Annotated in this window: 109 protein-coding genes, 1 tRNA gene, 9 pseudogenes and 1 riboswitch (2 of these 120 only partly in view); of the genes and pseudogenes, 44 read left to right on the top strand and 75 right to left on the bottom strand. The window is 60.7% G+C overall.

All coding sequences use genetic code 11. The annotated features are described in order from the left end of the window. The 4 genes from guaA to AB4N42_RS08750 form a co-directional block, all read right to left on the bottom strand. A protein-coding gene (gene guaA, locus AB4N42_RS08765) for a glutamine-hydrolyzing GMP synthase (RefSeq protein WP_030139575.1) crosses the window boundary here: on the bottom strand, positions 1-1,470 show its 5' portion. Its footprint begins 108 nt before the window's first position; the window shows 1,470 of its 1,578 coding nt (coding positions 1-1,470); its start codon is at positions 1,468-1,470; the stop codon falls past the left edge of the window. A 79-nt stretch (positions 1,471-1,549) separates the two neighbouring features. Continuing rightward, positions 1,550-3,019: an IMP dehydrogenase gene (gene guaB / locus AB4N42_RS08760; RefSeq protein ID WP_030139576.1), complete on the bottom strand. Its 1,470-nt coding sequence runs from the start codon at positions 3,017-3,019 to the stop codon at positions 1,550-1,552. 291 nt (positions 3,020-3,310) lie between these two features. Further along, positions 3,311-3,859: a sugar ABC transporter ATPase gene (locus tag AB4N42_RS08755; protein WP_460116105.1), complete on the bottom strand. Its 549-nt coding sequence runs from the start codon at positions 3,857-3,859 to the stop codon at positions 3,311-3,313. Between the two features lie 68 nt (positions 3,860-3,927). Then, a complete protein-coding gene (locus AB4N42_RS08750) occupies positions 3,928-4,695 on the bottom strand; it encodes a sulfite exporter TauE/SafE family protein (RefSeq protein ID WP_198796300.1) in 768 nt (255 codons plus the stop codon). A 220-nt stretch (positions 4,696-4,915) separates the two neighbouring features. On the opposite strand from AB4N42_RS08750, the gene xseA reads away from it, so the two are divergent. From xseA to leuA, 3 genes and pseudogenes are all read left to right on the top strand, one after another. Further along, positions 4,916-6,295 carry an exodeoxyribonuclease VII large subunit gene (xseA, locus tag AB4N42_RS08745; protein ID WP_407683801.1) on the top strand — a complete coding sequence of 460 codons (1,380 nt, stop codon included), beginning with the start codon at positions 4,916-4,918 and terminating at the stop codon, positions 6,293-6,295. Positions 6,296-6,298: 3 nt separating this feature from the next. Then, positions 6,299-7,121 (top strand): annotated as a pseudogene (locus AB4N42_RS08740) (peptidoglycan DD-metalloendopeptidase family protein). A gap of 462 nt (positions 7,122-7,583) precedes the next feature. Next, positions 7,584-9,263, top strand: a complete 1,680-nt coding sequence (gene leuA, locus AB4N42_RS08735; protein WP_460116104.1) for a 2-isopropylmalate synthase — start codon at positions 7,584-7,586, stop codon at positions 9,261-9,263. A gap of 207 nt (positions 9,264-9,470) precedes the next feature. On the opposite strand, the gene AB4N42_RS08730 is transcribed toward leuA, so the two are convergent. From AB4N42_RS08730 to trmJ, 22 genes and pseudogenes are all read right to left on the bottom strand, one after another. Beyond that, the gene (locus AB4N42_RS08730) at positions 9,471-9,890 is read right to left on the bottom strand and encodes a hypothetical protein (RefSeq protein WP_460116103.1); all 420 of its coding nucleotides are present in this window, start codon (positions 9,888-9,890) and stop codon (positions 9,471-9,473) included. Between the two features lie 63 nt (positions 9,891-9,953). Further along, positions 9,954-10,748: an amidohydrolase gene (locus AB4N42_RS08725; RefSeq protein WP_431144565.1), complete on the bottom strand. Its 795-nt coding sequence runs from the start codon at positions 10,746-10,748 to the stop codon at positions 9,954-9,956. Continuing rightward, positions 10,736-11,884: a pyridoxal phosphate-dependent aminotransferase gene (locus tag AB4N42_RS08720; RefSeq protein WP_460116102.1), complete on the bottom strand. Its 1,149-nt coding sequence runs from the start codon at positions 11,882-11,884 to the stop codon at positions 10,736-10,738. The genes AB4N42_RS08725 and AB4N42_RS08720 overlap by 13 nt, the downstream gene beginning before the upstream one ends. Before the next feature lie 280 nt (positions 11,885-12,164). Further along, the gene (gene der, locus AB4N42_RS08715) at positions 12,165-13,637 is read right to left on the bottom strand and encodes a ribosome biogenesis GTPase Der (RefSeq protein ID WP_030139585.1); all 1,473 of its coding nucleotides are present in this window, start codon (positions 13,635-13,637) and stop codon (positions 12,165-12,167) included. A gap of 199 nt (positions 13,638-13,836) precedes the next feature. Next, a complete protein-coding gene (bamB, locus tag AB4N42_RS08710; RefSeq protein ID WP_030139586.1) occupies positions 13,837-14,988 on the bottom strand; it encodes an outer membrane protein assembly factor BamB in 1,152 nt (383 codons plus the stop codon). After that, the gene (locus AB4N42_RS08705; protein ID WP_030139587.1) at positions 14,981-15,622 is read right to left on the bottom strand and encodes a tetratricopeptide repeat protein; all 642 of its coding nucleotides are present in this window, start codon (positions 15,620-15,622) and stop codon (positions 14,981-14,983) included. The genes bamB and AB4N42_RS08705 overlap by 8 nt, the downstream gene beginning before the upstream one ends. Before the next feature lie 40 nt (positions 15,623-15,662). Continuing rightward, positions 15,663-16,953 (bottom strand): annotated as a pseudogene (gene hisS, locus AB4N42_RS08700) (histidine--tRNA ligase). 22 nt (positions 16,954-16,975) lie between these two features. Next, positions 16,976-18,086: pseudogene (gene ispG / locus AB4N42_RS08695) on the bottom strand (flavodoxin-dependent (E)-4-hydroxy-3-methylbut-2-enyl-diphosphate synthase). Positions 18,087-18,089: 3 nt separating this feature from the next. After that, complete coding sequence (locus AB4N42_RS08690; protein ID WP_460116101.1) at positions 18,090-19,145, bottom strand: RodZ domain-containing protein; 1,056 nt, start codon at positions 19,143-19,145, stop codon at positions 18,090-18,092. After that, positions 19,145-19,903, bottom strand: coding sequence for a type IV pilus biogenesis/stability protein PilW (gene pilW / locus AB4N42_RS08685; RefSeq protein WP_030139590.1), 759 nt, complete (start codon positions 19,901-19,903; stop codon positions 19,145-19,147). The genes AB4N42_RS08690 and pilW overlap by 1 nt, the downstream gene beginning before the upstream one ends. Positions 19,904-19,915: 12 nt before the next feature. Beyond that, positions 19,916-21,064, bottom strand: a complete 1,149-nt coding sequence (gene rlmN / locus AB4N42_RS08680) for a dual-specificity RNA methyltransferase RlmN (RefSeq protein WP_030139591.1) — start codon at positions 21,062-21,064, stop codon at positions 19,916-19,918. A gap of 28 nt (positions 21,065-21,092) precedes the next feature. Further along, positions 21,093-21,518: a nucleoside-diphosphate kinase gene (gene ndk, locus AB4N42_RS08675; RefSeq protein ID WP_030139592.1), complete on the bottom strand. Its 426-nt coding sequence runs from the start codon at positions 21,516-21,518 to the stop codon at positions 21,093-21,095. 88 nt (positions 21,519-21,606) lie between these two features. Then, positions 21,607-21,807 (bottom strand): Fe-S cluster assembly protein IscX, encoded by a 201-nt coding sequence (gene iscX / locus AB4N42_RS08670; RefSeq protein WP_030139593.1) that lies wholly within the window; start codon positions 21,805-21,807, stop codon positions 21,607-21,609. A 13-nt stretch (positions 21,808-21,820) separates the two neighbouring features. Further along, a complete protein-coding gene (gene fdx / locus AB4N42_RS08665) occupies positions 21,821-22,162 on the bottom strand; it encodes an ISC system 2Fe-2S type ferredoxin (RefSeq protein ID WP_030139594.1) in 342 nt (113 codons plus the stop codon). Positions 22,163-22,165: 3 nt separating this feature from the next. Continuing rightward, the gene (gene hscA, locus AB4N42_RS08660) at positions 22,166-24,028 is read right to left on the bottom strand and encodes a Fe-S protein assembly chaperone HscA (protein WP_030139595.1); all 1,863 of its coding nucleotides are present in this window, start codon (positions 24,026-24,028) and stop codon (positions 22,166-22,168) included. Between the two features lie 50 nt (positions 24,029-24,078). Continuing rightward, positions 24,079-24,600, bottom strand: a complete 522-nt coding sequence (gene hscB, locus AB4N42_RS08655; protein ID WP_030139596.1) for a co-chaperone HscB — start codon at positions 24,598-24,600, stop codon at positions 24,079-24,081. Positions 24,601-24,608: 8 nt separating this feature from the next. Continuing rightward, positions 24,609-24,932 carry an iron-sulfur cluster assembly protein IscA gene (gene iscA / locus AB4N42_RS08650; RefSeq protein ID WP_030139597.1) on the bottom strand — a complete coding sequence of 108 codons (324 nt, stop codon included), beginning with the start codon at positions 24,930-24,932 and terminating at the stop codon, positions 24,609-24,611. Positions 24,933-24,956: 24 nt separating this feature from the next. Then, positions 24,957-25,343: a Fe-S cluster assembly scaffold IscU gene (gene iscU / locus AB4N42_RS08645; RefSeq protein ID WP_003185157.1), complete on the bottom strand. Its 387-nt coding sequence runs from the start codon at positions 25,341-25,343 to the stop codon at positions 24,957-24,959. Positions 25,344-25,386: 43 nt separating this feature from the next. After that, positions 25,387-26,601 (bottom strand): IscS subfamily cysteine desulfurase, encoded by a 1,215-nt coding sequence (locus tag AB4N42_RS08640; RefSeq protein WP_030139598.1) that lies wholly within the window; start codon positions 26,599-26,601, stop codon positions 25,387-25,389. Positions 26,602-26,651: 50 nt separating this feature from the next. Then, positions 26,652-27,143, bottom strand: a complete 492-nt coding sequence (gene iscR, locus AB4N42_RS08635) for a Fe-S cluster assembly transcriptional regulator IscR (protein WP_030139599.1) — start codon at positions 27,141-27,143, stop codon at positions 26,652-26,654. A 267-nt stretch (positions 27,144-27,410) separates the two neighbouring features. Continuing rightward, positions 27,411-28,187 (bottom strand): serine O-acetyltransferase, encoded by a 777-nt coding sequence (gene cysE, locus AB4N42_RS08630; protein ID WP_003197992.1) that lies wholly within the window; start codon positions 28,185-28,187, stop codon positions 27,411-27,413. A 1-nt stretch (position 28,188) separates the two neighbouring features. Beyond that, positions 28,189-28,959 (bottom strand): tRNA (cytosine(32)/uridine(32)-2'-O)-methyltransferase TrmJ, encoded by a 771-nt coding sequence (gene trmJ, locus AB4N42_RS08625; RefSeq protein WP_198796291.1) that lies wholly within the window; start codon positions 28,957-28,959, stop codon positions 28,189-28,191. Positions 28,960-29,103: 144 nt separating this feature from the next. On the opposite strand from trmJ, the gene suhB reads away from it, so the two are divergent. Then, positions 29,104-29,922 carry a type III secretion system regulator SuhB gene (gene suhB / locus AB4N42_RS08620; protein WP_003185165.1) on the top strand — a complete coding sequence of 273 codons (819 nt, stop codon included), beginning with the start codon at positions 29,104-29,106 and terminating at the stop codon, positions 29,920-29,922. A gap of 480 nt (positions 29,923-30,402) precedes the next feature. Here suhB and AB4N42_RS08615 read toward each other — a convergent pair whose 3' ends face one another. From AB4N42_RS08615 to queA, 6 genes are all read right to left on the bottom strand, one after another. Continuing rightward, positions 30,403-30,951: a glycine zipper 2TM domain-containing protein gene (locus AB4N42_RS08615; RefSeq protein ID WP_014336691.1), complete on the bottom strand. Its 549-nt coding sequence runs from the start codon at positions 30,949-30,951 to the stop codon at positions 30,403-30,405. A gap of 118 nt (positions 30,952-31,069) precedes the next feature. Continuing rightward, a complete protein-coding gene (gene secF / locus AB4N42_RS08610; protein ID WP_460116100.1) occupies positions 31,070-31,984 on the bottom strand; it encodes a protein translocase subunit SecF in 915 nt (304 codons plus the stop codon). Between the two features lie 9 nt (positions 31,985-31,993). Then, positions 31,994-33,862 carry a protein translocase subunit SecD gene (secD, locus tag AB4N42_RS08605; RefSeq protein ID WP_460116099.1) on the bottom strand — a complete coding sequence of 623 codons (1,869 nt, stop codon included), beginning with the start codon at positions 33,860-33,862 and terminating at the stop codon, positions 31,994-31,996. A 63-nt stretch (positions 33,863-33,925) separates the two neighbouring features. Then, positions 33,926-34,261 (bottom strand): preprotein translocase subunit YajC, encoded by a 336-nt coding sequence (gene yajC, locus AB4N42_RS08600; protein WP_007956696.1) that lies wholly within the window; start codon positions 34,259-34,261, stop codon positions 33,926-33,928. A 43-nt stretch (positions 34,262-34,304) separates the two neighbouring features. Further along, positions 34,305-35,420: a tRNA guanosine(34) transglycosylase Tgt gene (gene tgt, locus AB4N42_RS08595; protein WP_181288045.1), complete on the bottom strand. Its 1,116-nt coding sequence runs from the start codon at positions 35,418-35,420 to the stop codon at positions 34,305-34,307. A gap of 14 nt (positions 35,421-35,434) precedes the next feature. Next, entirely contained in the window at positions 35,435-36,484 is a 1,050-nt protein-coding gene (gene queA, locus AB4N42_RS08590) for a tRNA preQ1(34) S-adenosylmethionine ribosyltransferase-isomerase QueA (RefSeq protein WP_460116098.1), read from the bottom strand. A gap of 108 nt (positions 36,485-36,592) precedes the next feature. Between queA and AB4N42_RS08585 the strand changes: the two genes are divergently transcribed. The 6 genes from AB4N42_RS08585 (at position 36,593) to AB4N42_RS08560 (ending at position 38,896) form a co-directional block, all read left to right on the top strand. Beyond that, positions 36,593-36,677, top strand: a tRNA-Leu gene (locus tag AB4N42_RS08585). Positions 36,678-37,033: 356 nt separating this feature from the next. After that, complete coding sequence (locus AB4N42_RS08580; RefSeq protein WP_460116097.1) at positions 37,034-37,363, top strand: hypothetical protein; 330 nt, start codon at positions 37,034-37,036, stop codon at positions 37,361-37,363. 103 nt (positions 37,364-37,466) lie between these two features. Continuing rightward, positions 37,467-37,760, top strand: a complete 294-nt coding sequence (locus tag AB4N42_RS08575; RefSeq protein ID WP_460116095.1) for a hypothetical protein — start codon at positions 37,467-37,469, stop codon at positions 37,758-37,760. Between the two features lie 142 nt (positions 37,761-37,902). Beyond that, positions 37,903-38,256 (top strand): PIN domain-containing protein, encoded by a 354-nt coding sequence (locus AB4N42_RS08570; RefSeq protein WP_460116094.1) that lies wholly within the window; start codon positions 37,903-37,905, stop codon positions 38,254-38,256. Positions 38,257-38,316: 60 nt separating this feature from the next. Continuing rightward, positions 38,317-38,616 (top strand): DUF3885 domain-containing protein, encoded by a 300-nt coding sequence (locus AB4N42_RS08565; protein WP_460116093.1) that lies wholly within the window; start codon positions 38,317-38,319, stop codon positions 38,614-38,616. A gap of 4 nt (positions 38,617-38,620) precedes the next feature. Then, positions 38,621-38,896 (top strand): DUF3885 domain-containing protein, encoded by a 276-nt coding sequence (locus AB4N42_RS08560; RefSeq protein ID WP_460116092.1) that lies wholly within the window; start codon positions 38,621-38,623, stop codon positions 38,894-38,896. Positions 38,897-38,964: 68 nt separating this feature from the next. Here the strand turns inward: AB4N42_RS08560 and AB4N42_RS08555 are convergent, their stop codons facing one another. From AB4N42_RS08555 to AB4N42_RS08545, 3 genes are all read right to left on the bottom strand, one after another. Next, positions 38,965-39,111 (bottom strand): hypothetical protein, encoded by a 147-nt coding sequence (locus AB4N42_RS08555; RefSeq protein WP_460116091.1) that lies wholly within the window; start codon positions 39,109-39,111, stop codon positions 38,965-38,967. A gap of 662 nt (positions 39,112-39,773) precedes the next feature. After that, positions 39,774-40,133, bottom strand: a complete 360-nt coding sequence (locus AB4N42_RS08550; RefSeq protein WP_460116090.1) for a DUF6124 family protein — start codon at positions 40,131-40,133, stop codon at positions 39,774-39,776. A gap of 505 nt (positions 40,134-40,638) precedes the next feature. After that, a complete protein-coding gene (locus AB4N42_RS08545) occupies positions 40,639-41,106 on the bottom strand; it encodes a hypothetical protein (RefSeq protein ID WP_460116088.1) in 468 nt (155 codons plus the stop codon). A gap of 264 nt (positions 41,107-41,370) precedes the next feature. On the opposite strand from AB4N42_RS08545, the gene AB4N42_RS08540 reads away from it, so the two are divergent. After that, positions 41,371-42,456 carry a diguanylate cyclase domain-containing protein gene (locus tag AB4N42_RS08540; protein ID WP_460116087.1) on the top strand — a complete coding sequence of 362 codons (1,086 nt, stop codon included), beginning with the start codon at positions 41,371-41,373 and terminating at the stop codon, positions 42,454-42,456. Here AB4N42_RS08540 and AB4N42_RS08535 read toward each other — a convergent pair. The 4 genes and pseudogenes from AB4N42_RS08535 to AB4N42_RS08520 form a co-directional block, all read right to left on the bottom strand. Then, positions 42,440-44,206: a TonB-dependent receptor gene (locus AB4N42_RS08535; RefSeq protein ID WP_460116086.1), complete on the bottom strand. Its 1,767-nt coding sequence runs from the start codon at positions 44,204-44,206 to the stop codon at positions 42,440-42,442. The genes AB4N42_RS08540 and AB4N42_RS08535 overlap by 17 nt on opposite strands. Positions 44,207-44,393: 187 nt before the next feature. Beyond that, positions 44,394-44,789: pseudogene (locus AB4N42_RS08530) on the bottom strand (TonB-dependent receptor plug domain-containing protein); the annotation flags it as partial. A gap of 1 nt (position 44,790) precedes the next feature. Then, positions 44,791-47,145, bottom strand: a complete 2,355-nt coding sequence (locus AB4N42_RS08525) for a hybrid sensor histidine kinase/response regulator (protein ID WP_460116085.1) — start codon at positions 47,143-47,145, stop codon at positions 44,791-44,793. A 32-nt stretch (positions 47,146-47,177) separates the two neighbouring features. Further along, on the bottom strand, positions 47,178-47,981 hold the full coding sequence (locus tag AB4N42_RS08520) for a response regulator transcription factor (protein ID WP_051065899.1): 804 nt from the start codon (positions 47,979-47,981) through the stop codon (positions 47,178-47,180). Positions 47,982-48,199: 218 nt separating this feature from the next. Here AB4N42_RS08520 and AB4N42_RS08515 point away from each other — a divergent pair, with 218 nt between their 5' ends. Together AB4N42_RS08515 and AB4N42_RS08510 are read left to right on the top strand one after the other, a co-directional pair. Further along, positions 48,200-48,604 (top strand): DUF488 domain-containing protein, encoded by a 405-nt coding sequence (locus tag AB4N42_RS08515; protein WP_030138645.1) that lies wholly within the window; start codon positions 48,200-48,202, stop codon positions 48,602-48,604. 102 nt (positions 48,605-48,706) lie between these two features. Beyond that, positions 48,707-50,212 carry a hypothetical protein gene (locus AB4N42_RS08510; RefSeq protein ID WP_460116084.1) on the top strand — a complete coding sequence of 502 codons (1,506 nt, stop codon included), beginning with the start codon at positions 48,707-48,709 and terminating at the stop codon, positions 50,210-50,212. Positions 50,213-50,273: 61 nt separating this feature from the next. On the opposite strand, the gene AB4N42_RS08505 is transcribed toward AB4N42_RS08510, so the two are convergent. Beyond that, positions 50,274-50,819, bottom strand: coding sequence for a DUF4256 domain-containing protein (locus AB4N42_RS08505; RefSeq protein ID WP_460116083.1), 546 nt, complete (start codon positions 50,817-50,819; stop codon positions 50,274-50,276). A gap of 140 nt (positions 50,820-50,959) precedes the next feature. Here AB4N42_RS08505 and AB4N42_RS08500 point away from each other — a divergent pair, with 140 nt between their 5' ends. From AB4N42_RS08500 to AB4N42_RS08465, 8 genes are all read left to right on the top strand, one after another. Then, complete coding sequence (locus AB4N42_RS08500; RefSeq protein ID WP_460116082.1) at positions 50,960-52,237, top strand: colicin E3/pyocin S6 family cytotoxin; 1,278 nt, start codon at positions 50,960-50,962, stop codon at positions 52,235-52,237. After that, positions 52,234-52,467 (top strand): DUF7683 domain-containing protein, encoded by a 234-nt coding sequence (locus tag AB4N42_RS08495; protein ID WP_039592147.1) that lies wholly within the window; start codon positions 52,234-52,236, stop codon positions 52,465-52,467. Before AB4N42_RS08500 ends, AB4N42_RS08495 begins: the two co-directional genes overlap by 4 nt. 15 nt (positions 52,468-52,482) lie before the next feature. Continuing rightward, positions 52,483-52,722 carry a pyocin S6 family toxin immunity protein gene (locus AB4N42_RS08490; RefSeq protein ID WP_030138641.1) on the top strand — a complete coding sequence of 80 codons (240 nt, stop codon included), beginning with the start codon at positions 52,483-52,485 and terminating at the stop codon, positions 52,720-52,722. A gap of 23 nt (positions 52,723-52,745) precedes the next feature. Beyond that, entirely contained in the window at positions 52,746-52,985 is a 240-nt protein-coding gene (locus tag AB4N42_RS08485) for a pyocin S6 family toxin immunity protein (protein ID WP_030138640.1), read from the top strand. A 41-nt stretch (positions 52,986-53,026) separates the two neighbouring features. Beyond that, positions 53,027-53,278, top strand: coding sequence for a DUF7683 domain-containing protein (locus tag AB4N42_RS08480; RefSeq protein WP_261978135.1), 252 nt, complete (start codon positions 53,027-53,029; stop codon positions 53,276-53,278). A gap of 107 nt (positions 53,279-53,385) precedes the next feature. Continuing rightward, complete coding sequence (locus AB4N42_RS08475) at positions 53,386-54,528, top strand: hypothetical protein (RefSeq protein ID WP_030138638.1); 1,143 nt, start codon at positions 53,386-53,388, stop codon at positions 54,526-54,528. Beyond that, positions 54,522-55,283: a hypothetical protein gene (locus AB4N42_RS08470; protein WP_030138637.1), complete on the top strand. Its 762-nt coding sequence runs from the start codon at positions 54,522-54,524 to the stop codon at positions 55,281-55,283. Before AB4N42_RS08475 ends, AB4N42_RS08470 begins: the two co-directional genes overlap by 7 nt. Positions 55,284-55,557: 274 nt before the next feature. After that, the gene (locus tag AB4N42_RS08465) at positions 55,558-56,607 is read left to right on the top strand and encodes a hypothetical protein (protein WP_030138636.1); all 1,050 of its coding nucleotides are present in this window, start codon (positions 55,558-55,560) and stop codon (positions 56,605-56,607) included. Positions 56,608-56,671: 64 nt separating this feature from the next. Here the strand turns inward: AB4N42_RS08465 and AB4N42_RS08460 are convergent, their stop codons facing one another. Continuing rightward, positions 56,672-57,385, bottom strand: a complete 714-nt coding sequence (locus AB4N42_RS08460) for a FadR/GntR family transcriptional regulator (protein ID WP_030138635.1) — start codon at positions 57,383-57,385, stop codon at positions 56,672-56,674. Between the two features lie 96 nt (positions 57,386-57,481). Here AB4N42_RS08460 and AB4N42_RS08455 point away from each other — a divergent pair. Next, positions 57,482-58,226 (top strand): annotated as a pseudogene (locus tag AB4N42_RS08455) (FadR/GntR family transcriptional regulator). A gap of 177 nt (positions 58,227-58,403) precedes the next feature. On the opposite strand, the gene AB4N42_RS08450 reads toward AB4N42_RS08455, so the two are convergent. The 7 genes and pseudogenes from AB4N42_RS08450 to AB4N42_RS08420 form a co-directional block, all read right to left on the bottom strand. Continuing rightward, positions 58,404-59,126 (bottom strand): oligogalacturonate-specific porin KdgM family protein, encoded by a 723-nt coding sequence (locus AB4N42_RS08450; RefSeq protein ID WP_030138633.1) that lies wholly within the window; start codon positions 59,124-59,126, stop codon positions 58,404-58,406. 130 nt (positions 59,127-59,256) lie between these two features. Then, complete coding sequence (locus AB4N42_RS08445) at positions 59,257-60,024, bottom strand: ABC transporter ATP-binding protein (protein ID WP_030138632.1); 768 nt, start codon at positions 60,022-60,024, stop codon at positions 59,257-59,259. Between the two features lie 10 nt (positions 60,025-60,034). Then, positions 60,035-60,875: pseudogene (locus AB4N42_RS08440) on the bottom strand (ABC transporter ATP-binding protein). A gap of 10 nt (positions 60,876-60,885) precedes the next feature. Continuing rightward, the gene (locus AB4N42_RS08435) at positions 60,886-61,794 is read right to left on the bottom strand and encodes an ABC transporter permease (RefSeq protein WP_030138630.1); all 909 of its coding nucleotides are present in this window, start codon (positions 61,792-61,794) and stop codon (positions 60,886-60,888) included. Further along, the gene (locus tag AB4N42_RS08430; RefSeq protein ID WP_030138629.1) at positions 61,794-62,831 is read right to left on the bottom strand and encodes an ABC transporter permease; all 1,038 of its coding nucleotides are present in this window, start codon (positions 62,829-62,831) and stop codon (positions 61,794-61,796) included. Before AB4N42_RS08430 ends, AB4N42_RS08435 begins: the two co-directional genes overlap by 1 nt. 34 nt (positions 62,832-62,865) lie before the next feature. After that, positions 62,866-64,489, bottom strand: a pseudogene (locus AB4N42_RS08425) (ABC transporter substrate-binding protein). Positions 64,490-64,558: 69 nt separating this feature from the next. Then, a complete protein-coding gene (locus AB4N42_RS08420; RefSeq protein ID WP_030138627.1) occupies positions 64,559-65,713 on the bottom strand; it encodes a mandelate racemase family protein in 1,155 nt (384 codons plus the stop codon). 266 nt (positions 65,714-65,979) lie between these two features. Between AB4N42_RS08420 and AB4N42_RS08415 the strand changes: the two genes are divergently transcribed. Beyond that, positions 65,980-66,396 (top strand): VOC family protein, encoded by a 417-nt coding sequence (locus tag AB4N42_RS08415; RefSeq protein ID WP_217860300.1) that lies wholly within the window; start codon positions 65,980-65,982, stop codon positions 66,394-66,396. A 70-nt stretch (positions 66,397-66,466) separates the two neighbouring features. On the opposite strand, the gene AB4N42_RS08410 is transcribed toward AB4N42_RS08415, so the two are convergent. Together AB4N42_RS08410 and AB4N42_RS08405 are read right to left on the bottom strand one after the other, a co-directional pair. Further along, positions 66,467-66,694: a hypothetical protein gene (locus AB4N42_RS08410; RefSeq protein ID WP_460116081.1), complete on the bottom strand. Its 228-nt coding sequence runs from the start codon at positions 66,692-66,694 to the stop codon at positions 66,467-66,469. Continuing rightward, positions 66,691-67,203 (bottom strand): type VI secretion system amidase effector protein Tae4, encoded by a 513-nt coding sequence (locus AB4N42_RS08405; RefSeq protein ID WP_407684136.1) that lies wholly within the window; start codon positions 67,201-67,203, stop codon positions 66,691-66,693. The genes AB4N42_RS08410 and AB4N42_RS08405 overlap by 4 nt, the downstream gene beginning before the upstream one ends. A 172-nt stretch (positions 67,204-67,375) precedes the next feature. On the opposite strand from AB4N42_RS08405, the gene AB4N42_RS08400 reads away from it, so the two are divergent. From AB4N42_RS08400 to AB4N42_RS08380, 5 genes are all read left to right on the top strand, one after another. Next, a complete protein-coding gene (locus AB4N42_RS08400) occupies positions 67,376-68,368 on the top strand; it encodes a TRAP transporter substrate-binding protein (protein ID WP_030138623.1) in 993 nt (330 codons plus the stop codon). Positions 68,369-68,491: 123 nt separating this feature from the next. Next, complete coding sequence (gene dctP / locus AB4N42_RS08395) at positions 68,492-69,487, top strand: C4-dicarboxylate TRAP substrate-binding protein DctP (RefSeq protein WP_030138622.1); 996 nt, start codon at positions 68,492-68,494, stop codon at positions 69,485-69,487. A 66-nt stretch (positions 69,488-69,553) separates the two neighbouring features. After that, positions 69,554-70,186 carry a TRAP transporter small permease gene (locus AB4N42_RS08390; protein ID WP_030138621.1) on the top strand — a complete coding sequence of 211 codons (633 nt, stop codon included), beginning with the start codon at positions 69,554-69,556 and terminating at the stop codon, positions 70,184-70,186. Next, positions 70,183-71,466, top strand: a complete 1,284-nt coding sequence (gene dctM, locus AB4N42_RS08385) for a C4-dicarboxylate TRAP transporter large permease protein DctM (protein ID WP_030138620.1) — start codon at positions 70,183-70,185, stop codon at positions 71,464-71,466. The genes AB4N42_RS08390 and dctM overlap by 4 nt, the downstream gene beginning before the upstream one ends. Before the next feature lie 110 nt (positions 71,467-71,576). Continuing rightward, complete coding sequence (locus AB4N42_RS08380) at positions 71,577-73,484, top strand: alkaline phosphatase D family protein (protein WP_460116080.1); 1,908 nt, start codon at positions 71,577-71,579, stop codon at positions 73,482-73,484. Here AB4N42_RS08380 and AB4N42_RS08375 read toward each other — a convergent pair whose 3' ends face one another. From AB4N42_RS08375 to AB4N42_RS08345, 7 genes are all read right to left on the bottom strand, one after another. Continuing rightward, positions 73,485-74,093 (bottom strand): LysE family translocator, encoded by a 609-nt coding sequence (locus AB4N42_RS08375; RefSeq protein WP_030138618.1) that lies wholly within the window; start codon positions 74,091-74,093, stop codon positions 73,485-73,487. Between the two features lie 182 nt (positions 74,094-74,275). Beyond that, positions 74,276-74,776, bottom strand: a complete 501-nt coding sequence (locus tag AB4N42_RS08370; RefSeq protein ID WP_030138617.1) for a methylated-DNA--[protein]-cysteine S-methyltransferase — start codon at positions 74,774-74,776, stop codon at positions 74,276-74,278. An 81-nt stretch (positions 74,777-74,857) separates the two neighbouring features. After that, the gene (locus AB4N42_RS08365; protein WP_030138616.1) at positions 74,858-77,593 is read right to left on the bottom strand and encodes a LuxR C-terminal-related transcriptional regulator; all 2,736 of its coding nucleotides are present in this window, start codon (positions 77,591-77,593) and stop codon (positions 74,858-74,860) included. 206 nt (positions 77,594-77,799) lie between these two features. Beyond that, positions 77,800-79,164 (bottom strand): DUF1329 domain-containing protein, encoded by a 1,365-nt coding sequence (locus AB4N42_RS08360; protein ID WP_030138615.1) that lies wholly within the window; start codon positions 79,162-79,164, stop codon positions 77,800-77,802. Positions 79,165-79,187: 23 nt separating this feature from the next. Then, entirely contained in the window at positions 79,188-81,083 is a 1,896-nt protein-coding gene (locus AB4N42_RS08355) for a DUF1302 domain-containing protein (RefSeq protein WP_198796259.1), read from the bottom strand. A gap of 287 nt (positions 81,084-81,370) precedes the next feature. Next, on the bottom strand, positions 81,371-83,053 hold the full coding sequence (locus AB4N42_RS08350) for a fatty acid--CoA ligase (protein ID WP_460116078.1): 1,683 nt from the start codon (positions 83,051-83,053) through the stop codon (positions 81,371-81,373). A gap of 144 nt (positions 83,054-83,197) precedes the next feature. Beyond that, a complete protein-coding gene (locus tag AB4N42_RS08345) occupies positions 83,198-83,827 on the bottom strand; it encodes a LysE family translocator (protein WP_460116077.1) in 630 nt (209 codons plus the stop codon). A 195-nt stretch (positions 83,828-84,022) separates the two neighbouring features. Between AB4N42_RS08345 and AB4N42_RS08340 the strand changes: the two genes are divergently transcribed. The 3 genes from AB4N42_RS08340 to AB4N42_RS08330 all read left to right on the top strand — a co-directional run bounded on the left by AB4N42_RS08340 (position 84,023) and on the right by AB4N42_RS08330 (position 86,868). Next, entirely contained in the window at positions 84,023-84,988 is a 966-nt protein-coding gene (locus AB4N42_RS08340; protein ID WP_217860307.1) for a 2-hydroxyacid dehydrogenase, read from the top strand. Between the two features lie 33 nt (positions 84,989-85,021). Further along, the gene (locus tag AB4N42_RS08335; RefSeq protein ID WP_460116076.1) at positions 85,022-86,020 is read left to right on the top strand and encodes a methyltransferase; all 999 of its coding nucleotides are present in this window, start codon (positions 85,022-85,024) and stop codon (positions 86,018-86,020) included. 51 nt (positions 86,021-86,071) lie between these two features. After that, positions 86,072-86,193, top strand: a riboswitch (yybP-ykoY riboswitch). A gap of 90 nt (positions 86,194-86,283) precedes the next feature. Next, positions 86,284-86,868, top strand: a complete 585-nt coding sequence (locus AB4N42_RS08330; RefSeq protein ID WP_030138609.1) for a TMEM165/GDT1 family protein — start codon at positions 86,284-86,286, stop codon at positions 86,866-86,868. A 198-nt stretch (positions 86,869-87,066) separates the two neighbouring features. On the opposite strand, the gene AB4N42_RS08325 is transcribed toward AB4N42_RS08330, so the two are convergent. From AB4N42_RS08325 to AB4N42_RS08310, 4 genes are all read right to left on the bottom strand, one after another. Continuing rightward, the gene (locus tag AB4N42_RS08325; RefSeq protein ID WP_030138608.1) at positions 87,067-87,882 is read right to left on the bottom strand and encodes a M48 family metallopeptidase; all 816 of its coding nucleotides are present in this window, start codon (positions 87,880-87,882) and stop codon (positions 87,067-87,069) included. A 153-nt stretch (positions 87,883-88,035) separates the two neighbouring features. Further along, a complete protein-coding gene (locus tag AB4N42_RS08320; RefSeq protein ID WP_030138607.1) occupies positions 88,036-88,659 on the bottom strand; it encodes an SOS response-associated peptidase in 624 nt (207 codons plus the stop codon). A gap of 36 nt (positions 88,660-88,695) precedes the next feature. Continuing rightward, entirely contained in the window at positions 88,696-88,956 is a 261-nt protein-coding gene (locus AB4N42_RS08315; RefSeq protein WP_030138606.1) for a putative signal transducing protein, read from the bottom strand. 10 nt (positions 88,957-88,966) lie between these two features. Next, positions 88,967-89,149 carry a CPXCG motif-containing cysteine-rich protein gene (locus AB4N42_RS08310; RefSeq protein WP_030138605.1) on the bottom strand — a complete coding sequence of 61 codons (183 nt, stop codon included), beginning with the start codon at positions 89,147-89,149 and terminating at the stop codon, positions 88,967-88,969. A 139-nt stretch (positions 89,150-89,288) separates the two neighbouring features. Between AB4N42_RS08310 and AB4N42_RS08305 the strand changes: the two genes are divergently transcribed. Continuing rightward, positions 89,289-90,455: a 1-acyl-sn-glycerol-3-phosphate acyltransferase gene (locus AB4N42_RS08305; protein ID WP_033864426.1), complete on the top strand. Its 1,167-nt coding sequence runs from the start codon at positions 89,289-89,291 to the stop codon at positions 90,453-90,455. A gap of 162 nt (positions 90,456-90,617) precedes the next feature. Here AB4N42_RS08305 and AB4N42_RS08300 read toward each other — a convergent pair whose 3' ends face one another. Next, the gene (locus tag AB4N42_RS08300; protein WP_030138603.1) at positions 90,618-90,899 is read right to left on the bottom strand and encodes a hypothetical protein; all 282 of its coding nucleotides are present in this window, start codon (positions 90,897-90,899) and stop codon (positions 90,618-90,620) included. 215 nt (positions 90,900-91,114) lie between these two features. Between AB4N42_RS08300 and AB4N42_RS08295 the strand changes: the two genes are divergently transcribed. Further along, positions 91,115-91,321, top strand: coding sequence for a hypothetical protein (locus AB4N42_RS08295; protein WP_030138602.1), 207 nt, complete (start codon positions 91,115-91,117; stop codon positions 91,319-91,321). A 130-nt stretch (positions 91,322-91,451) separates the two neighbouring features. Here AB4N42_RS08295 and AB4N42_RS08290 read toward each other — a convergent pair whose 3' ends face one another. After that, entirely contained in the window at positions 91,452-92,036 is a 585-nt protein-coding gene (locus AB4N42_RS08290; protein ID WP_030138601.1) for a YajG family lipoprotein, read from the bottom strand. 206 nt (positions 92,037-92,242) lie between these two features. On the opposite strand from AB4N42_RS08290, the gene AB4N42_RS08285 reads away from it, so the two are divergent. Further along, on the top strand, positions 92,243-92,476 hold the full coding sequence (locus AB4N42_RS08285; RefSeq protein WP_030138600.1) for a hypothetical protein: 234 nt from the start codon (positions 92,243-92,245) through the stop codon (positions 92,474-92,476). Between the two features lie 736 nt (positions 92,477-93,212). Then, entirely contained in the window at positions 93,213-94,721 is a 1,509-nt protein-coding gene (gene mqo / locus AB4N42_RS08280) for a malate dehydrogenase (quinone) (protein ID WP_258648256.1), read from the top strand. Positions 94,722-94,833: 112 nt separating this feature from the next. Here mqo and AB4N42_RS08275 read toward each other — a convergent pair whose 3' ends face one another. Both AB4N42_RS08275 and AB4N42_RS08270 read right to left on the bottom strand, forming a co-directional pair. Then, a complete protein-coding gene (locus AB4N42_RS08275; protein WP_030138598.1) occupies positions 94,834-95,121 on the bottom strand; it encodes a PA4642 family protein in 288 nt (95 codons plus the stop codon). 62 nt (positions 95,122-95,183) lie between these two features. After that, complete coding sequence (locus AB4N42_RS08270) at positions 95,184-95,669, bottom strand: hypothetical protein (RefSeq protein WP_460116075.1); 486 nt, start codon at positions 95,667-95,669, stop codon at positions 95,184-95,186. 324 nt (positions 95,670-95,993) lie between these two features. Between AB4N42_RS08270 and dauA the strand changes: the two genes are divergently transcribed. After that, complete coding sequence (dauA, locus tag AB4N42_RS08265) at positions 95,994-97,721, top strand: C4-dicarboxylic acid transporter DauA (RefSeq protein WP_460116074.1); 1,728 nt, start codon at positions 95,994-95,996, stop codon at positions 97,719-97,721. Between the two features lie 67 nt (positions 97,722-97,788). Here dauA and AB4N42_RS08260 read toward each other — a convergent pair whose 3' ends face one another. Both AB4N42_RS08260 and AB4N42_RS08255 read right to left on the bottom strand, forming a co-directional pair. Continuing rightward, entirely contained in the window at positions 97,789-98,262 is a 474-nt protein-coding gene (locus AB4N42_RS08260) for a WbuC family cupin fold metalloprotein (RefSeq protein WP_181287868.1), read from the bottom strand. A 3-nt stretch (positions 98,263-98,265) separates the two neighbouring features. Further along, a pseudogene (locus AB4N42_RS08255) lies at positions 98,266-98,824 on the bottom strand (hypoxanthine-guanine phosphoribosyltransferase). A gap of 162 nt (positions 98,825-98,986) precedes the next feature. Here AB4N42_RS08255 and upp point away from each other — a divergent pair. Further along, complete coding sequence (upp, locus tag AB4N42_RS08250) at positions 98,987-99,625, top strand: uracil phosphoribosyltransferase (RefSeq protein WP_460116073.1); 639 nt, start codon at positions 98,987-98,989, stop codon at positions 99,623-99,625. A 2-nt stretch (positions 99,626-99,627) separates the two neighbouring features. Then, positions 99,628-100,902 carry a uracil-xanthine permease family protein gene (locus tag AB4N42_RS08245; protein ID WP_460116072.1) on the top strand — a complete coding sequence of 425 codons (1,275 nt, stop codon included), beginning with the start codon at positions 99,628-99,630 and terminating at the stop codon, positions 100,900-100,902. 142 nt (positions 100,903-101,044) lie between these two features. Here AB4N42_RS08245 and hemH read toward each other — a convergent pair whose 3' ends face one another. Further along, on the bottom strand, positions 101,045-102,070 hold the full coding sequence (gene hemH, locus AB4N42_RS08240; protein ID WP_030138592.1) for a ferrochelatase: 1,026 nt from the start codon (positions 102,068-102,070) through the stop codon (positions 101,045-101,047). Between the two features lie 13 nt (positions 102,071-102,083). Next, positions 102,084-102,983 carry a TIGR01777 family oxidoreductase gene (locus tag AB4N42_RS08235; RefSeq protein WP_258648259.1) on the bottom strand — a complete coding sequence of 300 codons (900 nt, stop codon included), beginning with the start codon at positions 102,981-102,983 and terminating at the stop codon, positions 102,084-102,086. Between the two features lie 196 nt (positions 102,984-103,179). Between AB4N42_RS08235 and AB4N42_RS08230 the strand changes: the two are divergent. The 6 genes and pseudogenes from AB4N42_RS08230 to AB4N42_RS08205 all read left to right on the top strand — a co-directional run bounded on the left by AB4N42_RS08230 (position 103,180) and on the right by AB4N42_RS08205 (position 108,952). Continuing rightward, positions 103,180-104,167: pseudogene (locus AB4N42_RS08230) on the top strand (NAD(P)/FAD-dependent oxidoreductase). Positions 104,168-104,343: 176 nt separating this feature from the next. Further along, positions 104,344-105,306 carry a YbgA family protein gene (locus tag AB4N42_RS08225; RefSeq protein WP_198796249.1) on the top strand — a complete coding sequence of 321 codons (963 nt, stop codon included), beginning with the start codon at positions 104,344-104,346 and terminating at the stop codon, positions 105,304-105,306. Continuing rightward, the gene (locus AB4N42_RS08220) at positions 105,306-106,244 is read left to right on the top strand and encodes a MerR family transcriptional regulator (RefSeq protein ID WP_030138589.1); all 939 of its coding nucleotides are present in this window, start codon (positions 105,306-105,308) and stop codon (positions 106,242-106,244) included. The genes AB4N42_RS08225 and AB4N42_RS08220 overlap by 1 nt, the downstream gene beginning before the upstream one ends. A 12-nt stretch (positions 106,245-106,256) precedes the next feature. Further along, positions 106,257-107,690 (top strand): deoxyribodipyrimidine photo-lyase, encoded by a 1,434-nt coding sequence (gene phrB, locus AB4N42_RS08215; protein ID WP_460116071.1) that lies wholly within the window; start codon positions 106,257-106,259, stop codon positions 107,688-107,690. 166 nt (positions 107,691-107,856) lie between these two features. Then, positions 107,857-108,618 (top strand): SDR family NAD(P)-dependent oxidoreductase, encoded by a 762-nt coding sequence (locus tag AB4N42_RS08210; RefSeq protein ID WP_460116070.1) that lies wholly within the window; start codon positions 107,857-107,859, stop codon positions 108,616-108,618. A gap of 28 nt (positions 108,619-108,646) precedes the next feature. After that, on the top strand, positions 108,647-108,952 hold the full coding sequence (locus AB4N42_RS08205) for a YkgJ family cysteine cluster protein (RefSeq protein WP_258648260.1): 306 nt from the start codon (positions 108,647-108,649) through the stop codon (positions 108,950-108,952). Between the two features lie 114 nt (positions 108,953-109,066). Here the strand turns inward: AB4N42_RS08205 and AB4N42_RS08200 are convergent, their stop codons facing one another. The 6 genes from AB4N42_RS08200 to hemA form a co-directional block, all read right to left on the bottom strand. Next, positions 109,067-109,585, bottom strand: a complete 519-nt coding sequence (locus AB4N42_RS08200; protein ID WP_030138585.1) for an acyloxyacyl hydrolase — start codon at positions 109,583-109,585, stop codon at positions 109,067-109,069. Positions 109,586-109,698: 113 nt separating this feature from the next. Next, a complete protein-coding gene (murI, locus tag AB4N42_RS08195) occupies positions 109,699-110,490 on the bottom strand; it encodes a glutamate racemase (RefSeq protein WP_030138584.1) in 792 nt (263 codons plus the stop codon). Next, complete coding sequence (locus AB4N42_RS08190; protein ID WP_030138583.1) at positions 110,487-111,239, bottom strand: molybdopterin-synthase adenylyltransferase MoeB; 753 nt, start codon at positions 111,237-111,239, stop codon at positions 110,487-110,489. The genes murI and AB4N42_RS08190 overlap by 4 nt, the downstream gene beginning before the upstream one ends. Then, positions 111,233-112,063: a peptide chain release factor N(5)-glutamine methyltransferase gene (prmC, locus tag AB4N42_RS08185; protein ID WP_431144525.1), complete on the bottom strand. Its 831-nt coding sequence runs from the start codon at positions 112,061-112,063 to the stop codon at positions 111,233-111,235. Before prmC ends, AB4N42_RS08190 begins: the two co-directional genes overlap by 7 nt. Positions 112,064-112,077: 14 nt before the next feature. Then, entirely contained in the window at positions 112,078-113,160 is a 1,083-nt protein-coding gene (gene prfA / locus AB4N42_RS08180) for a peptide chain release factor 1 (protein WP_217860320.1), read from the bottom strand. Further along, positions 113,157-113,568 carry the end of a glutamyl-tRNA reductase gene (gene hemA, locus AB4N42_RS08175; RefSeq protein ID WP_030138580.1) on the bottom strand. 878 nt of this gene lie beyond the right edge of the window, so the window shows 412 of its 1,290 coding nt (coding positions 879-1,290); its start codon lies off the right edge, out of view — the gene reads right to left on this strand; its stop codon occupies positions 113,157-113,159. Before hemA ends, prfA begins: the two co-directional genes overlap by 4 nt.

Genomic DNA, 113,568 nt, shown 5'->3' with positions numbered 1-113,568 from the left:
GTACGGCAGGTGCGCCCAGCGAGCGGTCATGAAGTCGATGGTTTCCACGGCGCGCAGGGCCACGACCCAGGCGTAGCGACGGCCATCACCGACCACGCCCACCGATTTCACCGGTTGGAACACCACGAACGCCTGGCTGACCTTGTGGTACCAGTCGGCCTTGCGCAGTTCTTCGATGAAGATGTGGTCGGCGCGACGCAGCAGGTCGGCGTATTCCTTCTTCACTTCACCGAGGATCCGCACGCCCAGGCCCGGGCCCGGGAATGGGTGGCGGTAGACCATGTCGTACGGCAGGCCCAGTTCCAGGCCGAGGCGACGCACTTCGTCCTTGAACAGTTCGCGCAGTGGCTCGACCAGCTTGAGGTTCATCTCTTCCGGCAGGCCACCGACGTTGTGGTGGGACTTGATCACGTGGGCCTTGCCGCTCTTGGCGCCGGCCGACTCGATCACGTCGGGGTAGATGGTGCCCTGGGCCAGGTACTTGATGTTGTCCAGCTTGCAGGATTCGGCATCGAACACGTCGATGAAGGTACGGCCGATGATCTTGCGCTTCTTCTCCGGGTCGGACTCACCGGCCAGGTTGTTCAGGAACTGCTCTTCGGCGTTGGCGCGGATCACCTTGACGCCCATGTTCTCGGCGAACATGGCCATCACTTGCTCGCCTTCGTGCAGGCGCAACAAGCCGTTGTCGACGAACACGCAGGTCAGCTGGTCGCCGATGGCCTTGTGCAGCAATGCGGCAACCACCGAGGAGTCGACGCCGCCGGACAGGCCCAGCAACACGTTGTCGGTACCGACCTGGGCGCGGACCTGGGCGATGGCGTCTTCAGCGATCTTCGACGGGGTCCAGAGGGCTTCGCACCCGCAGATGTCGAGGATGAAGCGCGACAGGATGCGGCCGCCCTGCTTGGTGTGGGTCACTTCAGGGTGGAACTGCACGCCGTAGTAGCGACGATCATCGTTGAACATGCCGGCAATCGGGCAGCTCGGGGTGCTGGCGAGGACGTGGAAGTCTTCCGGCATCTTGGTGACCTTGTCACCGTGGCTCATCCACACGTCGAGGCCGAACAGGCCATCAGCGTCGACGTGATCTTCGATGCCGTCCAACAGGCGGCTCTTGCCGACCACGTCGACACGAGCATAACCGAACTCACGCAGGTCCGAACCTTCGACCTTGCCGCCCAGTTGTTCAGCCATGGTCTGCATGCCGTAGCAGATGCCGAAGACCGGCACGCCCAGGTCGAACACGGCTTGCGGGCAGCGCGGGCTGTCGGCTTCGTGCACGGACTCGGGGCCGCCAGCGAGGATGACGCCTTTAGGCGCGAATTCGCGAATCGCTTCGTCATCCATGTCGAACGGATGCAGTTCGCAGTACACGCCGATCTCACGCACGCGGCGGGCGATCAGCTGGGTGTACTGGGAACCGAAGTCGAGGATCAGGATGCGGTGAGCGTGAATGTCGAGGGCCATGACTCATTCTCATGTAGTGAATCAGAAACAACTCGGGGCTGAATGAACAGCCCCGGTGATTAACGTTTTGCTGAAGGCCTTAACCTACGCGGTAGTTTGGCGCTTCCTTGGTGATCTGCACGTCGTGGACATGGGACTCGGCCATGCCGGCGCCGGTGATGCGCACGAATTCAGGCTTCGTGCGCATCTCTTCGATGTCGGCGCTGCCGGTGTAGCCCATGGAAGAACGCAGGCCGCCCATCAGTTGATGGATGATAGCGCTCAGGGTGCCCTTGTACGGCACGCGACCTTCGATGCCTTCCGGCACCAGCTTCTCGGCCCCTGCGGAGGAGTCCTGGAAGTAACGGTCGGAAGAGCCCTGGGCCTGGGACATCGCGCCCAGCGAACCCATGCCGCGATAGGCCTTGTAGCTACGGCCCTGGAACAGTTCGATCTCGCCCGGCGCTTCTTCGGTACCGGCGAACATCGAACCCATCATCACGCAGTAGGCACCGGCGACGATGGCCTTGGACAGGTCACCGGAGAAGCGGATACCGCCGTCGGCGATCAACGGCACGCCCGTGCCTTCAAGGGCGGCGGCGACGTTGGCGATGGCGCTGATCTGCGGCACGCCGACACCGGCGACGATGCGGGTGGTGCAGATCGAGCCAGGGCCGATACCGACCTTCACGGCGTCGGCGCCGGCGTCGGCCAGGGCCTTGGCGGCAGCGCCAGTGGCGATGTTGCCGCCGATCACCTGCACTTCAGGGAAGTTCTGCTTGACCCAGCGCACACGGTCGATCACGCCTTTGGAGTGACCGTGGGCGGTGTCGACCACCACCACGTCGACACCGGCGTTGACCAGGGCCGCGACACGGTCACCGGTGTCCTTGCCGGTGCCGACGGCGGCGCCGACGCGCAGACGACCTTGGTCGTCCTTGCTGGCCAGCGGGTAGGCCTTGGCTTTTTCGATGTCGTTGACGGTCATCATGCCCTTGAGGGCGAACTTGTCGTCGACGATCAGCACGCGTTCGATGCGGTGCTTGTGCAGCAACTCGCGGACTTCGTCCTTGCTGGTGCCTTCCTTGACCGTGACCAGGCGCTCTTTAGGCGTCATCACTTGGCGGACGGTGGCATCCAGGCGGTTCTCGAAACGCACGTCGCGGGACGTGACGATGCCGACCAGGTCGCCATCGTGCAGCACCGGAACGCCGGAGATATTGTGCATGCGGGTCAGTTCGAACAGATCCCGGACCGTGGCGTCAGCCTCGATGGTGATCGGATCCTTGACCACGCCAGCCTCGAACCGCTTGACCTTGCGCACTTCGGCGGCCTGCTGTTCGATGGTCATGTTCTTGTGGATGATCCCGATACCGCCTTCCTGGGCCATGGCAATGGCCAGACGGGCTTCGGTCACGGTGTCCATGGCGGCGGAAACCAGGGGGATATTCAGTTCGATGCCACGGGTGAGACGGGTTTTGAGACTGACTTCGTTAGGCAGTACCTCGGAATAACCGGGCACTAGGAGAATGTCGTCGAAGGTCAGAGCTTCTTGGCTGATACGCAGCATCGCGGGGGCTCCCGAGCGGGAAAATGGAAGCGCGCCATTATACTCATGCACCCCGTCTGGCTCAATGTAAAACTCTGTCTATTATTGGCGGGGTGATTGACGGGCTGAAACCACCGCACGCACATCCAAAACACTGGATGCTTTTGTGGCGAGGGGATTTATCCCCGTTGGGGTGCGAAGCGCCCCCAGGATCTCTTTTACTGCAGTGTGTCAGCCCTGACGTCGGGGGCTGCTTCGCAGCCCAGCGGGGATAAATCCCCTCGCCACAAAAGCATCCAGTTGTGTACCTATCTACAACTCCACCTTCACCCAACTCACCGGCTGATCCAGCCAATCGGCGAATTCATCGATGAAGTCCTGCTTGAACCCCGCCTCCAGCCAGTTGTTGAAGATGAAACCCAGGTTGGAGAAAGCGCAGGGTTGCAGGAACAGGAAGCCATTGATGTCGTCTTCGTGCCCGCATTCAGGGCAGGTGAAGTTATCGGTGCGCCCCGGCATCCAGTCTTCCAGGCTTTCGAACAGCGCTTCGCCAATCTCCTTGCGGCACTCGGCACAACCAGCTTCCTCGAGAAAGCCCTTGGCCGGTGTATAGATACAGCGGTTGGTGATGATCTCCAGGCCGTTGACCGGTTCGCCGAACGGCAACGCGTCGGGATGCAGGACCACGTCGCGAGCACCCGGGGCGATGGCATGGGCCATGCGATTGCCGGTACGTCCGCAGGTGGTCAGTTGTTCTTCGACAATGTTCTTGCGCACCAGCCAACGCACGATCGCCCGGGCCCGAGGCTCGTGGACCGGCAAGGTGGAAATTTTCGGGACGATGATGCTTTGCGAATTCATGGCGAGGCCTGGCGGTTTCCTGGCGGATCTTATAAAAGGCCGGCAGCTTAATCCCTGGCGGGATCAGGTCAAGCACTCAGGTAGCGCCCGATCAACGCGAGGCCACTGGCGAGCACCAGCCACGTGACCAGGCGCACGAAGGCCTCTCGGGACATTTTCATGGTCAGGCGACGCCCCACCCACAACCCCAGCGCCATGGCCGGCATCAAACACAGCGCCAGTACCAATAAGGGTAGCTCGGCATACACGCCCGCGATGACGAACAGACTCAAGCGTACCACCGTGCTGCAGCTGATCAGCGCACTCTGGGTCGCCTGCGCCGCCTCCTTGGACAAACGGCTGTTCAGGTAGATCGCATACAAAAAGCCGCCACTGCCAAACAGCGCGCCAAACAATCCGCCCACCGTGCCCATGGGGATCGACCACAGCGCCGATAGCTGCGCCGGCCGGGTCTTTATCAACAAGCTGTAGATCGCATAGGCACTGATAAACAGCCCCATCAACAGCAGTAAGAGGTCGGACTTGAGATTGAGCAGGAAGATCACGCCCAAGGTGCAACCCACCGCCATGCAGGGCAGCAACCGCAGCAGCTCAGGCCGGGACACCTCCCGGCGCGAAGGCAACAGGTTGCCGAAGGCCGCGACGAAATCCAGCAACACCAGCAACGGGACGATCTTCGACAGGGGCATGAACAACAGCAGGATCGGCGCCGCCACCAGCGCCGTGCCGAACCCGGCGATGCCGAAGACGATGTAGGCCAGGACGATGGCCGAGCCGATCACCAGCCATTGCGTGGGGGCGAATGCCCATTCACCTAGCCACGGTAGAAAATTCATCCGGCACTTCCTTGATGAGGAGAGCGGGGACTTTAGCCAGATGCCGAGGGGGACATCCAGCATTTATATCAACCGATCCGACGCTATCGCGAGCAAGCTCGCTCCCACATAGGGAGTTCAGCGCGACATAAATCCAGTGTGGGAGCGAGCTTGCTCGCGATGCAGGCAACCCGGTCTAATTCTCTGCACACTGTCCGCGAATCCCCTTATCATGCCGCCCATGATTAAAGATCCCTTTGCCCGACTGGGCCTGGACCGCGAGGTCCTGACTGTCAGCCAGCTCAACGGCCGTGCACGGGTGTTGCTCGAAGACGTGTTCAGCAACATCTGGGTCGAGGGCGAAATCTCCAACCTCGCCCGCCCCGCCTCCGGCCACGTGTATTTCACCCTCAAGGACAGCGGCGCCCAGGTGCGTTGCGCGCTGTTCCGGCAGAACGCCGCGCGGGTGCGCCAGGCCTTGAAGGACGGGCTGGCGGTGAAGGTGCGCGGCAAGGTCTCGCTGTTCGAAGGCCGTGGCGACTATCAACTGATCCTCGACACCGTGGAGCCGGCCGGCGATGGCGCCCTGCGCCTGGCCTTCGATGCCCTGAAGGAAAAGCTCAGCGCCGAAGGCCTGTTCAGTGCCGAGCGCAAGGTACCGTTGCCGGCCCATCCGCAACGCATCGGCATCATCAGCTCACCGACGGGCGCGGTGATCCGCGACATCATCAGCGTATTCCGCCGCCGCGCTCCGCAGATTTCCCTGACCTTGATTCCCACCGCCGTACAGGGCCGCGAGGCCACCGCGCAAATCGTCCGCGCCCTGAAACTGGCCGATGCCCGCGGCTTCGACGCGCTGATCCTGGCCCGGGGCGGCGGTTCGCTGGAAGACTTGTGGTGTTTCAACGAAGAGGCCGTGGCCCGGGCGGTGGATGCTTGCGTCACGCCGATCGTCAGCGCCGTGGGCCATGAAACCGACGTGTCCATCAGCGATTTCGTCGCGGATGTGCGCGCGCCGACCCCGTCCGCCGCCGCCGAACTGCTGGCGCCGGACGCTGGCGACCTGGTGCGCCGGGTCGAAAGCCTGCATCGCCGACTGGTGATGCGCATGCGCGATCGGCTGATGCGCGATCAACTGCGCCTCGAAGGTCTTACCCGACGCCTGCGCCACCCCGGCGAACGCCTGCGCCAGCAAGCCCAGCGCCTCGATGATCTGGACATGCGCATGCGCCGGGCCTTCGAACGCAGCCTCAATACCCGCCGCGAACGGCTGATCCGCCTGGAAACCCGCCTGGCCGGGCAGCATCCGGGCCGCCAACTGGCGATGTTGCGCCAGCGCCTCGACAGCCTCGCCGAACGCCTGCCCCGGGCGATGCGCGAAGGTCTTAAAACGCGACGCGTCCAGCTACAGAACCAGATGCAGACGCTGCACATCGTCAGCCCGCTGGCGACCCTCGGTCGCGGCTACAGCATCCTGCTCGACGAACGCGGCCACGCGATCCGCAACGCCGGGCAAACCCAGACCGGCCAGCGGCTGACCGCCAAGCTCGGCGAAGGCGAACTGCTGGTGCGGGTCGAAGACAACCACCTGACGCCGGTCACCCTTTCTCTACTGGACTGATTCATGCCGCGATATCTCGCCTCATTGCTCTTGCTCTGCCTGACCTTCAACGCTTACGCCGACAGCTACATCAGCCGCCTGCTGAACAAACCGGTGCCCGGCGGCGTGGCCGTGGTGGACCTGGGCAGCGCGGCCCAGGCGCCGAAAGCCACCTACCAGGGCAAACCGGTGCTGGTGGTCAAGGAACAGCAGAATTGGCTGGCAATTGTCGGCATTCCGCTGACGGTCCAACCCGGCACGCAGCAGATCAGCAGCGGCGGCAGTACCCAGCCCTTCGTGGTCGGCTACAAGCAGTACCCCGAGCAGCACATCACGCTGAAAAACACGCGCCAGGTCAACCCGAACCCGGCGGACCTCAAGCGTATCAACGCCGAGCTCGCGGTGCAGCTGAAGGCCTACCGCAGCTTCAGCCCGAACATTCCCAGCAACCTGTTGCTGGACAAACCGGTCAACGGTCCGCTGTCGAGCAAGTTCGGCGTGCGTCGCTTCTTCAACGGTGAAGAACGCAACCCCCACGCCGGCCTGGACTTCGCCGTACCCGCTGGCACGCCGATCAAGACCCCGGCCGCGCGGCAAGGTGATCCTCACCGGCAATTACTTCTTCAATGGCAACACGGTGTTTGTCGACCATGGCCAAGGCTTCATCAGCATGTTCTGCCACATGTCGAAGATCGACGTGAAGGTCGGCCAGCAACTGGCCCGCGGCGCGGTGGTCGGCAAGGTCGGCGCCACCGGTCGCGCGACCGGGCCGCACATGCACTGGAACATCAGCCTGAATGATGCGCGGGTGGATCCGGCGATTTTTATCGGTGCGTTTCAACCCTGAGTGTTTGTGGTGAGGCTACTGGCCTCATCGCGAGCAAGCTCGCTCCCACATGGGGATCTCAGTGAACAACATTTGCAATCAGCACAGATCCCCTGTGGGAGCGAGCTTGCTCGCGATGACGGCTGTCGCATCACCGCCTCCTGCGGATTGCCAAGCTAAAAACATCGACGCAATTTCCAGGAACCCATTCCCGAACATGCGCGATTAAATCCCGCAAATCAGTTCAAAAACAGAACTTCTCCCAATTTTTTCCGACTGCTTGCAACCCCCGCCCACGCGGTTAGGGTTGAAAGCATGAAAACCTCTCACACCCTCATTCAGCTTCGCCAGCACCGCAGCCTGTGCCTCGTCAGCGCACGACTGCCGGGCTGAATCGCGGCACCTCGTCCCGGCTGAAGAGCCACCCCATTCGAAACACCGGCAGGCCGCCTTTTTCCGGCCACGACAATAAGGATTCCGCCCATGAGCATGCTCAAAGACCCGTCTTCGAAATACCGCGCGTTCCCGACCATCAACCTGCCGGATCGCACCTGGCCGTCGAAGACCATCACCGCCGCGCCGATCTGGTGCAGTTCCGACCTGCGCGATGGCAACCAGTCGCTGATCGAGCCGATGGACGCAGTCAAGAAGCTGCGCTTCTGGAAGACCCTCGTTGCAGTAGGCGTGAAGGAAATCGAAGCATCGTTCCCAGCGGCGTCGCAGACCGACTTCGATTTCGTGCGCACCCTCATCGAAGAAGGCCACATCCCGGACGACACCACCATCCAGGTGCTGACCCAGGCCCGTGAAGACCTCATCGCCCGTACCTTCGAATCCCTGCGTGGCGCGAAGAAGGCCATCGTCCACCTGTACAACGCCACCTGCCCGTCGTTCCGCCGCATCGTGTTCAACCAGGACAAGGAAGGCGTGAAGGAAATTGCGGTGAACGCGGCCAAGCTGTTCGTCAAATACGCCGCGCAACAGCCGGAAACCCAGTGGCAGTTCGAATACTCGCCAGAAACCTTCAGCGCCACCGAGCTGGAGTTCGCCAAGGAAGTCTGCGACGCCGTGATCGAAGTGTGGAACCCGACGCCTGAGCGCAAGGTGATCCTCAACCTGCCAGCCACCGTGGAAGTCGCCACCCCGAACATCTACGCCGACCAGATCGAGTGGTTCCACCGCAACATCACTCGTCGTGACAGCGTGCTGATCAGCCTGCACACCCACAACGACCGTGGCACCGGCGTGGCCGCTACCGAGCTGGGCCTGATGGCCGGCGCCGACCGTGTCGAAGGCTGCCTGTTCGGCAACGGCGAACGCACCGGTAACGTCGACCTGGTGACCGTGGCGCTGAACCTCTACACCCAGGGCATCAACCCTGAACTGGATTTCTCCGACATTGACGGCGTGCGCAAAGTGGTCGAAGAGTGCAACCAGATTCCGGTGCACCCACGTCACCCGTACGTCGGCGACCTGGTTCACACCGCCTTCTCCGGTTCGCACCAGGACGCCATCCGCAAGGGCTTTGCCCAGCAGAAACCGGACACCCTGTGGGAAGTGCCGTACCTGCCGATCGACCCGGCCGACATTGGCCGCAGCTACGAGGCAGTGATTCGTGTGAACAGCCAGTCGGGCAAGGGCGGCATCGCCTACCTGCTGGAACAGGAATACGGCATCAGCCTGCCGCGTCGCATGCAGATCGAGTTCAGCCAGGTGGTGCAGCGCGAGACCGATCGCCTGGGCCTGGAGATGACCGCCCAGCAGATCCATGCCTTGCTGCAGCGTGAATACCTGCAAGCCAACACCCCGTACGCGCTGGTCAGCCATCGCCTGCAGGAAGAAAACGGCAACAGCGCCGTGGAAGTGGAAGTGGCAAGCAAGGGCCAGGGCGAAACCAACCTGCACTGGCGCGGCCGAGGCAACGGCGCCCTGGAAGCGCTGGTGGCCGGCCTGCCGATTCCGGTGGAAATCATGGACTACAACGAGCACGCCATCGGCGTCGGCACCAATGCCAAGGCCGCGGCGTACATCGAACTGCGGGTCAACGGCGAGCGTGCGGTGCACGGCGTGGGCATCGACGAAAACATCACCACGGCGAGCTTCAAGGCACTGTTCAGCGCACTGAACCGCTCGCTGAGCCAGCCGGAAGCCAAGGCGGCTTGATCCAAGGCTGAAATGCAAAAAGGCCCTGGGGTGTGAACCCTGGGGCCTTTTTGTTTGGCTGATGGTTTTGTGTGGCCTGTTCCGGCCCCTTCGCGAGCAAGCCCGCTCCCACAATGGATCTGCTGCGAGAACAAACTCTGTGCCTGGCAGAAATCTCCTGTGGGAGCGGGCTTGCTCGCGAAGGGGCCCTTTCAGACGACCAAAATGTCAGGCATGGGTATCGATCGAAACAGTCATCGCCTGCAACAGCGCAGCCTGCAGGGTCTGCAAGGTCGCCTGGGTTGCCATGATCTGGGTCTGGATCGCCATGGCTTCCTGGGATTTCTGCTCCTGATCGGCCTGGCTTTTCTGCACGCGGGCCAACTGGGCTTGCTGTTCGGCCAGCAGCTTCTCGGTCCGCTCGATCTGCTTCTTCAACTGCTCGATGACGTCGCTGGCGCCGCTGCTGCCGCCTGCACCGGCGATGTTCGCACCGCTGGTGTCGACTTTCAGTGCCTTGTCTTTTTCTTCGTTGCTGTCAGTCGGTGTCACCGGACTGACCGCCTTCTCTTCCTCAGCCCCGCGAATGGAGACTTTTGGAGCTGACAGCGGATAAGGGTTTACGGTCGTTGCGCTGATACTGGTCATAGAGACTCCTCCTTGGCTGACCGGTTATCGGCACGCAACAGCGCTTCTTGAGGCTGAATCGTTTCAATAAATAAACTCGAAACGGTCGGCGTCCAGGTTGGCCGGAAACCGCGTGCGATAAGCTGCCAGGTCCGCCGCGCTCAGGCACACGGTGAACACTCCGTCGGCTTCGCCAGCGCTGAGCAGGGTTTCGCCCTGGAAGTCCAGCACCTGGCTGTCGCCGGTATAGGCGAAGCCCTTGCCGTCAGTGCCGATCCGGTTAACCGCCGCTACGTAGCACAGGTTTTCGATGGCCCGCGCCGGCAGAAGCCGGTTCCAGTGATGGCGCCGGGCGCCCGGCCAGTTGGCGGTATACAGCAACAGGTCAGTGTCCTCGGCGTCGCGACTCCATGCAGGGAAGCGCAGGTCGTAGCAGATCAACGGGCGAATCCGCCAGCCCTTGAGCTCGAACAGCACCTGCTGGTCGCCCGGTGTGTAGTGGTTATGCTCGCCCGCCATGCGGAACAGATGGCGCTTGTCGTAATGCAGCACTTCGCCGTCCGGCCGCGCCCACAGCAAGCGATTGCGATGGCTGCCATCGGCGGCCTGGACGATCACGCTGCCGGTGATTACCGCATCCAGTCTCGCCGCCTGGTCCTTGAGCCACTTGCTGGCGGGTCCGTTTTCAGGCTCCGCCAGGGTCTCGGATTCCATGGAAAAACCGGTGGTGAACATTTCCGGCAGGATGATCAAGTCCGCCCCGCGCGCCTGCTCAAGCAACGCGTCGAAATGCTCCAGGTTGGCCCGGCGGTCGTGCCAAGCCAAGGTGGTCTGGATCAAGGCAATGTTCAGGTTGGGCAAGGCACTCAGATCACGCATAGTTTTTCCGCCGCTTCACGCAGCGTCTCCTCGCGCTTGGCAAAGCATAAGCGCACCAGGCGCTGGCCCTGCGGCGGGTTCTGGTAGAAGACCGAAATCGGGATGGTCGCCACGCCGTGTTCACGGGTCATCCACAGCGCCATGTCGACGTCATTGAGGTCTGGGCGGATCTGCGAGTAATCGACCAGTTGGAAGTAAGTGCCGGCGACGCGCTTGAAGCTGAACCGCGACGGTGCCAGCAGATCGCAGAACAGGTCGCGCTTGGCCTGATAGAAGCCTGGCAGTTCATCGACGTGTTCGGGGTGCTCGGCCATGTAGTCGGCCAACGCATACTGCAATGGCGTCACGCCGCAGAAGCTGACGTACTGATGCACTTTGCGCAGCTCCGCCGTCAGGGCGGCAGGCGCGACGACGTAGCCGGTTTTCCAGCCCGTGACGTGGTAGGTCTTGCCGAACGAACTGACCACGAAGGCGCGACGATACAGTTCCTCATGGGCAAGTACGCTGACATGAGGCACGCCGTCGAATACCAAGTGCTCGTAGACTTCGTCGCTGATCAGGTAGATGTCACGATCACGGATCAAGGCCGCCAATTGGTCCAGCTCGGCGCGGCTGATCAACGCTCCGCTGGGGTTGTGCGGCGTGTTGAGGATGATCATGCGCGTGCGCGGGCTCAGGGCTTCGCCGAGCTTCTGGAAATCGATGGCGAAATCGTCCAGGCCCAGTGGCACATGCACGCAACGCCCGCCGGCCAGTTGCACGGAAGGCTCGTAGCTGTCGTAGGCTGGGTCGAAGACGATGACTTCGTCGCCACTGTTAACCACCGCCGCAATAGCGCAGAAAATCGCCTGGGTCGCGCCTGGGGTCACGGTGACTTCCTGATCGGCATCGACGCTGGCGCCATAGCTGCGGGCGATCTTCGCCGCGATCTGCTGGCGCAGCGCCGGCAGGCCGGTCATGGGCGAATATTGGTTGTGGCCTTGGGCAATGTGCCGGCCGACCGCATCGCGCAGGGCTTGCGGGCCATCGAAATCGGGAAACCCCTGGGACAGGTTCAGCGCGCCGGTCTGTGCGGCGAGCTGGGACATCTGGGTGAAAATCGTGATGCCGACGTTCGGCAACTTGCTGGTGATCATCGAGGGTTCCCTGGGTCTGCACCCGGCTCTGGTGCGGCGCGGGAGAGGTCGAGGATAGCCCAATCGCCGGGCATGAAAAAGGGTGCCCGTGGGCACCCTCTTCAATGCATCTCGTCGCGGAACCTGTGGCGAGGGGATTTATCCCCGCTGGGTTGCGCAGCAGCCCTAGAACCCAACAACTCGGTATATCAGGCGTATTGAGTTGCCTGTCTTGGGGCTGCTTCGCAGCCCAGCGGGGATAAATCCCCTCGCCACAGGGTTCGGCGCGCTGCATCGACAATCAGCGCTTGTCGCGACGCTTCTTGTCGGCCTTCTTGTGGTGCGACATCAAGCGGCGCTTCTTGTTGACCTGGCGGTCGGTGAGCGTGTTCTTGTTGCCTTCGTACGGGTTCTCGCCGCCCTTGAACTCGATGCGGATCGGGGTGCCGACCAACTTCAGGACGCGACGATAAGTGTTCTCCAGATAGCGAACGTACGACTTGGGCACTTTCTCGATCTGGTTGCCGTGGATCACAATGATCGGCGGGTTGGCGCCACCCAAGTGGGCGTAGCGCAGCTTGATCCGACGATTGTTGACCATCGGTGGCGCGTGCTCGCCAACGGCGTCTTCGAGGATCTGGGTGAGGCGGTTGGTCGGCCAGCGGGTGACCGCCGACTTGAACGAGTTCTGCACCGAAGCGTAGAGGTTGCCCACGCCCGTGCCGTGCAGGGCCGAGATGAAGTGGATGTCGGCGAAGTCGACGAAGAACAGCCGGCGCTGCAATTCGACCTTCACGTAGTCGCGCTCGCTCGGCGTCATGCCGTCCCACTTGTTGATCGCGATAACCAGCGCACGCCCGGCTTCCAGGGCAAAGCCCAGCAGGTTCAGGTCGTGATCCACCACGCCTTCGCGGGCGTCCATCACGAAGATCACCACGTTGGCGTCCTTGATCGCCTGCAGCGTTTTCACCACGGAGAACTTTTCGACTTCTTCGTGGATCTTGCCGCGCTTGCGCACACCGGCGGTGTCGATCAGCGTGTACTTCTCTTCGTTACGCTCGAAGGGGATGTAGATGCTGTCGCGGGTGGTGCCGGGCTGGTCGTAGACGATGACCCGGTCTTCGCCGAGCATGCGGTTGACCAAGGTCGACTTGCCGACGTTCGGGCGACCGATGATCGCGATCTTGATCCCGTCTTTTTCGCTCGGGCCCGGGATGCGCTTGGCTTCCTCGCCCTCGGCAACGATTTCTTCCTCGCCTTCTTCCGGCTCGTCTTCGTCATCCTTGGGGAAATCAGCCAGGGCGATTTCCAGCATCTGGGTGATGCCACGTCCGTGGGCACCGGCGATCGGTATCGCCTGGCCCATGCCCAACGGCGCGAACTCGGCGCGGGCCATGTCGGGGTCGATGTTGTCGACCTTGTTGGCGACCACGTAGGAACGCTTGTTACGCTTGCGCAAATGCTCGGCGATCATCTGGTCGGCGGCGGTAAAACCGGCCTTGGCGTCTACCAGGAACAGCACCACATCGGCTTCTTCGATGGCGAGCAGAGACTGCTCGGCCATTTTTTCGTCCATGCCGTGTTCATCACCGGAGATGCCGCCGGTGTCGACCAGAATATAGGTACGCCCTTGCCACTTGGCCTCACCGTATTGGCGATCACGGGTCAGACCGGACAAGTCGCCGACGATGGCGTCGCGAGTCCTGGTCAGGCGGTTGAACAAGGTGGACTTGCCGACGTTCGGTCGGCCCACCAGGGCGATTACGGGAACCATGCGGCTCTCCACTTCGTTATTTCAGAAAATACAAAAGCCGCTGCGAGGCAGCGGCTGGTGCTCGGGGCCAACCTGTAGGAGCGGGCTTGCTCGCGAATGCGCTGGCCCAATGAGATGGATGTCAACTGATCCACCGCTTTCGCGAGCAAGCCCGCTCCCACATGAATGAAGCCGCTTGGGAATTAACCCAAGCATAGTCTTACTTGATGGTCAGGGCTTCCAGTTTGCCGCTGTTGCCATACACATAAATCATGCTGCCCACCACCAGCGGACGGGCACGCAGGCCGTCGCTGTCGATGCGCTCACGGCCGACGAAACGACCGTCCACCTGGCTGAGCAGGTGCAGGTAACCTTCCAGGTCACCCACTGCAACGTAGCTGGAGAACACTTCCGGGGCCGACAGTTGACGACGGGCCAGGGAATCGTTGCTCCACAACGCGGTGGTGGAACGTTCATCGACGCCTTCGACCGTGCCCGAGGACAGGCTCACATAGACGCTGCCAAAACCCTGGGCGACACCGGCGTAGCTGGAAGCATCGCGCTGCCAGAGTACACGACCGCTTTCCAGGTCCAGCGCCGCGACGCGACCCTGGTAGCTGGCGACATACAGCGTACCGCCGGACAGCAGCAGGCCGCCGTCGATGTCGACTACACGTTCCAACTCCGAACGACCTTGAGGGATCGCTACACGCTGTTCCCAGACCGGCACGCCGTTGGAAATGTCCAGGGCGACGACTTTACCAGTCGACAAACCAGCCACCGCGAGGCGGTTGGTGACGATCGGCGCACTGGTGCCGCGCAAGGTCAGTACCGCCGGAGTGCTGTCATACAACCAGCGCTGGTTGCCGGTGGCGGCATCCAGGCCGATCAGGCGGTCATCCTGGGTCTGGACCACGACCACGTCGCCGTTGGTGGCGGGCGGTGCGAGGACTTCACTGGTCACGCGGGCGCGCCATTTCTCTTCACCGCTGCTCGCGTCCAGGGCGACGATCTCCCCCTTGAGCGTGCCGATCATGACCAGCCCGTAACCCACGCCAACGGCGCCGGACACAGGCAGCTCGAGATCTTTCTCCCACTTCACGTCGCCGTTCATGCGATCCATGGCCATGACGACGCCCGTGACATCGCCGGCATAAATGGTGTCGCCGTCGATGGCCGGCACCAGCATGTTGTAGGTTTCACCCTGGCCGTCACCGATGGAACGGCTCCATTGCTTCTGCAGCACGACTTCTTCTTTGAAGTCGGTCAGTTCGGCCGGAGGCAGTTCTTTCTTGCTGTTGCTGCTGCAACCCGCGGCCAGAATGGCCAGGGCCAGCAATGCTGCATGTTTCCAACGGATCACGTCACGCATCCCCTTTGGCCAGGTCGTCCAGCTTGATTTGCAGGCCACCGACCGCGGCTTCATCCGACAGCGCAGCCTTGGCTTTTTGGTAGGCCGCATGGGCCTCATCGGCACGGCCCAGCTGTACCAGCAGGTCGCCCTTGAGTTCTTCGCGAGTCGCCAGGAACGCCTTGTCGGCGTCGCCGTCGAGCAGCTTCAAGGCGTCTTCGGTCTTGTTCTGTGCCGCCAGCACCTGTGCCAAGCGCTGACGTGCGACTTCGCCCAGGGTCGGGTTGGCCGGCTTGTCGACGATCGCTTTCAGCTCAGTGGCCGCATCGTCCAGCTTGCCGCTGTCTACCGCGACCTTGGCCACGAACAGGCTGCCGTACTGGGCGTAGGCGGTACCGCCGAACTCTTTGTTCAGCTTGCCGGCCAGGTCCGCCACGCGTGCCGCGTCAGGCTTGCCGTCCGGGGTCAGGGTGGTTTCCAGCAATTGCTGGTAGAGCATCGAGGCGCCTTGCGACTGGTTGCTCTGGTATTTCTGGTAGGCCTGCCAGCCGAACACGATGACCAGCGCCAACAGGCCGCCAGTGACCAGCGGCTTGCCGTTGCGCGTCCACCAGTCCTTCAAATCCGCCAGCTGTTCATCTTCGGTACTCGACACCCCAATACTCCTTAATCGCTAAATCGGCTGTTTGACAGCTTCAACCCTGCACGACGCAGGTGGCCAGGTGTGCAGCAAGCGCATCCCAGGCAATGCTTTGTTGTTCGCCCTGGCCACGCAGGGGTTTGAAACCTACCACTTGTTGGGCCAGTTCGTCGTCACCGAGGATCAATGCGTACAGCGCACCGCTCTTGTCGGCCTTCTTGAATTGGCTCTTGAAGCTGCCGGCACCGGCGTTGACCTGCAGGCGCAGGTTGGGCAACTGGTCGCGAACCCGCTCGCTCAACGACAGGGCGGCCAGCTCGGCAGCCTCGCCAAAGGCGCACAGGTAGACGTCGACCTGACGGGACAGCTCTTCAGGCACCTTGTCCAGCGCCTCAAGCATCAATACGAGGCGCTCGATGCCCATGGCAAAGCCCACGCCGGGGGTCGGCTTGCCGCCCATCTGCTCCACCAGCCCGTCGTAACGGCCGCATGCGGCACACGGTGCCCTGGGCGCCGAGCTTGTCGGTGACCCATTCGAAGACGGTCTTGCTGTAGTAGTCCAGGCCGCGAACCAACTTCGGGTTGATCACGTAGGGGATGCCCACGGCGTCGAGGCGAGCCTTCAGCCCTTCGAAGTGCGCACGGGACTCGTCGTCGAGGTAGTCGGCCATTTTCGGCGCGTCCACCAGGATCGCCTGGGTTTCCGGATTCTTGGTGTCGAGCACGCGCAACGGGTTGGTCTTCATGCGGCGCTGGCTGTCTTCATCCAGCTTGTCCACGTGCGCGGAGAGAAACTCCACCAACGCTTCGCGGTAGCGACCGCGGGATTCACTGGTGCCCAGGCTGTTGAGCTCGAGCTTGACCGCATCACGCAGCCCCAGCTCGCCCCAAAGGCGCCAGGTCATGACGATCAGCTCGGCGTCGATGTCCGGCCCCTCGAGGTTGAACACCTCGAGACCGATCTGGTGGAACTGGCGATAACGGCCTTTCTGCGGGCGCTCGTGGCGGAACATCGGGCCGACGTACCAGAGTTTCTGCACCTGGCCGCCGCCGGTGATGCCGTGCTCGAGCACTGCACGCACACAGGCCGCCGTGCCTTCGGGGCGCAGGGTCAGGGAATCGCCGTTGCGGTCGTCGAAGGTGTACATCTCTTTTTCGACGATGTCGGTGACTTCACCAATGGAGCGTTTGAACAGCTCGGTGAACTCGACGATCGGCATGCGGATCTGCCGATAACCGTAATTATCCAGCAAACGCGCCACGGTGCCCTCGAAATAACGCCATAGGGGCGTCTGCTCGGGCAGGATGTCGTTCATGCCACGAATGGCTTGCAGAGACTTGCTCACATGTATTCCTTAATCTTGCGACTTAACCGCGCGCGATGACCGCTGCGTCGGCTTCGACCTTTTCGGCCGCCTTCTGGCGAATCAGCCGTTCCAGCTCATCCACCAGATTGTCATTCGTCAGTTTCTGCGACGGCTTGCCGTCGATGTAAATCAGGTTCGGTGTACCGCCAGTCAGGCCGATATGGGCCTCCTTGGCTTCGCCAGGCCCGTTGACCACGCAGCCGATCACCGCGACATCCAGCGGCACCAGCAGGTCTTCGAGGCGCCCTTCCAGTTCGTTCATGGTCTTGACCACATCGAAGTTCTGCCGCGAGCAACTCGGGCAGGCGATGAAGTTGATGCCACGGGAACGCAGGTGCAGGGACTTGAGAATGTCGTAGCCGACTTTCACTTCCTCGACCGGGTCAGCCGCCAACGAGATGCGGATGGTATCGCCAATCCCCTCGGCGAGCAGCATACCGAGGCCGACGGCGGATTTCACCGTACCCGAACGCAACCCACCGGCTTCGGTGATGCCCAGGTGCAATGGCTGGACAATTTCCTTGGCCAGCAGGCGGTAGGCTTCGACGGCCATGAACACGTCGGACGCCTTCACGCTGACCTTGAAGTCCTGGAAATTCAGGCGTTCGAGGTGTTCCACATGGCGCAGGGCCGACTCCACCAGCGCGGCTGGGGTCGGTTCGCCGTATTTCTTCTGCAGGTCTTTTTCCAGGGAACCGGCGTTCACGCCGATGCGGATCGGGATGCCGCGGTCGCGGGCGGCATCGACCACGGCACGAACACGGTCTTCGCGACCGATATTGCCCGGGTTGATGCGCAGGCAATCGACACCCAGCTCGGCCACGCGCAAGGCAATGCGGTAGTCGAAATGAATGTCGGCCACCAACGGGACCTTGACCAGTTGCTTGATCTTGCCGAACGCCTCGGCGGCATCCATGTCCGGCACGGAGACACGCACGATGTCGACGCCGAGCGGCTTCCAGGCGGTTGATCTGTGCGACCGTGGCGGCCACGTCATTGGTGTCGCTGTTGGTCATGCTCTGCACAGCGATTGGCGCATCGCCGCCCACGGGCACGTTACCGACCCAGATTTTCCGGGATTCGCGACGCTTGATTGGAGATTCGCCGTGCATGACTTATTGACCCAACTTCAGGCGAGCGGTCTCGCCACTGGTGAACGGAGCGATGTCGACCGGCTGGCCGTTGTAGCTGACCTGCGCGCCACGGGCATAACCCAGGCGTACGGCAAACGGTGGCTTACCGTTGACAGACGCGCTGTCGCCCTTGCGCTTGAGGCCACTGAACAGGACTTTGCCGTTGCCATCGGTGATCTGCGTCCAGCAATCGGCGGTGAACTGGATCTGGACCTGGCCGTCACCCGCCGCCGGGGCCGCTGGAGCAGCGGGTACCGCCGGAGTCGCCACGGCAGGTGCTGGCGTGGCAGGCGCAGGAGTAGCAGGCGCTGTCGGAGTGCTGCCAGCATGGGCCGGAGGAGCAGGCGCCGCCGGAGTGTTGCCGGCATGGGCCGGAGCCGTAGGCGCTGCAGGCGTGGGAACGGGCGCCTGCGCGGCTGGGGCGGCTGGCTCGGTGCCGGCAGCGGTATCGGCCTCGGCGCCATCCTGGCCCTGGGGCAACGCCAGTGCGGTTTCGCCTTCAGCCTGGCCTTCGGCAACGGCCTGGTCTTCCGGCTCGTCCAGCGGATGGATCTGGGTGGTGCCGTCGGCGCCTTCGACTTCGACGTGCTCGGTGTTCATCGCAACCGGTTCCTTGGTACGCAAGGACGCCTGGTCCTGCCACCAGACAAAACCGCCACCGATCACCGCGATCAGCAGCAACAAGCTGACGATGCGCAGAATGGTGTGGGAAACACGCACGGGCTCTTCGATACGGCCCAGGCTGTGCACGTTGCTGCCCTGGGCGTCGGAACCGGTGTATTGATCGAACTGCTGGACCAGCACGGTCTGGTCCATGTCGAGCAATTTGGCATAGGCGCGGATATAGCCCCGGGCGAAGGTATGCCCTGGCAATTTGTCGAACGCGCCGGCTTCCAGATTGCTCAGGGAAGTCACGGTAAGATTGAGCTTGTGGGCCACTTCGGCCAGCGACCAACCATTGCTTTCGCGGGCTTGACGCAGGGTCTCACCGGGATTTACGCGAGTCGCTGCTACAACTTCGGGATGCGCCGCTTTCATCATTGCTCCGACAGGTATTGCTGATATTCCGGCGTACCGGGATAGAGTCTTTTGAGTTGCAGGCCGTAACTTGCAGCCTTGTCGCGATCTTCAAACACATGTGCCAGCCGAACGCCGAGCAATAGACTACGTGCATTTTGTTCGCTCAGCAGGCTAAAACGCTCGTAATAGTCACGCGCGGGCACATAATGCCTGTCTTCGTAAGACAACTCAGCCATTTCCAGCAATGCACGCGGTTGTTGGCGGTTGAGCCGCAGCGCCTTCTCAAGCTGCTGGCGGGCCAGGTCGCGCTGGCCGAGTTTGGCAGCCGTCATGCCGAGGTTCTCGAAAACCCGTGAACGCTCGGGATAAAGGGTATCGGCGGCCGCTTGCTCGAAACGTTCGTAGGCGTCCTTGTAACGGGCCTGTTCGTAGAGAAAACTGCCGTAGTTGTTCAGGATACGGGCATCTTGTGGCCGGGCCGACAACGCCTTGCGAAAATGCTCGTCAGCCAGCTCCGATTCCAGCTCGGCCTGGAACACCAGCGCCAGCGCCGCATTGGCATCGGCGTCGGAGCTGTCCAGTTCCAAAGCTTTCTTGAGGGGCACCTTGGCCCGCTCGGTCATGCCCTGCTGCAGATAGCCGATGCCCAGTTGCACGTAGGCCTGGCGGGCTTCGTCGCGCCCTTTGCTGGTCTTCATCGGGTTGTAGTCACCCGACAGGACACAACCGGAACAGAGACCGGCCAGCAGCAAAACGAGCGCGAAGCGCAGGGACATAGAGTTCCTCTCTTAGTGACTGTTCGCAGCGTTCTGCACTGCATCGTCGGTGGCGTTCAGTTCGCGCACGGCGATGTAGCGTTCGCTGCGACGGGTGCGATCCAGCACCTGTCCTACCAATTGGCCACACGCGGCGTCGATGTCTTCGCCGCGAGTCGTGCGCACGGTGACGTTGAAGCCAGCGTGATGTAGCTGATCCTGGAAGCGACGAATCGCGTTGTTGCTCGGACGCTCGTAACCAGAATGCGGGAACGGGTTGAACGGGATCAGGTTGATCTTGCACGGGATGTTCTTGAGCAGCTCGATCATCTCGACCGCATGTTCAACCTTGTCGTTCACATCCTTGAGCAGGGTGTACTCGATGGTCAGCACGCGTTTCTCGCCCAACGCCGACATGTAGCGCTGGCAGGATTCGAGCAGCATCTTAAGCGGATATTTCTTGTTGATCGGCACCAATTGGTTACGCAATGCGTCATTGGGTGCATGCAGCGACAACGCCAGGGAGACGTCGATGTGCTTGGCCAGCTCATCGATCATCGGCACCACGCCGGAGGTAGACAGGGTCACGCGGCGCTTGGAAATGCCATAGCCCAGGTCATCCATCATCAAATGCATGGCGGAGACGACGTTGTCGAAGTTCAGCAGCGGCTCACCCATGCCCATCATCACCACGTTGGTGATGGCACGGTCGACGGTTGCCGGGACGCTGCCAAAGGATTTGTTGGCAATCCACACCTGGCCGATCACTTCGGCGGCGGTGAGGTTGCTATTGAAGCCTTGCTTGCCGGTGGAGCAGAAACTGCAATCCAGGGCACAGCCTGCCTGGGACGAAACGCACAAGGTGCCGCGCTTGCCCTGGGGAATGTAGACGGTCTCGACGCAGCTGCCGGACGCCACGCGCACCACCCATTTACGGGTGCCGTCGCTGGAAATGTCCTGGCTGACCACTTCGGGGCCGCGAATCTCGGCAACAGCCTTGAGCTTTTCGCGCAGGGCCTTGCCGACATTCGTCATGGCGTCGAAGTCGTCGACGCCAAAGTGGTGAATCCATTTCATCACCTGGCCGGCACGGAAACGCTTCTCCCCGATCGAGTCGAAGAATTTCTCCATTTCCGGCTGGGTCAGGCCCAACAGGTTGGTTTTGCCGTTCGATGTAGTCATGGATTCACCTTCACTCAAAAGCCTGGGCTTAGCGAGTGGTTACTTCAGTAGCGGAGAAAAAGTAAGCGATTTCGCGAGCAGCGGCGGCTTCGGAGTCCGAACCGTGGACGGCGTTGGCGTCGATGGATTCAGCGAAGTCAGCACGGATGGTGCCAGGAGCAGCTTCTTTAGGGTTGGTAGCGCCCATCAGCTCACGGTTGCGAGCGATGGCGTTTTCGCCTTCCAGCACCTGGACGACAACCGGACCGGAAGTCATGAAGGCAACCAGCTCACCGAAGAAACCGCGCTCGCTGTGCTCAGCGTAGAAGCCTTCGGCTTCGGCTTTGGACAGTTGCTTCATTTTCGAAGCTACAACGCGCAGGCCAGCGTCTTCGAAGCGGGTAACGATCTTGCCGATCACGTTTTTAGCAACGGCGTCAGGCTTGATGATGGAGAAAGTACGTTGAACAGCCATGGTGTAACTCCAGAAACGGTAATTTGCGAAAAATTAAACCCGCGAATTATACGCGGGTTCAGGGGTATTGCCTAACCTGCCGGGTCGATCAGTCGATTTCGTCGATCCAGAGCTGTTGGACAGCCTCCAGGACCTTCTCGCCACAACGGCCAGAGGTGTTGTCGAAATCGGGTAATTCCATGATCCAGCGCTGCAAATCGACAAAATTCACAGACTCCGGGTTCACGTCCGGCTTGGCTTCGGCCAGTTCTTCTGCGATGCGTTGTACATCAGTCCAACCATAGCTCATGACAGTATCACCATCAGTGCGGCGCTTCGGCCGCATGGTTAAGCGAATATTTCGGAATCTCGACGGTCAGGTCTTCGGTGCCGACGATGGCTTGGCAACCCAGGCGCGATTGCGCTTCCAGGCCCCAGGCCCGATCGAGGAAATCTTCCTCCAGTTCGTCCGCTTCTTCCAGCGAGTCGAACCCTTCGCGAATGACGCAATGGCAGGTCGTGCAAGCGCAGACGCCGCCACAGGCACTTTCCATCTCGATATGGTGCTCATGGGCCAGCTCGAGAATCGAAATTCCGGGCTCAGCCTCCACGACCATGCCCTCCGGACAGAACTTCTCGTGGGGCAGAAAAATCACCTGCGGCATCAGTTATTCCTCGATTTCATTCAGGTTGCGCCCCGCCAGGGCGGCTTTCACCGTCGAGTCCAGGCGGCGGGCAGCAAAGGCATCGGTGACCTGCGACAGACGCTTGGTCTGCTGCTCGATGGCATAACCATCGGTGCCCTTGATCAATTCGGAGAGTTCTTGCATCTGCATTTCGATGACCATGCGCTCTTCGGCGTCGAGCAGGCGCTCGCCATCGGCTTCGAGAGCGGCCTGCACGGCTTCGACCAGGCGCTGGCCGTCAACCTGCTGCTCGCGCAGCACACGGGCGACCTTGTCGTCGCTGGCGTGCTGGAAGGAATCCTTGAGCATCTTGGCGATTTCACCGTCGGTCAGGCCATAGGAAGGCTTGACCTGGATGCTCGCTTCCACGCCCGAACCCAGTTCGCGAGCGGAAACGTTGAGCAGACCGTCGGCATCGACCTGGAAGGTCACCCGGATCTTCGCCGCACCGGCGACCATGGCCGGGATGCCGCGCAATTCGAAGCGGGCCAGGGAACGGCAGTCGCTGATCAGCTCACGCTCACCTTGCAGCACGTGGATCATCATGGCCGACTGGCCGTCTTTATAAGTGGTGAAGTCCTGGGCACGGGCAACCGGGATGGTGGTGTTGCGCGGGATCACCTTCTCCATCAGGCCGCCCATGGTTTCCAACCCCAGGGACAATGGGATCACGTCGAGCAACAGCAGTTCGCCGCCGTCGCGCTTGTTGCCGGCCAGGGTATCGGCCTGGATCGCGGCGCCGATGGCGACCACCTGATCCGGGTCAATTTCGGTCAGCGGCTGACGGCCGAAGGCTTCGGCAACGGCTTCGCGAACCCGAGGCACGCGGGTCGAACCACCGACCATGACCACGGCCTTGACGTCTTCGAGCTCTACGCCGGAATCGCGCACGGCACGGCGGCAGGCCTTGAGGCTGCGGGCAACCATGGGTTCGATCAGGGCATCGAAGGCTTCGCGGGTCAGCGCGGCTTTCCACTCGCCATAAACGACTTCAACCGTGTTGGCGTCGGTCAAGGCTTCCTTGGCGGCGCAGGCAGTTTGCAGCAGGTGGCGTTGCGCACCCGGGTCGAGGTCGGCGGAGAGGCCCGCTTGCTCGATGATCCAGCCCGCGATGGCATGGTCGAAGTCATCGCCGCCCAGGGCACTGTCGCCACCGGTTGCCAGGACTTCGAAAACACCACCAGTCAGGCGCAGGATCGAAATATCGAACGTACCGCCGCCCAGGTCGTAGATCGCGACAAGGCCTTCGGCGTGCTGATCGAGGCCGTAGGCAACGGCCGCTGCAGTCGGCTCGTTGAGCAAGCGCAGCACGTTCAGGCCGGCGAGCTTGGCGGCGTCCTTGGTGGCTTGGCGCTGAGCGTCGTCGAAATAGGCCGGCACCGTGATCACCGCCCCCACCAGTTCACCGCCCAACGCCGCTTCGGCACGTTGGCGCAGGACTTTCAGGATGTCAGCGGAAACCTCTACCGGGCTTTTCGGGCCTTGGACGGTTTCGATGAACGGCATATGGGATTCGCCACCGACGAAGCGGTACGGCAATTGATCGCCCAGTTGCTTGACGTCGGACAGACCACGACCCATCAAGCGCTTGACCGAGACAATGGTATTCAGGGGATCGGTGGCGGCGGCCAGCTTGGCCGACTCGCCCACTTCAACGCGGTCGGCGTGATAACGCACGGCGGACGGCAGGATCACCCGTCCCTGCTCGTCGGCCAGCGGTTCGGAAAGACCGCTGCGCAAGGCAGCGACCAGGGAATTGGTGGTACCCAAGTCGATCCCGACAGCCAGGCGACGCTGGTGCGGTTGTGGACTTTGGCCGGGTTCGGCGATCTGCAGTAGGGCCATCGTAATCAGGACTTATCTGTAATCAGGCGTGCGACCGGAGCGGCACTGGGTTAATCGTCGAGGCGCTCTTCTAGTTGGCGCACTTCGTGGGTGAGCTTGTCGAGGAACTGCATGCGCCGCATCAGGCGTTCGGCCTGTTCGCGTTGCGCGGCATCGTTCCAGCAGGCTGCGAAGCTTTCGTTCAGTGTGTGCTGGGCATCTTTCAGGCGGCGCTTGAAAACCGCGACACCGGCCAGGTCGGCGCTGTCCTGCAGGTCTTCAAGCTCCTCGCGCCATTGCATCTGCTGCAACAGGAACTCGGGATCGTGGACCGTGACTTCCAGGGGCAGCTCATGACCGCTGATGGCGAGCAGGTAACGCGCGCGCTTGGCCGGGTTCTTGAGCGTCTGGTAAGCCTCGTTGAGATTCGCCGACTGCTCGAGCGCCCGCCGCTGCTCCGCCTCGGAGGCATCGGCAAAGCGATCGGGGTGGACACCACGGGCCAGTTCCAGATAACGCGCGGACAACTGATCGAGGTCCAGCTGGAAAGCAGGCTGCAACTGGAACAACGCAAAATGACAAGGAGTACCCACGAGCAGCCTCAGATGTTGAAGCTTTCGCCGCAGCCACATTCACCGCGCACGTTGGGATTGTTGAACTTGAAGCCTTCGTTCAACCCTTCCTTGACGAAATCCAGCTCGGTGCCGTCCAGGTACGTCAGGCTCTTCGGGTCAATGATCACTTTCTGACCATGACTTTCGAACACCTGGTCGTCTTCACCGACTTCGTCGACGAATTCCAGTACATAGGCGAGGCCGGAACAGCCCGTGGTGCGAACACCCAGGCGGATACCCTCGCCCTTGCCGCGCCCTGCAAGAGAACGCTGCACATGCTTAGCTGCCGCTTCTGTCATCTGGATAGCCATGGAAACTCCTTACCGTAACGCGGATCAGATCAAGCCTTTCTTCTGCTTGTAGTCGCGAACGGCGGCCTTGATGGCGTCTTCAGCGAGTACCGAGCAGTGGATTTTCACTGGCGGCAAGGCCAGCTCTTCGGCCAGCTGGGTGTTCTTGATGGTTTCGGCTTCGTCGAGGGTCTTGCCTTTCATCCACTCGGTGGCCAGGGAGCTGGACGCGATGGCGGAACCGCAGCCGTAGGTCTTGAACTTGGCGTCTTCGATGATGCCTTGCTCGTTGACCTTGATCTGCAGGCGCATCACGTCGCCGCACGCCGGGGCGCCGACCATGCCGGTGCCGACGTCAGGATCCTGCGCGTCCATCTTGCCGACGTTGCGCGGGTTCTCGTAGTGGTCGATGACCTTTTCGCTATATGCCATTTGCTTCAATCCTCATCAGTGGAGCCGCTCTGGTGGCGACTTCTCAGTGCGCCGCCCATTCGATTTTCGAAATGTCGACGCCGTCTTTGTACATGTCCCACAGCGGCGACAGAGCGCGCAGCTTGGTCACGGCCTCGCAGACTTTCTGCGCGGCATAATCGATTTCTTCTTCGGTGGTGAAGCGGCCGAAGGTGAAGCGGATGGAACTGTGGGCCAGTTCGTCGTTGCGGCCCAGGGCGCGCAGTACGTACGAAGGCTCAAGCGACGCCGAGGTGCACGCCGAACCGGACGACACGGCCAGATCCTTGAGTGCCATGATCAGCGACTCGCCTTCAACGTAGTTGAAGCTCAGGTTCAGGTTGTGCGGGACGCGGGCGGTCATGCTGCCGTTGACGTACAGCTCTTCGAGGTGCTCGACCTGCTTGAAGAAACGGTCGCTCAAGGCCTTGATGCGCACGTTCTCGGCCGCCATGTCTTCCTTGGCGACGCGGAAGGCTTCGCCCATGCCGACGATCTGGTGGGTCGCCAGGGTACCGGAACGCATGCCACGCTCGTGACCGCCGCCGTGCATGGTCGCTTCGAGGCGAACACGCGGCTTGCGGCTGACGTACAGGGCGCCGATGCCTTTAGGACCGTAGGTCTTGTGGGCGGAGAACGACATCAGGTCGACTTTCAGCTTGGACAGGTCGATGTCGACCTTGCCAGTGGACTGCGCCGCGTCGACGTGGAACAGGACGCCCTTGGAGCGGGTCAGCTCGCCGATGGCGGCGATGTCGTTGACGGTGCCGATTTCGTTGTTCACGTGCATGATCGAAACCAGGATGGTGTCGTCGCGCAGGGCGGCTTCGACCATGGCCGGGGTGATCAGGCCATCTTCACCGGGCTCGATGTAGGTGACTTCGAAGCCTTCACGCTCCAGTTGGCGCGTGGTGTCCAGGACAGCCTTGTGCTCGATCTTCGAGGTGATCAGGTGCTTGCCCTTGGTGTGGTAGAAATGCGCGACACCCTTGATTGCCAGGTTGTCGGACTCGGTGGCACCGGAGGTCCAGACGATTTCACGCGGGTCGGCGTTGACCAGGTCGGCGACTTGGCGACGGGCGTTTTCCACCGATTCCTCGGCCTTCCAGCCGAAGACGTGGGAGCGGGACGCCGGGTTACCGAAGTTTCCGTCGACCAGCAGGCATTCACTCATCTTTTGCGCGACACGCGGATCAACCGGGGTGGTCGCAGAGTAATCAAGGTAAATCGGCAATTTCATGGACTCTCTCCTAAATCAGGCTGGCTGGCGTTCCGCGTGCTCTGCGGCGGTCATTCGACGGCGGACGCTTCGATCTTGTCCAGGTGCGGCGCCTTGCCATTGCAACGGCGCTGGTCCTGACGCTGGGCTACTTCTTGCACCTCACGGCGAGTCACAAGGTCGGCCAAGCTGATACCACTCAGAAATTCGTGAATCTGCAGGCTCAAGTCGCACCACAGATGATGGGTCAGGCAAGTATCGCCGCCATGGCAATCGCCCAGCCCCTGGCATTTGGTCGCATCGACCGATTCGTTCACGGCATCGATCACCTGGGCGACCTGGATGCCTTGCATCTCGCGCGACAGCTGGTAGCCGCCGCCGGGGCCGCGAACACTGGAGACCAGGTTGCTGCGGCGCAGCTTGGCGAACAGTTGTTCGAGGTAGGACAGGGAAATGCCCTGGCGCTCGGAGATATCGGCGAGGGACACCGGCCCGTGCTGCGCATGCAATGCCAGATCGAGCATTGCGGTCACGGCGTATCGGCCTTTTGTAGTCAGTCGCATGGACAATTACCACGGAGTTCGGAATGGGGGCGAGTATGCAATTCCCGAGTATTTAAGTCAAGTATAAGACCTAGTGCTTTACTCAGGTTTACCCGCAAAAGAGCGCGCGAATGATAGCAAAGGTAGGCGGCTAACGACCAGCGATACCGCGTTATCGTTCATCGCGAGCAAGCTCGCTCCCACAGGGCTCTCTGGCGAGCACATAATTCATGTACGACGCAAATTCCATGTGGGAGCGAGCTTGCTCGCGATGAGGCCAGCAGGGTTTCAACTGGCCTGGGTCTCATCCTTGTCCTTCACACACGCAAAGTCTTCCTCGCGCAGTTCAGGCAGGTCCTTGGCACAGTAATTACTGCCCAGGTCCTTCAGGGCGCCGCACATCCCTTCCAGGCGCCCGTCCACTGCTTGCAGGTGGTCGAGCAACTGGTTGATGGCGCGAGCCACCGGGTCGGGCATGTCTTCGCCAACACCGTAGGCGTCGAAGCCGATCTTTTCGGCCATGGCCTTGCGACGGGCGTCCTGCTCGTCATCGGACTTGACGATGATCCGCCCTGGAATGCCCACCACAGTGGCGCCGGGCGGCACGGCCTTGGTCACCACCGCATTGGAGCCGACTTTCGCCCCGGCCCCGACCGTGAACGGCCCGAGCACCTTGGCGCCAGCCCCCACGACAACGCCGTCTTCCAGCGTCGGGTGACGCTTGCCTTTGTTCCAACTGGTGCCGCCGAGGGTCACGCCTTGATAAAGCGTCACGTCGTCGCCGATTTCGGCGGTCTCGCCAATGACGATGCCCATGCCGTGGTCGATGAAGAACCGGCGACCGACCTTGGCGCCCGGGTGGATCTCGATCCCGGTCAGCCAGCGCCCGAAGTTCGAGACCAGCCGCGCCAGCCATTTCCAGCCCATGTTCCACAGGGCGCCGGACAGGCGATGGATCCAGATGGCGTGCATCCCCGGGTAGCAGGTCAACACTTCAAAGGCATTGCGCGCCGCCGGGTCACGATGAAAGACGCTCTGGATATCTTCACGCAAACGTTCGAACATTTTATTCCTTCCGCTTAATCAGCTCGCCACGGGCCGCTTTCTGGGTTTCCGTGAGGATGCCGCGCAATATATTCATTTCCGCCCGGCTTACCGAGCTTCGTCCGTACAACCGACGCAGGCGCGCCATCAAGTGCCGAGGCTTGTCCGGGTCGAGGAATTCGATGTCCACCAGGGTCTGCTCCAGGTGTTCATAGAATCGCTCCAGTTCGTCCATGGTCGCCAGTGTCTCACTGCGCGGCGACGTCGCCTCGTATTTTTCCAGCTTGCTGGGCTGGCCCTCGGCTTGCAGCCAGGCCATGCGCACTTCATAACTCAACACCTGCACCGCCGCCCCGAGGTTCAGCGAGCTGAAGCCGGGGTCGGAAGGGATATGCACGTGGAAATGACATCGCTGCAGCTCTTCATTGGTGAGGCCGGAATCTTCACGGCCAAACACCAAGGCGATCTGCCCGCCCTGCCCGGCCTCCTCGACCACTTTGGTGCCGCATTCTCGGGGATCGAGCAACGGCCAGGGAATGCGGCGGTCGCGGGCACTGGTGCCGAGCACCAGGTTGCAACCCACCAGGGCGTCTTCCAGCGTGGCGACGACCTCGGCATTGGCCAGGATGTCATTGGCGCCGGATGCCCGGGCATCGGCTTCGTGGTGGGGAAACGAACGGGGCTCGACCAGTACCAGCCGCGACAGGCCCATGTTCTTCATGGCCCGCGCAGCTCCGCCGATGTTTCCCGGATGGCTGGTATTGACCAGGACGACACGAATGTTCTGCAACAAGGGAGGCGCTCTCGAACACGATAAAGGGAGCAAATCTTACCTAAGCACCTACCGTTAAGCTATGAAAGCGAACACCAACCTTCTCCTGAGAAAACTTTCTGATAGAATGCGCGGCTTTCTTTAACAACCTTAGGTGACACCTCCATGCAGCCCATGCTGAATATCGCGCTGCGCGCCGCCCGCAGCGCCAGTGAACTGATCTTCCGCTCCATCGAGCGCCTGGATACCATCAAGGTCGATGAAAAAGACGCCAAGGACTACGTGTCCGAGGTCGATCGCGCCGCCGAGCAAAAGATCGTCGACGCCCTGCGCAAGGCTTACCCGAACCACTCCATCCTCGGTGAAGAGACCGGCATGCACGCCGGTACTGGCATCGAAGGCGAAGAGTACCTGTGGATCATCGATCCGCTGGACGGCACCACCAACTTCTTGCGCGGCATTCCTCATTTCGCTGTCAGCATCGCCTGCAAATACCGTGGCCGCCTGGAACACGCCGTTGTGCTGGACCCGGTTCGCCAGGAAGAATTCACCGCCAGCCGTGGCCGTGGCGCCCAACTGAACGGTCGTCGCCTGCGCGTCAGCGGCCGCACCAGCCTGGACGGCGCCCTGCTGGGCACCGGCTTCCCGTTCCGCGATGACCAGATGGACAACCTGGACAACTACCTGGGCATGTTCCGCGCCCTGGTCGGCCAGACCGCCGGCATCCGCCGTGCCGGTGCTGCGAGCCTGGACTTGGCTTATGTGGCTGCTGGTCGTTTCGATGCGTTCTGGGAATCGGGCCTGTCCGAGTGGGACATGGCGGCCGGCGCCCTGCTGATCCAGGAAGCCGGTGGCTTGGTGAGCGACTTCACCGGTGGGCATGATTTCCTTGAAAAAGGCCACATCGTTGCCGGCAACACCAAATGCTTCAAGGCTGTGCTGACGGCCATCCAGCCGCACTTGCCGGCTTCGTTGAAGCGCTAAGCAGCTCGGCTAGAAAAAAGCACCTTTCGGGGTGCTTTTTTTATGCCTACGTGCTCACCCCACTCACCCGTGGCGAGGGGATTTATCCCCGCTGGGCTGCGCAGCAGCCCCTCCCCAGCAGCCAAATTTAATCTGCCTGACACACTTGGCTGGCCGCAATTAGGGCCGCTACGCGCCCCAGCGGGGATAAATCCCCTCGCCACGATGGATGACACCTTGAATATGGATGCAGGCTGAACCACCGCTTTCGCGAGCAAGCTCGCTCCCACAGGGAAATTTGGGGTAGGCACAAGATTTGTGCCCACCGCAGATCCAATGTGGGAGCGAGCTTGCTCGCGAAGAGGCCGGCACATTCAATATCGATGCAAGCTGAGCCACCGCTTTCGCGAGCAAGCTCGCTCCCACAGGGGATTCGGGGTGGCGCTTGAACTGTGGGCATGAAAAAAGCACCCCGAAGGGTGCTTTTTCATAGCGGTTGGATCACTGGGCCGGTTCGTTCTGACCCAGGATCAGTTGGCCTTCCTTGCTCACCGGGATCTGGTTGCCCGGGTCGCGGTCCATACGGACTTTGCCTTCCTTGCCGTCGAGCATGTAGCGAACGTCGTAGCCTACAACCTTGTCGCTGATGTCATTGACCGTGTTGCAGCGAGTTTGGGTGGTGGTGTACGTGTCGCGTTCCTGCATGCCTTCCTGAATCTTGTTACCGGCATAACCGCCGCCAGCCGCACCGGCCACGGTGGCGATTTTCTTGCCGGTGCCGCCGCCGATCTGGTTGCCCAACAGGCCACCGGCCACAGCGCCGAGCACGGTGCCGGCGATCTGGTGCTGGTCCTGGACTGGCTTCTGCCGAGTCACGGTGACGTCCTTGCACACTTCACGCGGAGTCTTGATCTGGGTCTTGACCGGTTCCACGGCCAATACTTGCGCGTACTCAGGGCCACTCTTTACCAAGCTGTAGGTGGCGACCGCACCACCGGCAGTCACACCGACAGCACCCAATACCGCACCAACCAGCATCGATTTGTTCACTTGAACCTCCAGGGCCATCACATGCGGATTAATCCGCGCTTCTCCCAGCCTTGGAGCACAAAAAAAGGCGCGAGTTCAACTCGCGCCTTTTCTGCCGTGACGGACGGAAAACCGAGCCTTACGGGCGGTCGTCCACCTCGGTCTCGGTGGCTGCCGGAGGAATCAGATCCTCGGAGCTCAGGTTCAGCCAGATCAACACCACGTTGGCGATGTAGATCGACGAGTAGGTACCCGCCATCACACCAATGAACAGCGCGATGGAGAAACCGAACAGGTTGTCGCCGCCGAAGAACAGCAGCGCGGCAATCGCCAGCAAGGTGGAGATCGACGTCGCCATGGTCCGCAGCAGGGTCTGGGTGGTCGAGATGTTGATGTTCTCGACCAAGGACGCCTTGCGCAGTACCCGGAAGTTCTCACGCACCCGGTCGAACACCACGATGGTGTCGTTGAGCGAGTAACCGATGATCGCCAGCACCGCCGCCAGCACCGTCAAGTCGAAGGTGATCTGGAAGAACGACAGGATGCCCACGGTCACGATCACGTCGTGGATCAGCGAGACGATGGCCCCCACCGCGAACTTCCACTGGAAGCGGAAGGCCAGGTAGAGCATCACGCCGCCCAGGGCCAACAGCATGCCGAGGCCGCCCTGGTCGCGCAGTTCTTCACCCACTTGCGGGCCGACGAACTCCACGCGCTTGACCTGGGCCGGGTTGTCGCCGCCGGCCTTCTGCAAGGCTTCGGCTACCTGGTGGCCCAGTTGCGGGTCTTCGCCTGGCATGCGCACCAGCAAATCGGTGGTGGCGCCAAAGCTCTGCACGACGGCATCGCTGTAGCCCGAGGTCGCCAGTTGCTCACGCACCTTGCTGACGTCGGCCGGACGCTCGTAGGTCAGCTCGATGAGCGTACCGCCGGTGAAGTCCAGGCCGTAGTTCAGGCCCTTGGTGGCCCAGCTGAACAACGCCAGGGCCGTGAGGAACAATGTGACGCCGAACGCAATGTTGCGAACGCCCATGAAGTTGATTGTACGTAACATGGCAGCCCCTTAAATCCACAACTTCTTGACGTCACGACCACCATAAATCAGGTTGACCATTGCACGGGTCACCATGATGGCTGTGAACATCGAGGTAAAGATCCCGAGGGACATGGTCACTGCGAAACCCTTGACCGGGCCGGTGCCCATGGCAAAGAGAATCCCGCCGACCAGCAACGTGGTCAGGTTGGAGTCGATAATCGCAGTGAATGCGCGGCCGAAGCCTTCGTTGATTGCCCGCTGGACCGACATGCCCGCGGCGATTTCTTCACGTATCCGCGAGAAGATCAGCACGTTGGCGTCCACCGCCATGCCCATGGTCAAGACGATACCGGCGATACCCGGCAGGGTCAGCGTCGCGCCCAACAACGACATCAGGGCCAGCAGCAGCACCATGTTCACCGCCAGCGCAACCGTGGCGATCAAGCCGAAGAAGCGGTAGATGGCGATGATGAACAGCGACACGAACAACATGCCCCACAGGGATGCATCGACACCCTTGGTGATGTTGTCGGCACCCAGGCTCGGGCCGATGGTGCGCTCTTCAGCGAAGTACATCGGCGCGGCCAGGCCACCGGCACGCAGCAACAAGGCCAGTTCCGAGGATTCGCCCTGGCCGTTCAGGCCGGTGATGCGGAACTGGCTGCCCAGTGGCGACTGGATGGTCGCCAGGCTGATGATCTTCTTCTCTTCCTTGAAGGTCTGCACCGGTACGTCTTTCTCGACACCGTTGATCACTTGCTTGGTGTAGGTAGTGGTCGGCTTCTGCTCGATGAAGATCACCGCCATGCTGCGACCGACGTTGCTGCGCGTGGCGCGGCTCATCAGTTCGCCGCCGTGGCCGTCGAGGCGAATGTTCACCTGCGGACGACCCTGCTCGTCGAAGCCCGCCTGGGCGTCGGTCACCTGGTCACCAGTGATGATCAGGCCACGCTCGATCTGCGCCGCCGGACGACCGCCTTCACGGAACTCGAAGCTCTCGGAAGTGGCCTTGGACGCACCCGGCTCAGCGGCCAGGCGGAATTCCAGGTTGGCGGTCTTGCCGAGGATACGCTTGGCTTCGGCCGTGTCCTGCACGCCTGGCAGCTCAACCACGATGCGGTTGGCGCCCTGGCGCTGCACGATCGGCTCGGCCACACCCAGCTCGTTGACGCGGTTACGTACCGTGGTCAAGTTCTGCTTGATGGAGTATTCGCGGATTTCCGCCAGCTTGGCCGGGGTCATCGCCAGACGCAGCACCGGTTGGCCATTGAGGTCGGCCGGTACAATGTCGAAATCGTTGAAATTCTTGCGGACCAGCGCACGAGCCTGTTCGCGGGCGTCTTCATCGCTGAAGCCCAGTTGAATGGCACCTTCGAACTGCGGCAGGCTGCGATAACGCACGCGCTCTTTGCGCAGCAGGCTCTTGACGTCGCCTTCGTAGACTTTCAGGCGTGCGTCGAGGGCTTTTTCCATGTCCACTTCCAGCAGGAAGTGCACGCCACCGGACAAGTCCAGGCCCAACTTCATTGGGTGGGCGCCAAGATTGCGCAGCCATTGCGGGGTGGTCTGGGCCAGGTTCAGGGCTACAACGTAGTCGTCGCCCAACGCCTTGCGCACCACGTCCTTGGCCGGCAGCTGATCTTCAGACTTGACCAGGCGCAACAGGCCGCCCTTGCCGTTTTCAGCGATGGACGCAGCCTTGACCTCGATATTGGAAGCCTTGAGCGCAGCGCTCGCACGGTCCAGATCGGCCTGGGTGACCTGCAGCGCAGTGCTTGCGCCACTGACCTGAATGGCCGGGTCATCCGGGTAAAGATTGGGAGCGGAATAAATCAGACCGACCGCCAGCACCGCCAGGATCAGTAGGTATTTCCACAGAGGGTATTTGTTCAGCATCACGCCGCCCGCTTATGACGCGGGGCGCCTTGCGCGCCCCGTCGATTGAAGAGAAGTTGTTACTTAGATCGCTTTCAGCGTGCCTTTTGGCAGCGTGGCCGCGATGGCGCCCTTCTGGAACTTCATTTCAACAGTGTCGGACACTTCCAGTACCACGAAGTCATCAGCCACTTTAGTGATCTTGCCAGCGATGCCGCCGGTGGTGACCACTTCATCACCTTTCTGCAAGCTGCTGAGCAGGTTCTTCTGCTCTTTGGCGCGCTTGGCCTGTGGACGCCAGATCATCAGGTAGAAGATGACCAGGAAGCCGACCAGGAAAATCCACTCGAAACCGCCACCCATTGGCGCAGCTGCAGGTGCAGCGGCATCGGCCATGGCGTTAGAGATAAAAAAGCTCATTTAGCACTCCAGTTGCAAGTATTGAATCTAGGGATCGGAAAACTCAGTCCAAAGGCGGAACAGGCAACCCGCGCTTGGCATAGAAGGCCTCGACAAAGGCGGCCAATGTACCCTGTTGGATAGCCTCGCGCAAACCAGCCATAAGCACCTGATAATGGCGCAAATTGTGGATGGTATTGAGCATGCTGCCGAGCATTTCGCCGCACTTGTCCAAATGATGCAGATAAGCACGGGAGAAGTTCTGGCAGGTGTAGCAATCGCACGTCGGATCGAGCGGCGAATCATCATGGCGATGGAACGCGTTACGGATCTTCAGCACGCCGGTGTCGATGAACAGATGCCCATTGCGGGCATTACGGGTTGGCATCACGCAATCGAACATGTCCACCCCGCGGCGCACACCCTCAACCAGATCTTCCGGTTTGCCAACGCCCATAAGGTAACGAGGTTTGTCAGCGGGCATTTCGCCCGGCAGGTAATCGAGCACCTTGATCATCTCGTGCTTCGGTTCGCCCACCGACAGGCCGCCAATCGCCAGGCCGTCAAAACCAATCTTGTCCAGGCCTTCCAGCGAGCGCATGCGCAGGTCGCGGTGCATGCCGCCCTGGACAATGCCAAACAGCGCCGCGGTGTTGTCGCCATGGGCATTCTTCGAACGCTGGGCCCAGCGCAACGACAGCTCCATGGACACCCGCGCCACGTCTTCATCGGCCGGGTAAGGCGTGCATTCGTCGAAGATCATCACGATGTCCGAGCCTAGGTCGCGCTGCACCTGCATCGACTCTTCCGGCCCCATGAACACCTTGGAACCGTCCACCGGAGAAGCGAAGGTCACGCCCTCCTCCTTGATCTTGCGCATGGCACCGAGGCTGAACACCTGGAAGCCGCCGGAGTCGGTCAGGATCGGGCCTTTCCACTGCATGAAATCATGCAGGTCGCCGTGGGCCTTGATCACTTCCATGCCCGGGCGCAGCCACAGGTGGAAGGTGTTGCCGAGGATGATCTCCGCGCCAATCGCCTCGATGTCACGCGGCAGCATGCCCTTGACCGTGCCGTAGGTGCCCACCGGCATGAACGCAGGGGTTTCCACGGTTCCGCGGGGGAAGGTCAGGCGTCCGCGACGAGCCTTGCCATCGGTGGCAAGCAACTCGAAGGACATGCGACAGGTGCGACTCATACGGTTTCCTCGGGCCCGCGTGGCGCGGGGTTACGGGTGATGAACATCGCATCACCGTAGCTGAAAAAGCGGTACCCATGCTCGACGGCGGCCTTGTAGGCGGCCATGGCTTCGGGATAACCGGCGAACGCCGAAACCAGCATCAACAGCGTGGACTCGGGCAAATGAAAGTTGGTGACCAGGGCATCGACCACATGAAACGGCCGGCCCGGGTAGATAAAGATGTCGGTGTCGCCACTGAAGGGCTTGAGCACGCCATCGCGCGCGGCGCTTTCCAAGGAACGCACGCTGGTGGTCCCCACCGCCACCACCCGCCCACCGCGGGCGCGACAGGCCGCCACGGCATCGACGACTTCCTGGCTCACTTCGAGCCATTCGCTGTGCATGTGGTGGTCTTCGATGCGATCCACGCGCACCGGCTGGAACGTCCCCGCGCCGACGTGCAGCGTCACGAACGCCGTCTCCACGCCCTTGGCGGCGATCGCCTCCAGCAACGGCTGATCAAAATGCAGCCCCGCCGTCGGCGCCGCCACCGCCCCCAGGCGCTCGGCGTACACGGTCTGATAACGCTCGCGGTCCGAACCCTCGTCCGGGCGGTCTATATAAGGAGGCAACGGCATGTGCCCGACACGGTCGAGCAGCGGCAACACCTCTTCAGCGAACTCCAGCTCGAACAACGCATCATGCCGCGCCACCATCCGCGCCTCACCGCCGCCGTCGATCAAGATCGACGAACCCGGCTTGGGCGACTTGCTCGACCGCACATGGGCCAGCACCCGATGACTGTCCAGCACCCGCTCCACCAGAATCTCCAGCTTGCCGCCGGAAGCCTTCTGGCCAAACAAACGCGCCGGAATCACCCGGGTATTGTTGAACACCATCAAATCGCCCGGGCGCAAATGCTCGAGCAAATCAGTGAATTGACGGTGAGCCATGGCACCGCTGGCCCCGTCCAGGGTCAACAGTCGACTGGCGCGCCGCTCGGCCAGCGGGTGGCGAGCGATCAGCGAATCCGGGAGTTCGAAAGTAAAGTCAGCAACACGCATGATGGGGTTCGTCTAGCAGGGCCGGAAAGTCTAGCGGAAATATTAAAAATTCACCATGAAACGTGATTGACCAACGGTAGGCACCTCTCTATACTTCGCCGCCATTGAGCCCTGATGGCGGAATTGGTAGACGCGGCGGATTCAAAATCCGTTTTCGAAAGGAGTGGGAGTTCGAGTCTCCCTCGGGGCACCATCTTAAAGAAAGACCTTGAAATTCAAGGTCTTTTTTTTCGTCTGTAGGAAAGTGGTTTGGCCCATGATGGACGCAAATCTCACCCAGGGTGCCCGCTGTTGTGGCGAGGGGATTCATCCCCGCTGGGCTGCAAAGCAGCCCCCAATACCAGCCCTGTGCCGAGGAGAAACCTGCGATAAGAAAGAACCGGTGGCAGGAAAAACCCCGTGGCGAGGGAGCTTGCTCCCGCTTGAGCGCAAAGCGCTCACAAAATAGTCAGTCCCCACACCGATACTCCGACTAACACTCGCCAGGACATAAACCTTCAACCCAACTCCACCCCACCCTCCTCACCCAGTCACAAAGGATTTCACCCCATGAAATTGCTGCTGGAAACGGTCGCTCTTTACTCGCTCAAGCTGGCTTATGAGACAGAAGGCCACAGCCCGATTCTGCGGGATGATCCGTTGATGGGGAGTTGTGATCGGGAGGTTTTTGGGTTGTTGGTGCGGCGGGGGGATGTGGCTGGGATTCAGGGCGAAATCAGTCGATGCCTGGTTCTGGCGTTGGGGGCGGTTGGTGGGGTGGAAACCGTGCTTGGCTGTGAGCTGCATCGTTTGGCAAAGAATTTTGGTGCTGCACAGACGACCGAGGGGCTTTATGCTCCAGCTATCACTCTGAGGGATTATCTGCGGGATGTTCTTTGAGCAGGACATGACAAGCCAGAGGGTAACGAGCAACGGACCCGCCCCCTAGCGATTCAAAAAAATAGCGTTGTATTTACGCTGGCTAACCCGACAGGAGGAAATCATGATCGACTTTAAAGAGGCTGAAGCGGCTGCCCGTAATGGCTTCGATGATTTTGTAAAGGGAGCAAGTAACATCGTTCTGGAGGAAATTGTTATCTCAGATGACAATTCACGGTATGAAGTTACCTTTAGCTACGATGTCGACCGTACCCCTTCATCGATCTCAGGAACTCGTACTAGAACGCCGCTTTTTGAATTGGCCACTGTTTTGGGCAAGCGGAAAGAGTACAAGACTTTTTTGGTGTCCTCTAGGGATGGATCGCTCAAGGGCTTTAAGCGTTACAAAGGCCAATAAGATGGCCAAACACAAAAAAAGATCGGTACCCAATCACAAAAGAGACATAATTATTGACACTAATCTTCTGCTACTGTTGATAATTGGCAGCGTAGAAGAAGGCAGGTTCATCTCTAGCTCGAAGAGACTGAAAGACTTTAGCGTGGATGACTATGATTTATTGCTTAAAGCCATCAAACCATTTGGAGAGGGCTACACAACGAAATACATTGCCGCAGAGGTCTCCAACCTTCTAGATTTAAAGGATTATGCCCAAGAGAAAGCCTTTGAAATTGCCAGAACCATTTTTGAAACATTCAAAGAGATAGATTCCAATCTCAACGATGACTTACAAAACCCCTACTTCCCCCAATTCGGGTTGACTGACTCCAAGCTAATAGAATTGTCATCCACTCATTTAATATTCACCGCTGACGACCGGCTATCCCCTCTATTATGGGGATCTGGCGAGGGAAATGTTTACTCACTAGCGATGATAAGAGCACTCGCCTCTTAAGGTCGAGTGGGCCACTGGGGAAACTATCGGAAAATGGTTAAACCGTTGCCAAGGATACAGGTGAATCTACAAATCGAAATCGAACGAATCTTTGGCAACAATACGTTCGCCAGACCACTGTTCTATTCCTATCCCGGCGGCCTGCGCCTTGAACTCTCCGAACCCGGCGGCGTGGTCGATCAGTTCCTAACCGCGCTCCGCAAAGCGACAAAAATCTGTAACGACATCTTCCACGGCGAAGACGAGCTCGTCGTCTGCCTGCGCGCCTACTCTGACGCAAGCCATTTCATCCACAGGCCAGAACTTCGCGCGCTGCGATCAGCCGGGATACTCCTTCAAACTCCCCATCTGCCACCTTGAGACGTTGCTATGGGGAGCCCTAGCCAAAGACCTCGCGCCGATCCAACCGCAATTCAACTGCATTTTGTATCTCTTCAACCTGCCACAGGGCGTTGTGGTCTTTCCCTATGACGACAGAGGCATGGATGTCGTTGGGCCTAACGAAACGCTACTCAGGCAGTTGTACTGCCAGCATCAAGAATATTTGCTGGACTACGACCGCGCAGAGATGGATAGCACATTTGCAACGGCCCCCCCTTCCCCACCTTCTGGCCCTTCAGGCAACAAGCTCTTCAAGTAACCAAGGAATGTTCATAGCATTGAAGGACTCAGATTGATGTCAATTTCCATAGGGAGGTAGGCATACTGTCAAAGGATCCCCTCAAATGCCCATCCAACGAAATGAACAGCGCTGCTTTCTGCCGGGATGAAACACAGCACATCATGCTGACAGCCGAGACTGAACATGCCATCCAGCCAAGCATCAAAATCTGCCATATCTGCAGGTTCAATCACTGCTGCTTTCCCGTCCGATCTAACGTCCAGAGTTGAGGGCCTATACCAGATATTAGGGAAAACCGACCTGGCAACGCACGCAGGCATTGAGGTCAGCCTATGCGGAGAGGATTTGGTCATTCCCTATCGAATCCATCACGAGGGTGACGAGCAAGGATGTTTACAGTTAGATGGACTCCAGCGCGTCATGTATTCCTGCATCCTGACAAGACATCACGATGGCCATGTCCGACACCGCCAACTCGAGCAAATTCTGTCTGTGCCTGAACCCTGGGTTGTCCCGTTCGTGATGCAACTTACTGGCGAGTACGTAATGGAAATACTCGACACCTGCGAAGCTCATCTGCCAACACTCGATTCGGAGCTTTACAGGGCATTTATTAAAGACAATCCCAAATATTTCAAAGCGCTACAGGATCGAATGATCAGCTACTGGGATTGCTACTACCGTCACCGGTACGAGGACCGGCGGGACTACGTGGGGTTTAGGCTATTCGAACACTTTCGCACGCTGGCAACGTCATAGGGGTGAGGGAAGTCACGTTAGCGTGTGACCGGCATTGGTTACCCCTAGCTGGCCTGCACGAATCTACCCGAGCACAAAAAAGGCCTTGCCAGGCAAGACCTTTTTCCATTCCAGGGCAGCGCGTGACTCAGTTGCCCTACCTCACCTCAACAATATCCAAAGCCCGATTCGCCAACAGCTCACTCACTTCAATCACCTGCAAAATCCCCAACGCCACCCGCCTTCGCGAGCCATCCAGATCGAATGCAAGATCACTGATCATCGCATTCGCCGAAGCCAGATTCTCACTCAGATTCGCAAGCAAGCACTCAGAATCCACATTCGGATCAATCCGGAAAATTGAGTCGGTCTTGTCAGACGTTTCGACCTTAGGCTTGGGCTTCAGGTAGTAATCCAGCGCCCGCGTGGCAGCGTCGTCGATTTTCTTGTTGCGGGCAGACTGAGCACGAGAAACGTGCTCATCGGTAACTGGGGGATTCGGTGTAATTTTGACCATGGTCCTAGCTCTCTTTTGGTTAAGGCTACGACCCGTTCGCGACTAAACGATTGGGAGGCAGCTGTACGCAGGTTAGTCGACCGACGAGCTAAGAAATCGGCGCGCCCGGAGGCGCCCTGCGCACAGCCACCATCGAGTGCAGGGATGGGGATACCTGACTGACGGACGCTTGAGCGACTTAGCTACGGCGGGCGACTAAACCCGGTCACTGATAAGCAGCGACAGATCCCAAACTACCGACGTAACCCAAGGCGCACAAGCCGGCGGATTCTGGCGTAGTTGTAGGCAAAGGCGCAAGGCGATGTGGGCTGGCGAGGCTTTGTTGGCGGTGTCTGTCGGGCGTTACTGACAAGGCTTCATTTGGCTGGCGTGAACAGTTGCCCGATGGATAAAGAGGGGCTGCTGCGCAGCCCAGCGGGAGCAAGCTCCCTCGCCACGGGGTTCAGCGTTTACTCAACTGAGCAGCGTAGTAATAAATAGGTCTGTCCCTTTCTGGACACAGCACCTATCCCGGGCAGCTCAACTGTTCAGGACGAAGCTCAATGGAAAAGAGTGTGGTGTTCCTGGCCAGATAGACATGCTCCTGGTGAAACTTGAACCTGCCCATCATCGCCAGCAACTGCGGTTCCTTGCAGGCCAGTTGCTCCAGACCACGGCGTACTCCCGCCTCCATGCTGGCCTTGCGTTCCTCGGAGAGGCTGCTTGCTGCCAAGTCGATCCTGTAGCGGTAGAAGATCGTGTCGCCGTAGATGAAACCGACGTATTCAAGTGTGGTTATCGCATCCACTTGCTTTGGGAGGGTCGCGTCCAACTGGGCGAGGTGCTGGACCAGTTGCGCCTGCTGGGCCACCTTCTCCCGCTCGGCCTTGAGCGCGGAATAGCGTCCAACCCCGGCAATCAGTACCACCGCAGCGATACCCAGATAGAAATTACGCGGGTTGCGCCGCTTCTTCGGCGCCAACTTCATCAACATACTAATGACTCGTCCTGAGCATGAAAAAGCCCCTAGCGAAACCAGGGGCCACGGGTGAAAACGGCATAGCCTGACACAATCACCTGACAGCCTATAGCCGTTGCCGCGACAGAATGGTTTTCAAGGCGTCACAAAATATCTTCCCATTCCATCCCCTCCCGCAAAGCCCCCATCCGCTCCAGCAAAGTCCCCTTCCGTCCCGCACCCCGATAATCCCCCGCTTCACCCACCCCAAGCGCTACAACCGAGCACCGCGTCCCTCCCATGAACCTACGCACCTTCATTCGCAGCTACTGCCTCAACGCCAGGCTCGCCACGAATGCACTCACCCGCCTGCACAAATCGCTCTCTTCCCTGGTCGCCTACCTGGCCCAGCAAGGCTTCGATTCCAACATTTGGCCCGCCACCCGTGACGAAGCCGAGTTGGACCGTCACCTCAACAACCTGTGCCCTGAGCTGGCGACAACGGTGTTCACCCACGCCCGCGAAGGCATCATCCTGGTCGATCCATTCGGCCGGGTCATCGGCGTAAACGAGGCCTTCACCCGTCTCACCGGCTACAGCCAGGAAGAGGTGCAGGGCCGCGAGTTGAATTCCCACCGCATGGTCCGTCGCCTCACCGCTTTTTACGCCCCCATGAGAAACGCCCTGGATTTCCATGGCCATTGGTCCGGTGAGATCCAAAGCAATCACAAGGACGGCCGGGAGATGACGTCGCGGATCAGCATCAGTGCTGTGCATGACCGTCACGGTAATGTTCAGCACTACGTGGCGCTGCTCGGCGACATGACGCAGATGAAGCAGCGTCTGCAGTTGCTGGAGCGGGATGCGCGGTATGACGCGCTCACGCAGTTGCCCAATCGGTTGTTGTTGGCCGAACGGATGCGGCAGGCGTTGGGCAAGGCGCGGATTTATCAGCAGAAGGTGGCGATCGCGTTTATTGACCTGGATGGGTTCAAGGCGCTGAACGACAGTTATGGCCATGACTGGGGCGATCGGGTGCTGCAGATTGTCGCGGCGCGGATCAATGCGACGTTGCGTGAAGGCGATACGTTGGCCCGGCTCGGAGGGGATGAGTTTGTCGCCGGGCTGGTGGGTTTGCACGCGGAGGAGGACAGCGAGCCGTTGCTCAAGCGGATGTTGGCGGCGGCGAATGCGCCGATTGTGATTGGTGCGCAAAAAGTAGAGATCGCGGCGAGTATCGGGGTGGCGTTTTACCCTGAGCACGGGCATGAGATCGATGGGTTGATCAGCAAGGCGGATCAGGCCATGTACTTGTCGAAGAAGGCTGGCGGTAATCGCCTGGCGTTTTGTCCGACGCGGTTTATTTCGCTCAATAGCGAAGTCTGACGGTGGTGCCGAGGGTGCGTTCGCTGCCGGTCATGACGCCGTAGTCGCCGGCGCCGAGCAGTGAGTAGACGGCGGTGATGTAGTTGCGGTCGAAGACGTTGCGCACCCAGCCTTCGACTTCCCAGGCACGGCCCTGGCTGCGCACGCCCAGGCGCAGGTTGGTGAGGCCGTAGCTGGGTTGATAGCTGCCTTCGCCGCCTTCGAGGGTGCCGTAGTAGCCGGTGCGGAAGCTGTAGTCGACGCCGCTGTAGAGTTCCAGGCCGTAGGGCAGCGGGTGGGTGTGGTCGAGGCCGCTGCTGAGGCTCCATTCCGGCGCGTTGTAGAGCCGCTCGCCGCTAAGGTCGCAGGTCCATTGGCCCGAGGCCGGTGGGCACGGCGCGTTGGGGAAGCTGCGGTAGCGCGCATCGCTCCAGGCCACGCCCAGGCGGCCGGTGAGTTGCGAGGTGAGTTGCCAGGCGGAATCGAGTTCGATGCCGCGCAGGTGGACTTTGCCGACGTTGATCAGGTTGTCCCGCAGCGGCGGCGCGAACAGCGATGTGGGCGGGCTGTAGGTGAGCGCCTGGTAGTCGTCGACGTCGGTCTGGTAGACGGCGAGATCGAGCATCGCGCGCTGGTCCCAGAACCGCGTCTTCATGCCCGCTTCCAGGGAGGTGGCGCGTTCCGGCTCGAAGGTCGCCGCGGTAAACGGGCCGATCACGTCGAAGTTGATGCCGCCAGCCTTGTAGCCTCGCGACCAACTGACGTAACCCATCATCCCGTCGTTGAAGCGGTAGCTGGCGCTGAGCAGGCCGGAGACGTTATTTTCTTTGATGGAGTCTTCGCGGTAGTAAGCACGGCCGAGGGCGATGTCCCGCAGCAGTTGCCCGCCCACTTGGAACACCGGGGGCAAACCCGTCAGCGGGGCGAGGTTGCTGGCATCGCGGGAGATCCAGCCGTCCTTGCGCTCCTGGCTGTAGCGCAGGCCGCCGGTGAGTTCCAGCGGGTCAATCGGGCGCCAGGAGAGTTGGCCGAAAACGGCGCGGCTGTCGCCGTTTTGCTCGCCGTCGTAGCGTTGCCGCGCACCGTCCAGCAACAGGGCGGGCACCTGGCTCGGATCGGTGATGTTGATGCCCAGTTTTTTCAACTGCTCCAGTTGATCGCCGACGAACCAGGACGCGGCGTCCTTGCCGTATTCGACGTCGATCTGGCGGTCGAGCTGTTGGCGCAGGTAATACAGGCCGGCGACATAATCGACGGACGAGCCGGCCGTGCCGGACAGGCGCCATTCCTGGCTGAACTGCCGGTGGTCCAAAGCGGCTTCGGATTGCATCACCGAACGTGCGGTACTGTCGGCGTCACGGTCGGCGCGGTAATCCCAGTCGCGGTAGGCGGTGATGCTGGTCAAGCGCATGGCCTCGTCGAGGTCCCAGTTCAATTCCAGCGAGACACCGTTCTGCAGGGTTTGCGGATGTCCCGGCGCGTCGATGCGGGATTCGCGTTTGTAGGGGTCGGGCTCGGCCAGCGGATAGCCGAGGAATTTGGCGCGCTTGCGGGTTTGCTCGCCGTAGTGATTGACCAGCAGCACGTTGCCGGCTTCGTTCTGCTCGGCGTAGTCGGCGATCAGGCGGGCGCTGAAGTCGCTGTTCGGCGTCCACAGCAACTGACCGCGCAGGCCGTGGCTGTCGGCGTCGCCGAGGCGGCTGCCGTCTTGCAGGTTTTCCACAGAGCCTTCGCTGGAGCTGTCGAACACGTTGAGTCGACCCGCAAGCACGTCGTCTTGCAGCGGCCCGGAAATCGTCCCGCGATATTCCCGCAGGCCACGCTCGCCGTAGCTGGCTTCGAGGTTGGCTTCGGGCTGGAACGTTGGTTGCCTGGTGACGATGTTCAGCGCGCTCGGCGGTGGTGTTCTTGCCGAACAAGGTGCCTTGGGGGCCGCGCAAAACTTCGATGCGTTCGATGTCCATCAACTCGGTGAAGGCCATGCCCTGGCGCGCCTGGTAGACGCCATCGACGTAGGTGCCGACGCTGCCTTCCAGGCCATCGTTGTAGGCGGTCGCACCGAAGCCGCGCAGGCCGAAGCCGGCGTAGCGGGCGTCGTGGCCGGACACGATCAATCCGGGCACGCGTTGTTGGATGTCTTGCAACCGGTGCAGGCCGGCCTCGTCCAGTTGCTCGCCGTAGAGGACGTTGATCGGGATCGGCACGTCTTGCGGGTCTTCTTCGCGACGGCGAGCGGTGACGGTGGTTGCGTCGAGCGTGAGGGCGCTGGGCGTCTCCTGTTCCGCCTGGGTCGACACCCAGGGCAACGCGCAAAGGCTGCCGAGCAAGAGCAGCCGATAACCCAGACCCGGCATGCTAGAACTCCCGAGCCATCGCGCGATGCACCGTGTCCTGGCAAACCAGCGTTTTGATCCTCGCCAGCAATTCGCGGCTGTCGGCGGGCTTGAGCAGCACCGCGTCGAAGGTCAGGTCTTGCGGGTAATCTTCCGGCCTGCGTGGCGGGATCGCTGAATAAAGCATCACCGGCAGGTCGTGCTCACGGTCGCGCACCTGTCGTAGCAGTTCCCAACCGTCCATGCCGGGCATCATCTGGTCGCTGATCAGCAGGTCGATCGGTTGCTCCGCCAGGCAGGCCAAGGCATCTTCGCCGTGCGTTGCGATGCTGACATCGAAACCATAGCCGGCCAGCAGATCATAGAGCCATTCGCTGTTCTGCTCGATGTCGTCCACCAGCAGCACGTGTTTGCCCTCGCCATCGAGCGGCGTGACGTTATTGTCGACGATGCCGTTTTCCAGGTCGTGCTCGTCGGCGCATTTCAACTGCAGACGGAAACTGAAGTGGCTGCCCTGCCCCGTGGCCTGGGGTTCGAGGCGGCTGTCCATGCGCTCCAGCAATTGGCTGACGATGGACAGGCCCAGCCCGCTGCCTTCGTAGCGTTGCGCGTTGCGGCCACGGCGGAACGGTTGCAGCAGTTGTTCGAATTCATGCGGGTCGATGCCGATGCCGGTGTCGATCACGCTGAAGCGCAGTTCCACGGTGTTTGCGGTTGCACCTGGGCCACCGTTCACCTCGAAACGAATCTGGCCGTTGCGGGTGAATTTCGCCGCGTTCGCCAAAAGGTTCATGAGCACCTGCCGAAGCCGTTTGAAGTCGGCCTCCACCAGCGGTGGCAGGTCATCCGCCAGTACCGCGTTGAAGCTGTTGCCCTGGCGTGCGGCGAGGAAGCCCGCTTCGTCTGCGATCTCTTGGAGGAAGCCGTACAGATAACCCGGCGCGAGGGCCAGTTGCATCTGCTCCAGTTCGCCACGGGAAAACTCGAGCATCTCGTCGATCAGCTCCAGTTGCTGGCGGGCGTTGCGCTCGATGGTCGCTTGATAGTCGCGGTTCGGCCCAGCGTGGAGCAGGCGCGCGTAGTCGATGATGCGCACCAGCGGCGAGCGCAGGTCGTGGCTGATCCGCGCCATCAACGCACTGCGCGCCTCGAGGGATTCGCGCAATTGCGAGGTGCGCAGCGCCACGGTGCTTTCCAGGCGTTCATGCTCGGCCTGGCGTTGTTGGTCGAGGGTGGACAGGGCGTGTTTTTCGCGGTTGCGGCTGCGGAGGACTTCCATGATCAAGGTGCACACCAGCAACACAACACCCGGCAAGGTCGACGATAAATTGTTTTTGCTGTGCGGCGACTGCCAGGGCAACTGTTCCTGCGGGAAAAAATTCCGCATCAGCATTTGCCCAACCAGCAGTCCTGGCACCAGCCAGGCCATCCAGTTGTAGCTAAGCCTTTTGCGCCACGCCATGAATAACGTGGGGAACAACGCGCCGTAGAAACTCAGCAGGGACATCTGGACTATCTGTGCGCCCTGGACTGGATCGACCTTCAGCCACCAGACGCGGCCGAGAATGCAGCCCAACAGCGGCACCCAATAGCTCCAGCCAATGATTCTGGGCAGGCGGGCAACCTGCAACAGCACGCGCATGTAGGCGAGGAAGAGGACGATTGAAAGCGCGCTGGCGCAGGTCATTAGCTCCCGTGTCCAGCCCAGCGCGGTGGGCCAGTAGATCAAGTAACCGTTGATGATGCAGGTCATCAGGATGTAGCTCAGGACCGCGCCCGCATTCACGCTCAGCAGTGGGGAGCGCAGGATCCAGCCGACGATCAGGCCGAACGGCACGACCAGCAGGACAATGCCGAGGGTCAGTCCGTCGCTCAGGTACGTCTGTTGCTGACTGCGCAGCAGCGCCGGTTCGGACCACAGTTCCGGCTCCAACAGCATTTGAAAATTGCTCGCCACCCGGACGAACACCGTGGTGCTCTCCCCCGCCACCAACGTGACGGGGAACGCCGGTTGACGCGCTGCCGGCTGGGGCCATTCGGCCAGGGGATAGGCGGCTCCGCCATGGGCATCCTGCCCCGGCTGGTAGACGCGGATGTCTTCCAGGCGCGGCGCGCCGACCACCAGCAGGCGCGAACACGTCGCAGCGCTTGAGTTGGTCAGTTGTAATTTCAACCAGAAGGCCGAGCGACTGTAACCCTGCGTCGGCCAGCCTGGAGTCGCCACCTTGAAATCGGCGTCAGGCCGTTGCGCGACTTCTTGCAGGCTCAGGCGTGCCTGGGTGTCCTCGAAAATCTGCACCACCGGCATCAGGTTCAGATAGTCGGTGCGGCAGATATCCACAGGCGCCGCACGCAGCACACCTGTGGATAACATCATTATCGTCAGCAACAGTAATTGTAGAAGCCGCATCAGGCGCGCCCGGCCGACTCGGTTTCAACGATGCCCAGGGCTTGCTGGCGAAACTGGCTGGGCGTCATGCCGATTCGCTGGCGGAAGGCGGTGGTGAAATTGCAGGCGTTGCGAAAGCCCACCAGCTCGGCGACGTCCTGCACGCTCATGGCGCTTTCGCAGAGCAGATCCTGGCCGCGTCGCAAACGCGCGTCGCGAATATAGGCGAACACGGTCATGCCCAGGTGCTCGCGAAAAATCGCGGTGAGACGTTTTTCATGGGTGCCGACCTTTTGCGCGAGGCTGGCCAGGGACGGGATGTCGTCCAACTGGTTTTCAATCAGTCGCATCGCCGCGCGCAGGACGATTTCGTCGCCTTGCGGTTCCGGATCGGCCGGGCTGGCTTGAACGGTTGGCGGCGCGCGCCAGGTCAATTGCAGGTGGATCTTGATGCGTGCGAGCACTTCTTCCGGGGCGCAGGATTTGGGGATGTAATCGACGCCACCGACGGTCAAGCCTTCAAGGCGTTCCATCGAGCTGTTGGCCGACGACAGAAAGAGAATGGGCGTCTGCCGGGTCGCCGGAGCCTCGCGCAGAAGCCTGCACAGGCTGAAACCGTTCATATGCGGCATGTGCACGTCCAGCACGATCAGGTCCGGGCGTAAGGCCAATGCGCGCTGATAACCCTGGAGGGCATCGCTGGCCAGGGAAACGCGCCAGGGCTGCGCCTTCAATAGAACGAGCGTTGCGCGGATGTCCTCCGGGACATCGTCAATCAGCAGAATATGCGGCGGCTCGGATGACACCGCCGCGCCCCCAGCCATCGCCGCCCGCCTTTCGTATCGTCCGTCGTCCATTCGCTACGTTCTCTTATCGTGCTTTTTCCAATTCAATTGCCGGAGCAACAGGATTTTTCAAAACAATTCGATGGATCAGTAAAAAATCGTTATACCGATAGCGGCAGGTCCGGCGAAGACTTGAAGGCGCCCAACTATCCTTGGTCGCTATGCTGAGGCGATCCCACTTCAACAGGCAGGCTGCGATGATCCAATGTAAACGCGCCTATGAAACAGCCAGCGCCGAGGATGGCGTGCGGGTGCTGGTCGACCGGCTGTGGCCGCGTAGTTGCCCCAAGGATGCCCTGGCGATTGCCGAGTGGCTGCCGGAGGTGGGGCCTTCCCACGCACTGCGCAAGGCGTTCAAGGCGGGGGCGGTTTCGTTTGCCGAGTTCAGGGCGGCCTATCGGCGTGAGCTGGCGGCCCGACCGGAGCATTGGTGGAAGTTGGTGGACGTCGCGCGGGGCGGGACGCTTACCCTGGTGTATGCGGCCAAGTCGACGCGCGAGAACAATGCGGTGGTGTTGGCGCAGTGGTTGGAGGATGAGGTGGATAAGCGCGCGGAGGGGAACTCGCCGGTGTGTTATCTGGATGAGTTCCCGGAGCTCTGAGATGGGCTTGCTTTGACCCGTGGCGAGGGAGCTTGCTCCCTCGCCACGGGTTATTGATTTGCCTAAGATCGGCGCAGAGAAATCACAAGGAAGACCACCGTAATGCAATCGCAATTCGATCCGTTGGTCCACATCGATTGGAAAACCCCGGGCAGCGACCTGCTCGGGCTGTTGCAGCATTACTATCCCGACATCGATGTGTTCGCCGGTCCGGGGTTCGAGGCGTTGCTGGACGAACTGTCCAACGAGATGCCCGAGGTCTGCTTCGAAGCCCTGGCGCCGGTGCTGGCGGGTCGGGGTTTTGACTTGTGGAATCTGGATGCCGGCGCTGATGATTATCGACCGGTGATCTTCCCCTCCGATCAACGCGAGGCGTTTGCCCAGTATTGGCAAAGCCCACGTGGCGAGCCGAGGTTCACGCCGATTTTGATCGAGCCGCAGAAGCCTGCCGTCACCGAGCATAAGCCGACCAAACCCAAGCGCGGCAAGCTGAAGTGGCTGCAGGAAGTCCATGACTACCCCGGCCCTACCTACGTGCATGGATACAACTACCGCAACGGCTGGGCTGCAATCACCGAACAGGATGAAGATCGCTGGCTGTGCTTTTTGATCGACTACAACCAGTGGCCGCCCGCCGAACAGGACATGCTCGAACAACGCACCGATGAAGTGGATGGCGCGGACCTGCGCCTGATCGACGCCAACACCCGGCGCAGCCTGTGGAGACGCCAGGTCAAACACGGCGATTACAGCGCGGATGATCGGTTCAAATACGAGATTCGCCGGGGCGATGCCACCGAGGACTTCGGCCCTGCCGGGCTGCAGTGGCCGGCATTCGAAGAGCCCTGCGTCGTCGTAGACGATGAGATATTCGAGCGCCAGCGCATCTACGAACCCAAGCACCTGACACGGATCTGGCGGATCACGGCGGACAGCAGCGAGGTGATTTTCGAAGACTCGGACGAGCTCACCATCCTGCCTGTCGGCGGGCGTCGATTGTTGTTCATGCAGCACAACGGCAAGCGCTGCTGGGTCTGGAACCAGGACACCCAACAGGCCATCGTCGCCAAGCCGATGCCCACCGAGGCTTATAAGCTGAGGGCATCGACCGCGTACTTGGGCGGCGACGAGATTCTGCTGTTCAGCGAAAGCGCGCGGCAGAACGTCGAGCACTCGGGTTATCAAGAGACCGTGCTATTGGCGTGGCGCTTCAATTTCATCGCCGGCGCCAAATCAAAGGCGACGCTGGACGGTTTCGGCAGTGAGCTGCGCCAGGACACACGTCTGCTCGTCACGCAGCCCAAGCAGGTGATTACGTTGCGCACGTTCCATGGGCAACTGCAGGTAGCGCGCGGGCATGGCGATTGGTGGGTGTGGAGCTACCGCGCCAACACCTTTGGCACACACACGCAGGCCTGGTTTTGGAATCAGCGCAGCAATGAGGTGGTGAAGCTGACCAGCAAGGATATCCCGCGCATCAAACCGGAGATTCGTTATCTGCCGTCGCTGGATCGGTACCTGGCGTTCGAGGCGGATTTTGTGGCGCAGTTGCCGGAGTTTAGCGAGATCGTTGAGGCCAAGGGGTGTGAGGTTCTGACTTTCAAGTGATGCAGCGCTGACGTACCGCATTTTCTAAATCCCCGGCCCCTTTGTGGCGAGGGGGCGTTTCCTAAATATTCAGCACCCCACGAAACCCACGCGCCGCGTAATACGACTGCACACCGTTGTGGTAGATGAACACCCGACCATAACGGTAATCGCCAAAAATCGCCCCATCGAGCGCACGAAGTTCCGGAGGCGTCGCCAGCCAACTGGACGTCTTGGCATCGAACTCACCGAGCGTCTGCAGGGCTCGGTATTGCTCCTCGGTCAACAGGGTTATCCCCATGTCGTCAGCCATCTCGATCGCGCTGCCCTTGGGCTTGTTCTCCTTGCGCGCATCCAGGGCGGCGCGGTCATAGCAAAGGCTTCGGCGCCCGGTGGGGCTCTCCTTGGCGCAATCAAAGAAGGTGACAACGCCAGTTCCCGGGTCGAGGCCGATCACGTCGGGCTCGCCGCCGGTGGCCTCCATGGCCTGGAGGGTTTTCAGGGCATTGGGGTTGTTTTCGAGCCGGGTCTGGATGTCGGACCAGGGGATGTCTGGGTGACGGTTCGGGTGTTGTTCGAAGCGGGTTTTCAGGGTTTGAAGCAGCGCTTGTTGTTCTTGTTTTTTCATGTCGTGAAATTCCTGGTGATCGATTAATCGTTTCTAAAGATTGAAATTTTCAGGCAGGACATATGCCGCAAAGGTCCTCGCATTGCCGGCCATGGCGCGCCTCACCAGAATAGCCCGCCTATTTAACCGCAAGGATCGCAATGCGCTTGATAAGGAGTGCGGAAAAGGGGCTTGAACCGACCGAGTCTCCCGACATTGCCGCACATTTGGTCGATGACGCCCTGATGCGCGGCCATGTCATCGACGGGCTCGATCAGTTTGGAATGCGGGCGAAGATCAACCGGGACAACGATATCGTCGAGGCCGTCCGGAACGGAGACCTGCTGCTGGTGAAGTCGGGGCTCGCCAGCTCAGGCGGCGGTTTCATGCCGCGCCTGGCGCCGGAGCCAGAACAGCTCCCCGTCCCCCCGGAACAATGGCCGTTGCCCAAGCCCCGGCAAGACTTGGTCTTTGCCAAATCCTGCATCGCCGAGAACTGGTGCCAAACGGGCGCCGGCACGACGCCTGAGCCCGCCTCGAATTTCGGCCGGATCATGGTGGCGGGCGCCATGCTCATGCCTTCGGCAAGTACCGCAATCGCCTCGGCGCTTGGCGCAGACCTCGCGCTGGGCCGCATCGCCGGCGGCGGGATCATGCAACAACGCCTCACCTGGGCGGTACGCGGCGCGGGCGGCCCTGCCAGCGTTTTCGTCCTGGGCATGCTGCCCACTAAAATGGCCGACGGCACCCTGTACACCGACGACCAGCTACGCCGCCTGAACCACGCAACCACACGTGTCCGCTTCCAATTCCGCCGTGACGCCGACGGCGTGCTCCAGGTGTACGGCATCCACAGCGGTCCCTCGGCCGACGACTCGGTGCGCACCGTGCAGGTGACCTGGAACACCGACCAGACGGCGATGGAGGCGACGCTCAACGGCATCACCCTCATCTGGACGCCGCAGCAGACCCCGCTTGGTTCGCTTCCACCGCTGACCTACCCCGACGATATCGGCAAGCAGCTGGGCACGATCCTCGTCCATCCGATCGCAGAGGACGTCGACAGCCAGATTGATGGGCTGCCGGGAGAAGATGTTACGGCGGATGACGGTATCTTGGTGTTTCCGGCGGATACGGGGCTGAAGTCGCTTTATGTGGTGTTTGCGCGGCCTGCTAAAGGAGACCATAAATACTATCCGCCTCCTAAAGGGCTTATTGCGTTTCCTGATGCAAAAATTGCCACTCGCAAAACGCCGGTAAAAGGCGGAGGAGGTCTACGGAAGCGATGGAAAACAAGGGACGGGACTATCTACGAATGGGACTGCCAGCATGGGAAAGTAGAAAAATACAATAAACGTGGAAAACACCTAGGGGAATTTGACTCCGAAACCGGTGAACAAACCAAAGATGCAGACAATACACGTGAGGTAGAACCTTGAAGTACATTGTTGAAGCTTTTGACAGATCTAGCGACTTCTTAGTTTTTGAGATTGATCTTCCCGAAAACTGCGATGCGCAACTGAAACAAATCATGGGATGGTCCACCCCCCAACGCGGCGATGAAGGTTATAACCTGAGCCCCAGCCAAGCCGCAGCTATTGAAGCATTGGCCGGCAAGCGTTTTTACGATGATGATCATATATTTCAGCTCACCTGTAACATAGATTAAGGAGCGACACGCAGAATGTATTTGGAGATCACCGGTTATTTTTCTGAGGGCCACGAAGACGACTTTATTCAATTTGAGCTCGACGTACCCCCTGAGTATGAGTCAGCAATCATGAAAATTCTGGGATGGAGAAGCTTGGCTGACGAGATTGTTGGTGAGTTGCCATTAAGCGTTGCGCAGGTTCGACAGATAGAACAAGTAATACAGCAACCGCTACCTGAAAATCTCGATCTATTCATCGGCGTACGGGGATGACAGAAAACAGCGGAGACGACTAATTGTACCTGTGCATCAGCGGATTTTTACGTAGTGTGAATGAAGATGACTCGCTTAAATTCGATTTTGATCTAGATGAACATCTCAACGATCAAATTGTACGAATTTTAGGCCACCGCAGCCTTAACGCGATGTCTGAAGGGGAGTGGCTGCTGACGAAGGAGCAGGTAATCGAGCTATCGCAAATTATCGGGGAATCTCTACCGACAGATCTTGATTTGTATATTGGCGTCCTGGCGTAGCTGACGACAGAACCGGGACGTAGCAAGAAATGGAACACGAGATGCCGGCACAACATCGCATGTCATATATCGTCGAGATCTTCGACAAAAAAAGCGAGACGTTAACTTTTGAAATAAGACTGCCTGCTGGGAGCGATGCACAACTGAAGCAGATCATGGAATGGTCGGCCCCCCAACGCGGCGGCTCAGGTTATAACCTGAGCCCCAGCCAAGCCGCAGCTATTGAAGCATTGGCCGGCAAGCGTTTTTACGATGACGATCATATTTTTCAGCTCACCTGCAATATTGGCTGAAATTCTTCGACGAGCTTCATGCACGAAAATCCGCGATCAGCATCACGGATTTTGCACGCTATCATTACTTCTGATACCGTGCTGAAATTGTGATAGGAAGGATTACCATGACAGCTATTCGGCAGGACCTTGACCTTCAGGACAGACGTGATCTGATCGAACTCAAAGCCTACGTTGAAAGCGTGCTTGGCCTGAAGCTACGACTGAAACCGTGGGAAAACGTGAAGATCCTTCCGTATGCATTGCGTGATCGATACGAGTTTTTCATCACAAATTTCTTCGACGCCCCATGTCTTATTCTGAAGGAACGTCCACAGCGTGAAGCCAGCGTTGCTGATGTAGCCAAGCATATCCAGGCCATCCACAACCTCCAGTCCCACAACAAGTTGCCCGAGACTGGCGATCTAATGATTTTCGTCACCGATACGCTACCCAGTTATGACCGCAAGCGACTGGTAGAGAAAGGCGTTCAGTTCATCGTGCCGGGCAATCAACTTTTTCTTCCGGCCTTTGGCATGGATTTGCGTGAATATTACCGCCAGCGCCTGAACAAACCTCAGGTTCTGAGCCCCGCCACCCAAGCCATGCTGATTCAATACTTGATCAAAGGCTGGCATCACTCGCTGCTGATCACCCGCGCAGCATTCGAGCAGTCCTTCTCCTACGCCAAAATGACCATCACCCGAGCGATCAGGGAACTGACCGACTTGGACATTGTTAAGCCTGGAAAAGAACTGGGCGAATCCGCAATCATTTTTCATTTATCGCCCGAGGAAACGTGGGAAAGGGCGAAGGAGGCCATGCGCACGCCGGTCAAGAAAACACTTTGGCTCAATGCAATCCCGGAGGCATTTGACACACCAATGTTATTGGCAGGAGAAACGGCACTGGCCGAGATGAGCCTTCTTGCCAGCCCAAAAGTGATTTGTTTTGCAATGACGGCAGCGCAGTTCGATCAAATTCGAACACGCGCGCAGTCTGAAAGGAACGAGATCTACGGGGACACTTTTGGCGGTTGGGGTTCAACGACAAAAACGATCCAGTCAAAACTCGAGGCCACGGCCCCCTATGCCGAGGTGCCACAAAACCATGCGGCGTGTTGCATTCAGTTTTGGAGCTATGAACCACCCCGCAGCAACATCGCCAATGGGATCGTGGATCCCTTTTCTCTCTATCTAAGCCTCAAGGATGACCACGATGAACGCATACAAATGTGTCTGGATGAAATGATGGAGAATGTGAAATGGTAGTGGGTGTTGACCGGTTTCGAGAGTATTTCAAAGACTTCCAGGGCAGTTACGTTCTGATCGGAGGGATGGCCGCCTCGATTGCCATGGAGGAACTCGGCGAGGCATTTCGACCGACCAAGGATCTGGATATCGTGCTGGTCGTCGAAGCCCTCGACCGTGAATTCGTCGGACAGTTCTGGAAGTTCATCAAGGACGGCGGCTATACCATTCGCCAGAATGGGGACAGCGATGAGGATTCCCCTGTTTTCTATCGTTTCCAAAATCCTGTGGACAAGTCTTTTCCTGTTCAGGTCGAGCTGTTTTCCCGCGTCCCGGACGGCCTGGACCACGAAGAAGCAGCCCGAATGACTAAGATTCCCGTAGAGGAACAAGCTGCGAGCCTGTCTGCGATTATCCTGGATGATGAGTACTATGCCTTTCTCCTCGCTGGCATCGATCATACCCAGGAGATCAGCCATATCGGGGCCGACCGGCTCGTTCCCCTCAAAGCCCATGCCTGGCTCAACAAGAAGGCGTCGCTTGGGCAAGGCATTGCAGTGGACAGTCGCGATATCAAAAAGCATTTCAGGGATGTGATCGTACTGGCTGTCGGTCTCACTGAGGGAATGGCTCAGCTACCGGAACGACTGGCGCTCGATTTGAAGTCGTTTCTTAACCAAGTGCCCACTGAGCTCGCGTCAAATCCTCAGGCCTACAAAGGGGTGGACGGCGACCGCCTGATCAAGACTATTCAAGAAGCCTTCAGCCTAGCCTGAATCAGTTTTTCCGCACGATATCATTAAGCCTGATATCGTGCTGAAACATTGTTTCAGCTCATAGCTAGAGGCATCAGCCCGAAACAGGGACCACCGTTGTGCCTCCCCTGTGGATAAACATCACTGACATTCAACGACAACTACACCGCCACTTCCTAGCTATCGACCTTCCTGAAGTTCAATTGAAACTCCTGAGTCCAGCTGCAGGCGATGGACGCAATAGTGGCACTTCAGTAGCATTCACCCCCTTCATCGATCCCCTCAAGGATGACCCATGCTCGCCCTGCCTCGCTCCCCAGCCCCGTTGCTAGCATTGTCCGCGTTGTTTGTATTGCTCGGCGGCTGCAACGTCCATGGCAGTTACCCCGATGCCATCGAACCGGACGCCGCCAAGTTGCGGTTCGTCGCCAACACCAGCAACGCCACCCTGGATTATTTCGACGCAGCCCATTGCGACGGGCAAACCACGGGCATTCTCAACAACATGCTGCTGAGCGATACCGCGCGGCGGGTGGGGATGAGCGTTCCGGCGCCCAAGGATGCGAGGGGTTATCTGGAGGTCAAGCTCAAGCCCGGCGAGCAGATTCACCTGCGCACCAACATGAACAGCGGTTATGCCGTGTGTGGCAAGGGCTTCAACTTCACGCCCGAGGCCAATGCAGAATACGAGGTGACGTTCAAGTCCGAGAAGAACTTCTGCCTGACTCAGTTGCAACGCTTGCAACGGGTCGACGGCAAGGACGTGCGCACACCGATCCCGATCCTGAAAAAGGACTTTCCCGCCTGCGCCGGTCGCAATGCGCTGTTTCCCAAGATCTACCCGGACACACCCCATCGCTTGGAGCTGATGAATCGAGTCATCGATAAAAGCCTGGTCGTCACGGTGAAGACGGATCCGGCCAAGGAAAAAGTCGAGAGCTATTCGACAGAGAAGCTGGACACCCTGATCAGCGAACGCAAGGCCAAGCTCGGCTTCGACCTGCCGGCTGACTACTGGACGCTGTACCGGGAAAACCTGAAGACATTTGGTGATGACATGGCGCAGAACAAGGCGCACTCGATGGAACGCTTCAAGGAGGAATACCAGGCGCGCCTGCGGCAGTTGAAGGACGAGCAGTTGGAACAGTGGGCGTTGCCTAAAACCGCCGATGCCAAGCCGGAGAAAGCCGAGGTCGACCTGGACGTCGCGATGATGGTGGAATATTTCCGGATCGGGAATGTGGTAACGGTCGAAGCGGTGGGTCATCACCTGGACAGGATGTCGCTGATGGATGAGCGTTACGGGGTGTGCGCGCGGTACGCGGAGTGCTGGAAGCGCAACTAGCAGGAGGATGGGCCACCATCTTCGCGAGCAAGCCCGCTCCCACAGGGGGGGGGACGGCGGAAGGTTACTGCGCGGTCAACTCGGTCAAAGCACGAACCCGCTGCTGCACATTGATCAAATGCAGCCGCATCGAAGCCCGCGCCGCCTCGGCATCACGGCGCGCCAACGCCGCGTAGACCTGCTCCCGCTCACGCACCACCAACGCCCGGTTCTCGCCCGTCACCACCGGCCCGGCCTGTTGCACAACCGCGAGCAATGTATTGCCGACATGGGCGATGGCATCGATGAAGAAACTGTTGCCGGTGCATTGGGCGATCTGCAGATGAAATTCGAAATCGGCCCGGGCGCTGTCGTCATCCGTTGGGTCAAGCGCATTCGCTACGTCGAGCGCTTCACGCATCGCCAGCAATTGCTCAGGCGTAGCCCGTTGCGCGGCGATGCCGGCGGCTTCCACTTCCAGGCTCAGGCGCAGTTCGATGACGGCCAATGCGTCGTAGGCGCCGCCCTTGACGTGCTTGCTGCCCTGGAAATCTCCCGGCCGGGCGGTGTCGACCACAAAGGTGCCGATGCCGTGGCGTGTCTCGACCAAACCTTCGGCCTGCAGCCGGGACATGGCTTCACGGACCACGGTCCGACTGACGCCGCGTTCCTTGATGATGACCTGTTCGGTCGGCAGCTTGCTGCCCGCGGGCAGCTCGCCGGCGAGTATCTGCTGCGTCAGGTCGACCACCAGTTGCTGAGTCATGCTCAGGCGTCGATCGGTTGTGACACGCTCCATTGCACCTATCCATCAAGCCAGACGATCGCGGCATTATAGCCGCGACCTTGCCCCAAAACTCACTATAATGCCCGCTGATCACACTAGAGCACGCCGATGACGGACCAAGCGTTATCTCCATTGAACAAGCCGCGCCGCCTCGCCGAGACACTGGTCGACCGTTTTGCCCAGCGCATGCGCGACGGCATTCTGAAATGCGGCGAAAAGCTCCCCACCGAAGTGCACATCATGGAAGCCGAAGGCGTCAGCCGTTCGGTGGTGCGCGAAGCATTGTCGCGCTTGCAGGCGGCAGGGTTGGTGGAGACGCGCCATGGCGTCGGCACCTTTGTGCTGGACATGCCTGGCGCCGGAAGGTTTTACCCTCGGGCCGGCGACGATCGCCACGTTGTCCGATGTGCTTAACTTGCTGGAGTTTCGCCTGAGCCTGGAAGTACAGGCCGCCGGCATGGCCGCCGAGCGCGCCACGCCCGAAGCCCTGGCCGAGCTGGCCCAGGCGCTGGAAGCGTTGTTGCAAGGGCCTGAGAAATCCGGCACCACGATCAATGCCGATTTCCAGTTCCACCTGAAGATCGCCAAGGCGGCCGGCAATTACTACCTGATCGATATCATGAAGCACCTGGGCACCAAGCTGATCCCGCGTACCCGGATGAACTCCGCCTATTCGGGGCAGAGTGATCGCAGCGCCTACCTGCAGGGGATCAATGCCGAACACCAACAGATTTTCGATGCCATCGCCAGTCACAATGTCGACGCGGCGCGGGCGGCCATGTACCTGCACTTGAGCAACAGCCGCATGCGCCTGTGTGAAACCCAACAACGCCAGGCGTTCTACAACGAGTAACCCCCGCAGTTTTGTGGCTGCAGTGACCACAGCATTTGTATCCTCCACCGCCCCCTGTGGGAGCGAGCTTGCTCGCGAAGGCGGCGGCACATCCAATATCATCGGCACAGGCAGACCGCTATCGCGAGCAAGCTCGCTCCCACAGTTTTATTCAGTGTTGACTACCTCTCCCACAACTCAGAAAAAGTTGTACTGGACCCCCACCCGCAACCGCAGTTGCCGATCACTGTCCACCGAGTTGACTTTGATATCACCCACTTCAAAGAACGGTGCCCAGCGCTTATCCCATTTGTACTTGACCACGGCATTCTGCTCATAGTCATCGGTGCCGCCGTTGTAGCGGATGTAATCGGCATCGAAGTAAGTCAGTTGATACTCGTAAGCCCAAGGCCCTTGGTTTGCATAGTTGATATAGACGTCGTAGCGATGGATCGTCTGGTCGTCCTGGCCGTTGTCCGGCACGTCGCGATCGACCTTGTCACGGTCCAGCTTGCTGACGTCGTAGCGATAGCGACCGGCGATGCTCAGTTCCTTGGTGATCTTGTAGCCCAGGCGCATGCCCGTCTTGTAGGTGGTGGATTCCTCGTCGCTTTCCATGGCGAACGAAGGCGTCAGCGTCCAGCGATCATCGATCTTGTGCTGGTAGTTGACGGTAAATTCGTGGCCGCTGCCGACGGTGTTGTCGAAAGCGACATCTTCCCGGTCACCAGCGGTCTTGTATTTGAGCTCACCTTCCAGGCCCACACCGTTATCCAGCCTGATGCCGAACTTGGCGCGGTCGGCGTGCATGCGGGTCTTTTCAGCGTATTGATGGCGGACGTTGATATAACCGGTATCCGCCTGAGCGACAACCGAAGTGAACAGCGAAGCGATCGACAAAACTACCAGGGTCTTTTTCATGTTTTTTATTCTTGTAAGTTGAAATCAATAGTTGGGTTGAACGCCAAATCGCAGGCGAGCGCGTGCGCGCATTGAAACGTGCGGTTCAACGTGTTCTGCGGTTTAAAACAGGTACAGCGGGTTAGTTACTTCAAACGGCGATAGGGACTCGTTGTATGTCGCGACTGGCTTGCACCAGCAGGCGTGTGTATTCGTGGGCGGCGCCATCGTTTGCCAGTCGATGACTGTCGAGCGTCTCCACTACCCTGCCCTGCTGCATCACCGCCAGCCGATCGCACAAATGCGCAACGACGGCCAGGTCGTGGGTGACCATCAGATAAGTCAGCCCTTCCTGGCGGCGCAGTTCGGCCAACAGGTTGAGGATTTCCGCCTGCACCGAGACGTCCAGCGCCGAGGTTGGCTCATCCAGCAGCAACACCCGTGGGCGCAGGATCAGCGCCCGGGCAATCGCCACGCGCTGGCGCTGGCCGCCGGACAATTGATGCGGGTAACGAAAGCGAAAGCTGTCGTTCAAGCCGACTTTGCGCAGGATCTCGCTGACCTTTTGCCCACGCCCGTCGATGCCATGGATGCGCAGTGGTTCCTGCAAAGCGGCGTCGATGGTGTAGCGCGGATGCAGTGAAGCGTATGGATCCTGAAAAACCATCTGCACGGTGCGGTAGTGGTCCAGCGGCAGCTTGCGCGTCACCGCCCGGCCGGCGACTTGCAATTGTCCGGTCCAGTGCTGGTACTGTCCGGCCAGGCAACGCAGCACGGTGGTCTTGCCCGAACCGGACTCCCCCACCAGGCCGAAGGCTTCACCTTCGGCGACGCTCAAATCGACGTCGTGCAATACCGCATTCAGTGCCGCGCCCGTGCCGAAACTGAGGTTCAGGCCGGTGATTTCGATCATGCTCATGACAGGCTCCTCAAGGGTTCAACCAGTGTGGGTCGCGCTGCAACACCGGCAGCGTGGCGCGCGGATGGTCCAGGCTGGGCAACGCCGCCAACAGGCCTTGGGTGTACGGATGGGTGGCGTTGTCCAGGTCGGCGGCGGCAATCGACTCGACCACGCGCCCGGCGTACATCACCAGCACCCGATCACAGAAATGCCGCACCAGGTTCAGGTCGTGGCTGATGAAAATCAGCCCGAGGTCACGCTCGCAGACCAACTCTTCAAGCACGTTGAGCACCTGCTGAGCGCACCGACACGTCCAGCGCCGATGTGGGCTCGTCGGCGATGATCACCTGGGGATCGGTGATGACCATCATGGCGATCATGATCCGCTGGCCCATGCCGCCCGACACCTCGTGCGGATACAGGTCATAAACCCGCCGAGGGTCGCGGATGTGCACCTTGGCGAGCATATCCAGGGCCCGTTCCCGGGCTTGGTGATGGGGCACCTTGTGGTGGGCGAGATAGGCTTCGGCGATTTGCTCGCCAACGCGCACCACCGGGTTCAGCGAGTACTTCGGGTCTTGCATGATCATCGACATGCGCGCCCCGCGAATCGCCTGGATCTGCTTTTCGCTGGCGCTCAGCAAGTCGATATCGGCAAAACGCAAGGTCTTGGCGGTGACCCGCGCCGTCGGTGGATGCAAGCGCAAAAGGCTGCGGCCGACGGTCGATTTACCCGAGCCGGATTCACCGACGATGGCGAGTTTTTCCCGGCCCAGGGTGAACGACACATCGCGCACCGCCAGCGAGGTTTTGCCCGCGTTGCGAAACTCCACGCATAAATCCTGTACGGCCAGTTTTATCTCAGTCATGGGACTTTCCTCAGGATTGGCTGCGGGGGTCGAGGACGTCGCGCAAGCCGTCGCCCAACAGGTTGAAGGCCAGGCTGACCAGCATGATCGCCGCACCGGGCGCCGCCACCAGCCACCAGCTTTCGAGCATGTAGCGCCGCCCGGTGGAGATCATCGCGCCCCACTCCGGCAGCGGTGCCTGGGCGCCGAGACCGAGAAAGCCCAGGGCAGCGGCAGTGAGGATGATGCTCGCCATGTTCATGGTCAGGCGGATGATCACCGACGACAGGCACATCGGGATGATGTGGCGCAGGATGATCCGGGTGCTCGACGCGCCTTGAAGTTGAACCGCGACGACGAAGTCAGCGTTGCGCAGCGGCAGCGTTTCGGCGCGAGCGAGCCGGGCAATCGGCGGCCAGGCGGTGAGTGCGATGGCGATCACCGCGTGCTCCAGACCCGGGCCGAGGGCGGCGATGAAGGCCAGCGCCAGGACCAGGCTGGGGAACGAGATGAAGATGTCGGTGATGCGCATGAACAGGCTGTCGACCCAGCCGCCGAAGTAACCGGAAACGGTGCCGACCAACAGGCCGATGGGGCCGACGATCACCGTCACCAGCAAAACGATGTACAGCGTGATGCGCGAGCCATACACCAGCCGGGCGAACACATCGCGACCGTATTCGTCCGTGCCGAACCAATGCGCGCTGCTGGGCGCTTGCAACGCGCCGGCAAGGTTCTGCAACAGGGGATCGTGACCGGCGATCCACGGCGCCAACGCCGCCACCACCATCAAGGTCGAGACCACAACCAGGCCGGCAAACGTCATCGGGTTGCGCAGCAAAAATCGCAGCAGTCGAGTGGCGCTGGCCACCAGCGCAGCCGTACTCGAAGCGGGCAGCGCGGCACTGCCGGCTGCGCTGGAAGCAAGGGGCAGGTTCATTAGCGAGTCCTCGGGTCGAAGATCTTGTAGAGCGCGTCGCTGATCAGGTTCAGCGTCACGAAGATGAGGCCGATCAACAGCACGCAAGCCATCACCGCGTTCATGTCGCCGAGCAACAGACTGCTCGTCAGGTACTGCCCGAAGCCTGGCCAGGCGAAGACGGTTTCGATCAGCACCGCGCCTTCGAGCAACCCGCCGTAGGCCAGCGCAACAATGGTCAACAGCTGCACGCGGATGTTGCCGAAGGCGTGGCCCCAGACGATCTTGCGCTGGGACAGACCCTTGACCCGCGCGGTAATGATGTATTCCTGGGACAACTGCTCAAGCATGAAGCTGCGGGTCATGCGACTGATGTAGGCGACCGAGTTGAAACTGAGGATCACCGCCGGCAGCAGGATGTGCCGCAGTGCGCTGCGAAAGGCTTCCCAATCGCCGGACCAGGCAGTGTCGATCAACAACAGCCCGGTGTGCGTCGGAATCAACCCGTCATAAGCCAGGCCGATCCGCCCGACACCGCCGGCCCAACCCAACCAGGCGTAGAACACCAGGAAAGCCATCATGCCGATCCAGAAAATCGGCGTGGAGTAACCGAACAGCGTGATCAGCCGAGCGACATGGTCACCGGCACGGCCCTGATGGGTCGCCGCGTAGACACCCAGCGGCAGCCCCGCCAACACGCCAAACAGAATGGCCAGGGTCGCCAGTTCCAACGTGGCCGGAAACACCCGGGCGATGTCGGTGATGACTGGATTGCCGGTCAGCAAGGCCATGCCGAAGTCACCGTGGAGCAGGTCGCCGAGGTAGATCGCAAACTGCGTCCACAACGGTTTGTCCAGGCCCAGCTCCTTGTAGACCTGGGCATAGGCCGAGGCGTCGGCGTCCGGGCCGACGATGGCCAGCACCGGGTCCAGCGGCATCACCCGTCCGATAAAGAAAGTCAGCAGCAGCAACCCCAGCAGCGTCACCGCCACCGAGCCGCCGCGCCGGGTCGCCGAAGCGGCCCGGGTGGTCCAGATTGAAAAGGATGCAGTCGACATATTCATTCCTGCCTTGGCCTTGGGGCCGTCGATTTCAGCGCTGCTTATAGACGTCGCGAAGGCGCGTGGTGGCGGCGGTGTGGCCGATGTAGTTGCGCACGTCGGCGTGGATCACCACCTCGTCGACCATTTGCGAGACCGGCATGATTGCCCCGGCTTGTTGGTCGTAGAGGGTCTGGACCTGGGCGTACATCTGCCGCTGGCGCTCGGGGTCGCGCTCGCGCTCGGCCTGCTCGATCAACTGGTTGAGCTGCGGGTCGAAGAACGAGGTGCGCCAGCCCTGGAAATTGCTCAACTTGGCTTCGGTGCGGTTGTCCGGGTTGTACACCAGGGCGCGCAGGCTCGAATGCGGATGCCGCTCAGCCCCGCCGCCGCCACGCCCGACGAGGATGTCGAATTGACGGTCGCGCATCGCCCCGTAGATCTGGTTGCCGGTGCCGGTGATGATCGTCGCCTGGATGCCCGCTTGGGCGAGCGTCGCTTGCAGGCTGGTGGCGATATTGATGAACGGTGGATCGGTCAGCGAACGGATGCTCACCTTGAAGCCGTCGGCGTGACCGGCTTCCGCCAGGAGGCGCTTGGCCTTGGCCACGTCCAGGCGATAACCCGGATCGTCCAGGCGCGCTCGGCAAGCCCAGTTGCATCGGCCGTTGGTTGATCACGCCGTAGTGCGGCATCACCACGTCGTTGATGCCCTGGTAGTCGATCAACAATCGGATCGCCTGGCGCACGCGGATGTCCTGGAACAGCGGCTGCTGCATGCTCAACGCCACGTAGTACAGCGTGCCCCGGGCGATGCTCTGGATGTGCACGTCATCGACCGCGCCCAGGGCCTTGATGTCGGTGGCCGCCATGCCGCGGGCAACGTCCAGGTCACCGCGCTCGACCATCAGGCGCAAGGCCTGGGATTCGGTCATGTTGCGCATGATCACCCGGCGCAACTTCGGCGCGCCGCGCCAGTACTCATCGTTGCGACTCATCAGGATCACGTCGTTGGCGCGCCAGATATCCAGCTTGAACGCACCGGAACCTGCCGTATGCGTGGCCAGCCACGCCGCGCCCTGATCGTCGCCGACCTGATGCTGCAAGGCCACCGAGCGATCGACGATGAAGGCACTGGGCGAGGTCGCCAACGTGTTGAGCACCAGCAACGGATCGGTGCTGCGCGGCAGCTCCATGACAAAGGTGTGCGGCCCTTCGGCGCGCATCAGTTTGACGACGTTTTCGGCGGTGAAGCCGTAGGCTTTCCAGGTCGAAGCCAGGGCGCGATTGAGCGTGACCACCCGCTGCAAGGACCAGGCGACGTCTTGCGCAGTGAGCGGCGCACCGGAGTGAAAGCGCACGTCGTCGCGCAATTGAAAGGTCAGGCGCATACGGTCCGGGCTGATTTCCCAGCTTTTGGCCAGGGCGGGAATCAGCGTGTCCGGCTTCGCCGCGTCTTGCTCCAGGAGCATGTCATAGACGTTGGCGTTGACCTCGGCCACTTCGAGCCCCGTCGCGGCAGCCGGGTCCAGGGACAGCAGGTTGATCATGCTCATGCCCACCACCAATTGGTCGGCGGGCGTTTCGCCTTGGGCCAGGCTGACGGGCGCCTGCACGGTGCACAGGGCCACGATGACACACAGCAGCCTGGTCAGGCGCTTGGGCCAGAGTTTCATGGTTCAGTCCTTTCTTATATTTATAAAGACTTGTCGTCCGGGCCGTTCAGCCTCGGACGCAGTGCGCCATCAGTGCCGGGATAATGTATTGGCTTCGATATACGCGAAGTTGATGTCCTCGCCCAACCCCGGCCGATCCGACAGATGCACATAACCGTCGGCGTCCATCGGATCGACGAGGCTGTTGAGGTGCGCCGGCACTTCCTCGTAGTCGAGAAACGGGTGCAGCAGGCCTCGCTCGTACCAACGACAATTGCTGATCGCCCCGACCACGGCGAGGTTCGCCGCGCCGTTGCCGTGGACTTCGCAATCCATGCCGAACGACTCGGCCAGATGCGCCACTTTCAGGCACGGCCCGATACCGCCGACGCCGGCCACGCCGGCGCGCAGGATGTCACAAGACTTCTGCGTCACCCAACTGGCGCGGCTGTGGAATTTGCCGGCGATGCTTTCCGGGCCCAGCACCGGGATGTCCAGGTTCGCAGCGAGCCAGGCGTAGGACTCGGCGGAGTCTTCCATCATCGGCTCTTCGAACCAGGCGAAATTCAGCTTCTCCAAGGCCTTGCCGATGGTCAGCGCATCCATGCGGCTGTACCAGTGGTAGCCATCGAGCATCAGGGCGATGTCCGGGCCAACCGCCTCGCGGACGGCGGCGCAGGCCTGGATGTCCATTTGCGGATTTGGTGCGAAGGAAATCGGCGGCATCCAGGTGTGCAGCTTGATTGCCTTGTAGCCGCGCTTGACCAGCTTCTCGGCAAACTGGCCGTACTCATCCGGCGTCGACAGACCACCCGGCAAATCGTCGCCGCACATCGTCGAGCCATAGGCCAGGACCTTGTCGCGGTAACCGCCGATGAGCTTGTGCACCGGCAACTTCAGCTTGCGCCCGGCCAGATCCCACAAGGCTTGTTCCACCAGGGCCAGGGCCCGATCGGTGAATTGCCCGGCGCTGCCGCGCTGCCAGTGCGCCAGATCCTGCCAGATGCTCTCACGGTCCATCGGGTCGCGGCCGATCAGCACCTTGCGCACGAAGGATTCGATGATGTGCGGGCGAATCAATTCAGGCGTACCGAAGGCATAACCCTCCGATCCGTCGTCGCAACTGATTCGCAGCAGGGCCATCTTGATCATGACTTCGTCGCCGGGATGGGCGTGGCCGGCACTGTCCTGGGCGCGACGCGACGGGGTGGAAAAGATTTCGACGTTAACGCCTGTGATTCTCATGGGAGGGCCACCGTGTTGTTATTTTTTATTTGTATGTCGTCATACAACGTAACGGATTATTCGAATGTTTTCGCAGACGTGTCAACCCACAAAACCAAACAAACAGGAGATTTTTCATCAAACCATCTTCCCAAGGAAGATGGCGCCCATAGAAGTCGTCATACCACACGACTTTGTCATCGCAGGGAATCAGCTCGCTCCCTCTGCGGGAATTGTTGGGCTAAAGTGATTGGGTCATTGGCGTGACACCCCATGCGGAGGCCGGTATGAAGGACTTCACCATCGAACGCATCGACCACATCGTCCTGCGGGTAACCGACATCGAGCGCAGTCTCGCCTTCTACACCTCGGTGTTCGGCTGCGAGCTCAGGAAGCGTCGGGACGATCTGGGATTGATCCATCTCGGTGCCGGTGCATCGATGATCGATCTGGTGGCTGTCGATGGCCCGCTTGGCCGCCAGGGTGGCGCGGCTGCCGGCAAGCAGGGCCATAACGTCGATCACTTCTGCCTGCGCATCGAACCGTTTGACGAGCAGGCCTTGATCGCTCACTTGCGCAAAGCGGGCCTGACCGTCGAAAAAGCGCAGATGCGTTATGGCGCGGAAGGGAAAGGCTGGTCGGTCTACTGCTTCGATCCGGATGGCAATCAGATCGAGTTGAAGGGGCCAGCGTTGGAGGCTTGAACTCCAGCCAGCCTGATGCGGTCGGGCCAAGAGGTGCCTGGAGATGACTTTGGAGATTTCAACTGCGTGGTTAAATCCTTTTCGTGCGCCGCCGGCTCCAGGTAATGCCCGCCGCAGCCGCGATAATCATCACTCCGATATTTCCGAACAGCCAGATCGCGAAATTGCGGCTCTGGTCCGCATCGCTTTCATACAGCGGACCCAAATAGGTTCCGATCAGTATGAAAATCAGATTAAAAGCACCCATGGCCGAAGCGACCAGCAGCAAGACGAACAAGACTCCTTTGATGACCTTCATATGACCTTCCAGAACCAGATGTCCTTGGACTCATGGTAATCCGAGAAGGTACCTTCGATGGAGAAGCCCATTTGTATTCGTGGGTAACTCAACCAGTCCGTCAGCCGGCGACCATTCCAAAGGTCGATGTGATCGCCACTGCGATTGGCAGAGGTTTCATTTGCCCGGCGCCAGAAGTCCTTGAAGAAAATGATTCCCTGCTGCCCTTCCAGGCTGTCTTCAAAGTCTTCGCTTTTGACGGTTTTCATGCCTTGCAAGCCGGGAATCCTGGCTCGACTCAAGGCTTTGGCGAGTTCTTCGGCAGCCAATATGTGCCCTTCGCTCTTGGGATGCTGCCAACAATGACGCACACTCCTGAGCTGGCTCATGTCGGCGCCTGCGCGCCGCAGGGCCACGCCGAGATTGATCGCGCATTGATCGCTAAAGTTCTTGGAACCATTCGTCCTGCAAGGCGCGGCGTCGCCGAATATTTCGGGATGACTCTTCCATAACGTATCAAACGTAAACACCCTGTTCCCCCTGCGGCTTTTGATCCTGGAGGCCTAGCCTAGCAGATGGCGAAACAGCTTCATTTTACCTATCACCCAATCACCCGCGTTTTTTCTCCTAGACTTGCCATGTTTGCAGTTCGCCGGGGCTGGGATGAGCCCGCACGATAAACATAATTCCAAGAGAATCGCCATGCTCAGACCCTTATGGAACGCGCTCGCCTTCACGCTGGCTTTCACCACGCTGGGCACCGCTGCGGCGGACCCCATCGTCATCAAGTTCTCCCACGTGGTGGGCGAGCAGACGCCCAAGGGCCAAGGCGCCTTGATGTTCAAGAAGCTGGTGGAGGAACGCTTGCCGGGCAAGGTCAAGGTGGAGGTTTATCCCAATTCCACGCTTTATGGCGATGACAAGGAAATGGAAGCGTTACTGCTGGGAGACGTGCAGATCATTGCGCGTTCGCTGGCCAAGTTCGAGCAGTACACCCGCAAGGTACAGCTGTTCGACTTGCCGTTCCTGTTCGACGACATTGCCGCGGTAGACCGTTTCCAACAGAGCCCCCAGGGCCAGCAATTGCTCAAGTCCATGGAAAGCAAGAACATCACGGGCCTGGCCTATTGGCATAACGGCATGAAGCAATTGTCGGCGACCAGGCCACTTCGTACGCCCGAAGATGCGCGCGGCCTGGTCTTTCGCGTGCAGACTTCCGCCGTACTGGAGGAGCAGTTCAAGGCAGTGGGCGCCAAAGGGCAACCGATGATATTTTCGGTGGTGTATCAGGGGTTGCGTACGGGCCTGGTCAACGGCACGGAAAACACCTATTCGAATTTCTACAACCAGAAACTCCATGAGGTGCAGAAATACGTTACCGAATCCAACCACGGCATACTCGATTACATGCTGATTACCACGTCGGACTTCTGGAACGGCCTGCCGCCGGATATCCGCGCGGAACTGCAGAAGATCGTGGTCGAATCCACTGCCCATGCCAACAAGGAAGCGGAGCGATTCAACCAGCTGGACAAACAGCACGTCCTGGACGCCAAGACCACCGAGATCATTACCCTCACGCCGCAAGAGCGCAACGCCTGGCGCGACAAGATGAAACCGGTGTGGGCGAAGTTTGAAAAGGACATCGGCCCGGACCTGATCCAGGCTGCCGAAGCGTCCAACCCGGCGCAGTAATACGCGGCACTTGATGTCACAATGCCCCGGCAAGCTATTTTCTGCCTAGACTTGCAACTGTCCCACCGTGCGTTTTGTTGAATGAGCCCGCACGGGCAAAACTAAAAATAAAAGGAAACCCCAATGTTCAAACCTATGTGGAAAGCACTCGTCTGCACGCTGGCCCTCAGCGCGCTGGGCTCGGCCATGGCAGCCGATCCGGTGGTCATCAAGTTCTCGCACGTGGTGGCCGAACAAACCCCTAAAGGCCAAGGTGCGTTGCTGTTCAAGAAGTTGGTGGAAGAACGCTTGCCGGGCAAAGTCAAAGTCGAGGTGTACCCCAACTCCTCGCTGTTCGGCGACGGCAAGGAAATGGAAGCCCTGCTGTTGGGCGACGTGCAGATGATCGCGCCGTCCCTGGCCAAGTTCGAGCAATACACCAAGACGGTGCAGTTGTTTGACCTGCCCTTCCTGTTCGACGACATCTCCGCCGTGGACCGTTTCCAGTTGAGCCCAGAAGGTCAGAAACTGCTCAAGTCCATGGAAAGCAAGAACATCACCGGCCTGGCCTATTGGCACAACGGCATGAAGCAAATGTCCGCCAACAAACCGCTACGCGAACCCAAAGATGCCCGTGGCTTGAAGTTCCGCGTACAGGCGTCTGCGGTGCTCGAGGAACAGTTCAAGGCCGTCAACGCCAACCCGCGCAAGATGAGTTTCGCCGAGGTGTACCAAGGCCTGCAGACCGGTGTGGTGAACGGTGCGGAGAACCCCTACTCGAACATCTACAGCCAGAAGATGCATGAAGTGCAGAAGTACATCACCGAATCCAACCACGGTGTACTCGACTACATGCTGATCACCAACACCAAGTTCTGGAACGGCCTGCAGCCGGACGTGCGTAGCGAACTGGACAAGATCCTGGTTGAAGTGACCGCGCACGTGAACAAAGAAGCCGCGCAACTTAACCAGAACGACAAGCAGCGCATTGTCGACGCCAAGACCACCGAAATCATCACCCTCACGCCTGAAGAGCGCAACGAATGGCGCGACAAGATGAAGCCGGTATGGAAGAAGTTCGAAGGTGACATCGGTGCCGACCTGATCAAAGCCGCCGAAGCCTCCAACAAGGCACAGTAATGGGTTGGCCGGCGCTGCTGTCGAGGCAGCGCCGGCCTGTCGTCCTCCCTGCAGGAGATGCCATCCATGAACGCCCTTCGGCGCACTTGGGAACATTTCGAGGAAGCTTTCATTGCCTTCCTTTTGGCCGCCATGACGTTGGTCACCTTCGTCTACGTGGTCCTCAACAACCTTTATGCCGTGTTCTATAGCCTTGGCGACAACTGGCCGGCCGCCAGCGAGTCGATGTTCGCCATTGGCGACGGCATCATGGGCATGGCCCAGGCGATGACCTGGAGCAGCTCGCTGACCAAGGCGCTATTTGGCTGGCTGATTTTCTTCGGTCTTTCCTACGGCGTGCGCACCGCAGGACACATCGGTGTCGACGCGCTGGTGAAACTGGCGAGCAAACCAGTGCAACGCTACATTGGCGTGATCGCCTGCCTGTGCTGCCTGGGTTATGCCGGGTTGCTGGCAGTGGCGAGTTTCGAGTGGATCAACACGTTGATGATTGCTGAGATCGGCGCCGAAGACCTCGGCCATTTCGGCATCATGCAATGGCATGTCGGGCTGATCGTGCCCGTAGGATTCGCCCTGGTGTTTATCCGTTTCGCGGAGATTCTCGTACGCATTTTGATGAATCGTCAGACGGGCCTGGGCCTGGCCGATGAAGCCGCGGAAGCGATCAAACTGACCGAGATCGAGGAAGACAAGCCATGACCATTGCCTTCCTGTTCATTGCGCTGTTCGTGCTCATGTTCATCGGCGTGCCGATTGCGATTTCCCTGGGCCTAGCCGGATCGCTGACGATCATTTTCTTCAGCCCCGACTCGGTGCGTTCCCTGGCGATCAAGCTGTTCGAAACCAGCGAGCACTACACTTTGCTGGCGATTCCGTTCTTCCTGCTGGCCGGTGCGTTCATGACCACCGGTGGCGTGGCACGACGGTTGATCGATTTTGCCAACGCCTGTGTCGGCCACATCCGTGGCGGCCTGGCGATTGCGGCAGTGTTGGCGTGCATGTTGTTTGCCGCGCTGTCCGGTTCCAGCCCCGCAACGGTGGCGGCGGTGGGCTCCATCGCGATTGCCGGCATGGTGCGTTCGGGTTATCCACAAGCGTTTGGCGCCGGCATCGTCTGCAACGCCGGCACTTTGGGCATCCTGATTCCGCCGTCGATCGTGATGGTGGTGTACGCGGCCGCGACCGAAACCTCCGTAGGCAAGTTGTTCATGGCCGGTGTGGTGCCGGGCTTGTTGCTGGGTGTCTTCTTGATGGTGGCGATCTACATCGTCGCGGTGAAGAAAAACCTGCCAGCCTTGCCCAGGGCAACCTTGCGCGAATGGCTGACGGCGGCACGCAAGGCGGTCTGGGGCCTGCTGCTGATGGTCATCATCCTCGGCGGGATCTATTCGGGGATGTTCACACCCACCGAGGCTGCGGCGGTCGCAGCGGTGTATTCGGCGTTTATCGCACTGTTCGTCTACAAGGACCTGACGTTCCGCGAGACGCCGAAGGTGCTGCTGGAGTCGGCCAAGTTGAGCATCATGCTGATGTTCATCATTGCCAACGCCATGCTCTTCGCCCATGTGCTGACCACTGAGCAACTGCCGCAACAGATCACCGCGTGGGTGATCGAGGCCGGGTTGACGCCAGTGACCTTCCTGCTGGTGGTGAACATCGTGCTGCTGATTGCCGGTGCGTTCATGGAGCCGTCGGCGATCATCCTGATCCTGGCGCCGATCCTGTTCCCGATCGCCATGAAACTGGGCATCGATCCGATTCACCTGGGCATCATCATGGTGGTGAACCTGGAAATCGGCTTGATCACGCCGCCGGTGGGCTTGAACCTGTTTGTCACCTCGGCGGTGACCGGCATGTCGCTGACGGCCACCATCCGCGCAGCCATGCCGTGGCTGATGATCTTGCTGGCGTTCCTGGTGTTGATTACCTATGTGCCGTGGATTTCGCTGGTTCTGCCGAACTGGTTGGGAATGAGCTGATCCTGTGGCGAGGGAGCTTGCTCCCTCGCCACAAAGACGCAGCCGCCACAGCCCTTGGGCGCATTGCGTTATGATCCCTGCTTCCTTCTGAAGCAGAGCTTTTCCTACGAATGTTGCCGTCCCCTTCCGACACACCAACCACCCTACCCTCCGTCCTCGTCGGTCCGCTGCTGCGGCGATTGGAAGCCCGGCGGCTGGTGATGTGGCTGGTGGGTTCACGACCCTTGACGTTGACTTTGCGCCTCGACGAAGCAGGCGATCTCGAGCTCGACGCCACGCGCTGCACGGTGGTGCCCGTGGGGCGGCAGGCATTCTTGCACTTGATCGACGTGCATCTCGATACTGCCCTGGCGCTGGATGTGACGATTGACTACGACCTGCTGGTAGACGGCACGCCCATCGCCGAATGGGCGCCGCACCTGCTGTACGGCGGTGCGAAGTGCCCTAATTTCATGCTGCATTCGCGCATCGGGCAACTGGTCCATGGCTCCTGCCGCAAACCCCACTACCCGGCCAACGACGGTTTGCTCTGTGTCGACCGACTGTTGGCGCAATCTCCCGAGCAACGGCCGGCGTTGTTGATGATGAGCGGCGACCAGGTGTATGCCGACGATGTCGCCGGGCCGATGTTGCGGGCGATCCATGCCTTGATCGAGCGCCTGGGGTTGTTCGAAGAATGCCTCGAAGGTGCGGTGGTTGAAGACAGCGCCAAGCTTTACCAACACCCCGCCAGTTATTACCACCGTGCAGACTTGCTGCCAGCGCTCGAAAGCAACGAAACCCTGCGTGAGCGTTTCTTCGGCGGGGCACGCAAGCCGATCTTCACCAGCAGCAGCGCAGATAATCACCTGGTGACCTTCGCCGAAGTCATGGCGATGTATCTGCTGGTGTGGTCGCCCGTGCCGTGGACGTTGATCGACCCGCAACCACCCGAATTGACCGCCGAACGACGTCAACGCTATGACGTGGAGCAACAACGCATCGAGGCTTTCAGGGCCGGACTTGGCGGCGTGGCCCGGGTGTTCGCGCACCTGTCCTGCTTGATGATCTTCGATGACCACGACATCACCGACGACTGGAATTTATCCGCACAATGGGAGGAAACGGCCTACGGGCATCCGTTCTCCAAGCGCATCATCGGCAACGCGCTGATCGCCTATATGCTCTGCCAGGGCTGGGGCAATAACCCGGACGTGTTTGGCGAGGTGATCCAGCAAACCGTGGCGTTATGCGGCACCGCCAAAGACCGCTACCTCGACAGCGCGCCGCAGGACACGCTGATCGACACGCTGCTCGGTTTCCAGCAATGGCACTACGTGCTGCCGAGCACGCCGGCGCTGGTGGTGCTCGACACCCGTACGCGCCGCTGGCGCAGCGAAAACAACCTCAAGCAGCCGTCGGGCCTGCTGGACTGGGAAGCGCTGAGCGAGCTGCAACAAGAACTGCTGGACCATCCCTCGGCGATCATCGTGTCACCGGCGCCGATCTTCGGCGTGAAACTGATCGAGACCGTGCAGCGGGTGTTCAGTTGGTGCGGTTATCCACTGTTGGTGGACGCGGAAAACTGGATGGCCCATCGCGGCGCGGCCCAGGTGATCCTGAATATTTTCCGACATTCACGTACGCCCGGCAGCTATGTGGTGCTCTCGGGTGACGTGCATTATTCCTTCGTCTATGAGGTATTGATCCCACATCGCAAGGGCGGTCCGCGCATTTGGCAGATCACCAGCAGCGGCATCAAGAATGAGTTTCCTCCGGCGCTGCTGGAGTGGTTCGATCGACTGAACCGCTGGCTCTATTCCCCCCGATCCCCCTTGAACTGGTTCACCAAGCGCCGCAGCATGCGCATCATTCCCCACGTCCCGGAACACGCCGAGGCCGGGGAACGCTTGTGGAATTCGGCGGGTATCGGCCAGGTGTTTTTCAATGAGCAGGGGCAACCGGCGGACATCTACCAGCACAACGCCAACGGCCATCCGCCGACACGCATGCTGGCGCCGAAATCGCCCCCAGGCTGATCACTTGCTGGCCGAGGCCATCAGCACGCCGAAGGAAAAGAACGTCAGGCCGGACAACTTGCCGACAACGCGCGTGCCTTGGCGCGTGGATAGCCAGCCCCTGGCACGGCTCGCCATCAGCGCATAGCCACTGTGTATGCCGATGACGAGCAGGCCGTAGGACGCCACCAGCAGGAGAAACTGCGTGTAATAGTTACCTGCCGGCTCGATGAACTGCGGGAACACCGCCAGGAAAAAGAACCCGGCCTTGGGGTTGAGCAACTGGATCGACAACGCCTCGACAAATCGCCGCCAAGGACGTGAAGGCGTGTCGTTGAGGGTCGGAATGAAGGTCTTGGTGTTCCACATCTTCACGCCCAGATACAGCAAGTAAGCCGCGCCGATGTATTTCAACACGGTGAAGGCCGTCGCCGACGTCGCCAGGATCAAGCCCACACTGCTGGCCGAGATGCCCGCCACCAGGAAACCGCCTAGGGCGATGCCGAGGATACCGGGCAAGGCGCCGCTCCAGCCATGACGCACCGAGTTGGACAGGGTCAGGACCACGCCCGGGCCAGGGCTGAGGATGGTCAGGGTTGCGAGCAGCAGGAACAATCCATAGCTGGCCATAGTGGCTCCGTTGGCGATTTATGTTTGCAGGCGACAGACACTGTAGACGGATTTCATATTGGCGCAGGAAAAATCTGTGGGAGCGAGCTTGCTCGCGATGACGGAGTGTCAGGTGATGAAGATGCTGAATGTTGGGCCGTCATCGCGAGCAAGCTCGCTCCCACATGGGGATTGGGTGAGGGTCAGAACGCCAGCTGCAGGCTTTGCTGGCCTTCGAGGCTGAGCAAAAACTGCTTGGCGGCGAGGCCGCCAGCGAAACCGGTGAGGCTGCCGGACGTGCCGATGACGCGATGGCAGGGGGCGATGATGGAGATCGGGTTGCGTCCGTTGGCCGCTCCGACGGCGCGGGTCGCGGTCGGCTGGCCAATCTGGATGGCAATGTCGCGGTAGCTGCGGGTCTCGCCGAATGGGATCGTCAGCAAAGCCTGCCAGACCCGCACCTGGAAATCAGTGCCGGCGAAGTCCAGCTCCAATTCGAAACGGCGGCGCTGGCCGGCGAAGTATTCCAGCAGCTGACGCTCGGTCTCCTTGAGCGTCGGGTGATCGTCGTCTGGCTCCAGCGGCCCGAGGCGCACACGATTGAGCCGTTCGTTTTCCCACAGGATCGCCGCCAGCTTCGTGCCTCGGGCAACAAGGATCAGCTCGCCGACGGGGGACGGGATGGTTTTGTACAACGGCAACATCGAATGGAATCCTCGACTCACGCGTAATGGCTCTTGTGGCGAGGGAGCTTGCTCCCTCGCCACAGTTTTGTCACAGCAACCTCATCCCAACAACCCCAACGCCTTAGCCCGCGCCACGGCCTGGGTGCGGCGTTCTACGCCGAGTTTACTGTTGATATGGCTGGCGTGGGTTTTCACCGTGTGCAGCGAAATGAACAATTGCTCGCTGATCTCCTGGTTGGAACAGCCCTGGGCGATCAGTTGCAACACCGCGCGTTCGCGGCTACTGAGGGTCTCGACCGGCGTCATGGATTCGGTAGCTGGCGTCGCCGCCGATGGCAAGGATTCGAGCAGTTGTTGGCGCAAGTCGCTGGGCGGTGCCTGCAACAGTTGCTCGCGCAGCCACTCCGGATGTTCTTTCAACAACCACTCGAAAGGTTGCAGCACCCCGCCGATGGCGGCCTCGAAGGCTTGGGCCAGAGCGCTTCGTGCTTGCGGCTCACGCTCCACAGCGAGCAGCAACGCGACCTTCTGATTGAGCACCATGACGCTGAGCATTTGCCGGCCGGTTTGCTGCGCGTGCTCCAGCAACGCATCGAGGCGCCCTTCGGCCTGCATCGGTTGCCCGCGGATGGATTCCAGCAAGGCCTGTTGCAGTTCAACGTGCAGTGGCAGTTGCGGATGGAATTCCGGAGGCGCGGCAGCCCGTTCGCCAGTGTAGGTCTGTCCCAGTCGCGCCAACCAGGCTTCGGCCAGCTCGGTGCGGCCCTGGGCAAGCCAGAGCTCGCATTTGACCAGGGTGATCATCGCCAGGTAATACACCGGCGGAACGTCCCAGATATGCATCAGGCGCTCCGCCTCGGCCAGTTCGGCAAAGGCCCGGGCGAACTCGCCGTTGTAGCCTTCGACGCGTGCAATCACGCAATGGCCGATCAACACGCTGATGTCACGGCAGGCCCTGGCTTCGGTCAGGCCGGCTTGCAACCGTGCCAATCCAGCCTGGGACTGCATGCGCAGGGTCAGCAGAAATCCCTCATACAGGACCAAACGCGCTCGCACCGCGTACAACCGTTGTGGCGACAAACCCTGCAGACGTTGCAGCCCTTGTCTCACTTCTTCGAGCGCCCGCAGGATTTCTCCCCGGGCTTGCAGTACCCGGGCCCGATCGTAATGGGCGAGGGCCTCGAAGAGCGGATTGCCGACCCGTTGCGCCAGCTCCAGGGAATCCCGGTTCAAGGCACGAGCCCGCCACAGGTCGCCATCGGCAATCGCCAGGTTCGACAGCGTGGACAAGCACATCAGGCGTTGGCCATAGCGTTTTTGCGGCAGGCTTTCCAGGGCTTCGGTGCAATAGCGCAACGTAGCCGCGCGGTCGCCACGCCCTCGGGCAACAATGCCGCTCAGGGCTAGCCATTGCGCGAGCATGGACTTTTGCGCAGTGGCCGATGGGGCTGGCAGGAAGCGGCTCAAGTGTGCGGCCAACTCCTCGGCGGCATCCAGTTGGCAGGCCAGGCCCAGCGCCCAACTGTAGAGCACGATCAACCTCGGGGTGCTGATGAGGAGGCTGTCGGGCAAGTCCATTTTCCAGCGCAGCAACATGCCGACGTTCTGCTCGGCCAGCAGTTGCTCTTCCGACAGGTTCTGCACGAGGTTCGCCGCCACATCCAGGTGCCCCGCCCGCAGCGCCTGCTCCACGGCTTCGTCGATCAAGCCCTGGGCGTTGAACCAACGGCAAGCCCGAAGGTGCAGGGTCGCGGCCGGCACCATGGCCGGCGCACTGGGACGGCTGCGCAACAGGTCGGAAAACAGGTGATGAAAACGGTACCAGTGGCCATGTTCGTCCAACGGCACCAGGAACACTTGGTGCGCGGCCAGGTATTGAAGAATTTCCTGACTGTCATGGGCATCGCGCACCGCATCGCACAGCTCGCTGCAGAAGCGCTCTTGCGGGGCGATGTCATAGAGAAACGCCTGCACCTCGGCGGGCAGGCAATCAATGACTTCCTCCAGCAGGTAATCGCGGATCAGCCCTTCCCCACCGTGCAGGGCCTGGGGCAGCCGTCCGTCATTGCCGGCCTCGGAAGCCGCGAGCAACCAGAAACGCAGCCCGGCCACCCAACCTTCACTGCGCTGGATGAGGCTTTCCAGCGCCTCCCCGCGCAGTGAACTGCTGTGACGCTGGAGCAAGGTCAGCGCTTCGTCATGAGTCAGGCGCAGGTCTTGTTCGTTGAGTTCGAGCAATTGCCGCGACAGGCGTAGCCGTGCCAGGTGCCAGTCCGGTCGCTGGCGGCTGGTGACCAGTACCAGCAGCCCGTCGGGCAGGTGATTGAGAAAAAACTGCAGGCAGCGATCCAGCACCGGGCTCTGGGCGAGATGGTAGTCATCGAGCACCAGCAACAAGGGAGTGCGAGGGGACAGATGCGCCGACAGCTCATCGAGCAGACCGTCGAGCCATTCTTCGAACGCGAAGGGCTGATGGCGCTGGCGCATTTTCAGCAGGCCCAGTGCCCGGCCACCCAGTTGCGGGAAAAACGCCTGGAGCCCTTCGAGCAGCCGCTCCAGGAAACGCCCCGGGTCGTTGTCCCTGGCACTGAGCCCCAACCAGAGGCTATGCCAGTGGGCCGGCAGGCCCTGGCAGAACTCCACCGCCAGCGAGCTTTTGCCAAACCCCGCCGGCGCACTCACCAACAGCAACCGGCCACCAAGCCCGGCACCCAGGCGCTCGCACAACCGCGGCCGCACGACATGGCCGTCGGGCAAGGGTGGGCGGTAGAAGCGCCCTTCCTGTACCGCAATGGCTGCGCGGGAAGAATCCGGAAGTGAAGACAAATCAGTCATGGCCGGCTCTTGTTGGAATGCGGGTGGCGGCGTTGCAGATGTCCGCAGACTAGCCGTAAACGGAGAGGTATTGAAGGGAGTGCTACAAATGGCTACAAAAAGGCTACAAACCAAATGCCTTGGAGTGCTGCTTTTGTGTCGGTCAAAAAAAACGCCCCGAACCAGTCGGGGCGTTTTTTCGAGGATGCGGCCTCGGGTGGAGCGATTTAGCGAACGCCTTCCTGGCGCAGTGCCGCCGGGGTGAAGTCGCTGGTGGACGCGGTGAAGCCGAAGTCGTAGGCCGATTTCTCTTCGTTCTTCATGCCCAGGGCCAGGTAGCGACCGGACTGCAGGTCATAGATAACCTCCATGGCGTACCACGGCACTTGCTTGTCGTAGTAGTTCTCGGCATGGGCTTCGGCCACGCGCCACAGCTGGCCACGACCGTCGTAGTGATCGATGACCGCGGCTTGCCAGGTGTCTTCGTCGATGTAGAAGTCACGCTTGGCGTAGATGTGGCGCTGGCCTTCCTTCAGGGTTGCGGTCACATGCCAGACGCGACGCAGCTCATAGCGCGCCAAGTCCTGGTTGATGTGGCCGGCCTTGAGGATGTCGGCGTACTTGAGCTGCGGCGAATCGATCTTGTGGCTGTTGGAGGCGATGTACAGCTCTTTCTTGCCTTCCAGCTTCCAGTCGTAACGGTCCGGCGCGCCGTTGTACATGTCCAGGTTATCGGAGGTGCGCAGGCCGTCGGCGGCGGTACCCGGGCCGTCGTAGGCGACTTGCGGGGCCTGGCGCACGCGGCGTTGGCCGGCGTTGTAGATCCAGGCCTTGCGCGGCTCCTTCACCTGGTCGAGGGTTTCGTGCACCAGCAGCACGGTACCGGCCAGGCGCGCCGGCGCAGTCACTTGCTGCTTGAAGTAGAACAGCACGTTGCCCGGGTTGGCCGGATCGAAGCCCTTGATCTTGTCGCGGAACACGAACTGATCCTGGAAGTACACGAGGTTGTACGAACCGTTGGGCTGCGGCGTGGCCTGGGTGACCAGACGTGTCACGCTGCCGCCGCGATAGCGGGTGATGTGGTTCCAGATCACTTCGAGCCCGCTCTGGGGAATCGGGAACGGCACCGCCGTCTCGAAATTCTCCAGGCCGTTGCCAGCGCCCACCAGCTTGGTGTTCACGGCGTTTTTCTTGATGGAGGCCAACACGTCATCCGGCACGGTGGCGCCGCGATGGGTCGGGTAGACCGGCATCTTGAAGGTTTCCGGGTAGCGCTTGAACATCGCGTACTGGCCCGGGGCGAGCTTGTCCTTGTACTGGTCGACGTTCTGCGCGGTGATGGTGAAGACCGGTTTTTCACTGGCGTACGGGTCGGAGAGGAAGCCCTTGCCGTCCACGCTGCCGGCGTTCTTGGCCATGGGTTTCCAGGCGGTGATCGAACCATCGGCATTGCCAGCCATCTCGGCGCCCATCGGCGTCAGGCTCTTGCCCAGCTTATCGGCCTCGGCGGCAGGCACGGCGGCCATGACGCTGGCCGCCAACAGGGATAGTCCCAGCGCACCGACTTGCAACAGATTCTTTGTTATTTTCATAGTGTGTCGTCCTGAAATACGGCTTAGAAGTTCACGCCGACGCTGAGCGCCACGAAGTCGCGATCGTCCACAGTGGTGTACTTGCCGTCGAAGAAGTTGGTGTAGGCCAGGCTGGCGGTGTAGGTGTTCTGGTACTCGGCATCCAGCCCGAGGCTGACGGCCTTGCGACCTTCCTCGAAGTTGGCGCCAGGGCCTGGCGAGTAGCCTTTCACATCATGGGACCAAGCCACGTTCGGCCGCAGGTTTACACCGGCGAACACGTCGTTGTAGTCCCAGATCGCGCGACCGCGATAACCCCAGGAGTTTGCCGTGGTGAAGCCATCATTTTCGCAATAGCGACTAGCGTTGTTCTGCGCTCCGCCTGCCAGGGTCGAACCGTTCAATATCTCGCATTGGCCATTCGGCAATGGCCCAGGGCCATAGCTTGGATCACGGCCATAACGCGCCTTGGAAGTGCTTTCCAGACCACCGACGTGAGTGAAACCGACCTCGCCTACCAATGTCAGGCGCTCGGCGCCCATGACCTGATCGAAGAAGTGGGTAAAGGTGGTTTGCAGTTGTGTCACTTCCTTGCGGCGATAGCCTGGCTGGTCCGTGTCTGCCTGTCCTGGCAGTACAGAAACATCGGGGTTCAGAGGCGTTAATCCGGAAAACAGGATGTCAGTGGTATTGAGCTGGACCGGTGCATTCGGACGGTAGCTGATTTCGCCGCTCCATGCGGTACCTGTGGGCAATGTGGTCGAGAAGCTCAGGCCATACAGGCGGATATCTTCGGGATACTCGACGTAGTAGTTTGAATTACCTGCGACCACCATCGGTACCATGGCTTGAGCCATGGCAACCGCTTGAGCAAACGGAATGCCAGCGGCCATCAGCGACCCTACCAACCCTGGTCCGCTGGTATAAGCGCTGGCTGGTGCACCATGACCGCTGAAAATTGGCGCACGGCTGTGGTAGTTCATGAAATAAGCGCCAAACTCAGTATCCAGCGGCTCGTACATGTACTTGAAAGACACGCCAAACTGGCCGCTGTCCCGAGCATCACGGTCGGCGCCACGACGAACCAAAGTGCCTTCGCCATCTACGTCCACACCGAACGCACCCAAGGTAGGCATCGCAGCAGCTGGAATCGCCGACGCGCTCCTCAGCACTCGCAGGTTACTGTCACAACCATCGGAAATGACGTCCGGCTGCGAGAAGAAAGTCCCGCAGTTGTCAGTAACGGTCTGGTCCCACTCCAATTGGTAGAAAGCTTCAGCTGACAAATTGTCGGTCAGGCTCTGGGACACATAGAACATATTGACCGGGATCAGCCCTTCCTTGACCTCGGCGCCCGGACGACGGAACGCGGATACATCGACCGGGTTGATGGCATTGATGCCGTTCTGAATGAAGGTGCTCTCGCCCCAACTAACCACCTGCTTGCCGAGGCGCACCGAGCCGGGCTGATCGGCAATGGCGTAGTTGTGGTAAATGAACGCATCGAGAATCTGCCCGCCGGAAGACTGAGCGCCTTCTTTTCGGTTGCTGTCGCTGATGTCCTTGAACGGACGGCTTTCGTCCTTGAGCTCAAAGTCATACCAATACTTGCCACGCACAAACACACCGGTGTCGCCGTACTTCAGCTCCAGGTCATGGATACCCTTGAAGATCTTCGAGAAGGTTTCCCCACGCTTGAAATTCAAGTGACCGTCATCAGAGGTCTGGGACAAACCATGGCCACCATTGTTGACGCCGATCAGGTTCTTGTTGGCCTTGGCCGTGGACCAGCTCGCGCCGACCGACAGGGACGAATCGAACTGGCCTTCGATTTCACCGATGTTGAAGCTGACGCCGAAAGCCGGGCCGGCGAGCGAGGAGGCAAGACTGACGGCCAGCGGCAATTTTGCCCGGCGCCAGAAAGTGTTTGCTGAGGTCATCGACGCAACTCCATGTGTTTTATTGTTATGGCAGTGGGTATTTCCGGAAACCCTTCGCCGTGCTGGCACGTGCGTCCCATTCCAGAAAACCTTGAGCGGACTATAGCCAGCAGGTAGTACGGCTTGATCCCTCTAAAGTGTGATTTGCAGCCCACGACCACTCTGGAACAGTCCTTCGCCAGGCCGACACCTGTCGGCACGGCAAGGATGGCTGAATTTTCGGTTTTGACAAGACAAGCGCTTGCTTGGTGGGGCTGCCGTGCCCTTTTCGGGCACGGCAGGGACGCTCAGAGCGTCGAGAGGAAGGTGCTGTTGTTGCTTTGCCATTCGGTGATGTCGACGCGGATACGCTTCTTGTCGAGCTTGCCGACGCTGGTCTTGGGAATTTCCGTAACAAGGGCAATCTGGCTCGGGATTGCCCACTTGCTCAGGTGCCCCAGCTCGACGAATGGCTTGAGGTGTTCCTTGAGCTCGCGAGCCCCGATCTCATGCCCTTCGCGAATCACCAGCAAGGCAAACGGCCGCTCGCCCCACTGCGGATCGGGAATGCCGACCACTGCTACTTCACGTACCGCCGCATGACGGCTGATGAGGTCTTCGAGGTCCAGGGAGGAGATCCACTCGCCACCGGTCTTGATCACGTCCTTGATGCGGTCCCTAATGTCGATGAAGCCCATGCCGTCGAGCGTGGCGACATCGCCGGTGTGCAACCAGCCGCCGCTCCAGAGCTCGGCGCCCTTTTGCGGTTCATTGAAATAACCTTCGGTGAGCCACGGCGCGCGCAGCACCAATTCGCCCTGGGTCTCGCCGTCGGCGGGCAGGAAGCGGCCCTCGCCGTCGACGATCGCCGCCTCCACCAGCGGCCCCGGCACGCCGGCCTTGATCCGGTAGGTGATGCGTTCGTCTTCGCTGCCGGCCATCAGTTCGTCGTTGAGGTGGGCGCAGGACACCAGCGGGCCGGTCTCGGACATGCCGTAGGCGGCGGTGAGCTGGATGCCCTTGGCTTTGGCCGCCTCGTACAGGCTGCGGTTGAGGGCGCTGCCACCAATGACGATTTTCCAGCCGCCGAAATCGGTGCCCTGGGCGCCCTTGGCGTTGAGCACCATCTGCAGGATGGTCGGCACGCAGTGGGAGAACGTGACCTTTTCCTTGCGCCACAGCTCTACCAGGAACTCCGGGTCGTAGCGGCCGGGGTAGACCTGCTTGAGCCCCAGCATGGTCGCCACGTACGGCAGGCCCCAGGCGTGGACATGGAACATTGGCGTGATCGGCATGTACACGTCGTTGGTGCCCAGCAGCCGCACGCTGTCGATGGCGCCCATGATGGTCGACACGCCCAGGGTATGCAGCACCAGTTGCCGATGGGTGAAATACACGCCCTTGGGGTTGCCTGTGGTGCCGGTGGTATAGAACGTGGTGGCGACGGAGTTCTCGTCGAAATCCTGGAAGTCGTAGACCGGGCTTGCACCGGCCAGCAGTTGCTCGTACTCGCCAACCAGATCTGGCAGGTCGGCGGTTTTTTCCGGCAGGTCGGTCAGCAGCAAGGTTTTCTTCACCGTGGTCAGGTGCCCGGCAATCGCCTGGTACAACCCGACGAACTCACTGTTGACCAGCACGAAGCGGTCCTCGGCGTGGTTCATGGTGTAGAGGATCTGCTCTGGCGACAGGCGCACGTTGATGGTGTGGATCACCGCGCCGATCATCGGGATCGCGAACATGCATTCCAGGTAACGATGACTGTCCCAGTCCATCACCGCCACGGTATCGCCGGCCTTCACCCCCGCCTCGGTCAGCACATTGGCCAGCCGCGCGACGCGCTCGATCAGCGTCGGGTAGCTGTAGCGCAACTGGTCGCGGTAGATGATCTCGCGGGTTTTCTCGTAACGCGCGCCGGACATCAGCAGCCGCTTGATCAGCAGCGGGTATTGATAGGCGCCTTCGGCTGGAGGAATTACGCGAGTCTGCAACATAAGTGTCCCTTTTCTGACTGCACGGTCTTGGCTGGAAAGTAAGCACTCTAAAGCGCTTATTCGCGGATCAAATCAGCCGAAGGAATGATTTGATCCGCTCGCAAATACCAGCTTTGAGCCATCATCGGGACGGGTTCAGCCCGCTCAGTGGGACTCGGTAAACGCCAGCTTCACCCCGATGGCAACCAGCACGGCACCCATGGTCCGGTCGAACCAATGACCCATGCGGGCAAAAGCGGCACGCACCCGTGCCTGGCTGAACAGCATCGCGACCATGCAGAACCAGGCCGCCGTGGCGACTGCGAGATAGACGCCGTAGCCGGCCTGGATCGCCATCGGGGTATGGGGATTGATGACCACGGTGAACAGGGACAGGAAGAACAGCGTCGCCTTGGGATTCAGGCCGTTGGTCACGAAGCCGGCGGTAAATGCGCCGCGAGCGGTGCGTTCGCCGACTTCCTTGTGCAGGTTTTCCTCGCTGGCCTTGGCCGGCTGCGCACGCAATGCCTTGAAGCCGATGTACAACAGGTAGGCGGCGGCCGCCCACTTCAATGCGTTGAACAGCACGATCGATTGGGACACGATCAGGCCGATGCCCAGCAGCGAATACCCCACGTGCAGGAAGATCGCGGTGCCGACGCCCAACGCTGTCCACGTCCCGGCGCGGCGACCGTGGGTCACGCTTTCACGCACCACCACGGCGAAATCCGGACCAGGGCTGGCCACGGCCAGCAAATGGATCAGGGCGACGGTGAGGAATTCGGCGAGGTACATGGTGCGGCTCCTTGCGACAATCTCTGTTGAATGAATCCCGTGGCGAGGGAGCTTGCTCCCGCTCGGCTGCGCAGCAGTCGCTTGCCTCTGGGGCCTGCTTCGCAGGCCAGCGGGAGCAAGCTCCCTCGCCACGGCAAATGTTCTGATAGGCTCGCCACATTACGCCTTCAGTCCTTTCCATGACAGGTACAGCTGATGACCAATACCGCCCGCGCAGTTTTTCTCGATCACCCTTCCCTGGACCTCGGCGACCTCGACCTCGGCCCGTTGCGCGAATGCTTCGGCGAACTGCAACTGTTCGCCGGAACCCGCCAGGATGAGGTAACAGAGCGGCTCAAGGGCGCCACGGTGGCGATCACCAACAAGGTCGTGATCGATGCAGCCGCGATGGCCGCCAACCCCGAACTGCAACTGATCCTGATCAGCGCCACCGGCACCAACAACGTCGACCTGGTCGCGGCCCGCCGCCATGGCATTACCGTCAGCAACTGCCAGGGCTACGGCACGCCGTCGGTCGCCCAGCATACGATCATGCTGTTGCTGAACCTGGCGACGCGCCTGGCCGATTATCAAAAAGCCGTGGGCGAAGGTCGCTGGCAACAGGCTTCGCAGTTCTGCCTGCTGGATTATCCGATTGTCGAGCTGCAGGGCAAGACCCTCGGACTGCTCGGCCATGGCGAATTGGGCGGCGCCGTCGCGCGGCTGGCCGAAGCCTTTGGCATGAGCGTCTTGCTGGGACAGATTCCCGGACGCCCCGCTCGTCCCGACCGCCTGCCATTGGACCAACTGTTGCCGCGAGTGGACGCCCTGACGCTGCACTGTCCGCTCAACGAGCACACCCGTCATTTCATCGGCACGCGCGAACTGGCCTTGCTCAAACCCGGTACGTTCGTGGTCAACACCGCACGCGGCGGGCTGATCGACGAGCAAGCCTTGGCCGACGCCCTGCGCAGCGGTCACCTGGGCGGTGCGGCCACCGACGTGTTGAGCGTGGAGCCGCCCACCGAGGGCAATCCGCTGTTGGCAGGCGATATCCCCCGGTTGATCGTCACGCCCCACAACGCCTGGGGCAGCCGCGAGGCACGGCAGCGGATCGTTGGCCAACTGAGCGAAAACGCCCAGGGATTTTTCAGCGGTACAGCGCGACGGATCGTCAGTTGATAAACTGCCGCACTTTTTTTCAAGGAGCAGACCATGGATCCGCGCAGTGAAGTACTGCTTCGTCAACCTGAGCTATTCCAGGGTTCGGTCCTGCTGGCTGGCCTGCCCGCCGACGATCTGCTCGGCCGCCTGCCCGAGGCCCATGGTTGGTGCTGGCACGCCGGCGATCAAGCGGCCCTGGATGCGCGCTTCCCGGAGCGCAGCCATTTTGGCGTGAACGTACCCGAGCGAGGGTTCGACACCGCCGTGGTGTTCCTGCCCAAGGCCAAGGACCTCACCGACTACATCCTCAACGCCGTGGCCGCGCGCCTGGCCGGTCGCGAGGTGTACTTGGTGGGGGAAAAACGCAGCGGCATCGAGGGGGCTTCCAAGCAGCTCAACCCATTCGGCAAGCCACGCAAGCTCGACAGCGCGCGGCACTGCCAGCTCTGGCAAGTCACCGTCGCCAACGCGCCCGAGGCCAAGCCGCTGGAAAGCCTTGCACAGACGTATGAGCTGCCGTTGGCCGAAGGTGCTCTGAAGGTCATCAGCTTGCCGGGGGTATTCAGTCACGGGCGGCTGGATCGTGGCAGTGCGCTGTTGCTGGAGCACTTGGACAAGCTGCCCAGCGGCCACCTGCTGGACTTCGGCTGCGGCGCCGGTGTGCTGGGCGCCGCGGTCAAGCGTCGCTACCCGCACAACACCGTGACACTGCTGGATGTGGATGCCTTCGCCGCCGCCAGCAGTCGCCTGACCTTGGCCGCCAACGGCCTGGAAGCCGAGGTGCTGACCGGTGACGGGATCGACGCTGCGCCCATGGGTTTGAACGCGATCCTCAGTAACCCCCCGTTCCATGTCGGCGTACACACGGATTATCACGCGACGGAAAACCTGCTGCGAAAAGCCGCCAAACATCTGAAAAATGGCGGCGAACTGCGGCTGGTCGCCAACAGCTTCCTCAAATACCAGCCGCTGATCGAAGAGCACCTCGGCACGTGCACCATCAAGGCCGAAGGCCAGGGTTTTCGCATCTACCGGGCCAAGCGCGGCTGAAGCATTTTGGAAAAACAGCGCTTGCCCAATCGGATTTGCCTAGGCAGAATCCGCACCGTCCTAGGGGAGTAGTCTCCCGCGAGCGCCCTGCTCGCCCGGCATACGTCAACATACTTGGTCAGCAGACCATGGCGTATGCGGCCCAAGCGTCCACGCAGATGGTCGCTGGGTTTGACAAGACCTATGACACGCACACCTTACCCGGGGCGGGAAGGCTGTACGTGTCATAGCCGTGTCGACCCGCCCCTCTTAGGAATTTCCTGATGCTGGACTCTCTACTCGTACCTACCGCCATCGTTGCGCTGGCTGAAATCGGCGACAAGACGCAACTGCTCGCGCTGATCCTTGCCGCTCGCTTTCGCAAACCCTGGCCGATCATCGCCGGCATCGTCGCCGCGACCCTGGCCAACCACGCGGCAGCGGGCGCGGTGGGTGCCTGGGTCAGTGGGTTCTTCTCCGACTCGGTGTTGCACTGGATATTGGCGGCAAGCTTCGCGGCCACGGCATTGTGGACCCTGGTCCCGGACAAGCTGGACGATGAAGAGGCCAACACGGCTCGCAGGTTCGGGCCGTTCCTGACCACGCTGATCGCGTTCTTCCTGGCGGAAATCGGCGACAAGACCCAGATCGCCACGGTGATGCTCGCCGCGCAATACCCGGAACTGTGGTTGGTGATCATTGGCACCACCGTGGGCATGTTGATTGCCAACGTGCCGGTGGTATTGGCTGGCAACTTCGCCGCCGAGAAACTGCCCCTGGCCCTCATTCGCCGCCTGGCCGCCTCGGCGTTTTTCATCCTGGCAATCGTGGCGGTGTACAAGGCAATGCAGAGCAGCGGGTGGGTTTGATGCTTTTGTGGCGAGGGAGCTTGCTCCCTCTGGGCCTGTAGGAGCTGCCGAGCGAAGCGAGGCTGCGATCTTTTCCAACACAACTGATCCCAAACAAAAGATCAGGATCAAAAGATCGTCCGAACGCGGCCCGAGCCTTCGCCAGCTCCTACAGGCCCGAGCGGGAGCAAGCTCCCTCGCCACAAAACAGGGTGATGCTTACTTCTTGGCCTGCTGGTAAAGCGGCATCACCTTCGGAATCGCCGCTTGCAACGAGGCGATCCGACTGCTCGACGATGGGTGGGTGCTCATGAATTCCGGCGGAGCGCCTTCCGAAGCCTTGGCCATCTTGTTCCAAAGGGTGATCGCGGCGTTCGGGTCGTAGCCGGCGCGGGCGGCCAGTTCGAGGCCGATCAGGTCGGCTTCGTTCTCGTTGCCACGGCTGTTGGGCAAGGTCATGCCGTAGTTGGCCACGGTGTCGGCCAGCGCCAGGCTGTCCTGGCCCAGGCCGAATATCGCTCCGGCGCCCTGCTTGGCCATTTCGATGCCATAGGCCTTGGACATGGCTTCACGGCCGTGCTCGCGCAAGGCGTGGGCAATTTCGTGACCCATGATCGCAGCGATTTCAGCATCGGTCAGTTTCAACTGATCGATCAAGCCGGAGTAGAACATGATCTTGCCGCCAGGCCCGCAGTTGGCATTGAGCTCGTCACTCTTGATCAGGTTGACTTCCCAGTTCCACTGCGCCGAATCCGGGCGGAACACAGGCGCCTGGGCAATCAGGCGGTCGGCAATGACCTGGAGACGCTTGGCATCGCTGCTGGTCTTGTCCAAAGCGCCCTGGGCTTTCGCCTCGCCCATGGTTTTCTGATAGGACTGGGCGTACATCTGGTTGACCTCGGCGGTCGACAGCATGCTGAACATGTACTGCTTGCGCTCCACCCCCACGGCTCCGCCGCTGGTGGTGTTGACCGATTGGCAACCGGCAAGCAGCAGACCTGCACTCAGCGCACTTACCATCAAAATCTTGTTCATTTATGAAGCTCCCTGGAAACGTGGGCGTATCCTAGGCGTTGATTTGTATCGGCGCCAGATACACAGCGCGAGGATTACAGATTTTTCTGAAAGGCCCGACTCCCGGTGGGAGCGAGCCTGCTCGCGAAGGGGTTGGGACTGTCGCCACAACCCTCAAGCCGGCGTCAGGCACTCCGGCCCATTGAGTTTCGGGTCGTTGACCATGTTCGCCAACACCCGCTCGCGCAATTGCCCCGGCTCGCTCGCCAGCAGCCCTTGCAAGGCATGCAACGGTGTCTCGGGATCAAGCCAGAGGCGTTGGCCTTCTTCGTCCAGAATCAATGGCCGACGCTGGCCAGCCGCCGGTTGGGTGATGACTGCCGTGCTCAACCACACCTGTTCCTGCACCGGATACGCTTCCCAGATCGCCGCGAAAAACAGCGACGAACCCTCTCCCGGCGTCAGCCAGTACGGGCGTTTACGCGATCCACCGCGCCATTCGTAGAATCCGTTGGCCGGCAGCAGGCACCGGCGCAAACGCAGGGCCTCGCGGAACATCGGTTGCTCGGCGACGGTTTCGGCCCGGGCGTGGGCGGGAGTACGGGACAGATCGGTCAGCCACGGCGGCGTCAGCCCCCAGCGCGCCCGGGCCAATTCGCGCTGGCCGTCGGCGCCAACCCGCAGCATCAGCACCGAATCGTTGGGCGAAATGTTCCATTGGGCCTTCTGATCGACGGGGAAGCCGGGCAAGGCCGCGAAGGCGGGATTCCAGCGAAACAGGGCATAACGTCCACACATGGGGAAATACGGCTCTCATATCAAACGGCGGCCAGCCTAACAGACCAGCGTTCCGGGGTAACTGTCCGGTTCATCGCCGGGCACCGGCAGCGCGGCATTGTAGGCGGCGATCAACTCCCGGGCGTATTGCGCCTGTTCATCGTCCACCGCCAGCCCCAACAGCCCGTGCATCGGCAGCTCCCCCGCGCCACCCACCAGGTCACGGCCCACCAGATGTGCCGTGATGCCTTCGCTGGCGAGCATGCCTTGGAGCAATTCGCCTTCCATCAGGTTTTCCAACTCGTAGATTCGCTGCATGGCCACCCCATCATTCGTTTTCGCTGAAGACCTCGAGGTGCCACTCCTCACCGTGGACTTGCAGTACGAAGGTAATCGGCCGACAGCAGACCTGACAGTCTTCGATATAGGTCTGGTCGCCACCGGAAAGATCCAATGAAGTCTCTACCTCTTCCCCACAATACGGACATTCATACTCAGCGGCTTCCAGCATCGCGGTCTCCCAAGTGACTTGTGCGTATAATCGCCGGTCTATTTGCAGGGCTATTTTCGTCTGGCTTATTTTCCAGGCCGTGCCCTGTCGTATTTTCGATCGAACCTTTACTTACCCTAGCCGTTTCCAACAAGAGAGCATGATGGGCGAATTCGATGCCATCCGACCTTACGACGACAGTGAAGTCCCAGCAGTGCTGGCACGGCTGCTCAGCGACAAGGCGTTTCTAGATATCCTCACCCACTTCCGCTTCCCGCGCCTGGCCGGCGCGTTCGGCTGGATGCTCAAACCCCTTATAGCGCAGAAGTTGCGTCGAGAGTTCGCCGGTGTGACATCGGTCGCCACGTTGCAGGACAAAGTGGAGTTCTATGTCGACCACACCATCGAGCGCGCCACCGATGGCGTGACGTACACCGGGGTGGAGCAATTCAAATCCGGCAACGCTTACCTGTTCATCGCCAACCACCGCGACATCGTGATGGACCCGGCGTTCGTCAACTACGCCGTGTACCACGCCGGCCTGCCGACCCCGCGCATCGCCATTGGCGACAATCTGCTGCAGAAGCCGTTCGTCAGCGACCTGATGCGCCTGAACAAGAGTTTTATCGTGCACCGCTCGATCACCGGTCGCCGGGAAAAAATGGCGGCGTACCAGTTGCTGTCGGCGTACATCAACCACTCGATCCGCAACGATTGCGCCTCGATCTGGATCGCCCAGGCCGAAGGTAGGGCCAAGGACGGTGACGATCGCACCGAATCAGCGATCCTCAAGATGTTCCACATGAGCCGCAAGGACGAACCGTTCGGCGAGGTGATCCGCTCGCTGAACCTGACGCCGGTGTCGATCAGCTACGAATACGATCCGTGTGACCAGGCCAAGGCCCGCGAGTTGTACATCCGCGCCACTACCGGGACCTACACCAAGGCACCGGGCGAGGATGACGTCAGCATCGCCAAGGGCATCACTGGCTATAAAGGCCGGGTCCATGTGAATTTTGCCGCGCCGATCACCGAGCTGTTCGAGGACACCAAGCAACTGGCAGCGGAGATGGACCGGCAGATCCTCGGCGGTTATCGCCTGTTCCCGGTGCATTACCTGGCCTATGCCCAATGGGCCGACGCCGACCCGCAGCTACAGGTCCCGACGGCCGCCGAGGTGTTCGGTGCCGAAGAACTGGCGAAGGCCCAAGAGGAATGGCAGCGTCGACTGGATGAGTGTCCGGTGGAACAGCGACCGTTCCTGGTGCTGCAATATGCAACGCCGGTGCGTAACCAGTATCGGGTCAAGGCGGGGTTGGCGCTTTAAGCGACAGCCCTTAGAGCGAGTGACCTGTGGCGAGGGGATTTATCCCCGCTCGAGTGCACAGCACTCGCAAGCCCTTGGGCTAGCCATAGATATCGGGTCTGCTACGCAGCCCAGCGGGGCGGTGCGACGTTTCGCTCAATCCCCTCGCCACAGATTGCTTCATCAGAGCTTTGTGCTGAACCACGACATCAACAGCGCCACGCCCAGGCAAGCAAAACCGAAGCGGTAGAAAAACCGGTTCATGCGTTGCGTCGCCAGGTCCAGCAGCGCTTCGAATCGTTCATTGCTTTCGCCGCCACGCGCTTCGAGACAGGCCCGCGCCCGCTGCTCGCGGCGGCGCGTTGCGTGCAATACCCAGCCACCCGGGCAGGCAAACAGCAGCGCGAGCAGGTTGATCAGTTTGGCGGGGTGGGCAGCGAACAACGAAAACAGTTGCAACGACATCACGAACCTCAAGCGAAAAACGGACGCCTTGCGCCCAAGACCTATAAATCAGGGCGCGGATTCTACCGAAAGCCTGGCGCGCTGCGCGGCTTTTTCCGACCGGTAACGATGTCGTTCAATACTGAATGCGTTTGTGGCGGATTAATTTCATCCGTCACGGTTTCGTCATAAGGATAGGCCACCCTGTCGCCCTCCAAACCTGCACGGAACCCGTCATGCTGCACGCCGAAAACCAGGATCGCCTCTACCTCATCAGCCCGAGCGACGAACAACAGAACCTCGTCGACAGCCTGTCCTTCAACGTCCAGGACCGGCACTGGCTGGTGTATTGCGCCCTCGGCGGCCATCCACATGCTGATCTTCCGGAGACAGACCTGCTGACCGGGATCAGCGTGCTGGAGCTTTATTCCCAGGCCGCCTGAATATCTCATCCATAAAAAAACCCTGTGGGAGCGAGCTTGCTCGCGATGGCAGTGATCAGCCAACATCAAAGTGGCTGACATTCCGCTATCGCGAGCAAGCTCGCTCCCACAGGGATATGGGGCTTGTTACTTACTCTGCCAACACCTGACCAATGGTCGGGTCCTTGAACAGACGGGTCAGGGCATCGCTCAACACGTCGCTGACCAGCTTGGTATTGGTGTCCTGGTTCGGCGCCATGCCAAAGCGCTGGTCCAGCGAAGCGCCGTAACGACCGCTGTAGCGACGGTTCGCGTTCTGCACGTCGGAGCGGAAGGTCGCGCCGATCGTTGCTTCGGTCACGTACATGCCTTCCTTGGGCGACTGGTATTTCAGCTCCGCCAGGGTCACGGTCAGTTGCGGCGCGTTCATGGCGTTCGCGGTCGGGGTGAAGCCCAGCAGGCGCACGGCCGCCTCGGCCTGGGCCTGCAACTTCGGCAGGATCTGCGCGCCCTGCACCGTGATCACGCTGGTTTCAGGGTACAACCCACCGCGGGTGCCGAGGGTCGGCGACGGACGACCGTCCACGACACGCACCACGACCGGCTGGCCACGGCCCACCGGCGCCAATTGGGCGTTGAGCTTGGGTTCCGGGTTAAGTTGCTGCGGGCTGTGGGCACAGCCGACGAGGGTCAGACTGGTCACGGCGATCAAACCGAACAACAGGCGTTGCAACATGCTCTTCTCTCCAGAATCGGGCACAAACAGGCCGGCAGTATAGCGGTGCGCCATCGCGGCGAACCAGCGTCGCAGCATGAATACCGAGATGTCTGACAAGGGCCACCGTGGGCGGTTCCTGTCACCCCGTTGTCACCTTCCTTAAACCAGCATGTCATGGCCGGCTGTCAGGCTGTCCACAAGTTCCCTCGACACGGTATCCGACCATGCGTTTTCTGATCGATCTGTTTACCCCCCGTCCCCATCATCGCTGCTTTGCCCTGCTGGACCGCGCCGGTCGCTGCCAGGCGTTCAAGCAATGCAGCTTGCAACCCATGGGCGAAGGCTGGGTGGAAATCGAAGAGATCCGCCTCAACTGGCTGCACCAGCCCCTGCCCGTCGAAGCGCGAGTGCAACCGCCCCGCGCACGCGCCCGTAGCCGGCAACTGTTGGCCGTCTGACCGGAAGGCTAATAAAAGTCATAAAACACGACCATTTCCACGCGTTTCTTCGTTACAATCTCCCCCCGATTATAAGGACGTCTCCTGATCGGGCCTCGCAACATCGCTGATGCGCTTGTATTGGCACTTCGCACCGCCCACAGAGAGCCGCCCACACAGATCGAGTGAAGCTGGCGCGCTTGCTGTTCCCGGGCAAAATCTCCGCTTTTCACGAATCTGCAGAGCTGTCATTACGCTCGGTCACTGAGCTGTCTGCCCGTTTTGCCTGTCATGTACTCCATGGGGGCAACCAAACCGGGCGCGGTGCCAGGCTGGGACAGCCCTTTTTTGAGGTTCACGTCTTCAAAAGAGCGTGAAAAAACGGGTTTTCACAACTTCACAAGAGTGTGGCGAGCAAATGAAGAGTTTTGCGTCTGAACAAGCACCATTAGCGTCTGGAACAGCCCAACGACACAGGACCGGATATCGCTCAAGAACCGGCGCCTGAAGCCTGTCCGCTACGGATTTGGTTGCACGAACGGATGTCTCGGCCATAAGTCGAATTGCCGGTGCGGCGCTTAAATGAGTTCATGTGACTCTTGAGGCCGTGCTGCATGCATCCGCAGTGTTGCGAAAAATTGCGAAGATTCGGACATGGCGATTCCTGGCCGTGGATTCCTGGGGCGCAACTGACTTGCCCCGCTTCCTGGCCGCTATGCCGACAATTTGGTGCTGCAGATTTTTGGAGACGCGTTAAATGGCGCATAACGAAGCAGTCGATGTAGTTCTGGTAGGGGCCGGCATCATGAGTGCCACCCTGGCCGTGCTGCTCAAGGAGCTCGACCCCGCGATCTCGCTGGAAGTCGTCGAGCTGATGGATTCCGGTGCCGCGGAGAGTTCCAATCCCTGGAACAACGCCGGTACCGGCCACGCCGGGCTGTGTGAGCTGAACTACACGCCCCAGGCCGCCGACGGCACCGTCGACATCAAGAAAGCCGTGCACATCAACACCCAGTTCGAAGTGTCGAAGCAGTTCTGGACGTACCTGACCAGGAAGGGCACGTTCGGCTCGTCGAAATCCTTCATCGCCCCCGTGCCGCACTTGAGCTTCGTGCAGGGCGAGAAAGGCGTGGAGTTTTTGAAGAAGCGCTTCGAACTGATGCGCCAGCATCACGCCTTCGCCGACATGGAATACACCGAAGACAAGGGCCAGATGGCCGAGTGGATGCCGCTGATGATGCCAGGCCGGCCGGCTGACGAAGTTGTCGCCGCCACCCGCGTCATGAACGGTACCGACGTCAACTTCGGCGCCTTGACCAACCAGTTGCTCAAGCACCTGGGCAGTGCGCCGGACACCCAGATCAAATACTGCAAGCGCGTCACCGGCCTCAAGCGCAACGGTGATGGCTGGACCGTGAGCATCAAGGACGTCAATTCCGGCAATACCCGGGAAGTCGACGCCAAGTTCGTCTTCCTCGGTGCAGGTGGCGCCGCGTTACCACTGCTGCAAGCCTCAGGCATCGAAGAGAGCAAGGGCTTCGGCGGCTTTCCGGTCAGCGGCCAGTGGCTGCGTTGCGACAACCCGGAAGTGGTCAAGCACCACCAGGCCAAGGTCTACAGCCAGGCCGCCGTGGGCTCGCCGCCAATGTCGGTGCCGCACCTGGACACCCGCGTGGTCGACGGCAAGAAGTCCCTGCTGTTCGGGCCATACGCCGGTTTCACCACCAAGTTCCTCAAGCACGGCTCGATCATGGACTTGCCGTTGTCGGTACGCGCCGGCAACATCGGCCCGATGCTGGCCGTGGCCCGGGACAACATGGACCTGACCAAGTACCTGATCAGCGAAGTGATGCAGTCCATGGAACAGCGCCTGGAATCCTTGCGCCGCTTCTACCCCGAGGCGAAAGCCGAAGACTGGCGCCTGGAAGTGGCCGGCCAACGGGTGCAGATCATCAAGAAAGACCCGAAGAAAGGCGGCATCCTGCAATTCGGCACCGAGCTGGTGGCGGCCAAGGACGGCAGCCTCGCCGCCTTGCTCGGCGCTTCGCCAGGTGCTTCGGTAACCGTGTCGATCATGCTGGAACTGATCGAGCGTTGCTTCCCGGAAAAAACCAAGGGCGAGTGGGCCACCAAGCTTGCGGAAATCTTCCCGGCCCGGGAAAAAGTGCTGGAAACCGACGCGGCGCTGTATCGCAAGATCAATGCGCAGAACAACATCGCGCTGGAGTTGGTTGAAGAAAGCAGCGAGACCCAAAGCTACGCTTGATTCGATCGGCTAAAAAAACGCCCCGTTCTCCATGAGAGCGGGGCGTTTTTTTTTGGACCTCGTGGCGAGGGAGCTTGCTCCCGCTGGCCTGCGAAGCAGGCCCCTGAATCAATCAGCCACGCGCCTTCTCGATCAATTCAATGTATTCCTGGGCATTGCGCTGATCGCGAACCAGCGTCACGAAATCATTGCCATGTTCGTCCTTGCCGTTAAGGTCGTAGCCCGCCTCGGCAAAAAACACCAGGAAGCGCTCGAAATCATCGACACGCAGCCCACGGTAGGCCTTGATCAGTTTGTGCAGCGACGGCGACGTGGCATCGATCGGTTCAAAATTGAGGAACAGCTTGATCTGTTCATCGCCAATCTCGTCACCAATCACCTGTTTCTTGTCTTTACGCATTGCCGGCTCCAGCTCGCACAGTTCACGGGGCGGGCAGTTTACCCCCTGCCGGGCGTCGCGGCTCAACGCGGGCGTGCGGTGCCGGTGTGCAGGTCGGCCCAGATGTGACCGTTGGCGTAGCTGAGAAACTGCACGTAGACCGTGTCGTTGCGCAGCAGATCGATGACGACTCGGTACTGGGCCTGTGGATAAGACAGGGTCAGGGTCTTGCTTGCCTCGTCGAACACCGGTTTCTTCAGGCTTTTGCTTTCGCCATCGAAATTGAGGATGACCTGGTTGATGGTCGCGCCCTTGTTCAGGGGTTTGCCTTTGAGCCGCACCATCAAGGGCGAGGTGACCGGGATCGGTTGTTGATTGGACGGTCGCTGGTTGCCCAGCACCACCGAATACTCCGTGACTTGCAGCAACTGCTGCTGTTCGGGCTGTTCCTGGCGCGCCACCAGGTCATCGGAGGGCAGGAACTGGCTGTGCATCGGCGCAGCCATGGCTGTCATGGGCAGGCTGGCTATCAATAGCAGAGTGGCGCAGCGGTGGATCGATACACGCATGACAGGCTCCAGAGACTTGGCTGGGCACGCTAGCATCCGTGGAAAAAATAAGCGACCCGGGTCAATACATCCAGGTGTCTGGCGCGGCATACTCAGAGGGCAATCTGCGTGACCTCACCTGTGGCGAGGGAGCTTGCTCCCGCGGGGACGGTCCGACGCTTCGGGCGCAGCCGCCCCAAATAGGCCAACGCAACCATCCAGACGGAACGCGTCTGCCGATTTTACGACGGCTTCGCCGCCGAGCGGGAGCAAGCTCCCTCGCCACGGGGAAATATGTCTGCAGGTCCAGGCGTTTCACTCCGTTCAATTTCGTGTGGAGTCTCCATGTCCTTCTCCGCCCCACCGCTGTTTGCCGCCTGGCGCCAAGCCTGGCGTGCCGGTTACACCCTTGAACGCCTGCGCGGCGATCTGGTGGCCGGGCTCACCGTGGGCATCATCGCCATCCCCCTGGCCATGGCACTGGCCATCGCCGTTGGCGTCCCGCCCCAGCATGGCCTGTACACGGTGCTGGTGGCGGCGCCACTGATCGCCCTGACCGGCGGCTCGCGTTTCAACGTGAGTGGGCCGACGGCTGCCTTTGTCGTCATCCTGCTGCCCATCACCCAGCAATACGGATTGGGCGGCCTGCTGCTGTGCACGATGCTCGCCGGCTTGATCCTGATCGCCCTGGGATTGATGCGCGCCGGGCGGCTGATCCAATACATCCCCTATCCCGTGATCCTCGGTTTCACTGCCGGGATCGGCGTCGTGATCGCCACGCTGCAACTCAAGGACCTGTTGGGACTGACCACCGCAGGCCACGCCAAGCACTACATCGAACAGCTCGGCGAGCTGGTCGTCGCGTTGCCCAGCGCCCATCTTGGCGACGGCATCATCGGCGTCGCGTGCCTGGCCGTGCTGATTGCCTGGCCGCGCTGGGTACCACGGGTTCCCGGGCACCTGGTGGCCTTGCTCGTGGGCGCGCTGCTGGGGCTGGCGATGGAGCGTGGCGGATGGCCGATCGCAACATTGGGCGAGCGCTTCAGCTATGTCGTCGATGGCATCGCCTATCCCGGCATCCCGCCTTTCCTGCCGAGCTTCGACTGGCCGTGGAACCTGTCGGACAGCCAAGGTCATGGGCTGGTGCTTTCCTATGACCTGTTCCGCCAATTGCTGGGGCCGGCGTTTGCCATCGCCATGCTCGGTGCCATCGAATCATTGTTGTGCGCGGTAGTGGCGGACGGCATGACCGGCAGCAAACATGACCCGAACGCCGAGCTGATGGGCCAGGGCCTGGGCAATCTGGTTGCGCCGCTGTTCGGCGGCATCACCGCCACCGCCGCCATCGCCCGTAGCGCCACCAACGTGCGCAGCGGCGCGACCTCACCGCTGGCGGCGATCATCCACAGCCTGGTGGTATTGGTGGCGATTGTGCTGCTGGCACCGCTGTTCAGCTACTTGCCCATGGCCGCGCTGGCGGCATTGCTGGTGATGGTGGCCTGGAACATGAGCGAGGCCGGGCATGTGCTGCACACGCTGCGTATAGCGCCGCGCAGCGATGTGCTGGTCCTGTTGACCTGCCTGAGCCTGACCGTGCTGTTCGACATGGTGATGGCCGTCGCCGTCGGCCTGTTGCTGGCGGCCGGACTGTTTATCAAGCGCATGAGCGAACTGACCGACAGCGCCGAGCTGCCGCGCCATGTCCATAAAGCCTTGCTGGACATGCCCGAGCATGTTCGCTGCTATGCCATTCGCGGGCCGTTGTTCTTTGGCGCAGCGGAAAAAGCCCTGGACGTGCTGCGCAAGTTCGACCCGGGTGTTCGGGTGGTGGTCGTGGAAATGAGCGCCGTACCGATGCTGGACATGACCGCCCTGGCCGCGTTTGAAAATATCCTGAGGGATTACCGCAAGCAGGGCATCGGCCTGATCCTGGTCGCGACCGCGCCGAGGGTACGCCTGAAACTGCGCCGCGCTGGGATACACCGCGAGCAGCGTCAATTGGCGTATGTGCAGACCTTGGAACAGGCGCGGGTCAAGAGCGAGCATTGGTTGGCCAGTCACACAGCCCACTGAAGACGCGCCTGACCTGTGGCGAGGGGATTTATCCCCTCGCCACAAAAGACTCCTCACCACAGGTCGATCAATCGAACTGAGCGCGCATCCAAGCGTGGTATTGCGCCACGCCGGGCTCGCCTTCGCGAGGTGCCCAATGGGCCAGTTCGCCCTCGCCCACTGGCCGATAAGGGCCCGCCTTGCATTCGAACATCAGGCTGTCGGCTTCGAGTACCACCAGGCCGTGGTAGACGCCAGCCGGCAAGTCGACACCGAGGCAAGCGCCGCCAGCCTGCAGGATTCGCTTGTCGAGCACCGTACCGGTTTCGTCGAAGATCAACACACCGAGCCGGCCCTTGAGCACAAGCAAGGTCTCAGCCTTGTCGGCGCTCAAATGGCGATGTGGCGGGATGTAGGTCGACGGCTGCAAGCCCACCGCCATGCGATGGCAAGGCTCGTCCATCTGGTGGAAGTTGTGATGCTGCCGCCCGCGTGGGCTGGCCGCGGCTTTCCCGGCCAGTTCATCGAACAGGGCTTGATCCAGGAACGCCGGCCCAGTCATCTATTACATCCCCTTGACCGCAAAGATACCGTTGGCGTTGCGCCAGTAGCCTTTGTAGTCCATGCCATAGCCAAAGATGTATCGGTCGATGCACGGCAAACCGACGAAGTCGGCCTTCAGGTCCGGACGAGCCTTGCGGTCGTGATCCTTGTCGATCAGCACGGCGGTGTGCACCGCGCGGGCGCTAGGCGTGTTTGCAGAAATCGATGATCGCGCCCAGGGTATGACCTTCGTCGAGGATGTCGTCGATGATCAGTACGTCGCGGTCGATGAACGAGACTTCCGGCTTGGCTTTCCAGAACAGGTCGCCGCCGCTGGTTTCGTTGCGATAACGGGTCGCGTGCAGGTAGGACGCTTCCAGCGGGAAGTTCAGATAGGTCAGCAGCTTGCCGGAGAAAATCAGCCCGCCGTTCATCACGCAGAACACGACCGGATTGCTTTCGGCCAACTGATCGTTGATTTGCGCACCGACACGGGCGATGGCCGCTTCGACTTCAGCTTCGGTGTACAGGCAGTCAGCCTCTCGCATGACTTGACGGATATGCTCGAGATCAGCGGACATGGCGCTCTCCAGGGGTGGCAGTTCGGAAAAGCCGGAAAAGGTACGCATCCCGCCCGGCCAGATCAAGCATTTGTGGACTAACGTTCTGTATTGTCTATAGGACAACACCCTCGGATAGATTAATCTAGGCCGGTTTTTTTGCCCGCCGCCGGAGCCTTCCCCATGCCCATCCTCGAGATCCGCCATCCGCTGATCAGACATAAACTCGGCCTGATGCGCCGCGCCGACATCAGCACGAAGAACTTTCGCGAACTCGCCCAGGAAGTCGGTGCCCTGCTCACCTACGAAGCCACCAAGGACCTGCCGCTGGAGTCCTATGAAATCGACGGCTGGGCCGGTACGGTCCAGGTCGAGAAAATCGCCGGCAAGAAAATCACCGTGGTACCGATCCTGCGCGCCGACATCGGCATGCTCGAAGGCGTGCTCAGCCTGATCCCGGGGGCCAAGGTCAGCGCCGTGGGCGTGGCTCGCAACGAGCAGACCCTGCAGGCCCATACCTACCTGGAAAAACTGGTGCCGGAAATCGACGAGCGCCTGGCGATGATCATCGACCCGATGCTCGCCACCGGCAGTTCGATGGTCGCCACCATCGACCTGCTGAAGAAAGCCGGTTGCCGGGACATTCGCGCGATGGTGCTGGTCGCCGCCCCCGAAGGCATCAAGGCCGTGGAAGATGCCCACCCGGACGTGACCATCTACACCGCGTCCATCGACCAGAAACTCAACGAACATGGCTACATCATTCCGGGCCTGGGCGATGCCGGCGACAAGATTTTCGGCACCAAGCAGAAGGACGCCTGAGCATGCAGGACGAGTTCAACGATCCGCTCTGGCGCCAGGTGCTGTCCGGCGCCCAGATGCTGTTCGTCGCCTTCGGCGCGCTGGTATTGATGCCGCTGATCACTGGGCTGGACCCGAACGTGGCGCTGTTCACCGCCGGCCTGGGAACGATCCTGTTCCAGGTCGTCACCGGACGCCAGGTGCCGGTGTTTCTCGCCTCGAGTTTTGCCTTCATCACGCCGATCATCCTTGCCAAGGGCCAGTTCGGCCTGGCAGCGACCATGGGCGGCGTGATGGCGGCCGGTTTCGTCTACACGTTCCTGGGCCTGGCGGTAAAGATCAAGGGCACCGGGTTCATCGACCGCCTGTTGCCGCCAGTGGTGATCGGGCCGGTGATCATTTCCATCGGCCTGGCCATGGCGCCGATTGCCGCCAACATGGCGATGGGCAAGGCCGGCGATGGCACTGAGCTGATTCATTATCAGACCGCGATGATGATTTCCATGCCGACGCTGCTCACCACCTTGATCGTAGCGGTGTTCGGCAAAGGCATTTTCCGCCTGGTGCCGATCATTTCCGGCGTGCTGGTGGGTTTTGCCATGGCATTTTTCTTCGGTGTCGTGGACACCGCAAAAATCGCCGCCGCGCCATGGTTCGCCCTGCCGGCGTTCACCGCACCGGAGTTCAACTGGCAGGCAATCCTGTTCATCGTGCCGGTCGCCCTGGCGCCGGCCATCGAGCACATCGGCGGTGTGATCGCCGTGGGCAGCGTGACCGGTCGTGACTACCTGAAAAAACCCGGCCTGCATCGCACACTGCTCGGCGACGGCATTGCCACCACCGCCGCCGGCCTGTTCGGCGGCCCGCCCAACACCACCTACGCCGAAGTGACTGGCGCGGTGATGCTGACCAAGAACTACAACCCGAAGATCATGACCTGGGCGGCAATCTTTGCCATCAGCCTGGCGTTCATCGGCAAGTTCGGCGCGCTGCTGCAGAGCATCCCGGTACCGGTGATGGGCGGGATCCTGTGCCTGCTGTTCGGCTCGATCGCGGCGGTGGGCATGAACACGCTGATCCGCCACAAGATCGACTTGGGCGAAGCCCGCAACCTGGTGATCGTTTCAGTGACCTTGGTGTTCGGCATCGGCGGCGTGCTGGTGGGCACCGGCACCGGCCCGGACGACTTCGGTCTCAAGGGCATCGCGCTGTGCGCCGTGGTGGCGATCGCGTTGAACCTGTTGCTGCCGGGCAATGACGGTTGGAAGCAGAAGAAGGCGGATGAGCCGTTGATCTGACTCAGGCTTGAAGGCTTTTTTGACCCTTAAATAGCCATCGCGAGCAAGCTCGCTCCCACAGTGGATCTCGAGTGGTCACAAAATTTGTGTACACCGCAGGCCCATGTGGGAGCGAGCTTGCTCGCGATGAGGCCCTAGAACCTCACAAAGCTATCGGCGCCCGCTCGCAGAGAGTACTCAACGCCTGCGCCCACTGCGGATCGTCATTGAGACACGGCACCAACACCAACTCCTCCCCTCCCGCTTCGCGAAACTGTTCACGGCCACGGTCGCCGATTTCCTCCAGCGTCTCGATGCAATCGGCGACGAACGCCGGGCACATCACGAGGACCTTCTTCACGCCGCTCTTGGCCAGTTCCTCCAGGCGCGCTTCAGTGTACGGTTCGATCCACTTGGCACGGCCCAGTCGCGACTGGAACGACACCGACCATTTTCCATCCGCCAGGCCCATGCGATGGGCAAACAGCTCGGCGGTGCGGATGCACTGGGCGCGGTAACACGTTGCCATGACTTCCGGCGGCGCGTTCTTGCAGCAGTCGGCATCCTTGAAACAGTGGAAACCCGTGGGATCGAGCTTGGTCAGGTGCCGTTCGGGCAGGCCATGGAAACTCAGCAGCAAGTGATCATGGTCCTGCATCAAGTACGGCTTGGCGCTGGCGACCAGCGCATCGAGGTATTCCGGCTGGTCGTAGAACGGCTGGAGAATCGAGAACTGCACATCGAGCTTCTTTTCGCGCACGACCCGCTTGGCCTCTTCAACCACTGTGGTCACGGTGCTTTCCGCGAATTGCGGATACAACGGCGCCAGCGTGATGTTCTTGTGGCCCTGGCTCGCCAGCCGTACCAGGGTGGATTCGAGGGAGGGCTCGCCATAACGCATCGCCAGTTCCACCGGGCCTTGAGTCCATTGACGGGTCATGGCTTGCTGCAAGCGCCGGCTGAGCACCACCAGCGGCGAGCCCTCCTCCCACCAGATCGACGCATAGGCATGGGCCGACTGCTCGGGGCGCTTGATCAGGATCAGCGACACCAGCAACCGACGCACCGGCCAAGGCAAGTCGATAACGTACGGATCCATCAGGAATTGATTGAGGTAGCGGCGCACATCGGCCACCGAGGTGGAGGCAGGCGAACCCAGATTCACCAGAAGCAACGCGTGATCGGTCATGCAACATCCTATTTCAAAGGCGACCCGACAAATCTTCCAGGGCCGCAGGCAAATCAGTGAACCGGAATGAAAAACCCGCCGCCTGTAATCGGGCCGGCGTGGCGCGCTGGCCGCCCAGCAATAGTAATGACAACTCACCCAACGTGACTTTCAGCGCCAGCTCTGGCATCGGCACCACCGCCGGCCGATGCAACACGTGCCCCAGGGCCTTGGCAAAATCGCGGTTGCGCACCGGGTTCGGCGCGCAGGCATTATAAGGACCGCTGCTGTCATCGCGGTGCAGAAGAAAATCAATCAGGGCGATTTGATCGTCGATATGAATCCACGGCATCCACTGCCGACCATCGCCGATACGCCCGCCCAGCGCCAGCTTGAAGGGCAACAACAGCCGCGACAAAAAGCCGCCCTCGGCAGACAGGACCAAGCCGGTGCGAACCAGCACCACACGCAGGCCCATGGCCTCGGCCCGCTGCGCGGTTTCTTCCCAGGCAATGCACAGCTGGCTGGCGAAGTCCTCGCTGACCGGCCCCGATTCCTCGGTCAACTCTCGCTCGCCGCCGTCGCCATACCAACCCACCGCGGAACCGGAAATCAGTACCTGCGGCTTCTGTTCGCAACGCTCCAACCATGCGAGCAAAACCTCGGTCAGCGTGACGCGGCTGCTCCACAGCAACATCTTGCGCTTATGACTCCAGGGGCGGTCGGCAATGGGCGCCCCCGCCAGGTTGACCACCGCGTCTACGGGCTCGCTGATCTCGTCGAGCTTGGCGACGCCGCGTACCTGCGCGCCGCAAATTTCAGCCACTTGTTCAGGTCGACGACTCCAGACCGTCAAGTGATGCCCCTGCTCCAACCAGTGCCGGCAGAGCTGCCGTCCGATCAAACCAGTACCGCCGGTCAGCAATATGTGCATGAGGTGTACCTCTCATCGCGTTTTACCCGGCCCATTAGTCTATTTTTATAGGTAGAGATTGTTCATATCGGACAGGCCCTGTTTCTAACAATAGGACAACCTGTCGAAACGCGAACGGTAAAACTTATACCAAAAATCAAAATTGTACAGGATTAAACGACGGCGTAGTCTGTACAGAAAGTTAAACGAGGCCCTCATGACTGTACCTATCGCAATCATCGGTACCGGCATCGCCGGGTTATCAGCCGCCCAGGCCCTGACGGAGGCCGGGCACGTCATCCAACTCTTCGACAAAAGCCACGGCAGCGGCGGTCGCATGTCGAGCAAGCGCAGTGACGCTGGCGCCCTGGACATGGGCGCACAATATTTCACCGCCCGCGATCGGCGCTTCGTCACGGAAGTCCAGCGCTGGCAAGCCAACGGCTGGGCGGCGGAGTGGAACCCGCAGCTTTATCATTATCAGGAGGGGCAAATGAGCCCCTCCCCCGACGAACAGACCCGCTGGGTCGGAACCCCTCGCATGAGCGCCATTACCCGCGCCCTGCTCGGCGAACTGCAGGTGCAATTCGCCTGCCGCATCACCGAGGTGTTTCGCGGCCAGGAACACTGGCACCTGCAGGACGCGGAAGGGTTCACCCATGGCCCCTTCGGCCAGGTGATCATCGCCACGCCGGCTGCCCCAGGCCACCGCGTTGCTGGCGGCCGTGCCGAAACTGGCCGGGGTCGCCGCCGGGGTAAAAATGGACCCTACCTGGGCCGTGGCGCTGGCCTTCGAACATCCCCTGGATACACCTATGGAAGGCTGCTTCGTACAAGACAGCCCCCTCGACTGGCTGGCGCGCAACCGCAGCAAACCGGGGCGCGACAGCAAGCTCGACACGTGGGTGCTGCACGCCACGAGTGACTGGAGCCGCCAGCACATCGACATGCCCAAGGAAGCGGTTATCGAACATTTGCACGGTGCCTTCGCCGAACTGTTGCACAGCGCGATGCCAGCGCCGAGCTTCAGCGTGGCCCATCGCTGGCTGTATGCGCGCCCTGCCGGCAGTCATGAATGGGGCGCACTGGCGGACGCGGACCTGGGTTTGTATGTGTGTGGCGACTGGTGCCTGTCCGGCCGGGTCGAAGGCGCCTGGCTCAGCGGCCAGGAGGCCGCTCGCCGCTTGCACGCCAGTCTTCAGTGAATCGTGTCATCCCGTACCGCTCGCTGCTGTCGCAAAAGACAGCAGCCCATCCCGCGCCAATGTGTCATGAACTCCGCTCGTTCAATTCGCGGTTGACTTGTGCCCGTTCGGACCTATGATGAAAATATTGTACAGAAAACAAAAACTGTACAAGATTAAGCCATCAGAGGTCGCCCATGCCCAGCGAAGCCCATGCCAAACCCAGAATTGCCATCAGCGCCTGCCTGATGGGCGCTGAAGTTCGCTTTAACGGCGGGCATAAACAATCGCCACTGTGCAGTCGCACGCTCACGGAATACTTCGATTTCGTCCCGGTGTGCCCCGAGGTCGCCATCGGCCTGGGCATTCCCCGCGAGCCGATTCGCCTGGTGGGCAACCCAGAGCATCCTGACGCGGTCGGCACGGTGAATCGCGACCTCGACGTGACGGGACCGTTGGCCGAATACGGACGGCAGATGGCCGGGGAGTTGGAGGGTATCTGTGGCTATATCTTCATGCAGAAATCCCCTTCCTGCGGGCTGGAACGGGTCAAGGTCTACGATCACAACGGCGTGCCCCAGGACGGCGGTGGACGAGGCATCTATGCCCAGGCTTTTTGCGAGCGTCATCCGGACCTGCCGGTGGAGGAAGATGGCCGCCTGAATGACCCGGTGCTGCGGGAGAATTTCCTGACGCGCGTGTTCGCCTATGCGGCCTGGCAACCGCTGCGCCAGCGAGGCCTGACCCGACGTGACCTCATCGAATTTCACTCGCGCTACAAATACCTGCTGATGGCCCACAACCCAGTGCAGTACAAGGCACTGGGCAATTTGTTGGGCAACATGGGCAAGGGCGATCCCGACGAATTGGGCGCACGTTATTTCAGCGCCTTGATGGCCGCCTTGAAAAAATGCGCTACCCGCCGTACCCACACCAACGTACTCCAGCACTTGAGCGGCTATCTCAAGCGCGCCATCGATGCCGATGACAAGCAGGAAGTGCAACACCTCATCGCGCAATATCGCCTCGGCATCGTGCCGCTGGTGGTACCGCTGACACTGCTCAAGCACCACCTGCGCCAGCACCCCGACCCTTATCTGGCGCAGCAGGTGTACCTGCAACCTCACCCGGAAAATCTCAGCTTGCGAAACGCCATTTGATGAACACGAAACCTGATTCAAGCGCCAGCGAAGACCTCGGCGTCGATTTTGCCGAGGCACTGGCGCAGGGCTGGCTTCCCATCCGCGAAGTGGCCCGGCAAACCGGCGTCAATGCCGTCACGCTGCGGGCCTGGGAGCGACGCTACGGCTTGATCGTGCCGCACCGCACCGCCAAGGGTCATCGCCTGTTCAATGCCGAGCATGTGCAGCGGATCCAGAGCATCCTCACCTGGATCAATCGCGGCGTGGCGGTGAGCAAGATCAAGCCGTTGCTCGAGACGCCGCAACCACCCGAAGAGCCCGTGCAGGACGAATGGCAACGCCAGCGCCATGCCTTGCTGCTGGCCGTGACACAACTGGCCGAGCGTCAGGTCGACGACCTGATCAACCAGGCGATGGCGCTGTATCCGCCGCGGACAGTCTGCGAACAGTTGTTGCTGCCCTTGCTGGCCGAGTTGCAAACGCGCTGGCAAGGCCAGTTCGGCGCGCAACTGGAGCAGGTGTTTTTCCACACTTGGCTGCGCAGCAAATTCGGCAGCCGGATTTATCACAACAACCGCCAGCTGCGTGGCGCGCCGTTGCTGCTGGTCAATCAATCGCAATCACATCAGGAACCCTGCTTGTGGCTCACCGCCTGGCTCGCCAGCAGCGCCGATTGCCCCGTGGAAATACTTGACGGGCCGCTGCCTGCCGGAGAGTTGGCCCTGGCGGTCGAACGCCTCAAGGTTCGCGCCGTGCTGGTGTATTCCAACCACGCCCTGGACCTGTCCCAACTGCCCAGGCTGCTGAATGCAATCGACTGCCCGATCATCATCGCCGGCCCGGCCGCGTCGATCCATCAAGCCAGGTTATCCACAGGCGTCTCGACGCTGGACGTGTCCTGGGCCGAAGACCCACTGGCCGCTTACCGCGAGCTGAGCCGCAGAGAACTCCTGTAGATGAAAGACCGCATGCAACTGATCTGGCTGCGCAGCGACTTGCGCCTGCACGACAACACCGCCCTGGCGGCAGCCGCAGCCGCGGGCCCCTGCGTGGCGGTGTACCTGATGAGCCCCGGGCAATGGCGCGCCCATGACGATGCTCCCTGCAAGATCGATTTCTGGCTGCGCAACCTCGCCTCGTTGAGTGCGGCGCTGAACACATTGAACATTCCGCTGCTGATTCGCCACGCTTCGCACTGGGACCAGGCGCCCCAGGTGCTGGCAACACTGTGTCGCGAATTGAATATCAGCGCCGTGCATGCCAACGAAGAATACGGCGTGAACGAAACCCGGCGTGATGGCGAGGTTGCTCGAACCCTGAAGGATCAAGGCGTGGCGTTCCACGGTTACCTTGATCAACTGCTGTTCCGGCCCGGCAGCGTCCTGACCAGGACCGGCAACTATTTCCAAGTGTTCAGCCAGTTTCGCAAGGTGTGCTACCAGCGCTTGAACCTTTCGCTACCCAATCTGGTTCCCGCGCCGACCGGACAAGCCCGCACGGCCATCGCCAGCGATCCGGTGCCCGCACACGTCGAAGGTTTCGCACCTCCCAGCGAGGCGCTACGTGCCCTCTGGCCTGCCGGCGAGAACGAGGCCCGACGGCGGCTGGACGCCTTTATCGATCAACACATCGATGAATACCAGCGAGAGCGCGACTTCCCCGCCCACCCCGGCACCAGCCAGCTTTCGGCCTATCTGGTGGCCGGCGTTGTTTCACCACGCCAGTGCCTGCACGCTGCGCTGCAAGCCAACCAGGGCGAATTCGAGAGCGGAAGTGCCGGTACCGTGGCCTGGATCAATGAATTGCTCTGGCGCGAGTTCTATAAACACATTCTTGTGGGCTATCCACGCGTGTCGCGCCATCGCGCGTTCCGCCCGGAAACCGAAGCGCTGGCCTGGCGCAAGGCTCCCGACGAATTGGAAGCCTGGCAGCAGGGCCGCACCGGCCTGCCGATTATCGACGCGGCCATGCGTCAATTATTGGAGACCGGCTGGATGCACAACCGCCTGCGGATGGTGGTCGCCATGTTCCTGACCAAGAATTTGCTGATCGACTGGCGCGAAGGCGAACGTTTTTTCATGCGCCACCTGATCGACGGGGACTTGGCCGCCAACAATGGCGGCTGGCAGTGGAGTGCTTCCACCGGCACGGATTCCGCGCCCTGGTTCCGCATCTTCAACCCCTTGAGCCAATCGGAAAAATTTGATCGCGAGGGACTATTTATCAAACGATGGATACCTGAACTGAACGATCTCGACGGGCTACGGGTCCATAGCCCAAATGCACAAGGCAATCTGTTTGACGCGGTGCAATACCATCGGCCGATCGTCGACCTGGCCGAATCCCGAGCACGTGCGCTGACAGCCTTCAGGAATCTGCCAGCGCGACAAGACATGGGATGACATGGATGGCCGATCACCGAACATGAAATTGTTGAAGACCGGATGCAATCAGTTGTGAAGGCTATGTAGTCTGACTAATCGAAGGGGCCATTAAAGGCATTGTGCAGGATGCACGGTCCAAGCCTGGTTCTTTCAAATCAAGGCTGTGCGCAAAAAGGGGAGAACGATGGCGCGAAAATATTGGCTGACCGGTGCCAGTAATGGATTGGGGGTTGCGTTGGCCGAAGCGATTCTTCAGGCCGGAGGGCAGTTGGCCGTGAGTTCCCGCGTCGCGCCCTCTTGCGAGACCCTTTCACAACAATTTCCCGGCCAGGTGCTGATGGTGCCGGGCAGCTTGACCGACAGCCAGACCGTTCGAGAGATTGGCCAGCGGCTTGCCCAGGAATGGGGAGCACTGGATACAGTGATCATCAATGCAGGCACGGCTGAATACGTTGCCGGCCAACCCACCGATAGCACACTGATTGAACACATCATTCGCAGCAATTTGCTTGCAGCGAGTTTCTGCATCGAGACGGCGCGTCCATTGTTACACCAGGGAGCCGAGCCGCATCTGGTGGGCATCACCAGCCCGGTCACTTACTTGCGACCCTCGCAAGCCGAGGGCGACGGCAACGCGATGCGCCAAGTATTCGAGTCAGTGCGTGCCGACCTGGCCTCCAAGGGGATCGACCTCACATTGGTCATCCCTGGCTTCGGCAATTCGGCGACAGGTGTCGATGAGGATTTTTCAGTGCTGGCCCGATGGACCGCTGAAACGGCAGCGAGCCACATACTGACGCAATTGGAGGAACGCCCCCACGAGATGGCCTTGCCTGCTGCCTCCCTGACGAAGCTCTGGCCGTTACCGTCATCAAGCGACCCCACCCAAGGCGACATCGCCGCCTGCCAAAAAGCAGGACAATCCCCGATCAAGGGACAACCCTGATCGGCCCGGTTGCCTTACACTGCGCCCCATGAAAACCATCCCTCTCGTTGAACTCCCCGCGCCGGTCGTCACCTGCTCGACCTGCGCGGCGTGCTGCTGCCAGCTCGAAGTCATGCTCATCACCGACACCGGCGTTCCCGAGCGGTTTATCGACACCGACGATTGGGGAGGGGAAGTCATGCTGCGGCTCGACGATGGCTGGTGCGCAGCGCTGGATCGCGACAGCATGATGTGCACGATCTACGAGAGGCGTCCGCTGATTTGCAGGGAATTCGAAATGGGTGCGCCGGAATGCCTGGAGGAGCGACAGGGCATTGCGACGGCGTATCGGTAGGAAATCCGCGTTTATTGGGGGAGTGGGCTTGCTCGCGAAAGCGGCGGTTCAGCCAGCATTGATGTGACTGACACTACGCATTCGCGAGCAAGCCCGCCCCCACAGGATCGAGTGTTACAACGGCATCGTGTAGTGCAGCGCGTAGCTTTCCACACCGTCGTTGGTCGACTTGATGCCGGCGTTGGAGTAATGAGTGGCGCGGATGCCCACTTCATGCCCACCCTTGAAGCGCAGGCCGAAACCGATGCGATCCTCGAACTGGAACGCCGTGCCCAGCTTGTTGCTTTCCACTTCGGTGTTTTCAAACAACGCAACGCCCACGCCCGCCTCGATATAAGGCTTCACATTCTGACCGGCAAATTCGTACACAAATACCGGCGAAAACGACAAGCTATGGTTGCTGGAGGTCTCATCCCCCTCCCAGTACGTGTAGGCACCGCTCCAGTAACCGGTCAGGCGCCCCACGTCGCTCTGCAACCAACTTTTGTCCCAATCGAATTGCATGCCCAGGCGGTAGGTCATGGTCGAGTCGCCAGTCTGGCCTACCCCGAACTCGACGCCCGCTGCCTGCGCGGTGTAAGTGTGCCCCAGCAATGCAGCCGCAAACGCGGCAAAGCAGAATAAGCGCTTCATTAGAAACATCCTTTTCCGACAGCCTAGTTAGTTTTTTCTTACAACAGACAGAGCTATAGAAATCGGCGCCAAAACAGAAGTTCAGCTCGATTTACACAATTTTCACGTTTTTTTTACAGTTCGAAGTTTCGCACAATGTCAGACGAATCCCATAGAGTCGGTAGGATTTTTCTTAAATGTAGCGGATCCGAACTGGTCCAGAATTGCGCTTCACTGGCCGGCCCGTGGGCCAGTAGATTCCGTTCGGCCAACAGGCGTTGAAGTTGCCGAGCCACGGCGGCGCCCGTGTCGATCAGGCTGATATGTTCAGGAACCATTTGCTTGAGCAACGGCTTGAGGAATGGATAGTGCGTGCAGCCGAGGATCAATGTGTCGCAACCGGCCGCCAGCAAGGGAGTGACGTAGCCTTGTAGCAATTGAAGCAAGGCCGGGCTGTTCAAGTCACCGGCCTCGATCAATTCCACCAGCCCTGGGCAGGGCTGCGTGATGACCCGCACATCCGTGGCAAAACGATCGAGCAACGCGGCGAACTTGGCGCTCTGCAAGGTGCCCGTGGTTGCCAGCACACCCACGATGCCGCTTCGTGTGGCGGCGGCGGCGGGCTTGACCGCTGGCTCCATGCCGACGATGGGCCACTCGGGGTAATCGCGACGCAGGTCGGCCACGCCGGCTACCGTCGCAGTGTTGCAAGCGACCACCAGCGCCTTGGCGCCTTCGCGCTGGAGAAAGCCCGCAATGATCGCGCATCGCTCGCGAATGAATTCCGGGCTCTTCTCGCCGTAAGGGATATGCCCGCAGTCAGCGATATACAGGAGAGATTCATTGGGCAGCAACCGACGGATCTCACCCAGCACCGACAGCCCGCCGACCCCGGAATCGAACACACCGACCGGCGCTTCACTCATGTCGGCTTGCCACAGACGCTGCAACCCGGATCACGCTTGACCCGCAATTCGCGAAAACGCGTGCCCAAGGCATCGATCAACAGCAAGCGCCCCACCAGCGGCTCACCAAAACCGGCCAGCAGCTTCAAGGCTTCGAGCGCCTGGAGGCTGCCCACCAACCCCACGAGCGGGCCAAGTACGCCGGCCTCGCTGCAGGTCAATTCAGCTTCGCTGCCGTGACCGTAGAGGCAGTGGTAACACGGACTTTCGGCGCGACGCGGATCGAACACCGATAACTGTCCTTCCAGACGAATCGCCGCGCCGCTGACCAATGGCTTGCCCGCCGCCACACAGGCAGCGTTCACCGCTTCGCGCGTGGAAAAATTGTCCGAGCAATCCAGCACCACGTCCACCGCCGCCACGGCATCTGCCAGGCTGTCTTCGTCCATCGCAGCCGTGTGAGGCACCAGCCGGACCTCGGGATTGATGGCGGTCAGGCGCCGCACCGCCGATTCGACTTTGCTCAGGCCGACGCTGTCGGTGTCGTGGATGATCTGCCGCTGGAGGTTGGTCAGGTCGACCGTGTCGAAGTCCGCCAAGTGCATCTCGCCAACGCCAGCGGCGGCGAGGTACAACGCCACCGGAGCGCCGAGGCCGCCCAGGCCGATGATCAACACGCGGCCCTGCTTGAGGCGCAACTGCCCATCGATGTCGACGTGTTGCAGCAGAATCTGTCGGCTATAGCGCAGCAATTCCTGATCGTTCAGCACGGCAGGCGTCCCAGGCTGATGCGTTCATGATTGCCCAGGTCCTTGCGACTGTGGACTTCGGCGAACCCTCGGCCGCTCAACAGGTCGCGCACCGGTTCAGCCTGGTCGTAACCGTGTTCGAGCATCAACCAGCCGCCCGCCTCGAGATGATCGGGGGCCAGGTCAACGATCGCGCGCAAGTCATCAAGCCCGTCCGGCCCCGCGACCAGCGCACTGGCCGGCTCGAACCGCACGTCGCCCTCGGCCAGGTGCGGGTCGCTGGCGGCGATATAGGGCGGGTTGCTGATGATCAATTCGAAACGTTTGCCCTCCAGGGCGCTGAACCAGTGACTGCTCGCCACCGTCACGTTGCGCAGGTCCAGGCGCTGGCGATTGCGTTCGGCCAGGGCCACCGCTTCGAGCACCCGATCGACCGCCGTGACTGTCCAGGCCGGGCGCTCGCTGGCCAACGCCAGGGCTATCGCGCCGCTGCCGGTGCCGAGGTCCAGGACCCGGGCCGGCGTGGCCGGCAGCAAGGCCAACGCGGTTTCCACCAGCAGCTCGGTGTCGGGGCGCGGGATCAGCGTATGGGGCGCCACCTCCAGGTCCAGTTTCCAGAAGCCCTGCTGCCCGAGAATGTAGGCCACCGGCTCACCGGAGCGACGGCGACGCAGGTACTCGGAAAACAACAGCGCCGCCTCGCTGGGTACGATCCGCTCGGGCCAGGTGTGCAGGAAGCTGCGGGACTTGCCCAGCGCAGCGGCCAGCAGCAACTCGGCGTCCAGCCGTGGCGTGGGCGAATCCGGCAGCTCGGCGGCGCGTAACAGACTGGCAATGATGGTCATTTATTCACCTGTGCCTATTCGCCAATCGCGGCCAACTGGTCGGCCTGGTATTCGGCCAGCAAGGGCTCGATCACCGCGTCGACACCACCGGCAAGGATTTCATCCAGGGAATACAGGGTCAGGTTGACGCGATGGTCGGTGACCCGGCCCTGGGCAAAGTTGTAGGTACGGATCCGCTCGGAACGATCACCCGAGCCCACCAACAATTTCCGCTCGCTGGCGATGGCGTTGGCGGCGGCGCTGGTCTGCTGGTCGTTGAGCTTGGCCGACAACCAGGACATCGCCCGCGCGCGGTTCTTGTGCTGGGAGCGCTCTTCCTGGCACTCGACCACGATGCCCGAGGGCAAGTGCGTGATGCGGATCGCCGAATCGGTCTTGTTGACGTGCTGGCCGCCCGCGCCGGAGGAGCGGTAGGTGTCGATCCGCAGGTCCGCCGGGTTGATCTCGATGGCTTCCTGTTCGTCCGGCTCGGGCAACACCGCCACGGTGCAGGCGGATGTGTGGATGCGGCCCTGGGATTCGGTGGCCGGCACACGTTGTACGCGGTGGGCGCCGGATTCGAATTTCAGCTTGCCATAGACGTTGTCACCCTCGACCCGGGCGATGACTTCTTTATAGCCGCCGTGTTCGCCTTCGTTCTCCGAGAGGATTTCCACACGCCAGCCACGACGCTCGGCGTAGCGCGAGTACATGCGAAACAGGTCGCCGGAAAAGATCGCCGCCTCGTCACCACCGGTGCCGGCGCGGATTTCAAGGAACACGTTGCGCCCGTCGTTCGGATCCTTGGGCAGCAGCATGCGCTGCAGGTTGCTTTCCAACTCGACCAGTTGCTCCTTGGCCTCGCGCACCTCTTCCACCGCCATTTCGCGCATGTCCGGGTCGCTGTCCTTGAGCAGCGCCTGGGCGCCCTCGAGATCGCCTTGCACCTTGAGCAACTGTTTATAGGTCGCGACAATCGGCTCGACTTCCGCGTACTCCTTGGAGTAGGTCCGGAACTTGTTCTGGTCGGAAATGACCTCGCCGTCGCCCAGTAAGGCGGTCAGTTCCTCGAAACGGTCCTGGAGAATGTCCAGCTTATTGAGCAGTGACGCTTTCATTGCGATTTTTTATCCGAAAAGCTATCCGGTGAAGCCTCACCGAGGGCGAAAAGTTCCTGGGCCATGGCCAACGCATCGAGGCGGCCTTCGGCGGTCAGTTTCTTGAGCTGGACGCTGGGCGCGTGGAGCAGCTTGTTGGTCAGGCCACGGGCCAGTTGCACCAGCACCTCTTCGGCACTGCCACCGTTGGCCAGCAGGCGCTGGGCCTTTTGCAATTCTTCGTCACGCAGCCGTTCACTTTGCTGACGATACGCCTTGAGCACGTCCACCGCCGCCAGCTCGCGCAGGCGCACCATGAAATCCTCGGCGCCGACGGTAATCATCTCTTCCGCCGCCTGGGCCGCGCCTTGCCGGCTCTTCAGGTTTTCGGCAACCACTTCGTGCAGGTCATCGACACTGTAGAGGTAA

This window comes from Pseudomonas sp. H2_D02, from assembly GCF_054677635.1.
This window is presented reverse-complemented; position numbering and strand designations above follow the sequence as displayed.

Coding starts and splice junctions, on each gene's coding strand:
- guaB (WP_030139576.1), bottom strand. CDS start 3,019: ATGCTGCGTATCAGCCAAGAAGCTCTGACCTTCGACGACATTCTCCTA.
- AB4N42_RS08755 (WP_460116105.1), bottom strand. CDS start 3,859: ATGAATTCGCAAAGCATCATCGTCCCGAAAATTTCCACCTTGCCGGTC.
- AB4N42_RS08750 (WP_198796300.1), bottom strand. CDS start 4,695: ATGAATTTTCTACCGTGGCTAGGTGAATGGGCATTCGCCCCCACGCAA.
- xseA (WP_407683801.1), top strand. CDS start 4,916: ATGATTAAAGATCCCTTTGCCCGACTGGGCCTGGACCGCGAGGTCCTG.
- leuA (WP_460116104.1), top strand. CDS start 7,584: ATGAGCATGCTCAAAGACCCGTCTTCGAAATACCGCGCGTTCCCGACC.
- AB4N42_RS08730 (WP_460116103.1), bottom strand. CDS start 9,890: ATGACCAGTATCAGCGCAACGACCGTAAACCCTTATCCGCTGTCAGCT.
- AB4N42_RS08725 (WP_431144565.1), bottom strand. CDS start 10,748: ATGCGTGATCTGAGTGCCTTGCCCAACCTGAACATTGCCTTGATCCAG.
- AB4N42_RS08720 (WP_460116102.1), bottom strand. CDS start 11,884: ATGATCACCAGCAAGTTGCCGAACGTCGGCATCACGATTTTCACCCAG.
- der (WP_030139585.1), bottom strand. CDS start 13,637: ATGGTTCCCGTAATCGCCCTGGTGGGCCGACCGAACGTCGGCAAGTCC.
- bamB (WP_030139586.1), bottom strand. CDS start 14,988: ATGCGTGACGTGATCCGTTGGAAACATGCAGCATTGCTGGCCCTGGCC.
- AB4N42_RS08690 (WP_460116101.1), bottom strand. CDS start 19,145: ATGAAAGCGGCGCATCCCGAAGTTGTAGCAGCGACTCGCGTAAATCCC.
- pilW (WP_030139590.1), bottom strand. CDS start 19,903: ATGTCCCTGCGCTTCGCGCTCGTTTTGCTGCTGGCCGGTCTCTGTTCC.
- rlmN (WP_030139591.1), bottom strand. CDS start 21,064: ATGACTACATCGAACGGCAAAACCAACCTGTTGGGCCTGACCCAGCCG.
- ndk (WP_030139592.1), bottom strand. CDS start 21,518: ATGGCTGTTCAACGTACTTTCTCCATCATCAAGCCTGACGCCGTTGCT.
- iscX (WP_030139593.1), bottom strand. CDS start 21,807: ATGAGCTATGGTTGGACTGATGTACAACGCATCGCAGAAGAACTGGCC.
- fdx (WP_030139594.1), bottom strand. CDS start 22,162: ATGCCGCAGGTGATTTTTCTGCCCCACGAGAAGTTCTGTCCGGAGGGC.
- hscA (WP_030139595.1), bottom strand. CDS start 24,028: ATGGCCCTACTGCAGATCGCCGAACCCGGCCAAAGTCCACAACCGCAC.
- iscA (WP_030139597.1), bottom strand. CDS start 24,932: ATGGCTATCCAGATGACAGAAGCGGCAGCTAAGCATGTGCAGCGTTCT.
- iscU (WP_003185157.1), bottom strand. CDS start 25,343: ATGGCATATAGCGAAAAGGTCATCGACCACTACGAGAACCCGCGCAAC.
- AB4N42_RS08640 (WP_030139598.1), bottom strand. CDS start 26,601: ATGAAATTGCCGATTTACCTTGATTACTCTGCGACCACCCCGGTTGAT.
- iscR (WP_030139599.1), bottom strand. CDS start 27,143: ATGCGACTGACTACAAAAGGCCGATACGCCGTGACCGCAATGCTCGAT.
- cysE (WP_003197992.1), bottom strand. CDS start 28,187: ATGTTCGAACGTTTGCGTGAAGATATCCAGAGCGTCTTTCATCGTGAC.
- suhB (WP_003185165.1), top strand. CDS start 29,104: ATGCAGCCCATGCTGAATATCGCGCTGCGCGCCGCCCGCAGCGCCAGT.
- secF (WP_460116100.1), bottom strand. CDS start 31,984: ATGTTACGTACAATCAACTTCATGGGCGTTCGCAACATTGCGTTCGGC.
- secD (WP_460116099.1), bottom strand. CDS start 33,862: ATGCTGAACAAATACCCTCTGTGGAAATACCTACTGATCCTGGCGGTG.
- yajC (WP_007956696.1), bottom strand. CDS start 34,261: ATGAGCTTTTTTATCTCTAACGCCATGGCCGATGCCGCTGCACCTGCA.
- tgt (WP_181288045.1), bottom strand. CDS start 35,420: ATGTCCTTCGAGTTGCTTGCCACCGATGGCAAGGCTCGTCGCGGACGC.
- queA (WP_460116098.1), bottom strand. CDS start 36,484: ATGCGTGTTGCTGACTTTACTTTCGAACTCCCGGATTCGCTGATCGCT.
- AB4N42_RS08580 (WP_460116097.1), top strand. CDS start 37,034: ATGAAATTGCTGCTGGAAACGGTCGCTCTTTACTCGCTCAAGCTGGCT.
- AB4N42_RS08575 (WP_460116095.1), top strand. CDS start 37,467: ATGATCGACTTTAAAGAGGCTGAAGCGGCTGCCCGTAATGGCTTCGAT.
- AB4N42_RS08550 (WP_460116090.1), bottom strand. CDS start 40,133: ATGGTCAAAATTACACCGAATCCCCCAGTTACCGATGAGCACGTTTCT.
- AB4N42_RS08545 (WP_460116088.1), bottom strand. CDS start 41,106: ATGTTGATGAAGTTGGCGCCGAAGAAGCGGCGCAACCCGCGTAATTTC.
- AB4N42_RS08540 (WP_460116087.1), top strand. CDS start 41,371: ATGAACCTACGCACCTTCATTCGCAGCTACTGCCTCAACGCCAGGCTC.
- AB4N42_RS08525 (WP_460116085.1), bottom strand. CDS start 47,145: ATGATGTTATCCACAGGTGTGCTGCGTGCGGCGCCTGTGGATATCTGC.
- AB4N42_RS08520 (WP_051065899.1), bottom strand. CDS start 47,981: ATGGCTGGGGGCGCGGCGGTGTCATCCGAGCCGCCGCATATTCTGCTG.
- AB4N42_RS08515 (WP_030138645.1), top strand. CDS start 48,200: ATGATCCAATGTAAACGCGCCTATGAAACAGCCAGCGCCGAGGATGGC.
- AB4N42_RS08510 (WP_460116084.1), top strand. CDS start 48,707: ATGCAATCGCAATTCGATCCGTTGGTCCACATCGATTGGAAAACCCCG.
- AB4N42_RS08505 (WP_460116083.1), bottom strand. CDS start 50,819: ATGAAAAAACAAGAACAACAAGCGCTGCTTCAAACCCTGAAAACCCGC.
- AB4N42_RS08500 (WP_460116082.1), top strand. CDS start 50,960: ATGCGCTTGATAAGGAGTGCGGAAAAGGGGCTTGAACCGACCGAGTCT.
- AB4N42_RS08490 (WP_030138641.1), top strand. CDS start 52,483: ATGTATTTGGAGATCACCGGTTATTTTTCTGAGGGCCACGAAGACGAC.
- AB4N42_RS08480 (WP_261978135.1), top strand. CDS start 53,027: ATGCCGGCACAACATCGCATGTCATATATCGTCGAGATCTTCGACAAA.
- AB4N42_RS08475 (WP_030138638.1), top strand. CDS start 53,386: ATGACAGCTATTCGGCAGGACCTTGACCTTCAGGACAGACGTGATCTG.
- AB4N42_RS08470 (WP_030138637.1), top strand. CDS start 54,522: ATGGTAGTGGGTGTTGACCGGTTTCGAGAGTATTTCAAAGACTTCCAG.
- AB4N42_RS08465 (WP_030138636.1), top strand. CDS start 55,558: ATGCTCGCCCTGCCTCGCTCCCCAGCCCCGTTGCTAGCATTGTCCGCG.
- AB4N42_RS08460 (WP_030138635.1), bottom strand. CDS start 57,385: ATGGAGCGTGTCACAACCGATCGACGCCTGAGCATGACTCAGCAACTG.
- AB4N42_RS08450 (WP_030138633.1), bottom strand. CDS start 59,126: ATGAAAAAGACCCTGGTAGTTTTGTCGATCGCTTCGCTGTTCACTTCG.
- AB4N42_RS08445 (WP_030138632.1), bottom strand. CDS start 60,024: ATGAGCATGATCGAAATCACCGGCCTGAACCTCAGTTTCGGCACGGGC.
- AB4N42_RS08435 (WP_030138630.1), bottom strand. CDS start 61,794: ATGAACCTGCCCCTTGCTTCCAGCGCAGCCGGCAGTGCCGCGCTGCCC.
- AB4N42_RS08430 (WP_030138629.1), bottom strand. CDS start 62,831: ATGTCGACTGCATCCTTTTCAATCTGGACCACCCGGGCCGCTTCGGCG.
- AB4N42_RS08420 (WP_030138627.1), bottom strand. CDS start 65,713: ATGAGAATCACAGGCGTTAACGTCGAAATCTTTTCCACCCCGTCGCGT.
- AB4N42_RS08415 (WP_217860300.1), top strand. CDS start 65,980: ATGAAGGACTTCACCATCGAACGCATCGACCACATCGTCCTGCGGGTA.
- AB4N42_RS08410 (WP_460116081.1), bottom strand. CDS start 66,694: ATGAAGGTCATCAAAGGAGTCTTGTTCGTCTTGCTGCTGGTCGCTTCG.
- AB4N42_RS08400 (WP_030138623.1), top strand. CDS start 67,376: ATGCTCAGACCCTTATGGAACGCGCTCGCCTTCACGCTGGCTTTCACC.
- dctP (WP_030138622.1), top strand. CDS start 68,492: ATGTTCAAACCTATGTGGAAAGCACTCGTCTGCACGCTGGCCCTCAGC.
- AB4N42_RS08390 (WP_030138621.1), top strand. CDS start 69,554: ATGAACGCCCTTCGGCGCACTTGGGAACATTTCGAGGAAGCTTTCATT.
- dctM (WP_030138620.1), top strand. CDS start 70,183: ATGACCATTGCCTTCCTGTTCATTGCGCTGTTCGTGCTCATGTTCATC.
- AB4N42_RS08380 (WP_460116080.1), top strand. CDS start 71,577: ATGTTGCCGTCCCCTTCCGACACACCAACCACCCTACCCTCCGTCCTC.
- AB4N42_RS08375 (WP_030138618.1), bottom strand. CDS start 74,093: ATGGCCAGCTATGGATTGTTCCTGCTGCTCGCAACCCTGACCATCCTC.
- AB4N42_RS08370 (WP_030138617.1), bottom strand. CDS start 74,776: ATGTTGCCGTTGTACAAAACCATCCCGTCCCCCGTCGGCGAGCTGATC.
- AB4N42_RS08365 (WP_030138616.1), bottom strand. CDS start 77,593: ATGACTGATTTGTCTTCACTTCCGGATTCTTCCCGCGCAGCCATTGCG.
- AB4N42_RS08360 (WP_030138615.1), bottom strand. CDS start 79,164: ATGAAAATAACAAAGAATCTGTTGCAAGTCGGTGCGCTGGGACTATCC.
- AB4N42_RS08355 (WP_198796259.1), bottom strand. CDS start 81,083: ATGACCTCAGCAAACACTTTCTGGCGCCGGGCAAAATTGCCGCTGGCC.
- AB4N42_RS08350 (WP_460116078.1), bottom strand. CDS start 83,053: ATGTTGCAGACTCGCGTAATTCCTCCAGCCGAAGGCGCCTATCAATAC.
- AB4N42_RS08345 (WP_460116077.1), bottom strand. CDS start 83,827: ATGTACCTCGCCGAATTCCTCACCGTCGCCCTGATCCATTTGCTGGCC.
- AB4N42_RS08340 (WP_217860307.1), top strand. CDS start 84,023: ATGACCAATACCGCCCGCGCAGTTTTTCTCGATCACCCTTCCCTGGAC.
- AB4N42_RS08335 (WP_460116076.1), top strand. CDS start 85,022: ATGGATCCGCGCAGTGAAGTACTGCTTCGTCAACCTGAGCTATTCCAG.
- AB4N42_RS08330 (WP_030138609.1), top strand. CDS start 86,284: ATGCTGGACTCTCTACTCGTACCTACCGCCATCGTTGCGCTGGCTGAA.
- AB4N42_RS08325 (WP_030138608.1), bottom strand. CDS start 87,882: ATGAACAAGATTTTGATGGTAAGTGCGCTGAGTGCAGGTCTGCTGCTT.
- AB4N42_RS08320 (WP_030138607.1), bottom strand. CDS start 88,659: ATGTGTGGACGTTATGCCCTGTTTCGCTGGAATCCCGCCTTCGCGGCC.
- AB4N42_RS08315 (WP_030138606.1), bottom strand. CDS start 88,956: ATGCAGCGAATCTACGAGTTGGAAAACCTGATGGAAGGCGAATTGCTC.
- AB4N42_RS08310 (WP_030138605.1), bottom strand. CDS start 89,149: ATGCTGGAAGCCGCTGAGTATGAATGTCCGTATTGTGGGGAAGAGGTA.
- AB4N42_RS08305 (WP_033864426.1), top strand. CDS start 89,289: ATGATGGGCGAATTCGATGCCATCCGACCTTACGACGACAGTGAAGTC.
- AB4N42_RS08300 (WP_030138603.1), bottom strand. CDS start 90,899: ATGTCGTTGCAACTGTTTTCGTTGTTCGCTGCCCACCCCGCCAAACTG.
- AB4N42_RS08295 (WP_030138602.1), top strand. CDS start 91,115: ATGCTGCACGCCGAAAACCAGGATCGCCTCTACCTCATCAGCCCGAGC.
- AB4N42_RS08290 (WP_030138601.1), bottom strand. CDS start 92,036: ATGTTGCAACGCCTGTTGTTCGGTTTGATCGCCGTGACCAGTCTGACC.
- AB4N42_RS08285 (WP_030138600.1), top strand. CDS start 92,243: ATGCGTTTTCTGATCGATCTGTTTACCCCCCGTCCCCATCATCGCTGC.
- mqo (WP_258648256.1), top strand. CDS start 93,213: ATGGCGCATAACGAAGCAGTCGATGTAGTTCTGGTAGGGGCCGGCATC.
- AB4N42_RS08275 (WP_030138598.1), bottom strand. CDS start 95,121: ATGCGTAAAGACAAGAAACAGGTGATTGGTGACGAGATTGGCGATGAA.
- AB4N42_RS08270 (WP_460116075.1), bottom strand. CDS start 95,669: ATGCGTGTATCGATCCACCGCTGCGCCACTCTGCTATTGATAGCCAGC.
- dauA (WP_460116074.1), top strand. CDS start 95,994: ATGTCCTTCTCCGCCCCACCGCTGTTTGCCGCCTGGCGCCAAGCCTGG.
- AB4N42_RS08260 (WP_181287868.1), bottom strand. CDS start 98,262: ATGACTGGGCCGGCGTTCCTGGATCAAGCCCTGTTCGATGAACTGGCC.
- upp (WP_460116073.1), top strand. CDS start 98,987: ATGCCCATCCTCGAGATCCGCCATCCGCTGATCAGACATAAACTCGGC.
- AB4N42_RS08245 (WP_460116072.1), top strand. CDS start 99,628: ATGCAGGACGAGTTCAACGATCCGCTCTGGCGCCAGGTGCTGTCCGGC.
- hemH (WP_030138592.1), bottom strand. CDS start 102,070: ATGACCGATCACGCGTTGCTTCTGGTGAATCTGGGTTCGCCTGCCTCC.
- AB4N42_RS08235 (WP_258648259.1), bottom strand. CDS start 102,983: ATGCACATATTGCTGACCGGCGGTACTGGTTTGATCGGACGGCAGCTC.
- AB4N42_RS08225 (WP_198796249.1), top strand. CDS start 104,344: ATGCCCAGCGAAGCCCATGCCAAACCCAGAATTGCCATCAGCGCCTGC.
- AB4N42_RS08220 (WP_030138589.1), top strand. CDS start 105,306: ATGAACACGAAACCTGATTCAAGCGCCAGCGAAGACCTCGGCGTCGAT.
- phrB (WP_460116071.1), top strand. CDS start 106,257: ATGCAACTGATCTGGCTGCGCAGCGACTTGCGCCTGCACGACAACACC.
- AB4N42_RS08210 (WP_460116070.1), top strand. CDS start 107,857: ATGGCGCGAAAATATTGGCTGACCGGTGCCAGTAATGGATTGGGGGTT.
- AB4N42_RS08205 (WP_258648260.1), top strand. CDS start 108,647: ATGAAAACCATCCCTCTCGTTGAACTCCCCGCGCCGGTCGTCACCTGC.
- AB4N42_RS08200 (WP_030138585.1), bottom strand. CDS start 109,585: ATGAAGCGCTTATTCTGCTTTGCCGCGTTTGCGGCTGCATTGCTGGGG.
- murI (WP_030138584.1), bottom strand. CDS start 110,490: ATGAGTGAAGCGCCGGTCGGTGTGTTCGATTCCGGGGTCGGCGGGCTG.
- prmC (WP_431144525.1), bottom strand. CDS start 112,063: ATGACCATCATTGCCAGTCTGTTACGCGCCGCCGAGCTGCCGGATTCG.
- prfA (WP_217860320.1), bottom strand. CDS start 113,160: ATGAAAGCGTCACTGCTCAATAAGCTGGACATTCTCCAGGACCGTTTC.